118 protein-coding genes and 2 tRNA genes (2 of these 120 running past the window's edge) are annotated in these 115343 nt (G+C 45.5%); 46 read left to right on the top strand and 74 right to left on the bottom strand.

The annotated features are described in order from the left end of the window. Window positions 1–242, bottom strand: the 5' portion of a protein-coding gene (locus KNQ06_RS05730; RefSeq protein ID WP_058703992.1) for a hypothetical protein. 187 nt of this gene lie to the left of the window's left edge; 242 of the gene's 429 nt are visible here — the first part of the coding sequence; it begins with the start codon at window positions 240–242; its stop codon lies off the left edge, out of view. 328 nt (window positions 243–570) lie between these two features. Then, window positions 571–972 carry an RrF2 family transcriptional regulator gene (locus KNQ06_RS05725; protein ID WP_047394819.1) on the bottom strand — a complete coding sequence of 134 codons (402 nt, stop codon included), beginning with the start codon at window positions 970–972 and terminating at the stop codon, window positions 571–573. A 291-nt stretch (window positions 973–1263) separates the two neighbouring features. On the opposite strand from KNQ06_RS05725, the gene KNQ06_RS05720 reads away from it, so the two are divergent. The 7 genes from KNQ06_RS05720 (at window position 1264) to KNQ06_RS05690 (ending at window position 7227) form a co-directional block, all read left to right on the top strand. Then, a complete protein-coding gene (locus KNQ06_RS05720; protein ID WP_149427519.1) occupies window positions 1264–3579 on the top strand; it encodes a HAMP domain-containing sensor histidine kinase in 2316 nt (771 codons plus the stop codon). After that, on the top strand, window positions 3569–3874 hold the full coding sequence (locus KNQ06_RS05715; protein WP_133207422.1) for a hypothetical protein: 306 nt from the start codon (window positions 3569–3571) through the stop codon (window positions 3872–3874). Before KNQ06_RS05720 ends, KNQ06_RS05715 begins: the two co-directional genes overlap by 11 nt. A gap of 12 nt (window positions 3875–3886) precedes the next feature. Continuing rightward, on the top strand, window positions 3887–4438 hold the full coding sequence (locus tag KNQ06_RS05710; RefSeq protein WP_149427520.1) for a cysteine hydrolase family protein: 552 nt from the start codon (window positions 3887–3889) through the stop codon (window positions 4436–4438). A 207-nt stretch (window positions 4439–4645) separates the two neighbouring features. Beyond that, window positions 4646–5527 carry a manganese catalase gene (locus KNQ06_RS05705; protein WP_058264888.1) on the top strand — a complete coding sequence of 294 codons (882 nt, stop codon included), beginning with the start codon at window positions 4646–4648 and terminating at the stop codon, window positions 5525–5527. A gap of 5 nt (window positions 5528–5532) precedes the next feature. Then, on the top strand, window positions 5533–5751 hold the full coding sequence (locus tag KNQ06_RS05700; protein WP_055968392.1) for a hypothetical protein: 219 nt from the start codon (window positions 5533–5535) through the stop codon (window positions 5749–5751). After that, window positions 5744–6037: a spore coat protein gene (locus tag KNQ06_RS05695; protein WP_029341888.1), complete on the top strand. Its 294-nt coding sequence runs from the start codon at window positions 5744–5746 to the stop codon at window positions 6035–6037. Before KNQ06_RS05700 ends, KNQ06_RS05695 begins: the two co-directional genes overlap by 8 nt. Window positions 6038–6111: 74 nt before the next feature. Beyond that, window positions 6112–7227, top strand: coding sequence for a hypothetical protein (locus KNQ06_RS05690; RefSeq protein ID WP_055968393.1), 1116 nt, complete (start codon window positions 6112–6114; stop codon window positions 7225–7227). 42 nt (window positions 7228–7269) lie between these two features. Here the strand turns inward: KNQ06_RS05690 and KNQ06_RS05685 are convergent, their stop codons facing one another. Then, complete coding sequence (locus KNQ06_RS05685; RefSeq protein ID WP_055968395.1) at window positions 7270–7659, bottom strand: thiol-disulfide oxidoreductase DCC family protein; 390 nt, start codon at window positions 7657–7659, stop codon at window positions 7270–7272. 202 nt (window positions 7660–7861) lie between these two features. Here KNQ06_RS05685 and KNQ06_RS05680 point away from each other — a divergent pair, with 202 nt between their 5' ends. Then, window positions 7862–8605: an SDR family oxidoreductase gene (locus KNQ06_RS05680; protein ID WP_055968397.1), complete on the top strand. Its 744-nt coding sequence runs from the start codon at window positions 7862–7864 to the stop codon at window positions 8603–8605. Between the two features lie 55 nt (window positions 8606–8660). Here the strand turns inward: KNQ06_RS05680 and KNQ06_RS05675 are convergent, their stop codons facing one another. From KNQ06_RS05675 to KNQ06_RS05660, 4 genes are read right to left on the bottom strand one after another with little or no spacing between them, the layout of a single operon-like run. Further along, window positions 8661–9119 carry an NUDIX hydrolase gene (locus KNQ06_RS05675; protein WP_214770486.1) on the bottom strand — a complete coding sequence of 153 codons (459 nt, stop codon included), beginning with the start codon at window positions 9117–9119 and terminating at the stop codon, window positions 8661–8663. Further along, on the bottom strand, window positions 9091–9816 hold the full coding sequence (locus KNQ06_RS05670; protein ID WP_214805084.1) for an alpha/beta fold hydrolase: 726 nt from the start codon (window positions 9814–9816) through the stop codon (window positions 9091–9093). The genes KNQ06_RS05675 and KNQ06_RS05670 overlap by 29 nt, the downstream gene beginning before the upstream one ends. After that, a complete protein-coding gene (locus tag KNQ06_RS05665) occupies window positions 9806–10219 on the bottom strand; it encodes an RDD family protein (RefSeq protein WP_214805085.1) in 414 nt (137 codons plus the stop codon). Before KNQ06_RS05665 ends, KNQ06_RS05670 begins: the two co-directional genes overlap by 11 nt. Before the next feature lie 12 nt (window positions 10220–10231). Beyond that, on the bottom strand, window positions 10232–10399 hold the full coding sequence (locus KNQ06_RS05660; protein ID WP_214805086.1) for a hypothetical protein: 168 nt from the start codon (window positions 10397–10399) through the stop codon (window positions 10232–10234). A 125-nt stretch (window positions 10400–10524) separates the two neighbouring features. Between KNQ06_RS05660 and KNQ06_RS05655 the strand changes: the two genes are divergently transcribed. Next, on the top strand, window positions 10525–11448 hold the full coding sequence (locus KNQ06_RS05655) for a zinc-dependent alcohol dehydrogenase (protein WP_215147515.1): 924 nt from the start codon (window positions 10525–10527) through the stop codon (window positions 11446–11448). Here KNQ06_RS05655 and KNQ06_RS05650 read toward each other — a convergent pair. Further along, window positions 11430–12026: a hypothetical protein gene (locus KNQ06_RS05650; protein ID WP_214805088.1), complete on the bottom strand. Its 597-nt coding sequence runs from the start codon at window positions 12024–12026 to the stop codon at window positions 11430–11432. The genes KNQ06_RS05655 and KNQ06_RS05650 overlap by 19 nt on opposite strands. After that, complete coding sequence (locus KNQ06_RS05645; RefSeq protein ID WP_214805089.1) at window positions 12027–12758, bottom strand: DUF5694 domain-containing protein; 732 nt, start codon at window positions 12756–12758, stop codon at window positions 12027–12029. A 109-nt stretch (window positions 12759–12867) separates the two neighbouring features. On the opposite strand from KNQ06_RS05645, the gene KNQ06_RS05640 reads away from it, so the two are divergent. Then, complete coding sequence (locus tag KNQ06_RS05640; protein ID WP_215147513.1) at window positions 12868–13221, top strand: hypothetical protein; 354 nt, start codon at window positions 12868–12870, stop codon at window positions 13219–13221. Between the two features lie 129 nt (window positions 13222–13350). Here KNQ06_RS05640 and KNQ06_RS05635 read toward each other — a convergent pair whose 3' ends face one another. Beyond that, complete coding sequence (locus KNQ06_RS05635) at window positions 13351–14703, bottom strand: phenylacetate--CoA ligase family protein (RefSeq protein WP_215147511.1); 1353 nt, start codon at window positions 14701–14703, stop codon at window positions 13351–13353. Between the two features lie 270 nt (window positions 14704–14973). Here KNQ06_RS05635 and KNQ06_RS05630 point away from each other — a divergent pair, with 270 nt between their 5' ends. Continuing rightward, entirely contained in the window at window positions 14974–15234 is a 261-nt protein-coding gene (locus tag KNQ06_RS05630) for a helix-turn-helix domain-containing protein (protein ID WP_251133481.1), read from the top strand. A 24-nt stretch (window positions 15235–15258) separates the two neighbouring features. Beyond that, window positions 15259–15735 carry a GyrI-like domain-containing protein gene (locus KNQ06_RS05625; RefSeq protein WP_215147509.1) on the top strand — a complete coding sequence of 159 codons (477 nt, stop codon included), beginning with the start codon at window positions 15259–15261 and terminating at the stop codon, window positions 15733–15735. Window positions 15736–15790: 55 nt separating this feature from the next. Here KNQ06_RS05625 and KNQ06_RS05620 read toward each other — a convergent pair whose 3' ends face one another. Then, window positions 15791–17140, bottom strand: coding sequence for a phenylacetate--CoA ligase family protein (locus tag KNQ06_RS05620; protein ID WP_023468514.1), 1350 nt, complete (start codon window positions 17138–17140; stop codon window positions 15791–15793). Between the two features lie 245 nt (window positions 17141–17385). Next, window positions 17386–17775, bottom strand: coding sequence for a hypothetical protein (locus KNQ06_RS05615; protein ID WP_035397030.1), 390 nt, complete (start codon window positions 17773–17775; stop codon window positions 17386–17388). A gap of 159 nt (window positions 17776–17934) precedes the next feature. On the opposite strand from KNQ06_RS05615, the gene KNQ06_RS05610 reads away from it, so the two are divergent. Together KNQ06_RS05610 and KNQ06_RS05605 are read left to right on the top strand one after the other, a co-directional pair. Further along, a complete protein-coding gene (locus KNQ06_RS05610; RefSeq protein ID WP_215147506.1) occupies window positions 17935–19359 on the top strand; it encodes an NAD(P)H-binding protein in 1425 nt (474 codons plus the stop codon). 120 nt (window positions 19360–19479) lie between these two features. Next, window positions 19480–23067 carry a dynamin family protein gene (locus KNQ06_RS05605; RefSeq protein ID WP_215147504.1) on the top strand — a complete coding sequence of 1196 codons (3588 nt, stop codon included), beginning with the start codon at window positions 19480–19482 and terminating at the stop codon, window positions 23065–23067. A gap of 284 nt (window positions 23068–23351) precedes the next feature. Here the strand turns inward: KNQ06_RS05605 and KNQ06_RS05600 are convergent, their stop codons facing one another. From KNQ06_RS05600 to KNQ06_RS05590, 3 genes are all read right to left on the bottom strand, one after another. After that, the gene (locus tag KNQ06_RS05600) at window positions 23352–24260 is read right to left on the bottom strand and encodes a LysR family transcriptional regulator (protein ID WP_050677213.1); all 909 of its coding nucleotides are present in this window, start codon (window positions 24258–24260) and stop codon (window positions 23352–23354) included. 12 nt (window positions 24261–24272) lie between these two features. Next, entirely contained in the window at window positions 24273–25223 is a 951-nt protein-coding gene (gene corA, locus KNQ06_RS05595; RefSeq protein ID WP_149427532.1) for a magnesium/cobalt transporter CorA, read from the bottom strand. A gap of 306 nt (window positions 25224–25529) precedes the next feature. After that, on the bottom strand, window positions 25530–26078 hold the full coding sequence (locus KNQ06_RS05590) for a hypothetical protein (RefSeq protein ID WP_023468520.1): 549 nt from the start codon (window positions 26076–26078) through the stop codon (window positions 25530–25532). Between the two features lie 284 nt (window positions 26079–26362). Between KNQ06_RS05590 and KNQ06_RS05585 the strand changes: the two genes are divergently transcribed. Both KNQ06_RS05585 and KNQ06_RS05580 read left to right on the top strand, forming a co-directional pair. Then, window positions 26363–27481: an NAD(P)/FAD-dependent oxidoreductase gene (locus tag KNQ06_RS05585; RefSeq protein WP_149427533.1), complete on the top strand. Its 1119-nt coding sequence runs from the start codon at window positions 26363–26365 to the stop codon at window positions 27479–27481. Between the two features lie 42 nt (window positions 27482–27523). Further along, window positions 27524–27847 (top strand): hypothetical protein, encoded by a 324-nt coding sequence (locus KNQ06_RS05580; protein ID WP_133207443.1) that lies wholly within the window; start codon window positions 27524–27526, stop codon window positions 27845–27847. Between the two features lie 79 nt (window positions 27848–27926). Here the strand turns inward: KNQ06_RS05580 and egtD are convergent, their stop codons facing one another. The 5 genes from egtD to KNQ06_RS05555 form a co-directional block, all read right to left on the bottom strand. Further along, the gene (egtD, locus tag KNQ06_RS05575) at window positions 27927–28883 is read right to left on the bottom strand and encodes an L-histidine N(alpha)-methyltransferase (protein WP_215147502.1); all 957 of its coding nucleotides are present in this window, start codon (window positions 28881–28883) and stop codon (window positions 27927–27929) included. Continuing rightward, entirely contained in the window at window positions 28883–30163 is a 1281-nt protein-coding gene (gene egtB, locus KNQ06_RS05570; protein ID WP_149427535.1) for an ergothioneine biosynthesis protein EgtB, read from the bottom strand. Before egtB ends, egtD begins: the two co-directional genes overlap by 1 nt. A 124-nt stretch (window positions 30164–30287) precedes the next feature. Next, complete coding sequence (gene guaC / locus KNQ06_RS05565) at window positions 30288–31271, bottom strand: GMP reductase (protein ID WP_215147500.1); 984 nt, start codon at window positions 31269–31271, stop codon at window positions 30288–30290. A gap of 160 nt (window positions 31272–31431) precedes the next feature. Further along, complete coding sequence (locus tag KNQ06_RS05560; protein ID WP_214770552.1) at window positions 31432–31938, bottom strand: NUDIX domain-containing protein; 507 nt, start codon at window positions 31936–31938, stop codon at window positions 31432–31434. Beyond that, window positions 31925–32482, bottom strand: coding sequence for a GNAT family N-acetyltransferase (locus tag KNQ06_RS05555; RefSeq protein ID WP_149427536.1), 558 nt, complete (start codon window positions 32480–32482; stop codon window positions 31925–31927). The genes KNQ06_RS05560 and KNQ06_RS05555 overlap by 14 nt, the downstream gene beginning before the upstream one ends. A gap of 144 nt (window positions 32483–32626) precedes the next feature. Here KNQ06_RS05555 and KNQ06_RS05550 point away from each other — a divergent pair, with 144 nt between their 5' ends. From KNQ06_RS05550 to KNQ06_RS05525, 6 genes are all read left to right on the top strand, one after another. Further along, window positions 32627–32887, top strand: a complete 261-nt coding sequence (locus tag KNQ06_RS05550; RefSeq protein WP_058704024.1) for an RNA polymerase sigma factor — start codon at window positions 32627–32629, stop codon at window positions 32885–32887. Between the two features lie 243 nt (window positions 32888–33130). Next, entirely contained in the window at window positions 33131–33331 is a 201-nt protein-coding gene (locus KNQ06_RS05545) for a cold-shock protein (RefSeq protein ID WP_023468529.1), read from the top strand. 83 nt (window positions 33332–33414) lie between these two features. Then, complete coding sequence (locus KNQ06_RS05540; protein WP_058713823.1) at window positions 33415–33780, top strand: nuclear transport factor 2 family protein; 366 nt, start codon at window positions 33415–33417, stop codon at window positions 33778–33780. Window positions 33781–33904: 124 nt separating this feature from the next. Beyond that, window positions 33905–34969: a 3-phosphoserine/phosphohydroxythreonine transaminase gene (serC, locus tag KNQ06_RS05535; protein WP_215147498.1), complete on the top strand. Its 1065-nt coding sequence runs from the start codon at window positions 33905–33907 to the stop codon at window positions 34967–34969. Next, the gene (locus KNQ06_RS05530; protein ID WP_133207446.1) at window positions 34970–36127 is read left to right on the top strand and encodes a phosphoglycerate dehydrogenase; all 1158 of its coding nucleotides are present in this window, start codon (window positions 34970–34972) and stop codon (window positions 36125–36127) included. It begins immediately after the preceding gene. A 13-nt stretch (window positions 36128–36140) separates the two neighbouring features. Then, the gene (locus KNQ06_RS05525; RefSeq protein WP_215147496.1) at window positions 36141–37343 is read left to right on the top strand and encodes a DUF1015 domain-containing protein; all 1203 of its coding nucleotides are present in this window, start codon (window positions 36141–36143) and stop codon (window positions 37341–37343) included. A 51-nt stretch (window positions 37344–37394) separates the two neighbouring features. Here KNQ06_RS05525 and KNQ06_RS05520 read toward each other — a convergent pair whose 3' ends face one another. Beyond that, on the bottom strand, window positions 37395–39167 hold the full coding sequence (locus tag KNQ06_RS05520) for a glycoside hydrolase family 13 protein (RefSeq protein WP_215147494.1): 1773 nt from the start codon (window positions 39165–39167) through the stop codon (window positions 37395–37397). Between the two features lie 194 nt (window positions 39168–39361). Between KNQ06_RS05520 and KNQ06_RS05515 the strand changes: the two genes are divergently transcribed. Next, window positions 39362–40075 carry a YebC/PmpR family DNA-binding transcriptional regulator gene (locus KNQ06_RS05515; RefSeq protein WP_023468535.1) on the top strand — a complete coding sequence of 238 codons (714 nt, stop codon included), beginning with the start codon at window positions 39362–39364 and terminating at the stop codon, window positions 40073–40075. A gap of 244 nt (window positions 40076–40319) precedes the next feature. Further along, on the top strand, window positions 40320–40613 hold the full coding sequence (locus KNQ06_RS05510; RefSeq protein WP_023468536.1) for a hypothetical protein: 294 nt from the start codon (window positions 40320–40322) through the stop codon (window positions 40611–40613). Window positions 40614–40653: 40 nt separating this feature from the next. Here KNQ06_RS05510 and KNQ06_RS05505 read toward each other — a convergent pair whose 3' ends face one another. Next, entirely contained in the window at window positions 40654–40905 is a 252-nt protein-coding gene (locus tag KNQ06_RS05505) for a hypothetical protein (RefSeq protein ID WP_029341919.1), read from the bottom strand. A 357-nt stretch (window positions 40906–41262) separates the two neighbouring features. Here KNQ06_RS05505 and KNQ06_RS05500 point away from each other — a divergent pair, with 357 nt between their 5' ends. Genes KNQ06_RS05500 through mnhG form a run of 7 tightly spaced genes read left to right on the top strand, consistent with a single transcriptional unit; the run spans window position 41263 to window position 47050 of the window. Beyond that, complete coding sequence (locus tag KNQ06_RS05500; protein ID WP_215147492.1) at window positions 41263–43668, top strand: Na+/H+ antiporter subunit A; 2406 nt, start codon at window positions 41263–41265, stop codon at window positions 43666–43668. Further along, window positions 43665–44105 (top strand): Na(+)/H(+) antiporter subunit B, encoded by a 441-nt coding sequence (locus tag KNQ06_RS05495; protein ID WP_029341921.1) that lies wholly within the window; start codon window positions 43665–43667, stop codon window positions 44103–44105. The genes KNQ06_RS05500 and KNQ06_RS05495 overlap by 4 nt, the downstream gene beginning before the upstream one ends. A 1-nt stretch (window position 44106) precedes the next feature. Continuing rightward, entirely contained in the window at window positions 44107–44448 is a 342-nt protein-coding gene (locus KNQ06_RS05490) for a Na(+)/H(+) antiporter subunit C (protein ID WP_023468540.1), read from the top strand. Further along, on the top strand, window positions 44441–45928 hold the full coding sequence (locus tag KNQ06_RS05485; protein ID WP_149427543.1) for a Na+/H+ antiporter subunit D: 1488 nt from the start codon (window positions 44441–44443) through the stop codon (window positions 45926–45928). Before KNQ06_RS05490 ends, KNQ06_RS05485 begins: the two co-directional genes overlap by 8 nt. 3 nt (window positions 45929–45931) lie before the next feature. Beyond that, window positions 45932–46408, top strand: coding sequence for a Na+/H+ antiporter subunit E (locus KNQ06_RS05480; protein WP_047395595.1), 477 nt, complete (start codon window positions 45932–45934; stop codon window positions 46406–46408). Window positions 46409–46455: 47 nt separating this feature from the next. After that, window positions 46456–46692 (top strand): Na(+)/H(+) antiporter subunit F1, encoded by a 237-nt coding sequence (locus tag KNQ06_RS05475; RefSeq protein WP_369792030.1) that lies wholly within the window; start codon window positions 46456–46458, stop codon window positions 46690–46692. Next, window positions 46676–47050 (top strand): monovalent cation/H(+) antiporter subunit G, encoded by a 375-nt coding sequence (gene mnhG / locus KNQ06_RS05470; protein WP_023468544.1) that lies wholly within the window; start codon window positions 46676–46678, stop codon window positions 47048–47050. The genes KNQ06_RS05475 and mnhG overlap by 17 nt, the downstream gene beginning before the upstream one ends. A gap of 53 nt (window positions 47051–47103) precedes the next feature. On the opposite strand, the gene KNQ06_RS05465 is transcribed toward mnhG, so the two are convergent. From KNQ06_RS05465 to gltB, 22 genes are all read right to left on the bottom strand, one after another. Then, window positions 47104–47547, bottom strand: a complete 444-nt coding sequence (locus KNQ06_RS05465; protein ID WP_149427544.1) for an Rrf2 family transcriptional regulator — start codon at window positions 47545–47547, stop codon at window positions 47104–47106. A 217-nt stretch (window positions 47548–47764) separates the two neighbouring features. Continuing rightward, window positions 47765–48661, bottom strand: a complete 897-nt coding sequence (locus tag KNQ06_RS05460; RefSeq protein WP_149427545.1) for a glycerophosphodiester phosphodiesterase — start codon at window positions 48659–48661, stop codon at window positions 47765–47767. 151 nt (window positions 48662–48812) lie between these two features. Next, the gene (gene odhB / locus KNQ06_RS05455) at window positions 48813–50069 is read right to left on the bottom strand and encodes a 2-oxoglutarate dehydrogenase complex dihydrolipoyllysine-residue succinyltransferase (protein WP_215147489.1); all 1257 of its coding nucleotides are present in this window, start codon (window positions 50067–50069) and stop codon (window positions 48813–48815) included. A gap of 35 nt (window positions 50070–50104) precedes the next feature. After that, window positions 50105–52945: a 2-oxoglutarate dehydrogenase E1 component gene (locus KNQ06_RS05450; protein ID WP_215147487.1), complete on the bottom strand. Its 2841-nt coding sequence runs from the start codon at window positions 52943–52945 to the stop codon at window positions 50105–50107. Between the two features lie 312 nt (window positions 52946–53257). Further along, window positions 53258–53986 carry an amino acid ABC transporter ATP-binding protein gene (locus KNQ06_RS05445; RefSeq protein ID WP_251133480.1) on the bottom strand — a complete coding sequence of 243 codons (729 nt, stop codon included), beginning with the start codon at window positions 53984–53986 and terminating at the stop codon, window positions 53258–53260. Beyond that, the gene (locus tag KNQ06_RS05440) at window positions 53983–54627 is read right to left on the bottom strand and encodes an amino acid ABC transporter permease (protein WP_023468550.1); all 645 of its coding nucleotides are present in this window, start codon (window positions 54625–54627) and stop codon (window positions 53983–53985) included. The genes KNQ06_RS05445 and KNQ06_RS05440 overlap by 4 nt, the downstream gene beginning before the upstream one ends. A gap of 31 nt (window positions 54628–54658) precedes the next feature. Continuing rightward, the gene (locus tag KNQ06_RS05435) at window positions 54659–55426 is read right to left on the bottom strand and encodes a transporter substrate-binding domain-containing protein (RefSeq protein WP_023468551.1); all 768 of its coding nucleotides are present in this window, start codon (window positions 55424–55426) and stop codon (window positions 54659–54661) included. A gap of 202 nt (window positions 55427–55628) precedes the next feature. After that, window positions 55629–55712, bottom strand: a tRNA-Leu gene (locus tag KNQ06_RS05430). Window positions 55713–55754: 42 nt separating this feature from the next. Continuing rightward, complete coding sequence (locus tag KNQ06_RS05425; protein ID WP_055968447.1) at window positions 55755–56687, bottom strand: alpha/beta hydrolase; 933 nt, start codon at window positions 56685–56687, stop codon at window positions 55755–55757. A 21-nt stretch (window positions 56688–56708) separates the two neighbouring features. Beyond that, window positions 56709–57050, bottom strand: coding sequence for a hypothetical protein (locus KNQ06_RS05420; RefSeq protein WP_050678281.1), 342 nt, complete (start codon window positions 57048–57050; stop codon window positions 56709–56711). Window positions 57051–57065: 15 nt separating this feature from the next. Beyond that, a complete protein-coding gene (locus KNQ06_RS05415; RefSeq protein ID WP_215147485.1) occupies window positions 57066–58076 on the bottom strand; it encodes a S66 family peptidase in 1011 nt (336 codons plus the stop codon). Window positions 58077–58264: 188 nt separating this feature from the next. Then, entirely contained in the window at window positions 58265–58627 is a 363-nt protein-coding gene (locus tag KNQ06_RS05410; protein ID WP_023468555.1) for a DUF779 domain-containing protein, read from the bottom strand. A 22-nt stretch (window positions 58628–58649) separates the two neighbouring features. Then, a complete protein-coding gene (adh, locus tag KNQ06_RS05405) occupies window positions 58650–60170 on the bottom strand; it encodes an aldehyde dehydrogenase (RefSeq protein ID WP_023468556.1) in 1521 nt (506 codons plus the stop codon). A 198-nt stretch (window positions 60171–60368) separates the two neighbouring features. Further along, window positions 60369–60893: a TraR/DksA C4-type zinc finger protein gene (locus KNQ06_RS05400; protein ID WP_023468557.1), complete on the bottom strand. Its 525-nt coding sequence runs from the start codon at window positions 60891–60893 to the stop codon at window positions 60369–60371. 68 nt (window positions 60894–60961) lie between these two features. Beyond that, entirely contained in the window at window positions 60962–61759 is a 798-nt protein-coding gene (locus KNQ06_RS05395; protein WP_050678284.1) for a hypothetical protein, read from the bottom strand. Between the two features lie 238 nt (window positions 61760–61997). Then, complete coding sequence (locus KNQ06_RS05390; RefSeq protein ID WP_214723494.1) at window positions 61998–63140, bottom strand: mannitol-1-phosphate 5-dehydrogenase; 1143 nt, start codon at window positions 63138–63140, stop codon at window positions 61998–62000. A 2-nt stretch (window positions 63141–63142) separates the two neighbouring features. Further along, window positions 63143–63580 carry a PTS mannitol transporter subunit IIA gene (locus tag KNQ06_RS05385; protein WP_200934376.1) on the bottom strand — a complete coding sequence of 146 codons (438 nt, stop codon included), beginning with the start codon at window positions 63578–63580 and terminating at the stop codon, window positions 63143–63145. A 34-nt stretch (window positions 63581–63614) separates the two neighbouring features. Beyond that, complete coding sequence (locus KNQ06_RS05380; protein WP_075642502.1) at window positions 63615–65045, bottom strand: PTS mannitol transporter subunit IIBC; 1431 nt, start codon at window positions 65043–65045, stop codon at window positions 63615–63617. 192 nt (window positions 65046–65237) lie between these two features. Then, window positions 65238–67250, bottom strand: a complete 2013-nt coding sequence (locus KNQ06_RS05375; protein ID WP_215083997.1) for a BglG family transcription antiterminator — start codon at window positions 67248–67250, stop codon at window positions 65238–65240. Further along, entirely contained in the window at window positions 67243–67536 is a 294-nt protein-coding gene (locus KNQ06_RS05370; protein WP_050678288.1) for a PTS sugar transporter subunit IIB, read from the bottom strand. Before KNQ06_RS05370 ends, KNQ06_RS05375 begins: the two co-directional genes overlap by 8 nt. Window positions 67537–67693: 157 nt before the next feature. Next, complete coding sequence (locus KNQ06_RS05365) at window positions 67694–69160, bottom strand: glutamate synthase subunit beta (protein WP_215147484.1); 1467 nt, start codon at window positions 69158–69160, stop codon at window positions 67694–67696. Then, complete coding sequence (gene gltB / locus KNQ06_RS05360) at window positions 69157–73629, bottom strand: glutamate synthase large subunit (RefSeq protein ID WP_215147483.1); 4473 nt, start codon at window positions 73627–73629, stop codon at window positions 69157–69159. Before gltB ends, KNQ06_RS05365 begins: the two co-directional genes overlap by 4 nt. Window positions 73630–73923: 294 nt before the next feature. Here gltB and KNQ06_RS05355 point away from each other — a divergent pair, with 294 nt between their 5' ends. Then, window positions 73924–74766, top strand: a complete 843-nt coding sequence (locus KNQ06_RS05355; protein ID WP_064299704.1) for a transporter substrate-binding domain-containing protein — start codon at window positions 73924–73926, stop codon at window positions 74764–74766. Window positions 74767–74768: 2 nt separating this feature from the next. Continuing rightward, a complete protein-coding gene (locus tag KNQ06_RS05350) occupies window positions 74769–75446 on the top strand; it encodes an amino acid ABC transporter permease (RefSeq protein ID WP_149427553.1) in 678 nt (225 codons plus the stop codon). 81 nt (window positions 75447–75527) lie between these two features. Here the strand turns inward: KNQ06_RS05350 and KNQ06_RS05345 are convergent, their stop codons facing one another. After that, window positions 75528–77369, bottom strand: a complete 1842-nt coding sequence (locus KNQ06_RS05345; protein WP_432277371.1) for a putative bifunctional diguanylate cyclase/phosphodiesterase — start codon at window positions 77367–77369, stop codon at window positions 75528–75530. A 145-nt stretch (window positions 77370–77514) separates the two neighbouring features. Here KNQ06_RS05345 and KNQ06_RS05340 point away from each other — a divergent pair, with 145 nt between their 5' ends. Next, a complete protein-coding gene (locus KNQ06_RS05340) occupies window positions 77515–78144 on the top strand; it encodes an FMN-dependent NADH-azoreductase (protein WP_214770599.1) in 630 nt (209 codons plus the stop codon). Here the strand turns inward: KNQ06_RS05340 and KNQ06_RS05335 are convergent. The 6 genes from KNQ06_RS05335 to KNQ06_RS05310 all read right to left on the bottom strand — a co-directional run bounded on the left by KNQ06_RS05335 (window position 78141) and on the right by KNQ06_RS05310 (window position 82860). Next, a complete protein-coding gene (locus tag KNQ06_RS05335; protein WP_214723507.1) occupies window positions 78141–79016 on the bottom strand; it encodes a helix-turn-helix domain-containing protein in 876 nt (291 codons plus the stop codon). The two genes, KNQ06_RS05340 and KNQ06_RS05335, sit on opposite strands and share 4 nt — an antisense overlap. Window positions 79017–79044: 28 nt before the next feature. Beyond that, a complete protein-coding gene (locus tag KNQ06_RS05330; protein ID WP_215147482.1) occupies window positions 79045–79911 on the bottom strand; it encodes a helix-turn-helix domain-containing protein in 867 nt (288 codons plus the stop codon). A 38-nt stretch (window positions 79912–79949) separates the two neighbouring features. Continuing rightward, on the bottom strand, window positions 79950–80831 hold the full coding sequence (locus KNQ06_RS05325; protein WP_214723511.1) for a helix-turn-helix domain-containing protein: 882 nt from the start codon (window positions 80829–80831) through the stop codon (window positions 79950–79952). Between the two features lie 83 nt (window positions 80832–80914). Then, window positions 80915–81805 (bottom strand): helix-turn-helix domain-containing protein, encoded by an 891-nt coding sequence (locus tag KNQ06_RS05320; RefSeq protein WP_215147481.1) that lies wholly within the window; start codon window positions 81803–81805, stop codon window positions 80915–80917. A gap of 7 nt (window positions 81806–81812) precedes the next feature. Further along, window positions 81813–82700, bottom strand: a complete 888-nt coding sequence (locus tag KNQ06_RS05315; RefSeq protein WP_214723516.1) for a helix-turn-helix domain-containing protein — start codon at window positions 82698–82700, stop codon at window positions 81813–81815. An 89-nt stretch (window positions 82701–82789) separates the two neighbouring features. After that, window positions 82790–82860, bottom strand: a tRNA-Thr gene (locus tag KNQ06_RS05310). A 437-nt stretch (window positions 82861–83297) separates the two neighbouring features. On the opposite strand from KNQ06_RS05310, the gene KNQ06_RS05305 reads away from it, so the two are divergent. After that, on the top strand, window positions 83298–84473 hold the full coding sequence (locus KNQ06_RS05305; protein ID WP_214723518.1) for a MalY/PatB family protein: 1176 nt from the start codon (window positions 83298–83300) through the stop codon (window positions 84471–84473). A gap of 260 nt (window positions 84474–84733) precedes the next feature. Continuing rightward, window positions 84734–86206 (top strand): sodium/proline symporter PutP, encoded by a 1473-nt coding sequence (gene putP / locus KNQ06_RS05300; protein ID WP_214723520.1) that lies wholly within the window; start codon window positions 84734–84736, stop codon window positions 86204–86206. Window positions 86207–86262: 56 nt separating this feature from the next. Here putP and KNQ06_RS05295 read toward each other — a convergent pair whose 3' ends face one another. Both KNQ06_RS05295 and KNQ06_RS05290 read right to left on the bottom strand, forming a co-directional pair. Then, a complete protein-coding gene (locus KNQ06_RS05295; protein WP_214723522.1) occupies window positions 86263–87054 on the bottom strand; it encodes a class I SAM-dependent methyltransferase in 792 nt (263 codons plus the stop codon). A gap of 41 nt (window positions 87055–87095) precedes the next feature. Beyond that, window positions 87096–87410 carry a hypothetical protein gene (locus KNQ06_RS05290; protein ID WP_023468579.1) on the bottom strand — a complete coding sequence of 105 codons (315 nt, stop codon included), beginning with the start codon at window positions 87408–87410 and terminating at the stop codon, window positions 87096–87098. Window positions 87411–87614: 204 nt separating this feature from the next. Here KNQ06_RS05290 and KNQ06_RS05285 point away from each other — a divergent pair, with 204 nt between their 5' ends. The 3 genes from KNQ06_RS05285 (at window position 87615) to KNQ06_RS05275 (ending at window position 89337) form a co-directional block, all read left to right on the top strand. After that, on the top strand, window positions 87615–88097 hold the full coding sequence (locus KNQ06_RS05285) for a GNAT family N-acetyltransferase (protein WP_064299696.1): 483 nt from the start codon (window positions 87615–87617) through the stop codon (window positions 88095–88097). Between the two features lie 126 nt (window positions 88098–88223). Beyond that, on the top strand, window positions 88224–88922 hold the full coding sequence (locus KNQ06_RS05280; RefSeq protein ID WP_029341956.1) for a queuosine precursor transporter: 699 nt from the start codon (window positions 88224–88226) through the stop codon (window positions 88920–88922). Window positions 88923–88980: 58 nt separating this feature from the next. Beyond that, the gene (locus tag KNQ06_RS05275) at window positions 88981–89337 is read left to right on the top strand and encodes a PilZ domain-containing protein (protein WP_195864839.1); all 357 of its coding nucleotides are present in this window, start codon (window positions 88981–88983) and stop codon (window positions 89335–89337) included. Between the two features lie 236 nt (window positions 89338–89573). Here the strand turns inward: KNQ06_RS05275 and KNQ06_RS05270 are convergent, their stop codons facing one another. Next, window positions 89574–91244, bottom strand: a complete 1671-nt coding sequence (locus KNQ06_RS05270) for a glycoside hydrolase family 13 protein (protein ID WP_215147480.1) — start codon at window positions 91242–91244, stop codon at window positions 89574–89576. Window positions 91245–91468: 224 nt separating this feature from the next. On the opposite strand from KNQ06_RS05270, the gene KNQ06_RS05265 reads away from it, so the two are divergent. The 3 genes from KNQ06_RS05265 to KNQ06_RS05255 are packed head-to-tail and all read left to right on the top strand — an operon-like array spanning window position 91469 to window position 93402. After that, the gene (locus tag KNQ06_RS05265; RefSeq protein WP_064299693.1) at window positions 91469–92086 is read left to right on the top strand and encodes a hypothetical protein; all 618 of its coding nucleotides are present in this window, start codon (window positions 91469–91471) and stop codon (window positions 92084–92086) included. A gap of 48 nt (window positions 92087–92134) precedes the next feature. Next, window positions 92135–92929, top strand: a complete 795-nt coding sequence (locus KNQ06_RS05260) for a thymidylate synthase (protein WP_214723526.1) — start codon at window positions 92135–92137, stop codon at window positions 92927–92929. Beyond that, on the top strand, window positions 92926–93402 hold the full coding sequence (locus tag KNQ06_RS05255) for a dihydrofolate reductase (protein WP_064299692.1): 477 nt from the start codon (window positions 92926–92928) through the stop codon (window positions 93400–93402). The genes KNQ06_RS05260 and KNQ06_RS05255 overlap by 4 nt, the downstream gene beginning before the upstream one ends. A 51-nt stretch (window positions 93403–93453) precedes the next feature. On the opposite strand, the gene KNQ06_RS05250 is transcribed toward KNQ06_RS05255, so the two are convergent. Together KNQ06_RS05250 and fumC are read right to left on the bottom strand one after the other, a co-directional pair. After that, the gene (locus KNQ06_RS05250; protein WP_215147479.1) at window positions 93454–94971 is read right to left on the bottom strand and encodes a GGDEF domain-containing protein; all 1518 of its coding nucleotides are present in this window, start codon (window positions 94969–94971) and stop codon (window positions 93454–93456) included. Between the two features lie 80 nt (window positions 94972–95051). Next, entirely contained in the window at window positions 95052–96446 is a 1395-nt protein-coding gene (gene fumC, locus KNQ06_RS05245; RefSeq protein WP_215147477.1) for a class II fumarate hydratase, read from the bottom strand. Window positions 96447–96563: 117 nt separating this feature from the next. Between fumC and KNQ06_RS05240 the strand changes: the two genes are divergently transcribed. Further along, window positions 96564–97868 carry a hemolysin family protein gene (locus KNQ06_RS05240; protein ID WP_055968472.1) on the top strand — a complete coding sequence of 435 codons (1305 nt, stop codon included), beginning with the start codon at window positions 96564–96566 and terminating at the stop codon, window positions 97866–97868. Window positions 97869–97890: 22 nt separating this feature from the next. On the opposite strand, the gene KNQ06_RS05235 is transcribed toward KNQ06_RS05240, so the two are convergent. The 3 genes from KNQ06_RS05235 to KNQ06_RS17130 are packed head-to-tail and all read right to left on the bottom strand — an operon-like array spanning window position 97891 to window position 100446. Further along, a complete protein-coding gene (locus tag KNQ06_RS05235; protein WP_064299690.1) occupies window positions 97891–98292 on the bottom strand; it encodes a reverse transcriptase-like protein in 402 nt (133 codons plus the stop codon). Further along, window positions 98285–99244, bottom strand: coding sequence for a CobW family GTP-binding protein (locus tag KNQ06_RS05230; protein WP_215147475.1), 960 nt, complete (start codon window positions 99242–99244; stop codon window positions 98285–98287). The genes KNQ06_RS05235 and KNQ06_RS05230 overlap by 8 nt, the downstream gene beginning before the upstream one ends. A gap of 11 nt (window positions 99245–99255) precedes the next feature. Next, the gene (locus KNQ06_RS17130) at window positions 99256–100446 is read right to left on the bottom strand and encodes an HD domain-containing protein (protein WP_214723532.1); all 1191 of its coding nucleotides are present in this window, start codon (window positions 100444–100446) and stop codon (window positions 99256–99258) included. Window positions 100447–100586: 140 nt separating this feature from the next. Here KNQ06_RS17130 and KNQ06_RS05220 point away from each other — a divergent pair, with 140 nt between their 5' ends. Then, a complete protein-coding gene (locus tag KNQ06_RS05220; protein ID WP_215147473.1) occupies window positions 100587–101072 on the top strand; it encodes a hypothetical protein in 486 nt (161 codons plus the stop codon). A gap of 269 nt (window positions 101073–101341) precedes the next feature. On the opposite strand, the gene KNQ06_RS05215 is transcribed toward KNQ06_RS05220, so the two are convergent. The 11 genes from KNQ06_RS05215 to yvfG form a co-directional block, all read right to left on the bottom strand. Further along, entirely contained in the window at window positions 101342–101908 is a 567-nt protein-coding gene (locus KNQ06_RS05215; RefSeq protein WP_064299687.1) for a deoxycytidylate deaminase, read from the bottom strand. Window positions 101909–101955: 47 nt separating this feature from the next. Continuing rightward, complete coding sequence (locus tag KNQ06_RS05210) at window positions 101956–103164, bottom strand: toxic anion resistance protein (protein WP_149427564.1); 1209 nt, start codon at window positions 103162–103164, stop codon at window positions 101956–101958. Then, window positions 103151–103894 (bottom strand): 5-bromo-4-chloroindolyl phosphate hydrolysis family protein, encoded by a 744-nt coding sequence (locus KNQ06_RS05205; RefSeq protein ID WP_050677413.1) that lies wholly within the window; start codon window positions 103892–103894, stop codon window positions 103151–103153. The genes KNQ06_RS05210 and KNQ06_RS05205 overlap by 14 nt, the downstream gene beginning before the upstream one ends. Before the next feature lie 251 nt (window positions 103895–104145). Further along, window positions 104146–105489, bottom strand: a complete 1344-nt coding sequence (locus tag KNQ06_RS05200; RefSeq protein WP_058705457.1) for a sodium-dependent transporter — start codon at window positions 105487–105489, stop codon at window positions 104146–104148. Window positions 105490–105659: 170 nt separating this feature from the next. Beyond that, the gene (locus KNQ06_RS05195; RefSeq protein ID WP_149427566.1) at window positions 105660–106532 is read right to left on the bottom strand and encodes a diacylglycerol/lipid kinase family protein; all 873 of its coding nucleotides are present in this window, start codon (window positions 106530–106532) and stop codon (window positions 105660–105662) included. Then, window positions 106529–108046 (bottom strand): ABC transporter permease/substrate-binding protein, encoded by a 1518-nt coding sequence (locus KNQ06_RS05190; RefSeq protein ID WP_214723536.1) that lies wholly within the window; start codon window positions 108044–108046, stop codon window positions 106529–106531. Before KNQ06_RS05190 ends, KNQ06_RS05195 begins: the two co-directional genes overlap by 4 nt. Beyond that, the gene (locus KNQ06_RS05185; RefSeq protein ID WP_050677660.1) at window positions 108043–108774 is read right to left on the bottom strand and encodes an ABC transporter ATP-binding protein; all 732 of its coding nucleotides are present in this window, start codon (window positions 108772–108774) and stop codon (window positions 108043–108045) included. The genes KNQ06_RS05190 and KNQ06_RS05185 overlap by 4 nt, the downstream gene beginning before the upstream one ends. Before the next feature lie 183 nt (window positions 108775–108957). After that, window positions 108958–109593 (bottom strand): 3D domain-containing protein, encoded by a 636-nt coding sequence (locus KNQ06_RS05180; protein WP_214770634.1) that lies wholly within the window; start codon window positions 109591–109593, stop codon window positions 108958–108960. A 685-nt stretch (window positions 109594–110278) separates the two neighbouring features. Next, window positions 110279–110488, bottom strand: coding sequence for a hypothetical protein (locus KNQ06_RS05175; protein WP_023468601.1), 210 nt, complete (start codon window positions 110486–110488; stop codon window positions 110279–110281). A 60-nt stretch (window positions 110489–110548) separates the two neighbouring features. Continuing rightward, window positions 110549–111160 carry an NUDIX hydrolase gene (locus KNQ06_RS05170; RefSeq protein ID WP_133207477.1) on the bottom strand — a complete coding sequence of 204 codons (612 nt, stop codon included), beginning with the start codon at window positions 111158–111160 and terminating at the stop codon, window positions 110549–110551. Next, window positions 111157–111387 carry a protein YvfG gene (yvfG, locus tag KNQ06_RS05165; RefSeq protein ID WP_217448908.1) on the bottom strand — a complete coding sequence of 77 codons (231 nt, stop codon included), beginning with the start codon at window positions 111385–111387 and terminating at the stop codon, window positions 111157–111159. Before yvfG ends, KNQ06_RS05170 begins: the two co-directional genes overlap by 4 nt. A 79-nt stretch (window positions 111388–111466) precedes the next feature. On the opposite strand from yvfG, the gene KNQ06_RS05160 reads away from it, so the two are divergent. Together KNQ06_RS05160 and KNQ06_RS05155 are read left to right on the top strand one after the other, a co-directional pair. Then, the gene (locus tag KNQ06_RS05160; protein WP_214723540.1) at window positions 111467–113041 is read left to right on the top strand and encodes an FAD-dependent monooxygenase; all 1575 of its coding nucleotides are present in this window, start codon (window positions 111467–111469) and stop codon (window positions 113039–113041) included. Window positions 113042–113074: 33 nt separating this feature from the next. Further along, window positions 113075–113392, top strand: coding sequence for a hypothetical protein (locus KNQ06_RS05155; RefSeq protein WP_023468605.1), 318 nt, complete (start codon window positions 113075–113077; stop codon window positions 113390–113392). Between the two features lie 44 nt (window positions 113393–113436). On the opposite strand, the gene KNQ06_RS05150 is transcribed toward KNQ06_RS05155, so the two are convergent. From KNQ06_RS05150 to KNQ06_RS05135, 4 genes are all read right to left on the bottom strand, one after another. Continuing rightward, window positions 113437–113991: a hypothetical protein gene (locus KNQ06_RS05150; protein ID WP_214770637.1), complete on the bottom strand. Its 555-nt coding sequence runs from the start codon at window positions 113989–113991 to the stop codon at window positions 113437–113439. Between the two features lie 130 nt (window positions 113992–114121). Continuing rightward, window positions 114122–114436, bottom strand: a complete 315-nt coding sequence (gpsB, locus tag KNQ06_RS05145; RefSeq protein WP_023468607.1) for a cell division regulator GpsB — start codon at window positions 114434–114436, stop codon at window positions 114122–114124. Window positions 114437–114441: 5 nt separating this feature from the next. Next, complete coding sequence (locus KNQ06_RS05140; protein ID WP_023468608.1) at window positions 114442–115002, bottom strand: SLOG family protein; 561 nt, start codon at window positions 115000–115002, stop codon at window positions 114442–114444. Then, window positions 114999–115343 carry the 3' end of a ribonuclease H-like domain-containing protein gene (locus KNQ06_RS05135; RefSeq protein WP_215147471.1) on the bottom strand. The gene runs 861 nt beyond the window's last position, so only the last 345 of its 1206 coding nucleotides appear in the window; its start codon lies beyond the right edge, outside the window — the gene reads right to left on this strand; the stop codon is at window positions 114999–115001. The genes KNQ06_RS05140 and KNQ06_RS05135 overlap by 4 nt, the downstream gene beginning before the upstream one ends.

Here is a 115343-nt window from a genome sequence, read left to right as displayed (position 1 = left end):
TTTTGTGATAGAGTGACCAGTTCATTTGTCAACGTTTCGCGTGTATCTTCTGACGTTTTTTCATGAAGAAGATCAACTGTTTTATGAAGCAATACGGCTTTTGAGACACGCGATAAATTCAACTCACGAATTTCAAAAATGTAGGCGTCCTCATATTCATGATGACGCTGGACGATGAATCGTGGAGAATGCACTAAGTGTTGAATGAAGTGAACGAACATTTCGATGGTCATTTCGGACATACCGAAACCCTCCCTTTTACGTGGATCAATGGACGAATGCCTTTAATCCTTTATCTGAATGGACAGTAAGAGTCCTGTATAAAAATCAAGCAGGTGAATTGGAAATATCCCCTCCTTCCTGTAAAGTTATACCACAAAAACAAGTACAAAGTGTACATGTTTTTGTTTCAAAATTAAGATTCGAATAGCGTCCGAATCTTGTTTATAGTAACATAAAAGATACTAGTTTTAATCATAATTAACATGATGATCTGATAAAAATCTGCATGACTGGAATATGTACACGGATAAAGAGTCAGAGATCATCTATCCCTCTCTGACTCTTTCTTCAGTCGTTCATCGTCGGCGCGATTAAATCTTGTAACGTGTATGCCTGCAACGCGTCCGTAAAGGACATGAATGCTTGATCGAACGCTTGACGTGTGTTTTGCAAACTACCATTTTTATTGGGAACGGTCACATTTTCAAGATAGGATACTTCTTCAAATAAATGAACGATTTCTCCTAACGTAATCGTCTCTGGCGATTTCGCTAATTTGAATCCACCATTACGACCTTGTACGGAAATGATGAGACCAAACTTGCTCAATGAATGGACAATCTTCATCAAATGATTTTTAGAAATATCATAATGGGTTGCCACTTCTTGAATTTGTACGAGCCGATTCGGATGCGACGCTGCGAAAATAAGCACACGAATGGCATAGTCCGTAGAGCGAGTCATCTTCATCCATTTCACCTTCTTTTTCTTTCCTTTATATAAACATAGTACAGAAGCTTACTCATTTTCACAATCAATAGTATGGCTTGAAGTGTCATGTCGAGTGATTTTGCACATATGTATATCGTTTATCTTAAAGGATATGAAGTGTCAAAATCTAGGGATTTTTTCGGAAAAAGGCAAAATGATATTTTAATCGATGAAGCAATTCATGCAGAATGTTTAATGTCTATGATAAGATTTCTTTAAACATGTATTTTTATCGTTTGTTTATATATCTTTTTAGAAAGAGGTCTAGTCATGAAGTGGCTTTCATCAAGTCTGTTCCATCGATTTTATATCCTATTGTTTTCGAATTTCTTGATTTTTGCAAGCATCGGCGTCTTAACATTCTACTTTGCTCAAAAAGAGCTGGAGCAACACCGAACTTCATCACAGAAGATCACATCACAAAAAACGCAAGCTCGCACACTATGGAATGAAGCACAACAAGTCAATCTTCAAGTCCAACAAATCGACTTTAATGATCAAACCGATCTTAAGCAGGTCAATCAGCGGTTGGAACGCTTACAACAACACGTTCAATCATTTAATCAACGTTATTCAGATCCATCAGACGAACGCTTTACGCGTCAACTTGTTCAATTTTCAAGATTTTTAGAACTGGAACTCACCTTACAAGTACTCACGGATAATCAAAAGCTGGTTCAACAATCTGACTCCGCTATCAATGACTACTTTCGATTGATTCATAATGAAGAGCGAAAAGCACAACAATCACTACAACAAAGAACCGTTGAAGTTTTACGCTACGCCTTTGGTGTGATGATCATTGCTTTTTGCCTTCTCAGTTACTTGATTTTAAGACTTGTGCGGTCTTTTCGAACGGACTTACTTGACCTCGTCGATCAAACGAAACACCCTGACCGATTGGAGCAGAACGATTTTCAGAACCGTCACGATGAGATTGGTACACTTGGGCGATCGATGCAACAAATGACAACGTTGCTCGCCTTTGAACACCAGCAAACGCAAGCTGTCAATTCACAACTCCAAGAGTCTTTCTATCAACAAAAAATAATTGAGCGACAACTTCAATTTCAAAACCAGTTAGCTACTCAAATTTTACGTCATCAATCAATGACAGGTCTTCACACGTGGCTACAAGCAATCGGTAGTCATTTTCGGGCGACGCATATCTTTTTTTCACCACAGTCGGAAAGTTTTGAAGCTGTCCATATCGCACTATCAGACGAACCGACTTATGACCAAGAACGGCTAGAGTTAGAAGCCAAGACCGAGCTAGATACATCGATCCATCTAATTGAGGAAGAACAATTGACGTTGTGTGCTCTCCCATTACACAGTCCGTCAAAATTCATCGGTACATTGACGTTACAATTTCATCATCGTTTCACCGAGACTATCGCACTTCAGAAAACGACACATTTATTGAATATCGGGTTGATGCGGTTGCTTGATGACATCCGTATAAAAGATCACCATCAATTAATTCAACGCATTTTAAATGGTCTTCGAGAAGCTATATTGTTCGTCGATGTGACGAACACAAATATCTTTACGAATCACATGTTCCATCAATTGTTCCCGAACTGGTCACCATCTGAAAAACAATCTGAAAACTTAGCATTCGTTATCGAAGCCTTCGAACCGTTGATTCTCGAAACAGATGCGTTGCATGTATATGTCGAACAAATCAAAGCAGGCTTCGAGCATGCATCAATCGTTCCGGCTCAGGATTTCTCAATGCCAGATGATCGTCATGTACGACTTTACACAGAATTTTTGCCCGATCGTCAAGGTATTTTATTTGTTTTTCGTGAACGCACAATTGAAGTCAACCATGCTAAAAAAGAGCAAAACTTCATTTCGGTTTTATCTCATGAGCTACGAACGCCGCTTGCCTCCATTGAAGGGTTTAGCGAACTGATGTTACACCGGACATTGTCTCCTTCAAAGCAGCGCAAATACTTAGAGACCGTGCGAAGTGAGACGCAGCGACTCAGCCAATTATTAACCGAATTCCTAGATTATCAGCGACTTAGTCATCAAAAAGAATCCTATCATTTGGTATCATTTTGTATTGAACGTATGCTCATTGAGTTAACCGAGTGGTTGAACGTTTCGACATCGACGCATCATTTACAAATCCAAACCGACGGACCTTGTCTGATCACGGCTGACCAAGAAAAAATCCGGAGAGTCTTATTAAACATCTTGAATAATGCGATAAAATATTCTCCCGTTGATTCAAATATCCAAGTCTCGCTAGCGTGCTGTGAATCTGAAATCGTCATCACCATTAGCGATGAGGGATATGGTATCCCAACTCAAGATCTTCCCTATCTGTTTGATCCCTATTACCGCGTCGAACAGGCAGACCACCTTCAAGTTCAAGGAACAGGTCTCGGTTTACCGATTTGTAAGGAAATCATTGAGGCACATGGCGGACGTATCACCGTTCATTCAGAAATCGGAAAGGGATCCGACTTTTTTATCCGTTTACCTCGTGATGAAGAGTGGAACACAACCAATAACATGTATAAGAACAGTATGAATAATCTACAACTAGGAAGTGAAGAACGTGGAAGCTGATTTAAATCAAATCGTTCGCTGTTTGAATCAAGATTTTAAACAGCAAAAAACTGTCTTCAGTGCAATGGCATTGAAAGAGACCAACCCCTGCATCGTCTTGATGGAAGATCACCGCAAAAGACTGCTGAATGACGCTTTATATCAATACCCAGATTTCATCGCAGAGTTGGAATCCCTCATCTATCGTTGTTTAATTGATGTCCGGGGAGCCCGTGAATCAGCCTCCCCTTCTGAGATTTTTATCTCTAAAGCCCAGCTCTATTCACCTTATCATTATTTAATCACTTTTTTATGAGAGGAGTCCGCCATGACTGTTCAAGAAAATACAGCATTGTTGATCATCGATGTCATCAATAAGATGGATTTTGAAGGAGCTGAGCAGTTATTGCAACAAACGCTCCCTGTCCTTGAACCACTCTCAAAATTAAAACAACATTGTAAACGTCAAAACATCCCGGTGATTTACGTCAATGACAATTTTGGTCTTTGGCAGGAAAATGTCAATCAAATCATAGATGAGTGCCGCGGTGGTCTTGGAGATGTACTCATCGAGACAATGCACCCAGAAGAGAACGATTACTTCATCATCAAGCCAAAACATTCAGGTTTTTTCGGGACCCAACTTGATATTTTATTAAAGCATTTGGATGTCTCACGTCTTATCATCACCGGTCTAACGACGGATATGTGTATCTTATTTACTGCAAACGATGCCTACATGCGAGAATATGCCATTCATGTTCCTGCAGACTGTACGGCAGCAGAAACCGCCGTTGCAAAAGATCATGCTTTAGAAATTCTCAGTTCGACATTAGCTCTTGATTGCTCCTCAAGTTTAAGCTTGATGGAGGGGGAATGACGATATTGCATTATTTTTTTGAAACGTTTAAAACTGCATACGAAATACTGCCTTGGCACTATCCCAAACTTGTTCATAAATCATTCTTTGATTGAACGTTCACCTCAGCATATCGAAAAATAAGGTAAACAGGTTTGAAAGGAACCGATTAAGGTATATAACATGTGTAAGTCATATATGTTTAAAACTTAAAAGGGGGTTCTTTTCATGTTTCGCCATCAAAAAGAATTACAATTCGAAGTCAAGGTTGATCGACCCGATCCAAAACTCGCTCGGGCCGTGCAAGAGGTACTCGGTGGACAATTCGGTGAGATGACGGTCATGATGCAATATCTTTTCCAAGGCTTCAATTGTCGAGGTGAAGAAAAGTACAAGGATATGCTGATGGATATCGGGACGGAAGAAATCGGGCACGTTGAAATGCTATGTTCCCTCATTTCTCAATTGCTCGACGGGGCGTCACCGGATGATCAGGCAGAAGCTGCCAAAGATCCAGCGACGGCAGCAATTCTCGGGGGTATGAATCCACAGCATCTTTTAGTTAGCGGTCTCGGTGGACTGCCATCAAACGCAAACGGCATTCCGTGGAACGGATCCTATATCGTCGCGAGCGGTAACTTATTGGCAGATATGCGCTCGAACCTACATGCTGAATCACAAGGTCGACTTCAAGTCGCCCGTCTCTATCATATGACGACGGATGAAGGCGTGCGTGCTACATTCCGTAAGATGCTCGCTCGCGATCGTTATCACCAGTATCAATGGATGGCTGCGATCGAAGAGCTGGAAACGAAAAACGGCGTCGTCGTGCCTGCTACTTTCGCACCGGAAGATGAGATGGAAGCGCAACCGCATGCTTATGAGTTCTGGGACCTATCGGAAGGAACAGCTTCAAAAGAAGGTCGCTGGGCTCAAGGGGAAGCACAAGATGGCACCGGTGAATTCGTTCATCTAGAAAACCCTGCACCACAAGGAAATATTCCGAATATGAAGGTACCAGCACACAAACTTCACCACGACCTAGCAGAAAAAACAGGAATGCAAAACGTTAAAGATACTGTCAAACGGATGTTACATGATAAGGAGTGAGACCGATGGCTAAATCACCACTTGCAATCCATGAAACACTCGAAATCCATGAAATCATGACGATGAAACAAGCCTGTCTCGTTAAAGCTGTTGCTGTTCGTTCTTTTGTTAAAGATGAGACGCTTGAAAAATTGATTGCTCAAGACATCAAAGATAGCGAACAAGCATTAAACGATTTACAAAAGCTATTGGCAGATCATGAAGGAGGCGGTTCTCATGAATGAAGCTCTCCAATCCATCAACCGTCCTAGTAAAAAACGCGACGAGTTGATTGCGACAGACTTCTTGATCAGCAGCAAATCACTTGTCCGTGCTTATGCTGTCGCAATTACGGAAACGGCTTCTCCTGATGTGCGGAAAGTCTTGACCGAACAACTGAATAAAGCCATTCAGACTCACGCTGCGATCGCCGGATACATGATTGATCACGATATGTATCACGCGCATGACTTGAAAAAACAATTAAAACACGATCAAGAAAAGCTAGAGGTCGCAAAAGGATTACTATGACGTTTCCCCTTCCCTTCTGATCCTGAAGCGGAAGGGGTTTTCTTTCATAATTCGTGTAAGGAGCGATCAGTCCCATGATTGACATCAATCACATTCAAATCAAACAAAGCGGAGAAACCGTTTGTCTCACCTGGAAAGGAACAAGTAACGTCCGACTCTTCTTAAACGGTATACCTTGTTTCATTCAGAACTCGAATACCTATCAAACGGATGTACTCCCTTTATATGAGCCTTTGTCGTTCGAACTGATTGATTCAGATTCGAAGACACGTATCGTCACGGCTCTTGTTTCAAGTACGGATGATTTGTTCTGGAACCGAAAAGTGACTGTCCTGATTCAACAAAATCATGCTGTCCGACTATTATGGGGTGAAATTCCAGAGGTATCGCATTATTCGATATTTCAAGATAAGCATCGATTAGGTCAAACTACAACACCCGAATGGAAAGGAACGATTGACCCTGAACAGTTTACACGTTTCGAAATCCGGATGTTACGTCCCATTTCTAGAAAATCGATGCCGTTCGCACGTATTATCGAGACGTTCGCCCGCGTTACGAATCAGATAAAACAAGAACAAGACCGAGAACGGGAATTTGAACAATTCGTGCTCTATTTTTCTTTGTACCCGCTATCCGCTTCACATACGAAGGTTTCTTCATACCGATTGCGTGTACTAACGTTCATTGCTCCTCCGATTCTCATGAACCCGAATCCGTTTTCTCCGCATCGTTATTTCGAAGGCGATGCGCGACAATATTCGCCTTTTTCTAAAGAGTATCGTACCTTTACAGAGGTCCTGACATGTAATGGTGAAACCACTCATCAACTATCAAAACAAGCAAATCCTACTCGCTCTTTTGATGCTCGTCATCAGTTATATCGAGAAGATGTCGCTTCGACACAGCAAGTCTATTTATCACATCAATCACCAACTCGATATACGCTTCATCATTCTGTTGGTAATCCGCTCGTCGTCTCACCAAACATCGACTACGAAATAACGGTGACACACCGTTCAAATCTTTGGCGTATCGCAGGAACACATCTCCAATCACCGCATCATGAAGTGTATCTGGATGAGGGAGACGATTGTTTTGAAACAATCCACCAAGCCCATGATTTAGGATTAAGTTTCCTCGGCGATCCATTGCCAAGTTGTCACTGGTTGCATGTGACCAACCAATGAACAGAAAGAAAACCGCGACCGATTCGTCGCGGTTTTTCATCTTTAGTCGTGAAATCGAGCTCGCGTCTCCGGAGACGGTAACGCGCACTGCTGCTTTTGTCCAAACCAGCGATGACGGTTGTTTGCAACGAAATCATAGACGCGATCTCGAAGTGAACGTGGAACAATCTGAAACACACTCAACAGACGCCATCCACCTTTTAAATGACGGGCAATCCGTAACGCTGCATCTGATTTGATATAGGGTACACCCCGGTCAATCACAACGACACTGTCGATCGTTTCCGGAAGATGATGACGACGGACGATTTCTTGTCCTGTTTCCCCTTGCAACGAAGCAAAATCATGATATCCTTTGTCTCGTTTCAAAATGAACTGGACACTCGCGTCACAGAGATTACATTCTCCGTCGAATAAGACGATTGCTTTCATGATCGATTCATCCTTCCCCACCTGTTTAACGAATAATTTCGTACACTTTTTCTTTACCACATTTCAAGTCAAAACATGCATTTAATCAGTATGTTAAATCATGATAACGCTTCCGTTCATTGTCTTTCTTACGCTATACTGTTTTTGTAAACATTTGGAACCATTCATTTATTTGAATGTATCTATGTAAAGGAGCGTACATATGACGAAACGACCGATTGCCATCGTGACCGGTGCCAGTCAGACACGCGACATCGGAGCTGCGATTTGCCGCCAGCTTGCCTCGTCCGGACATGACCTGGTCTTTACTTATTTTAAAGCAACAGCGGATTGGGCGGCTAGTTTTACGACCGAACTCGAAAATCAAGGTGCCCGCGTCCTTGCGATCGAGCTAGATTTAGGTCAAGCAGATGCTGCTGACGATTTATTCAATCAGGTAGAAGACTTTGGAACACCAAGCATCCTGATCAACAACGCTGCCCATTCGACGATGACGGATTGGAAAACACTTGATGCAGCCAGTCTTGATCAACACTATGCCGTCAATCTCCGGGCACCGTTGTTGCTCGCGACACGTTTCACGAAACGATTCGCTGAAGCACATCTAACGTCCGGTCGTATCATTCAACTGACGTCCGGACAAGATCTCGGTCCGATGCCTGACGAGATTGCTTACGCTACGACAAAAGGTGCCTTGTCGACGTTTACGAAGACTTACGCGGCAGCCGTGGCACCGCTTGGCATCACCGTCAATGCGGTCAATCCGGGTCCGACAGACTCGACTTGGATGGATGAAGCAACCCGGACGGCGCTTAAACCTAGTTTTCCGTTCGGGCGAATCGGTGCGCCGGAAGACGTCGCACGATTGATCCAATTCCTCGTCAGTCCTGACGGTGGCTGGGTGACCGGGCAAGTCATCCATTCCGAAGGTGGCTTTGAACGCTGAATATGTCGCATGTAAAAACATCCCTCTGACGTGAAAATCAGAAGGATGTTTTGCATTATCGAAAGACCGGACCCGTTTCCGTCAAAAAATCGTTCCAGGCTGTTTGATGCAGTTCGCTATAGAGTTCTGGCATTTGGTCTCTTTCAAAAAAAGCAACGTCGAGTGATTCATCGGAATCAATCGTCAATTGCCCCCCATTGATTCGGCAAACGAAAAAATGGACGATCGGCTGAGCGACATCCCCGTTCGGATACATCTCTTCGTACTTCGAATAGACACCACTCAAACGTTCGATCCTGACATGAAAACCGGTCTCTTCAAAAATCTCACGCTGTGCGGCTTCAACGAGCGACTCTCCCAGTTCCAGTGCGCCGCCGGGAAAGCCCCATGCTTGTTGCTCCCGCCGTTTTTGAAGAAGAATGCGCCCCTTCTTGTCAAAGACAATCCCACCGGCAAAGTTCAACATCACTTTTTCTTGACCGACCTTAGTGCGAAGAAAACGTATGTAGTCCATCTGTCGCCCCTTGAAGTTTGACGTGCTTCAGCCATGCAATCAGTTGCTTGATCATGGCATCGGTCACGATATGATTGACACCCGGAAAAACGTCTAATACGGTCGTTTTCGCCATACCTGCTTGAACAGCGGTTGCATGATAGAACTGCTGGATCGATAGTGGAATGATGTCATCGGCATCGCCGTGCAGGAGCAACCGCGGACGCTCATCCATCACACTGATTGGATCGAGCTTCCATGGTACATCCTCCTTTTTGATAGCAGGTCGCCCGTCACGAACGCAGAATTGACGTTCTGCTTCAAGATAGGCACCGCTCCCATTGATCGCAACGAGTGCTTTAATCGGCTGACGCGACATGATCCCGTGGGCAATGAACCCACCCATCGAGACGCCGATCGCTATCACGTCTGAAACATGCCAGCCTGATTGTTCGATGATAGCTGTCGCTTCCGTAATCGATTGTTCGACGACCGTCCAAAAATAGGTCGTCGTTACTTCTGAATCAAATGGATGATCAAGCGGATCACGTTGATCATGCCGAAGAAGTTCCGGGATGAAGACATCATACCCTTCTTCAGATAATTGTCGCGCAAACTCTAGATAAGAGACAGCTGTTCCGCCCCAACCATGATAGAGCAGAATGGCTCCTATAGGTTGAGAGGCACGGACACTATGGACATGAAAATCAAGCTTCATTTTTTAGCTTTTCCTGGTTCAAGCGGACGATCGTTCTCGCGAAGTCATCTTCCGGTAATCGTTGTCCGTTCTCAAGAAACGGTTTCCAGTACGGTCGAATCTTAAATAACGAGACCGTATCACGATAGACTGTTCGGCGGACGATTTGTTTTGTCGTCAACGGCAATCCGTTCTCGCTTTCAACCTGGATGCCGCAAATCTGACCACCGATTGTTTTTCCGTTCAACAGTTTTAATTGCGCGACTTCTCCTAGAAAACTGATCGTCGGTTGTGTCACGACAGCGTGAACGACTTCTGACTTCACACGTCGTAACACCGTTTTTTCGATGACGACAGAAAGTCCGAAATAAACAGCTTGGTTGATGATATACGCACCGATTCGTCGTTTTGTCGTTGAATGCATGGATGGTCCTCCTTATACGTTGAAATAAACGACAGCGCCAAGTCCACTGACGGCAATCAAATAAAAGACGATTGCGAGTCGTTTGTTTGCGGCAGAAATATCCTTTCGGGCGAGGATCTTACTATACCGAAACGTCAAAAATGCGAACACGAGCAATGCCAAAATTAATAATGGTGCCATTTGATTCCCCCCTCTTCTTTTTTATTCTACATCATTTCTGGTTTCGAATTGTTATATTTTACAAATAAAGTGGTATATGCTTGATCCATATATAATCAATCCAACAATGAAATGAGGTTTACATGTTGAACACTACAACAATTTGCTGTCTTGTGGAGTCGAAGACGCCTGGTTATCTTGTTCGGGAACTGCCGCCGCTTGGCATCTATGACGTCCACGTCCGCACTCTAACCGGTGCCATCAGTATCGGTGCCGAACTTCCCCAATGGCTGGAACAAGACATGACCGAAACCAGCTATGACTATCCGCTCGAGACAGGATATGAAAGTTATGGCGAAGTGCTTGCAGTTGGTGACGCCGTCCAAATCGTCAAGCCCGGAGATCGGGTCGTCAGCTTCTATGGTCATCAAGATCAGGCGATCGTTCCTGTATCGAAGGTCATCCCGGTTCCTGCTCATATCTCACCGCGCGAAGCCCTACTGTTGATTCTGTCCTGTGACGCGGCAAAAGGCGTCCGAAAGCTAACATTGACACCCGACACAAGCGTCTTAGTTTCTGGAATGGGTACGATCGGTTTGCTGACGGTACATTACTTACGGCATTACGTCAACGTTCGTCAGATTGATATCCTCGAGCCGCTTACGTCCCGAGCGGAGTTAGCGCGTCAATTAGGTGCACGTGTTGTCACACCGGGTTCAAGTATGTATGACGCCGCCATCGAATGTTCCGGACGCCAAGCGGCCTTTGCCGAGCTTCAGTCCGCTGTCCGTCCTCATGGTGCAATCTGCGTCTTATCGGACGGCAACCGGGAAGCCTTGACGTTGACGCCCGCGTTTCACGCAAAAGAACTTCAGATCGTTGCATCGAGTGACGGCTGGGACTACCGCAAGCATGCAGACTGGCTCTTTTCAGACGAGCGTCACGCGACATTGCCCGCTTTGTTCGAACACGAGACTTCGTTTTCGAAGCTTGCCAGTTGCTTCGCTAGCTTAATGGAAACATCAGATCTCCCAATCAAAGTATTCGTTGATTATGAGCAGACGAGCTGAACACCGTTCGGATCCGTACCTACGAGCGATACGTCGGAAAAGACTGCTTCTTGTAAGACGGTCTTCTCTCCGCGGACGGTTTGGATTTGTGAAATCGGTCGATCGAACAGTTTCGTTAAATCCGCCTCTAATCCTTCGCGCGGTGTCGTTAGAATTAAACGCTCAAGTGTCGTTCCATCAGTATCCGCAATTGCATCTTCATGGACTTGCAATTCAATCCGTAATCCGTATGGTGTCTGCAAGAACGTCCGCCGCTCGTTCGCTTGGACCGTGAACGATAACGTTTCTGCGCGATCAAGAATCGTTTGCACGTCACCAGGCTGAATCAAAAATCCGATGTGATCGAAGCGAACCGTTTTTCCGAATCCGATCGTCACATTGACCGCTCCCCGTTTCATTTCAATGATTCGGAATAAAATTTGATCTGCTCGAAAATCATCCCATGATAGAGGTGGATTGAACGACGAAAATTCTCCGTCTTTCTTCCCGATCCGCTGGGAAACGTGAAATCCGCGTGCCGTGTACCAAGCTTCTGTTTCTTCCAAATGTGGTGTCCAGATATGGTAGTGAAATAGCATTTACATACACTCCTTTTCGTTGTTCCAATCGTTCCACGTCATCACTTCGACTTGGTTCGATTCATTCAAATATTGTCGTAATAACGGGAGGTGCGCAGCACCGTATAAACAGACGATTCGTTCGTTCGTCTGTGCGAGGTGCAGTAAACGATTTGCGATCTTTTGATTACGGACTCGCCAGTAGCGTTCAACCCAAATCCGTCCGCTCTCCAGTCGTTCGATTTGATCATAGATTCTAGCCGACGCTGCAATCGTTTCTTCAGCGTGCAATCGATCGAGCCATTCGGAGAAGGATAACTGCTCCATCGCGTGCTCTAACTGTTGGGTCCGTTTCATCTCAGCCGCGACGATCGTCTCAAAGGCTTCCGGATGATGTGAACGGACGATTCCTAAATCCGGTACGCCGGGTACGATTTCGTTCCAATCGACCCCATGGAGATCTGCTACTCCTGCCATCCGGGCTAAGCGAAAGCCGATTTGTTGCCGTTCATTTTCGGTTAAATCACTTTCGTGTTGATAGGTTTCATATGTATGTTGCAGGTCACTCATGCGTTCAGGTGCCGTCTCAAGGGCAACGCATGTCGGTCGAAATGCGTTCAATCGAGCGACGACTTCTTGGATTTCTCGTTGCCTTCTCTCTGACGCGATATCAAAAATTGCTGGACGAATCATGTCACCATTTGCCGGGCGATCGAGATGGAACATGCCTAACAGTAAAATCTGAGGTTTCATCTATCTCCCTCCTTTTCCTGATTTTACCTTATACTTGGTAAAAGAATCGACTATTACCTATCATGAATTTACGTTACTATTCAACGAATACTCATATAAGGAGGTTCCGATGAAAAAGATATTCGTCATTGTGTTCATTGGATTTTTATTCGGATGCAGTCAAACCGGTACAGAGGACGAAGTTAGTCATGCCATGATCGTCATTGTGAATAACAAAGAGTATAACGGAACAGAAGTTGAATTGGATGCATCTATGCAACAAGGAGAAAAAATTAGCACGATACTAAAGAAAACAAAAGCATATGAAATGCCCCAAGCGAACAGTCAATCGAATCTTTTTTCAGTCGGGTCCACCATCTATTCTGTTAAAGGAACAGAAGATTTTATCATCGTAAAAGACAAAGAAAATAAAAAATGGCTTTTACAAAAGGTAAGAGATATCAAAAACCATTTGAATCAATGAAGCACTTTAACACTTTTAACGTGGTGCATCTTTAGAAGTACTAACAGCGGAGATGTTTTGTACTTTTACACGAGGTATGGTGAGAAGAATTTAGAAAGGAGACAGATGGCGCCATCTGTCTCCTTTCTTTTATCCTGTTAAGCTTGATTTGACGAGCAAGATCTTACCACTTTCCTCAGCATCGATATAAGAAACGGCTTGCACATCGAGATGGATATCACGACCGAACAAACGGTACAGCCGTTCCATCAGAAGTCGTTCGTCTGATTGACTGAACCGCTCTGCGTCCGGAACGTAGTAAATCGATACGCTATCTGTCGTCATTTGGACATATTGAATACGTTCGATACTGTTTGGCAAATGTTTGACGAGACTCGACAGTTGCGCTTCAAAAATCTTTTGCCCATCCGGTTTTTGAATGAATGCCCGCCCCCTGCCGTCAATCGATTCGATGATTGGTCCCGGGTGACCACAGGAACAGGTACGCTGACTGAGCGTCATCCGATCTCCGACCCGGTAGCGAATGAGGGGGGTCCCGTGTGTATCAAAACTCGTCACGAGAATCTCCCCGTCTGTATCGAGTTCGATGATCCCCATCTCATGATGCAGATGTTTTTGACCAAACCGGCATTTCGAAACGATTGGTGCCCCTTCAGACGATGCATATTGATCAAAGACTGGTCCGTGAAACACTTCTTCGATGACTTGGCGCTCTTCCGCGTCGATCCGTTCAGCCGTCGGAAAAATCGCAATCGGTTGACACGTCAAGCGGATCCCTTCTCGCTTCGCGAACCGGGCGAGCTCAATCATCGCTGACGGAAGACCATCGATCGTTTCTGGTTGAAAACGTTCGATGGCTTCAAGATACGCTGCCATCGTCCGTGGGGATAATCGTTTTACCGTGAACAAGAGCTGATTCGCCGCTCGATTCATTCGCCAATAGACGTCCACCTGTTGACGCTCGGGTACGAGATCCTGTGCCGTAAAGCTGATTCGTCGCATGCCACGGTAGACACCATGGGTCGCCTTGAAATAATCCAGATGGGCCATGCGAATTTGCATATCCGGTATCGTATATCGTACTTGCAGTGACGTGCCTGTCGTTCCGCCCGTTTTCCCTATGATTGGCGCAGCGACATCTGTTTGAATGTTCTCCATGTGCGTTCGTAATATTTCTTTTGATAGTACAGGAATATGTTTTAGTTCGGATAAGTCCGTTAAAGGTAGGCGAATGCCATGTGAAGCGAAGAGTTGACGGTAATAGGGACTGTGTTCCGTACAGAAGTGAAGGAAGTCATTTAAACGATCAAGTTGTTCCGCTTTGACGTCGATCGTCGTATGTTCTCGTTCGAGGAGCATCCGGAACCGTTCTTGATAGGCCGGTCCATAACGTTCGCGATGCAATTGATACCCATAGAGGGTTGTGAAGAGGTGCTGGAGAAATAGAGGAGAGCGATTGTAGATCTGCTCTTTGATACCCATGTCATCACGTCCTTTCGCAAGGGAAGTAACGGTTTCGATGTCTCTACGATAGCCGATGTACCTGACAAGAATATGACAAAAATAAGGGAACATGCATCCTGACAAATTACTATCGCCTTGGACAGGTCCGACGATCATCGCTCTATTATACTAAAAACAAGGAGGTGACAAGATGTGGCTCGAATCAATTCAACGCGTCATTGACTATATCGAAGATCATTTAGAAGATTCGCTCGATCTCAACTCAACGTTTTGACAAGGGTGGCGCAGATGCAAACGTATCCTTTACAACGGACGTTTTCGTTACTTGCGATGATGACCTTACCGGAATACATTCGGGGGCGACGTCTGACGCTCGCTGCCCAACAATTGACACAGACGGACGAAAAAATCATCGATCTCGCCTTACGTTTTGGTTATGAGACGCCGGAAGCTTTCACAAAAGCTTTCAAACGTCAGCATGGTTGTTCGCCAACGTTGATGCGAAGCGAGCGACGTCCGATTCACGCCTATAACCGCCTGAGCATTTAGGTGACCTTGAAGGGACTGGAGCAAATGGATTACCAACTCATCGAACGACCGGCTTTACAAATTTCAGGATGGCGAAAACATTTCCCGACGCAAGATGGTGCCCAACAACAACTGATTCCGTTGTTTTGGAATGATGTGAATCATTCTGGTCAAGATGCTACCTTGTTTAAACAAAATGACGGTCAGATTGAAGGTGTGATTGGTGTCTGCTCCAATTTCACCGAAGCATCGATGGATTATTGGATCGCGACGACGACAACGGAAGTTCTGCCCGGTCAGGAAACGATGACGATTCCGGCGAGTCTTTGGGCGACGTTTCCGGTCGTTGGTCCGATGCCGCATGCCATTCAAGAGATGTGGCAGCGTATCTATCAAGAGTGGATCCCATCGCATGGATATGATCCTCTACCTCACGCTGAACTCGAAGTTTATTCGGCAGGCGACCCGTCTGCCGCCGATTATCAATCTGCCATCTGGATTCCGGTGCGGCCACGCGACTGACAGTTTCAGGACATACGAAAAAGCGAGATCATCGGTGACCTCGCCTTTTCATGTGTCATGCATACTGTTGTTTAATCAGTAAAGTTTTTCCACTGATTTCTTTCGGAATTTCGGGTACCGCGCGCATGACGACATTCAATTGTCCGTCAAACAGTCGGTCAAGAACGAAAAAGAGTTTCTTCTCATGTTCTTTCTCGAAGCATCGTTCATCCGGAACATATAATAAAACAATCTCATCCCGCGTCTCTTGAATGTATTGCACGCGTTCGATACAGTTCGGGAACGCTCGAACGATTCCCGCAAGTTCGCCTTCAAAGACACGGTGCCCGTTTCTGAGTTGAATGAAGCTTCTCCCCCGTCCGTCGATCGAAGCGATGATCGGACCTTGATGACCACAGGGACACGTTTCCTGACTAAGCGTCATCCGATCGCCAACGCGGTAACGGACAAGTGGTGTACCATGCGTATCGAAGCTCGTCACAAGGATTTCACCGTCCTCATCACGTTCAATGATTCCCATCTCATAATGTAAATGTTTTTTCCCATACGGACATTCGGCGACGATCGGCGCCCCTTCTGACGACGCATACTGATCATAGATTGGCGCATGGAAGACTTCTTCGACGAGCGTTCGTTCTTCTGCCGTCATCATCTCAGCCGTCGGGAAGATTGCTTTGGGACGAAACGTACAGGTCATCCCATATTTTTTAGCATATCGTGCGACTTCGATCATTCCTGAAGGCAAACCATCAATCGATTCCGGCTGAAACCGATTCAGTTGTTCGATGTATGCAGCGGCGGTTTTCGGATTGATGTTTTTGATCGAGAACAACATCTGATTGATGACTTTATTCGTCCGCCAATAAACCGGTGCCTTTTGTTGCGGGGAAGCAAGCGTTTGACCGGTAAAACTTGCACGGCGCATCCCTTGATCGACTCCATGGGTCCACTTGAAGAAGTCAAGATGTGCCATCCGGATTTGCATGTCTTCCTTTGTATAATGCACTTGAATCGATTTACCGGTCGTACCGCCCGTTTTTCCGAGAATCGGGGCATGGACGTGCGCATGGACGTCCTCATTTTGTTGGCGTAAGATTTCTTTCGTCAAAGGGGGAATCTGTTTTAGTTCGTCAATCGATTTTAGCGGGAGCTCTAGTGCAATGGTAGAAAACAATTCCTGATAGTATGGACTATGTGTTTGGCAAAAAGAAAGGAAGTCGTTTAATCGATGCAATTGTTCTGCTCGAACGTCATGCGGTCGTCCTAACTTCTGTTTCAGTTCTTGTAAACGTTGCTGATAGGCGGGACCGTATCGTTCATGGAACAGGCGACGTCCTTGTAAAGTCGTCAACAAGTTTTGGATGAAAATCGGTGAGTGAAAGTAGATCGATTCTTTGAGCTGCATGATGTCACTCCTTCCATAGTTAGACCACCTTTTACTGATACTTTCATCTTATTTCCAGTCGCCGCCCATCTCAATTAGTTCTTCGTGAATAAACTTAGCTTTTATTTTCATGGCGATTTATTTTAATGAACTCTGATTCACGAACATCTTCTTACCGATTCTTGAACTTACAACTTTTCTTCCCTCACAAAAAATCCGATTGATGAAGAGGAGTTTCTTCATCAATCGGATTCATACGAGTGGCATTACGATTTCGCACCTTTTTGTAGCATCTGACATCCGTATGCCCGCAATTTAATCGCTTCGAGTACGAGCGACATCTGTTGCTCATCCAATCGTTCAATCAGCTCGATGATCGTGATCGTCGTTCGTCCATTATACAATTGGACGATCAAGTGGATGATTGCTTCTAACGCTGGACTCGGATAGGGTTCAGCCAGAAATTCACGATCAAAAAACTCACCACTATCCGGAAAGAAGTAATCCGAGAACCGTTCGAGCACTTCTGGCTGTCCTGTCGCAAGGTACAGCATCGAGACCATCGCTGCATCTTCTCGTTGTTTCGGCTTTAATCGTCTCCACAACAGATCGAATCGTCGTTCATGTCCCTCTTGCATGAATTGTATCGTCTGCATGGTTGAAGCCCCCTTTGTTTTCATACTTCCTGTTGGTTCTTTTCCATATGTTACTATTCCCTATTCCATTCAACTGAATCGTCTCAGCATATCCTCTTGCGATTGAACCGACTCGATTGGGGGTACATTACAACAGATATAAGAGAGGAGTTTACATCCATGCCAACGCGCCTAGCTTTAGCCGGAGCCACCGGATACATTGGTCACAATTTACTGAACGAACTAAAGAAAAAATATGACGTCATCGCCCTTTCACGAAATGGTGACGACAAGGACAATGAGGAACGCGTCGAATGGCGATCGTGCGACCTCTTTTCTCTAGACGATACGATCGCTGGTATGAAAGGAGCAGACATCGCTGTCTATCTCGTCCATTCGATGATGCCATCTGCTAAATTGACACAAGGATCGTTTGAGAATATGGACTTATTGTTAGCCGATAACTTCGCCCGTGCCGCAAAAGAAAACGGCATCCGGCAAATCATCTACTTAAGTGGTATCATCCCCGAGGAAACAGAAAATCTATCGCGTCACTTAAAGAGTCGACTTGAAGTCGAACGCGTTCTCGGTGCGTACGGAACACCGGTGACGACGATCCGTGCTGCGTTAATCGTTGGTCCTAAAGGTTCATCGTTCCCAATCTTATCGAAACTCGTCAAACGCTTACCCGTCATGGCACTCCCACGATGGACACGTAACAAGACCCATCCTGTCGCCTTACCCGACGTCATTCATGCCCTTGGTGAAAGTGTCGATCGCGATGACGTCAAAGACCGGGCCATCGATATCGGTGGACCGGAAGCGATGACCTATAAGGAGATGATCCTTAAAACAGCCGACATCATGGGTAAACGACAACCGACGATCGATATTCCTTTATTGACCGTTAAATTATCGCGCCTTTGGGTGACGCTCGTGTCCGGAGAACCAAAAGAAACCGTCTATCCACTCGTTGAAAGCATGGTCCATGAGATGGTTGCGGATCCAGAAAAAATGGTTCCCGGCATCAGTGACGGCAAAATCACATTCGAACAATCAGTCCGAGATGCATTAAAAGAGGAGGAGGAACAAAAAGGATCTTCTTCCTCGTCGTCTTCGACACCAGACGTCCTTGACGTCCGATCGGTACAACGTGTTCTTTTGCCAAAGGATCGCGATGCCGACTGGGCAGCTGACGATTATATGAACTGGTTGTCATCATTTGCCCGCCCTTTCCTATCGTCAACTGTGAAAGATCAAGTCGTTGGAATCCACATTCCGTTTTACGAACAACCGCTGCTTGAATTGACGAAGGAACCGGTTCACGATCGACAAATGGCGACATACCTGATTACCGGCGGATTGTTCGCAAAAGTCGAGCAAGATAGCCGTGGTCGGATTGAATTCCGGCAAATTCCCGGTACGCAAGAATGTATCATCGCCATCCATGAATTCGTCCCTGCGCTACCGTGGATACTCTACAAGGCAACACAGGCGAATGTTCACCTGCTCGTCATGTATCTCTTCAAATTACACTTGTTGCGCCGGATTCATTCGACGGAACAAGAATCGACACGTGCGGACGAGATCGTTCCGTCGTCTTGAACCTAATTAAAACAATCTGCCTCTTACTCGGCGGATTGTTTTTGTCGTTTGCGGAAGGATGACGAAACGGAAAAAATCGTGATACACTGGACGATGACTGAAAGAAAGGGGTTTCATTGCATGCGCTCATTTGAGGAACGATTATCGAACCAACTCGAGGCGACGGCTTCACTCGCCACATTGATTCAACCTTCAACGGATCAACTCCGTTTAGATAAACTAGATAAATTTGCTAGCAAACTATTAAAACGAGAATTCACGATTGCGTTTGCTGGTCACTTTTCAGCTGGAAAGTCGAGCATGATCAACGCCTTGACGGGTGAATCGGTCTTACCGACGAGTCCGATTCCGACGAGTGCAAACATCGTGACACTTCAGCAAGGTGAGATGGATTCAGCAATCGTTCACTTTCATGAACAGCCGTCTGTTCGTCTGACTGCAAAAGAGCAAGAGAAGCATCTTCAATCGCTTGGGAAAAGTGGTGATGTCCAACAAATCGATTTGACGCATGCCGCGTCCGCGCTGCCTCCTGGTCTCGTCTTAATGGATACGCCAGGCGTCGACTCGGTCGATGATGCCCACCGTGTATCAACGGAGTCTGCCCTTCACTTGGCTGACATCTTGTTTTACGTCATGGACTACAATCATGTTCAATCCGAATTGAACTTCATGGTGACGGATGAATTACAAGCTGCCGTACCGGAATTATATTTAATCGTCAATCAAATCGATAAACATCGTAACGATGAACTATCATTCGACGCCTTCCGCCGCTCGGTTCATGCGTCCTTCGCTGAACACGGTGTCGTACCGAAAGGAATCTTCTTTACGAGCCTACGGGACCCAGCCCATCCGCATAACGATTTCACGGAAGTCGAACAGCTCGTCAAACAAAGCATTCGCGACGCTCAACCGAAGTTGTTGACTTCTGCCGCTTTGACACTCGAAAGTCTTCACCAGGAACATACACGTTATCTCACACGTCTCGTCTCAGAAACAAACGAGACGATGGCTGAGCAATTGAATGACGCTGAACGACGGAATCCGGCGAAAATCGAAACCGAATTAGCACGTGTCTCGCAACAGTTAGAAGCACGTCAACCGGACCGCTGGTTACAGACGTTTTCGCTTCATCGGGATCAACTTTTGAAAAATGCGACATTGATGCCGTTCGAATTACGCGAGAAGATGCGCCGTTTCCTCGAGTCACGTCAGCGTGATTTCAAGGTTGGATTATTCCGTAGCGCGAAAAAAACGGAAGCGGCTCAAGCAGAGATCGCACAAGACGTGCTCCGTGCCTATCAGACAGTGACTGCTTCCGAAATTTCGCTTCATTTACGTAACTTGATGAAACAATCGTTACGTGACCTTGGTCTCCTGCAGGATACGCATATCGTCGCAATCGATCAGCTCTCACTTGACCCACCACTTTCCGTACTCGAGAGTGCCTTGCCAACCGGTATTACGATCACAGGTGAATCAGTGCTCCAGTTCACGAATCGTGTCGCCGAACAGACACAAGCGTGGTTCGTCAAGGAAACGAACGCATGGCGTGAGCTTATTCGTCAAGAGTTGACGGCAACTTTCCCGAAAGAACAAGCTGAGCTATTGCAGCAACAGACGTTACTACAGCATAAATGGACTAGCGTTCAAGCATGGCAACAGGCTACCGTAGCACTCGAACGATATGAGCATGGCGTTGCTAGTCCATCCGACCAACAACTCGAACAGGCTCGGACGCAAGTTTCAATCTGGGAGGAGCAATTGATTCAGCAAGAAGCGGCGATCGTCTCCTTTACCGGGTACGAATCGGTGATAGAAACTACTGCGTTTGAAGTTGCGACGACGATCAGTGAGCAACAAGCCGTCCGTTATGCACCTGAAGACGTCGCTCGAATCCGTCAGCATCTGAATGGTCTTCAAGGTTTTGAAGATGCCGTCGCTTATTTGAATGACAAATTGGACCGACTGACACACCAATCCTTCACGATTGCCTTATTCGGTGCCTTCAGTGCCGGAAAATCATCGTTTTGCAATGCCTTACTCGGAGATAAGGTCCTCCCGGTCTCTCCGAATCCGACGACAGCATCAATCAACCGGATTCACCCTGTTGACGCTGCACACCCGCACGGCGTGGCAGAAGTCACGTTCAAGTCGGAAGCAGCGATGCTTGAGGACTTAAATGAAGCAATGGTCGAAACAATGACGTTCGAGTCAACGAAACAGGCATACGATACGCTCTTACCACGTAACGCGTCACTGACAGACCCGTTCTTGCGTGCTTTCTTGAAAGGATTCCCTGCCGTCCAACCCTTCATCGGTACCATTCAGACGGTCGATCAAGACGCTTTTAAACAGTATGTCGCGCAGGAAGAACGAAGCTGTTTCGTAGATGTCATCGATTTCTATTACGATAGTCCGTTAACACGTCTCGGCGTGACGCTCGTCGATACACCGGGAGCAGATTCAATCAATGCCCGTCATACTGATGTCGCTTTTGATTACATCAAGAACGCGGATGCGATCTTATTCGTCACGTACTTCAATCATGCCTTCGCCCGCGCTGACCGTGAATTCTTGATTCAACTCGGTCGTGTCAAAGACGCATTCGAACTCGATAAGATGTTCTTCCTCGTCAACGCGATTGATCTCGCTGCGTCAGATAGCGAACGTCAAGATGTCTTGAACTATGTCGCGACGGAATTGCAACGCTTCGGGATTCGATCGCCTCGACTGTATGGAGTCTCGAGCTTACAAGGACTCACGGAAAAGCAACAAGAGCGATCAGATTCAACTTCCGGTTTACCTGAATTCGAGGAGGCATTCCATCACTTCCTAGCGGAGGATCTGACCGGTCTCGCCAAAGTATCGTTGTCTGAGCAGACGGAAAAGACCGTCCAGCGACTCGAACGATTTATCGCTGCGACTGAAGCGAATCTGTTGCGAAAAGAAGAACGGTTGGCTGAGTTATCTACTCTAGAACAGCAGGTCACGGATCGTTTCGAAGACAATCGCGCCGCTTTGATCGAACCTGCACTCAAAGCAGAGATCCATGAGCTGTTGCATCATGTCGTACAACGCATTTATTACCGTTTCCCTGACTTTTTCAAGGAAGCCTATAATCCTGTTCGTTTTGCTCAAACTGGCAAAGGAGTGGCATTACAGGATGCGTTAACGGAACTGTTGACGTTCCTTCGGTTCGATTTTGAGCAAGAGCTCCGGGTCACGCATTTCCGTGTCGACCAATGGCTCGAAGCGGCCTTGATCCGGCGTCAACAAGAGGAGCAACAGTTGCTAGAGCAATGGAACGAATCCTTCCAGCTCGCGCCTGTCACGGTCTCTCGATTAAATGAAATGACGTTCGATGGTCCATTCGAAGATGCAACGCCTTATGTCGGCGTCAAACGCCACTTCCGGAATGCGAAAGCCTTCTTTGAAAAAAATGAGAAGGAGCAGTTGAAGGAGGAACTTGCGACATTAACTAAGCAAGAAGCACTCGCGTATACTGCCACTCAAGAAGAACGCTTGCTGGCAGTCGCTGCGGCACATCTGGACGTTTCTTTGACAGCCGTTTCAGAGCACCTGTTACGCCAAACACTCGAGCAACTTGAGAGTGAACGCGCGACGTTACAGGCACAAGAGACGTTGACTCCTTATAAACAAGCAGCAAAGCAGATTCGTAGTCTGACGCCACACGTCACTTCTTGAAACACGATCGCTCCAACGTAAAAGAGGCTGACCCAACAGTCAGTCTCTACAAAGATAAGGGTGGCAGATCATAATTCTGCCACCCTTATCCCGTAAAAATAGAATGACCCGTCATACGCCACTCCTACAGGAAAAGCGCATTTTTGCGCTGTCAGAGACAAACAAGACCCGTTTTCATGCTGGAATGAAGCAGGAAAACAGGCTTGTGTCTCGCCTGAGGAAAGGGCGTGAATAGACGAGTCATTCTTTTTTTTGAGTCAGTCCCCTTTTTGATTGCCTTCTCGTCAACGCGATGGCGTTGGCCAGTACGACTGAAAATAGTGGACGATGTATTGGTGGACGTGCCGGACGACAGGACGTAATTCCGTCCCAACGAGTCGGTTCAATGAGACATCCCATAACATCGGTGGGTCGAACGGGATGATTTTAATGTCATCCGCATGATGAAACCGTAGTATCGGCTCCGGTAGGATCGAGATGACGTCAAGTTCTTGGACCATCCCAATCAACAAGTCCCATGCCCCTGACATGAAGAAGATATTCGGCTCTTGCTGCACTTTACGAAACTCCGATAGTATTTGATGATGCAACATGAATCGGTCGTTCAAGATGACGAGTGGTTCATTTCCGATATCACGATAGGATAGCGCTTCTTTAGCTTGAAACGGGTGATTCGGACGCACGGCGACGACGACCTCATCTTCGATCAATCGAAAACGTTCGATACCATAGGATTCACCCGGTTCGATCAAGATGGCCAAGTCGAGTTCTTCAAGTAACAGTCGACGTTTGAGTTCGAACGCCCCCTCCTCGATGATTTCGAGTTCGATGCCAGGGTGTTCCGCCATGAACTTTGGAATCAACTGCGAAAATAAGACAGGGAGGATGACGGGTGGGATGCCGAGACGGACTTTTCCTCGGACGACGTTCGAGCGTTCACGCAGATGCCCCATCAATGCTTGATGACGTGTCAGAACGATCTTCGCATCCTCATACAATTGACGTCCTGTTTCCGATAACCCTGTCAACCGTCCGTGCTTTCGAATGAACAGCTCCACTTGCTCCAGCTGCTCGAAGTCGCGGATCATCTGACTAAGCGCCGGTTGCGAGATTGACAAGTGCTTCGAAGCACGCGTTAAGTTATAGCCTTGCTCAACGATTGTCGTAAAAAAGAGCAATTGTCGAATATCCACTTACTTCTCCCCTTATTCATCAAACCAGCGATTTTTTTTGAAAAACAGAATCATTCCTAAAGCGAGGAGTCCCATTGCCCCTAATGTCACGAAATAACCGTACCGAGTGGTCAGTTCTGGCATATGTTCGAAGTTCATGCCGTATATACCGGCGATGAACGTCAACGGCATGAAAATCGTCGTGAAGATTGTCAACGTCTTCATGATGCTATTCATCCGGTACGAGTTGAGGGAAATGAAATTATCCCGAAACTCAGATGTCATCAATCGATTGTATTCGATCATTTCCGATAACTTCAGTAAGTGATCATACAAATCGCGAAAGAATGCCTGTTTCTTTGGATGAATCGATAACCGCTTTGATTCGACGACACGATACAGTAAGTCCCGCATCGGCATGACCGTCCGCGAGATTCGAAGTAACCGCGCGCGTAGTTCGAAAATCTCCTCCATCAACCGACGATCATTGCCACGCGTTCGGTAGCGTTCCTCAAGCGCAAACAATTCATCTTCCGTTGCATGAACGATCGGAAAATACCCGTCGACGATCTTATCCATGATTTTATGTACGAGGTCGACTGTTTCTTGTTTGTCGAGGCGTTGGCTACACTGTTCAAACACGATATCAATTTCTGGTGAAGATTGCTCATGGTAGCTAACGAGATGCCGATCACTTGCGAACAAATTGATTTCACGACTCGTCAATGTTCCTTCATCGAGCGCATGAAGGACAAAAAAGCTATGTTCTGTATAATATTCAAGCTTTGGGCGTTGCAAGTAATGAAAACAATCTTCAATCGCCAGTGGATGAAAATCAAAAACCTCAATCAATTTTTGCTTCTCTACGTCTGTCGGTTGATCGAAATCAACGAAATAACGTTTCATGCCCGACTCCTGTGTCCGACTTACATCATCGGTCAAAATGATTGTGTCATTCGCATCGATCAGTATACAACGAATCAACTTTTTCTCCCCCTTTTCCTATGTAAGCGTACTATATTTTTTCGTATGCAACAAAAAAAGGATTTCCTCGAAGAGAAATCCTTTCAGATTGTAGACAAATGAACTGACTCAAAAAATGACACACCTTTTCACACCCTTTCCTCAGGCGAGACACAAGCCAGAGCGACCCTGCAGCGAAGCGAAGCTTGTCCCAGGAAAACGATGCGAGTCGAACAAAAAAAGCGCAATCCTTCTCGTTAGAGAACAATTGCACTTGTCTTCAGTCTCAAAAGATTTCCCCAAAGAGAAATCCGTTTCAAATAGCAATCAACCATGTTCAATATAAAATCCGCTCCAATAAACCTGACGATACGTAAACTCTTTTCCACTCTTCGTCGTCACAAGCATCTCATCTTCTGCCATGACGGCAATTTTAATGGGTACTTCACCGTGATCCGTCAAATAATTGAGTATCTCAAGATGCCGATTCAACCAAAGACGACGGCGGAACCAACGAAAACGACTGAATGCCGCACTGAAGTGGAGTAAGGCAAGTGCAAGGATAATTAAAGCAAACGGAAGTGGAATATCGAACAACGCAATCAAATATACATCTGCGATCAGCAAGGATAACGAGAGACCCATTTCCGTCATCTCCATGAAAGATGCTTTATAGGTCGCAAAGTAGGTCATCACACGAAATAGGAAGATGACCGTGAGGTACGGTACAAAGTACATTTGAAACACATGGTCCGTGCCGCTGTTGACGAACATGAGCAGTGGCAGGAAGAATAGCAATTTCCAGATTAGGATGGCGGAATAAAATAAAGTATGATCCGTGTAGCGTCTGCGTACGATGGCTTGACTCATATTCATTGCCTTCCCCTCCTTCATGATGGACCGTTTCAAAGTCGATGATGACAGGACATGATGCCTATAAGGGTATGTTTCCGAATTCAGCTGTTTCTAATCGTCTAATTCACAGTTTTTAGAAACTGTATATTTAGTATACGTCATCATTCACCAAATGGTTCACTTTCCCCATCATTTCCCATCATTCGATGTGCTACAGATTGGAAACCCGCTCTTGCTAGTCGTCCGGATCTTCTACTGCTACAATAAAAGATATTCCAATTGAACAGAATCGAGTTGAATCTTTCATGTACACCCATATCATCATTGGCGCCGGAATTCTCGGTGCCTCGACTGCCTATCATTTATCGAAGGCTGGTGAACGCGTCTTACTCGTCGATCGGAAGGAACCAGGTCGCGCTTCTCATGCGGCAGCCGGCATCATCTGTCCGTGGATGACACAACGGCGAAATAAGGCATGGTACAAATTAGCGAATAACGGGGCTCATTTTTACAAGACATTGATTCCTGAACTGGAAGCACTCGGTGAGACGAGTACGGGTTATCAGCAAGTTGGAACGATCGCCTTACACGAAACATCAAAAATCGAAAAGATGGAGACGATTGCGCAAAACCGTTTTCCGGAAGCACCTGCCATCGAACGTATCGAACGACTGGACCAAGATCGTGTCAAAACGCTCTTTCCACTCGTCGAACAGATCGAAGATGCCTTATTCGTTTCCGGTGGTGCCCGCGTTGACGGACGTGCCTTGTGTGCTGCACTGATTCGTGGCGCTGTCGAACACGGTGCGACCGTCCTAGAAGGAGATGCTTCTCTTATCGTAGACAAGGGAGTCGTCACTGGTATAACCATGGAAAATGAACAGTACTCGGCAGAACAGTTCATTTTAACGGCGGGTGTTTGGTTAAATGAACTGCTCCGTCCACTTGAGCTTAAAATCGATTTGCATCCGGAGAAGGGACAGATTCTGCAACTCGATTTGACGGATTCTACATCAACGACTTGGCCCGTCGTCATGGGACAACGCGGATTATATCTCGTCTCCATCCACGAAGGGAAACTGATCGTCGGTTCAACACACGAAAAACAGACCGACTACGACTTGAAACCAACCGTTAAGGGGATGTATGCCTTATTGAATCGGGCTTTACCTGTCTTACCGCGTCTCGAAGAAACGACGATTGATGAACTGCGTATCGGCTTACGCCCGTATACGAAAAACTCCCTGCCGGTGATCGGACCGCTTCAAAATCATCCGAACGTGTTCCTAGCGAACGGACTTGGTGCATCCGGTTTGACGATCGGACCCTATCTCGGTAGCCAATTAGCGAAGCTTGCACGGCATCAAGCGCCTGATATCGAATGGACGACTTATGAGCCGACCTATGTCTCTCTCGACTCCTGACCAACTCTATGCTTCACTTTGAAAGGAAGTACACCATTGTCCATGAAACCAATCGTTCCTCTTGAATTATTCGATGCTTTAGATATACGTGTTGGTACAATCCAGTCGCTTTCGGATCTTACCGATGGCTCAATTCAGCTTGAACTACAATTCGACGGATTTACGCGTTTATTCTCACTCGACTGGGAATCACTGCGACCCGATGTCCATGAATTGCTTGGAAAACAAGCGATTGCCGTACTCAATATACCTGGTCGTACGCCTGAAGAGTCCGGTCGGGTGCTTGAGATCGGTCGCTCGGAACAATGGATGCCGATTCTCGTCGTACCGGAACATCCGATTCCGGAAGGAGCACGTGTCGAATAAGGTAGAATATTTAGAAAAACACTCCCCTGTGTCGCTTCGTAACGGAAGCTTACATGTGGGAGTGTTTTTAGATGTGACGTTACATTTTTTCTAAATAATGTACGCTGAATCGTTCATCGTCATCGATCCAGCAATTGACTGGATGAAAACCACTTTTAAGGGCGAGTGTCTCAAACTCTTCTTTACTATATTTATAGGAGTTTTCCGTATGAATCGTTTCGCCTTGTTTAAACGGAACCGTCACATCTCCGACTTGTACGAGTTGATCGAGTTGACTCCGAAGATGCATTTCGATTCGTCCTTTTTCCTCATTATAAAAAGCATGATGTTCGAATCGCGTCACATCAAACGTTCCCTCGAGCATCTGATTCAAATGCGTCAACATGTTCAAATTGAATGCCGCTGTGACGCCGGCTACATCGTTATAAGCCCGTTCAAGCACATCAACAGACTTTTTCAGGTCGACGCCGATCAAAAATCCATCACCAGTTTCAAGAATTCGTGAGGAATGACGTAAGAAGCGCATCGCTTCCTCCGGTTCAAAGTTACCGATCGTCGATCCCGGGAAAAAGATGACTCGTTTTTGAGACTCCTCGACCGGTAAAGAAATCGATTGTGAGTAATCCCCACAGACCGCTTTAATATGCAGCGCAGGATACCGTTCCGACAATTGGCGTGCAGATTCCATCAGGAAGTCTTTTGAGATATCAATGGGCATGTACGTGTCTAGATGTGTAAATGTCTCCAGTAACATCTGGATTTTACGACTGCTGCCACTTCCATATTCAATCAGTGTATGCACATCGCCGATACTTCGTGCGATCTCCGCTCGATGCTGCTCCAAGATGGCGAGTTCTGTCCGTGTCGGATAATATTCCGGTTGTTGCGTAATCTGTTCGAACAACTGGGATCCGATATGATCATAAAAATATTTTGCCGGTAAGACCTTTTGTTCTCGCATCAGACCTTCAATGACTTCTAAACGCATGTTTTGTTGCGGCGTATATAAATCGTACCCAATGACTGTCTCTCGCATCACATGTCACCTGCCAATCGGAAGCCGCCAAATAACCAACGTTTATCAGGCGGGAAGAAGTTGCGGTATGTCTCGCGAATATGATCGTCAGGCGTCACGCACGCTCCTCCACGCAGTACCATTTGATTACACATGAACTTCGCGTTGTATTCCCCGAGCGCTCCCTCGAGTGGTTTACTGCCTGGATATGAACTATAAGCACTCGACGTCCACTCCCAAACGTTTCCGAACATGCTCGCAAGCGTTGTCTCTGACTCTTCGACGGCTACCGGATGGAATGTTCCGCTTCCCATCATATTACGCTTCGTAACGGAATCGACTTGACGAGAAGCCCACTCCCACTCCGCTTCCGTCGGTAAGCGTTTCCCTTGATAACGGCTATAGGCATCCGCCTCGTAAAAGCTGACATGACAGACCGGTTCATCGAGACGGAGTGGTTCGACGCCATTCATCGTAAAGATCGTCCATTCTCCCGCGTCATCCTTCATCCAATATAACGGTGCTTTCCAGCCTTCTTTTTGAACCGTCGCGTACCCATCGGATAGCCAATACTCTGATTTTTCATAGCCCCCTGCTTCAATGAACGCCAAATACTCACCGTTCGTGACAGGACGCGTTGCGAGTTTAAACGGATGTAACCACGTTTTATGACGTGGACTCTCGTTGTCAAACGCAAAACCGTCTCCTGTATGACCGATCTCGACGAGTCCTTCCTCGAATTGGATAAACGATGTTTCCTTGACTGCATTTTCAGGCACATCTGTTGCCAGCGACTTTGACTGATAAGCAGGTAACAGTGGATTCGTGAAAAAGTTATACTTCACGTCCATCAAGATCAATTCCTGGTGTTGTTGCTCGTGTTGCAGTCCCATCTCGACTAACGATTCGATTTTCCATTGGTCTTCTGGAGTCCGTTCTTCTTTCAAGAACTCGACCATTTGTCCATCGACATATGACCGGTAAGCAATGATGTCTTCGACGGTCGGACGTGACAACATCCCCCGTTGTTGACGAGGCTGGTAAGGACCGATTGAATTATAGTAAGAATTGAATAGATAATTGTACTTCGGATGGAAGACTCGATAGCCTTTACTATATTCTTGTAAAATCATCCGTTCAAAAAACCAGGTCGTATGGGCGATGTGCCATTTCGGCGGACTCACGTCCGAACTCGCTTGAATGATGAAGTCTTCTGCTTCGAGCGGTTCAATCAAGGCAATTGTTTGGTTACGAACAGTGGCAAATTTTTCGATTAAGTACGATGTCGTTTCAAATAGCATGTCAATCACTCCCTATCCAAAATATTCCGAATCTTTTGGTCCATTTGATGTATACCCCTCCTATGGAAGAGTTATGCTAAAGAAACAAAAAAAAGTCCGCTCCGTTAAGAGCGAACTGATCACTTTAAAATACTTTATCGCCGTTGAAGATCGAGTTCTTGACGACGACGTAGTCGACCGTCCGAATCGCCTGCAATTTGTTTCCGCCAGCGTATGAGATTGCCGATTGTAAATCTTGCTCCATCTCGATCAACGTATCCGCCAGGCTTCCTTTATGCTCGACGAACATCTTTTTTCCTTCAACGTTCTTGCGTTCCCCTTTTTGGAACTCAGAAGCAGAACCGAAGTATTCCTTGACGAGCACTCCGTCCACTTCATGTGTCTCACCAGGCGATTCTTCATGCCCCGCGAAGAGTGAACCGATCATAACCATCGACGCACCGAACCGGACCGACTTCGCGATATCGCCATGCGTCCGAATCCCACCATCCGCGATGATCGGTTTACTTGCTGCTTTTGCACACCAACGAAGTGCCGCGAGTTGCCAACCGCCTGTACCGAATCCTGTTTTAATCTTAGTGATACACACTTTACCTGGTCCAATTCCGACTTTTGTTGCATCGGCTCCCGCATTCTCAAGTTCACGCACCGCTTCCGGTGTCCCGACGTTACCCGCGATGACGAAACTTGCTGGTAGAAGCGACTTGATGTGACGAATCATCTGAATCACGGCTTCCGAATGACCGTGCGCGATATCGATCGTGATGTATTCCGGAGTCAGCCCTTCTGCTGCGAGCTGTTCGATCAGCTGATATTCCTCTTCCTTGACACCGACGCTAATTGAAGCGAACAGTTGGCGTTCTTGCATCATGCGAACGAAAGCCAAACGACGAGCCGGTTCGAATCGATGCATGATATAGAAATAATCGCCTTCCGCTAAGAACAAAGCGATCGATTCATCAATGATCGTTTGCATGTTTGCCGGTACGACCGGAAGCTTGAAACGTCTACCACCGAACTCGACTGACGTATCACATTCCGAACGACTACCAACGATTGATTTTGCTGGAATTAATTGAATATCTTCATAATCGAATACTACATCCATGAATAACACCTCTAATTACGAATATTTTTTAATATATTGGCGATAATCATTCGCCCCTTGACTACTATAACGAACTGTCCTCATAGTGTCAAAGAAATTTTCGCATTTTTAAGGCTTTTTAAGAACTTTATTCAGATATCAACAGTTAAATGTTCGTATTTTACCGATTTTTACATTGTAAATTTGTCAACCAGTGCTCTTCCCAGTCAAAATAGCTTGTTGCTTCGGATACTTCGAACACATGATCAGGATAAGGGAGTGCTAGAGGTGGACGATCCTGTTTTGGGAAATATGCCAGTTGTTTGGATTCCCCATCGACGGCTTCGAGCGTTCCCCCGACTACCTTACACTCGAATACTGTCGCTACGTATTCAACTTCGTTTCCGTCTGGGTACGTCAAACGAAACGACTCTCCACCGAAGGTCGCAATCAGACGGACCGGTCGGACGAATAGACCCGTCTCTTCATAGACTTCGCGAATGACTGCCTGTGCCGGCGATTCCCCCAGTTCGATCGCTCCAGCAGGCAAACTCCAAAACGGACCTCCTGGATCCTGAAAGAGGATGTGACCTGCTTCGTTTCGAATGATCGCTGCGACGCATGGTGTAAAAAGACGCTGCGTTCCGACAAGTTGGCGCAGATTGGCATAATAATTAGAGATTGGCATGACGTGACTCCTTTCGGTCTTCTTTTAATAGGGCAAACAAAACAAAGTCTTCCCAGGCATCGTTGATGAAGAGATTTTGTTTCGCGATTCCCTCTTTACGAAATCCGACTTTTTCAAGGACACGGATCGAGCCGATATTCTCTGGCATGACTTCAGCACGGATCCGGTGGAACTGGTGGACATCAAATAAATGATCCACGAACAATCCGACCGCTTGTGCCATATATCCTCGTCCTGAAAAGGCGGCATCCAACTGGTAGCCAATCATACATGTCTCCGCTGGTCCACGTTGAACGAACATCGCCGAAACATCCCCAATCAACTGGTCCGTCTCGGATAAAAAAACACCATACGCATAATAAGCATCTTGACGCATTAACTCTTGATGACGATGAATCCGTTCACGTTGCCCTTTTATCGTGTATTGTTCTGGTGACGGCTTGATTGGCATCCAGTATTCAAAGTGATCACGGTTTCGCAAATTCACCTCAAGGATCTCCGCTGCATCCTCCAAGATGTACGGGCGAATGTATACAGGAAGCATATAACGTTCCTCCATTTCCATTATTATCTTCAGTTCAAGAAGTTTGGGTGTTTCATAATTCATATAGCGGGAATCTACATTATAGTTTCATTACATTACAGTGACAGCATACTATAGAGAAAACTGTCGAAGAAGGAGTGACCTATGTATTCAGACACTGATTTGCTTAATCAAATCAAACAACGCGATTCTGTCGCGTTAGAACGATTATACGATCGTTACGAAAAAACACTCTTTCTTCTATTCCGTCGCACACAAGTCGAGGATGCACTCATTCATTCCGCGATGACACAACTATTCCGAACTGTTTGGGAACAACCGACACGTTATCCGAACTTCCAAGGATTCATTTTGCATACATTACGACAGCTCAGTAGTAAAAGAGAACATATTCCGACTCGTTGAAAGAATCAGTTATACTCTTTCGACACGGGTAGAATGAACCCTTTAATTGCATGATTTATTCAAAGAAGAACAGCTTCGTTTGTTCTTTTTTTGTTTTGTCCTTTCTTTTTCAATTCAGGCATGCTATATTATTAAGTAATTATTGTTGTTCGGTGGAGATACGAAGTGTTTCACTTTATATTCGATGAAATTGATCACGGTAGTAATAATCAGTGTGCCAGTCACACGCAGGAGGCAATACACATGGAACAAGGTAAAGTAAAATGGTTTAACGCAGAAAAAGGATTCGGCTTCATCGAGCGCGAAAGCGGAGACGACGTATTCGTACACTTCTCAGCAATCCAATCTGAAGGTTTCAAATCACTTGACGAAGGTCAAGAGGTTTCTTTCGAAGTTGAAGAAGGTCAACGCGGACCACAAGCAACTAACGTTGTAAAACTTTAATTTCCTTTAGACCCTGCTCACGCAGGGTCTTTTTTGTGTTTATATATGCTACACTAGCGATTCAGGAAGAAAGGAGATGTAACATGACACTCGAACAAACCATGCAACACCTTCAAGAGGCTATGCTAAAAGGAGATTTATCACAAGTCTCGCCTCTATTATCTCCCGAATTTACGTTCATCGATGCGTTAGGGCGGTCTTTCGATGCCGAGACCTACCTCGATCATTACGTGGATCCTGCAAACATCCGCTGGTTATCCCGGACCGATGATTTTTCATACATTGATCATTTCGAAGATACGGCAATCCAGTATAGTTTGACAGAAGACCGATTTGAATACGGGACAACTCAATATGTTGGTCGTTTCCGGATCGTATCCATCTATCGTGCTACGTCAGATGGTTGGAAATGGCACTTTGGTCAACTGACATCTCTTGATCCGTCGTAACGGATTCAAGGGATGTTTTTGTTTTCATGTTCCATTCATCGTCAGTTGGAATTGCTTCTCATTTTTCATTCCGTTACACTTGAGGGGTACATATTTTCTGAAAATTCAAGAAGGAGTGTTCCTCATGACGGTTTATAACTTCTCTGCCGGTCCAGCAGTCCTTCCTGCCCCGGTCCTATTGAAGGCTCAATCCGAGCTACTCGATTATGAAAATTCAGGACAATCCGTTCTTGAAATGAGTCATCGTTCGCCAATCTTTGAATCGATTCGAGATGCGGCTGAACAATCCTTACGGAGACTGATGTTGATTCCCGATTCGTACTCCGTATTGTTTCTTCAGGGAGGAGCTACACTTCAGTTCGCGATGTTACCGCAAAATCTGGCGACGAAGACCGGACGGATTGATTTCATCGATACCGGCGGCTGGTCGACGAAGGCGATTGCAGATGCAAAACGGTACGCCACGGTCAACGTGCTCGCCTCTTCCGCTGATCACGGGTATCGCTTCATTCCAGAAGGTCCGTTCACGTCAACAGCCGACTATTTGCACATCACTTGGAACAATACCCTCGAAGGGACGACTTATCAGACACCGCCTCTCGTCGATGTGCCACTCGTCGCTGATGTCTCGTCATCGATTTTGTCTGAACCATTGCCAATCGAGTCATTCGATGTGTTGTATGCTGGTGCTCAAAAAAACCTTGGTGTCGCTGGTTTAACGGTCGTCATCGTGAAGAACGAGTTGCTTGATCGTGTTCCTGACACGATCGGTGCCTACTTACGGTATGACATCCATGCAAAACAGCGATCTCTTTATAACACGCCACCGACGTTTAGTCTTTATATGACGAAATTAGTGCTCGATTGGATTGAAGAGACGGGACTCGAGACGATCGCGGCACGAAACGTCTCACAAGCGCGCATGTTATATGAAGCAATTGATCAATCCGATCTATTTCATAACCATGTAGCCGTCAAGGATCGAAGCCGGATGAACATTCCATTCTCGACTGGAAGCGAATCGGAAGACGCTGCTTTCTTGAACTTCGCTGCGCGTCACGATTTGATCAATCTTGCCGGTCACCGCTCGATTGGTGGAATGCGCGCGAGTCTTTACAATGCGATGCCGACCGAAGGGGTTACGGCACTGCTTCATATCATGCACCGTTTTGAACAGGGGGAACGTTAAATGTATCAAGTCCAACTATGGAATGATCTATCAGACAAAGGATTAAAACGATTTACAGACGACTATCACGTCCAGCGGGAAACGGAGCAACCAGACGCCTTTCTCGTCCGCAGCAAGGATTTACATGACATGCGCTTTCCAGATAGTCTCAAAGCCGTCGCCCGAGCTGGCGTCGGTGTCAATACGATTCCACTCGATCAACTCGCGAACCGCGGGATTCCCGTCTTTTCGACACCAGGTGCCAATGCGAATGCCGTCAAGGAACTTGTCATCGGTAGTTTGTTCCTGACGGCGCGAAAACTCGTCCCGAGTCTGCTTTGGACGAACAACTTGCGCGGACCGGATATTCCGGAGCGGATCGAAGCGAACAAAAAACAATTCGTCGGAACGGAGTTACTCGGGAAACGAATCGGGATCGTTGGACTTGGGGCGATCGGGGCAAACTTAGCCAACACCCTTCACGAGCTCGGCATGACCGTCACAGGCTATGATCCACATATGTCCGTTGAGTCCGCTTGGCGCGTCTCGAATCAGATTCAGCGGGCAACACAGCTCGAGGATCTCCTCGCGACAAGCGACTACATCACGTTGCATCTCCCGCTCGTTGATGCGACGACGGGTTTACTCGATGCGTCACTCTTTTCAAAAATGAAACACGGCGCGACCCTACTCAACTTCTCGCGTGGTGAACTCGTCGATGAACAAGCGCTAGCCGAAGTGCTCAGGTCCGGTCGCCTGGCGAATTATGTGACGGATTTCCCGAACGCCTTCATCTTGTCCCTCCCCCGGGTCATTGCTTTACCACATATCGGGGCATCAACAAGTGAAGCGGAGGAAAACTGTGCCATCATGGCGGTCGATCAACTGCGTCTGTTCCTTGAGACAGGAAACATCCGCAATGCGGTCAATTTCCCAGCCGTCGAGCTACCGTTCACTGGAAAACGACGAATTACGATTGCTCACCACAACATTCCGAACATGGTCGGTCAAATCGCCTCGGTGTTAGCGCAAGAGTCGATCAATATCGCGAATATGATCAATGGTAGTAAAGATGCGATTGCCTATACGATCATCGATATCGATAACCATGCGGACGAGATGATTTCGCTCGACCGACTGAATCAGATTCCTGGCGTCTTGAAAACACGCCTACTCTAAAGGAGTGAACCCCATGCCAACTTTCGAACCTTTTGCGGCGTTACGACCGGGCTCAAAATATGCGGCAGAATTTGCCGCCTTGCCGTATGATGTTTATTCGCGCGAAGAAGCACATTCTGAGATTCGACGTCATCCGCTGTCTTTTTTACGGATCGATAAAGCAGAAGCCACCCTTCCGTCATTGATCGCTGAAGATGACCCACGCGTTTATCAGCAAGCAGCGCTTGCCTTCGAAGAGAGTCAAACAAACGGCATCTTACAGCTCGATGCAGACGAGACGTATTACATTTATCAATTGTCAGATGGACCACATACGCAATCCGGTTTCGTCGGATGTGTTGCCGTAAGTGATTATGAGACGAATCAAATTCGTAAACATGAGTTCACACGTCCTGATAAAGAGCGCGACCGTGTCCGACACGTCGAACAGTTACAAGCACATACGGGTCCGATTTTACTTGCGCATCAAACCGATGCACAACTCGAAGCAATCGTCACGACGATTACTGCTGGCGATCCCCTATATGATTTCACCGTCGATGGAGTGACGCATCGAATTTATAAAATCACCGATCGCAATCATCTATTGACGATCGGGAGCCAGTTCGCCCGTCACGATGCTCTCTATATCGCTGATGGTCACCACCGCGCTGCAGCAGCAGCCATCGCTGCCAGTCGGACGGACCAGGAGGAAGCACAACGTTTTCTTGGCGTCTCCTTCCCGCAGGATCAATTACGGATTCTCGGTTACCATCGGGTCGTTGAAGATTTGTACGGTCAATCCGTCGTTGATTTCCTTGAGCGATTAGCCCATCGCTTTACGATCACAAAAGGACGTGCCGAACAAACGAAGCCTCACCAAATCGAGATGTATCTCAACCGGCAATGGTATACCCTTTCGTACGATTCTGAACGAACAGGAACGAAAGCGAATCTCGACGTCTCGATTTTACAAGAAGAGTTGTTGACACCGTTACTCGGTATCGAAGATCCACGGACGGACGCACGGATCCAGTTCGTCGGTGGTCATAAGGGGTATGCCGGCCTTGAGCAAATCGTGGACTCTGGACATGCCGCTGTCGCTTTTCACTTGCATCCGACTTCGATCGAAGATTTAATGGCAGTGGCTGATGCCGGAGAAGTGATGCCACCGAAATCGACTTGGTTCGAACCGAAACTTCGGAGCGGTTTACTGATCCATCCGTTTGATTCGTAATGCACACCAAAAAAGCAAGTCGCGGATGCGATATCCACGACTTGCTTTTTCTTATACGTGTCGCAAAAGAAGAGCTGACACAGCTTCTACTTGAATAGTTCCCGAAAACGTCGTTGCGTCTAACAGACTTTCATACGTTCCCTCAAGCGAAAGAGATTGTGCCTCTTCACTGACGTTGACCACGAGCAAGTAAACCTGTTCGCCTTGACGTCGCTCAACGACAAATGTCTGTTTTGTATCATCGATCCTTTGGAAATGATACGTTCCGGCATTTGCTAAAACCGGATGCTGTTTTCGAAGAGCAATCAACTGTGCAACGTGATCGAACAACTCACGGTTCTGCTTCGTCTCATCCCATTCCATACACGCACGGTTTGCCGGGTCTTGCCCCCCAGTCATTCCAATCTCATCGCCATAATAGATGACGGGTGAACCCGGAAACGTCAACAGTGTAGTGAAGAGTAACTTTATTCGATCGATATTCCCTTTCGCACGCGTTAGAGCACGCGGCGTATCATGCGAGTCAATCAAATTGAACATGACCTCGTTGACATTTTGAGAATGCCAGTTCAAATTCCGGCTGACTGCATGTGAGAAATCACGAACGCGCGTCTCGCCCGTCGCAAAACAAGTCAAAAAGCTCTCGGTCAAACCATAATTCATGACGGCATCAAATTGATCGCCGAGGAGCCATGGTTGCGAATCCGTCCAGCACTCACCGACGATATAACATGTTCCGTTCGCAGCCCGGACTTCCTTGCGAAACTCACGCCAAAATGCATGATCGACTTCACTTGCGACATCCAGACGCCAGCCGTCGATTCCGAATTCCTCGACCCAGTAACGTCCGACGTGAAGCAAATAGTCTTTGACGTCCGGATGGGCAGTATTCAATTTCGGCATGTTCCGTTCAAAGGCAAACACTTCATAGTTCGGAATCGATGGATCGACTGGGAAGGAACCAATCGTAAACCAGTTGGCGTATTTTGAATCTTTCCCCTTTTCTAAGACATCCTGAAAGGCGGGGTGCTCTTCACTAATATGGTTGAAGACGGCATCGAGTAATACACGGATACCATTCTCATGTAGCACATCGATCATCTTGCGGAACGTTTTCTCGTCACCAAATGCAGGATCAAGCTTCAAGTAATCAAGCGTATCGTATTTATGATTGGATGGTGCCTCAAAGACTGGACAGAAGTAGACACCCGTGACGCCGAGACGTTGTAAATGATCGACGTGATCAATGACCCCTTGAAAATCTCCACCGAAGAAATTCTGAAAAGCAGGTGCTTCACTTCCCCACTCCTTCGTTCCCGCTGGATCATTCGCCCGGTCACCATTCGCAAATCGTTCCGGGAAAATTTGATACCAGACCGTATCCTTCACCCAATCCGGTGTATCAAAGACATCCGTCGCATGAACATATGGCACAGAAAAATAATAGCCTGGATGATCGAGTGGCGCTTCGTCATACCAGCCACGCTCGGTTAAAACGGCTGTCGTATCGCCATGAACCTCAAACCCATATCGTACCCGCTTCCGTTCTGGACGGATTGCAACGAACCAATAGTCATACGTCGCATCACTTCCATTGTGTTGCATCGGCGTCCGCTCTACTTTCCATGATTTTTCTTTCTCCGGATCAAAATTCCAATCTCGGTCTTCTTCTTTTTCCGCTTCCCATTCGTACGGATCACCATATATCAATTCAACTTTTTCAATATCGTCTTTAGCCGTCATGAGTCGGACATGGACCGTCTCTTGATCGTAAGCATAAACGAACGGTGATAATGCGCGATGAACTACCCCAGCCTGGTTCAAATTCTGCCACTCTCCCTTAAATTGATATTTCTCTATCGGTAAAGTTCCTTTCTTCCACATCGCTTAAACGTATTTAATAGAAATTCAACGGTTCCACCGACATTTTAGTTCAGTCTGTCAGGTAGTTTAAGGTATACTGATAACGCATAGGAAATCACGGATTTCTGACATTACGGAAAGAGAGTGGATACGAAATGGGTCGTAAATGGAATAACATTAAGGAAAAAAAAGCATCAAAAGACAAAAATACGAGTCGGATTTACGCAAAGTTCGGTCGTGAGATTTATGTAGCGGCTAAACAAGGTGAACCCGATCCAGAATCAAACCAAGCATTAAAGGTCGTTCTCGAACGAGCGAAAACATACAACGTGCCACGTGCCATCGTCGATCGGGCGATTGAAAAAGCAAAAGGTGGAGCGGAAGAAAACTACGACGTCTTGCGTTATGAAGGATTCGGTCCAAGCGGTTCAATGGTCATCGTCGAAACGTTGACGAACAACGTTAACCGGACGGCTTCTGACGTTCGTGCTGCATTCGGAAAAAATGGCGGAAACATGGGCGTGAGCGGATCCGTCGCTTATATGTTCGATGCGACGGCAATCTTTGCGTTTGAAGGTAAAACTGCGGATGACGTTCTTGAATTGATGATGGAAGCGGATATTGATGTGCGCGATATCCTCGAAGAAGACGAATCTGTCATCATCTACGCTGAGCCGGAACAATTCCATGCTGTACAAGAAGCGTTGAAAGCTGCAGGCATTACTGAGTTCTCACTTGCCGAACTGGTCATGCTCGCCCAAAACGAAGTCGCGTTGTCTGAAGACGACGTCGCACAATTCGAGAAAATGATCGATGCACTGGAAGATCTTGAGGATGTGCAACAGGTCTACCATAACGTAGAACTATAATTAAAAAGACAAGGGGATGGTCACGACCATCCCCTTGTCTTTTTAATTATAGTTTCTGTATCGGTTAACGCCCGAAATCGGTCACGCACCGTCTGTTTTTATCATAAAGTATGAAACGCGTTTCATAACAAGAACAAAAAAAGATTCATTTGTGATGTTTATTTCTTGTATTTAATGGGAATAGTAATATTCGGAGTTGATTATAACTTATTTTGCTTTGAAGAAATAAAAGGAGGAACGAACGATGACATATTCTTTAATTGAAACATTCAAACACATCGTAAGCGAGGCAACTAGCTTTAAGCGCGTTGATTTCGGAGGTTACGATATTTATATGCAGACAACAGATGGACGAACGATTACGGCACACATCCGCTATGATGGTGGTGGTACGGACTTCAATGAAGCTTATTTAATGCTTGAATCGAGTACCGGTCAACGTCGCACAGCGACCTTAACGCTTTATCAATTCGAACATCTCTCTTCTTATACTGCACACAGTGAACGGACACGTGCCCTAGTCACAACAAGTGCTTAATGACCATAAAACACGCCTCTCATTCGAGAGACGTGCTTTTTTAATTTTCTTCTCGCTCGAGGCGTTCGAGTTCTGCGTGTGTTTGTGGGAATCCATTCGCTTGCCAATCTGCCCGATGAATGGAATCCAGTTGTGTCAGTCCGACTTCAGCTGGATCGCGTTTCGCGTCGACACTTGGACGATGGTCAATATCATCTGAAGTCGATTTTCGTTGTTGGTATTGTTGATAGGCGATTGTCGCAATCGCCGCTAGACCACCTAAAATAACACCTGTCTTGAATGTTGCTCGCATGAAAGTTCCCCCTCTATGGTCATTAGTTGTGCTCTAGATAAATGTACCCGCGTTCCTTGAGTTTGAATCATTCTTCTCATGGATCCACGTGTTTTTTGAAAAAAACCAAAAAAATTTTCAGCCTATTTCTGCCGTGTTCCTACATATTTAATAATCAAGAGAAAAAATGGCTCTATCCCTTATGCTTCAACGCTTCACGTCATGCAAGAAGGAAAAAAGTACGCTATACTTGATTCAGAAACATCTTCGACGAACAAAATGAATCGTGTCTTCTACTGGACAGTTCCGAGCTTCAACAGCTTGCGTTCGCGTCCCTTTTTCATTTTTGGTCGTCGATGTCACAAAGGAGGGAATTTCGTGTCCGTGATGCACGGGGCTATTTTACTGCCCATATTGATCAGTCTTTTCATTCCGCTTCTAGCGAAACGCCTTCCGAACATTCATACCGGTTGGTTTGTACTTGTCGTACCTGTACTGCTCGTTTCGTATTTCAGCCGCTTTCTCCCTGGTACGATGTCAGGTGAGACCTTTACGGCACGCATGCTGTGGATACCATCGCTCGGTATCGATTTCGTCACGTATCTTGACGGACTCGGCTTATTGTTCGCACTATTGATTACAGGAATCGGATCACTCGTCGTTCTTTATTCGATTTTTTATCTAGATGCGAAAAAAGAATCACTCGGAACATTTTATGTCTATCTGTTGATGTTCATGACCGCCATGCTTGGGGTCGTGTTGTCAGATAACATGGTCGTCCTCTATCTGTTCTGGGAATTAACGTCGATTTCGTCGTTCTTATTGATTGCCTACTGGTACGAGCGGGAGCGTTCTCGTTACGGCGCTCAAAAATCGATGTTGATCACCGTCTTCGGTGGACTGGCGATGCTTGGGGGAATTGCGATTCTCTCTACACTCAGTGGATCGTTAAGTATTCGTGAGACGTATGCGTCACTTGAATCGATTCAAGGTGAACCCTTCTTTACGGTCGCCCTTGTTTTATTCTTGCTAGCTGCCTTCACGAAATCGGCTCAGTTTCCGTTCCACATCTGGTTACCGGATGCGATGGAAGCACCGACCCCTGTCAGTGCCTACTTGCACTCGGCAACGATGGTCAAGGCAGGGTTGTATCTCGTCGCTCGTTTCAGTCCGATTTTTGCGGATGAGTCGCTTTGGTTCTATCTCGTCTCATCTGTCGGAATATTCACCTTATTCTGGGGTTCACTCAATGCGGTGAAACAACATGATTTGAAAGGAATCCTTGCTTACTCCACGATTTCTCAGCTTGGATTAATCATGTCCTTACTTGGACTCGGAGCAGCCGCCTTGCATGTTGACGCGTTAGATGACGGATTATATACAATCGCGACAGTTGCTGCGATCTTCCATCTGATCAACCACGCGACGTTTAAAGGCAGTCTCTTCATGATGGCGGGAATCGTCGATCACGAGACTGGTACTCGCGATATTCGGAAGCTCGGTGGTCTTGCGCAACTCATGCCGATTTCGATGACGATTGCGATGATTGGGACGCTTTCAATGGCGGGGATTCCACCATTCAACGGGTTCTTGAGTAAAGAGATGTTCTTGACAGGTGTACTTCAAGTTTCAGGATCTGACTTGTTCCACTTACCATCTTACGGTTGGATCATTCCTGTACTCGCCGTCGTCGGAAGTATCTTTACATTCGTCTATAGCATCTTGATCGTCCGCAAAACATTCTTCGGTAAGCGTCAAGACGATAAGTTACCGAAAACACCACACGAGGCACCGATTGGCATGTTGATTCCACCTCTCGTCCTCGTCTCGCTCGTCGTCATCATCGGACTCTTCCCGAATCTATTATCGGATACGTTGATTCGACCGGCAGTCGAAGCGATCTTACCGCAAGTCGTTGATGCGGGTGGGAAGATTGATGTGCATATTTCAATGTGGCATGGATTCAATACTGAATTATTCCTGACACTCGTGATCATCAGTGCTGGCGTCATCTTGTATAAAACACTGCCACGCTGGCAATCGCTCTATAACCGGATGCCTCGTGCCGTCTCCTTGAATCATCAATATGACGCTTTATTACGTCGTGGTGAACAGACCTCGACAAAGATTCACGATACGGTCATGACCGGATACATGCGGTCATATCTCGTCTACATCTTCGGATTCATCGTCATCTTGATCTTGACGGCATTATACGGGTTTGATGCCTTCCGCTTCGCAGTTGATCCAATCAGCTCGATTGACGCGTATGAGATCATCCTTGCACTCGTTCTCGTTTCGAGTGCACTTTCGATCACCTTTGCGCGTTCACGACTGACATCGATCATCTTGCTCGGTGTGACAGGTTATACGGTCGCTCTGTTCTTCGTCTTGTTCCGAGCGCCAGATCTCGCCTTGACACAACTCGTCATCGAGACCGTATCGGTCGCTCTATTCCTGCTCGTTTTCTATCGTTTACCGGAAATCAGTCGGAAAGAAGAACGCATTCCGTTCAAGCTCGGCAACGCCTTGATTTCAGCACTCGTCGGATTGACGGTGACACTCGTCGCCCTTGCTTCTCTCAGCCAACGATCGTTTACTTCAATCGCCAAGTATTACATCGATAATGTCGCTGATCTTGCCGCTGGCGGTAATATGGTCAACGTTATTCTCGTCGACTTCCGTGGCTTCGATACGTTGTTTGAGATTGCCGTTCTCGCACTTGCCGGAATCGGTATTTACACGATGATTAAATTCAGACGAACAGGAGGGATCGATAAATGAAAAAGCAGGCGAAAAAGCATACGAATGACGTCATCTTAGAGTCCGCGACTTCCTTTATCACGTTCGTCATCTTCCTGTTTGCTGTCTACTTGTTCTTTGCTGGACACTATACACCGGGTGGTGGTTTCATTGGTGGTCTTGTGACGGCGTCTGCTCTTGTCTTGATCTTACTTGCTTATGACATCAAGACGTTACGCCGGATTTTGCCATTCGACTACAAATGGATCACGGCTCTTGGCATGTTGATTGCCGTACTGACGGCTTCAGGAGCACTTGTCTTTAACGTACCGTTCTTCACACATGCACATGACTATTTCAACCTACCGTTATTCGGTAAGACATCACTTCATACAGCGATGTTGTTTGATCTTGGTGTTTATCTTGTCGTCGTCGGTGTGACGATGACGATTATTCAAACGATTGGGGAGAGTGATTAATATGGAAATCATCATGGCGATCGCCGCAGGCATCCTGACGATGTGTGCCATTTATCTCATTCTTTCGAAAAGTATTCTTCGCATTATCATCGGAACAGGGTTGCTCAGCCACGCTGCCCATCTGCTCGTCATGACGATGGGGGGATTAAAACGAGGCGCGGCTCCGGTCTTAAAGGACGGCGTGACTTCCTATACGGATCCGCTACCGCAAGCACTCGTCTTGACCGCCATCGTCATCAGCTTTGGTGTCACTGCCTTTTTCTTGGTACTTGCTTATCGTGCCTATCAAGAACTCGGAACCGATAATATCGAAGAGATGAAAGGAACCGATTCGAATGATTAACTTACCGCTACTACCAATCATCATCCCTTTGTTGACGGGTGTCCTCTTGATGTTTTTCCCGCGACACCTCAAAGGACAACGAATCGTTTCCCTCTTTTCGACGATTTTGACTGTCTGTGCCTCCATCTATCTCGTGCTGACTGTCCGGTCAAACGGCATCTTAACAGTCACACTCGGTAGCTGGCCAGCACCTTTTGGTATCACGCTTGTCTCTGACATGCTATCCGCTTTACTCGTCACGACGACAAGCATTCTTGTTCTTTGTATCATCTGGTATGCCATTGTCTACTTGAGCGTTTCCTATCAACGGTACTACTATTTCATCGCCGTCCAATTCCTGCTCGTTGGTGTCAATGGTGCCTTTACGACAGGTGATATCTTTAACATGTTCGTCTTCTTCGAAGTCTTCTTGATTTCGTCTTATGTTTTGATCGTTCTCGGCGGGAAACCGGCACAATTACGAGAATCGCTGAAGTATCTTTTGATTAATGTCATCTCGTCTGCATTATTCGTCATGACCGTCGCCTTCTTGTACGGAATCATCGGATCACTCAGCATGGCGGATATCAGTCAAAAGATTTCAGAGGTCGGACAGCCGGCAATCCTCAACGTCATCGCCTTGTTATTCCTGATCGTCTTCGGATTAAAAGGTGCGATCTTCCCGCTCTACTTCTGGTTGCCTGGTTCTTATCAAGTACCACCGACACCTGTTCTTGCTTTGTTCGGTGCCTTGTTGACGAAGGTCGGGGTCTACGGGATTTTACGGACGTATAGTTTGTTCTTCTCAAATGAGATTGGAACGATCCATCAAATCTTGAGTATCCTTGCGCTCAGTACGATCGTCATCGGGGTGATCGGTGCGCTTGCGACACGGGATGCGAAGCAAATCATCATCTACAACATCATCGTCGCAGTCGGAGTCATCTTGTACGGGGTTTCCCTCATGACACCGCAAGCGCTAGAAGGTGCGATTTTCTACCTTCTTCATGATATGTTGATTAAAGCCGCTTTATTCCTACTCGTAGGAATCATGGTCGGAATTGCCGGCTCGAGTAAGCTGAAAGATATGGGCGGGATGATCAAAGCCTATCCTGTACTAGGTTGGACGTTCTTCATCGCGGCTTTATCACTTGCCGGGATTCCACCGCTCAGCGGATTCATTGGGAAATTCCTGATTGTTCGTGGTGGTATTGAAGCCGGTGAGTTGATTGGACCAATCATCGTTCTACTATCCAGTCTACTCGTCTTGTATTCGGTCGTTCAATTGTTCATGCGTGCCTTTTGGGGAACACCGAAGACCTACTCTGGTGATAAACAAGCGCTTGTTCCCAAGCTGCTAGTTCCTACGATTGCCTTAGTTGCGCTCAGCGTTCTCTATGGAGTAGGTGCTGAGGCGATGCGTCCACTGATTCAACAAGCCGTCGAACCGTTGACGAATCCAACGCTCTATATCGATGCCGTACTAAAAGGAGGTCGTTAATTCATGCCATTTCAAGTCTTGCTCAACTTATTTCTTGCATTCTTGTGGATGTTTCTCTCAAACAATTTCTCGGCCTCCGGTTTCGTCATCGGTTACGCGCTAGGGTTGATTGCGATGTTCGCTTTCCGTCGCGGCTTCAAAGGACGCTTTTATCTCGGACCTGTCGTCGCACTCGTCCTATTGTTTTTCCGCTTTCTCTACGAGCTTGTCGTCGCGAACATCGATGTATTGAAAATCATCTTAAAGCCGAAGTTAGATATTCAACCTGGTATCTTTGCTTATGAGACCGAACTCGATCAACCGTGGCAAATCACGTTGCTGTCGATGCTGATCACATTGACACCGGGAACGCTCGTCGTTGATATCTCGGATGATAATAAGACACTCTATATTCATGCACTCCACATGCCAGAGGTCGATGAAGCAGTCGCTTCGATTCGTGATAGTTTTGAGAAAGCCATTCTGGAGGTGAGTCGGTAATGTTCGATATTTTAATCTATATCGCACTCGGGGGTGTCTTTCTCTCGATGCTCGGTCTATTTTACCGGGTCATCAAAGGACCAAGTGTGGCGGATCGTGTCATTGCGCTTGATTCAATTGGTATCAGCTTGATTTCAATCGTTGGACTTGTCTCGATCATCTTACGGACGAGCGACTACCTCGAAGTCATCCTGTTGATTGGTATACTCGCCTTCATCGGTACAGTTGCCTTTTCAAAATATATCGAGAAAGGAGAGATCATCGAACGTGATCGCAACCAATGAATTGATCGTCGCGGTCTTCGCCTTGCTCGGTATGGGATTTAGTCTCGTCACCGCGCTTGGTCTGATCCGCTTACCGGATGTCTATACGCGTGCTCACGCTGCATCTAAAAGCGCGACATTAGGTGTCATGTCGATTTTAATCGGCGTCATCATCTATTTCGTCACTGAAGATGGATTCTTCTCCTCTCGTGTCGTTCTCGGCATCCTGTTCGTGCTCATCACAGCACCGATTGGAGGACATCTGATCGCTCGTGCTGCATATTACAGCAATGTTCCGTTGTGGAAATCGTCTGTTCGTGACGACTTGTCCCAGAATAAAGAACATGTGGAACCAAAGAAACGCCAAGATGACGTATAAGTATCGATATGACAAAACCCTCGCTTCCATTCACGGAAACGAGGGTTTTTTGATTAGGAACGCTGTAAAGATGAGGCAGCAAACAAGAGCGCCAACTCATCACGATTATCTAACAATTCTTCTAATGTATGCTGTTCCAATTCCCGGATAAAAGCTCGAAGCGCTCGTCCGAGCACACCTTTTAGACGGCATCCTGGTTCGATGACACAATGACCGTTGCTTCCAAAACACTCAACGATATCCATCGGTTCCATTTCCCGAACGACTTTCCCGATGTTGATGTCTTTTGGATCACGAATCAAACGGAGTCCGCCTGACCGACCTCTTGTTGATTCGACATAGCCAAGTTTCGCTAATTGTTGTGTCACCTTCATTAAATGGTTGGATGAGATGCCATAATGATTTGCAATCTGCGGCATTGGTGTGATGACATCCCGGTGCACTCCGAGATACATCAACACACGTAATCCATAATCCGTATACTGTGTAATTCTCACGATCCTCACTCCATTCCTTCCCAAAACTGCACTGTTATCGTACCATGAAATACGAAACTGACTACATTGTTTTGTCTCATGATTCGAAATTCTGATAAACCTCTATTTGGTTTACGTATGGAATGAAATATTGGATTTAAAATACGAGTTTTAAAAACAAAAAAACTATTTCTTCTTTCCTGTTCGAAAGAAGAAATAGTCCTGTGTCGTCCTTACTTTATTTTTTGTATAGTCCTTTCACGACATCATTAAAACGGTCGGCATAGTTCGTGAAGACTCCTGTGACACCATAGTCGAGCATACGAACCATATCCGCTTTTTCATTCACAGTATACGGGTGAAGTAACAAATCATGAGTCCGAATCGCTGAGACGTTTTCACGTGTCAATGCTTTGTAGGAAGGACCAACACCGACTGCATACTGACGGATTGCGGTTAATCGATCATCCGTCAAAGCCTTGACTTCATTTGCTTCCATCAACTGAACCAGTGGGACGTTCGGGTCGATGGCTCTGACTTTTTGAAGACTCGCTTCACTAAACGACTGAATCAAGACTTGTCCTGGTTTGACCTTGTTACTCGACAATCCGTTCTGCTTTAGTACGTCGAGCAATTTCTGTTCCATTCCGGGATACACTTCCGGTGATTTCGTCTCGATATAGTAATTCGCATGCTTCCCATACTTACTCAAGACTTCTTGAAGCGTCGGTACTTTCAGACCGACATATGACTTTTTCGCAAGCGTCGGGTTCGCTTCATTAAACCAGCTACCAGCATCAAGTTTCTTGATTTCAGCAAGCGTTTTATCTTTGACGGCACCTGTTCCGTTCGTCGTCCGATCAACCGTTTCATCGTGCATCGCAATCAATTGACCGTCTTTCGTCATCTGTAAATCAATTTCGATGTAATCTGCTTTGAATGTCTTATGTCCCATTGCATAAGCTGGCATCGTATGCTCTGGCGCGTACCCAGAAGCTCCACGGTGAGCAACATTGACGATTCGATTTGGATCAAGTAACGATTTGCCTTTTGATTGTGCGCTGACATCTTCTGTCGGAAGCCCTGTGCTTAATACGGCTCCTGCTACCATCGTCAATCCAAATTGTTTCAACATAATCAATTCCCCCTTGAAATATTCTTACAACACTTATCCTATATCGTTTGTATGAAGCTGATATAGAGAAGACGTAAATGTCGTTTCGTGATTTGATGACAAAGTGATATCAACAAAAAAAGACCCGCATCTAAAACGGGTCTTTTTATGGTTACGCTTCGAAAATCAATGACTCTGGATCTTCAAGGAGATCTTTAATGTGCTTCAAGAAAGTAACGGCTTCTTTTCCATCAACGATTCGGTGATCATAAGAGAGTGCGACATACATCATCGGACGGTTTTCCATGCGTTCAGCATCAATCGCTACAGGACGCAAGTTGATTGCGTGCATTCCGAGAATCGCGACTTGTGGACCGTTTAAGATCGGTGTCGACATGAGTGAACCGAACGTACCACCATTCGTGATCGTGAACGTACCACCCGTCAAATCAGATAGACCGAGTTTATTATCACGCGCCTTGACCGCTAGTTGAATGATGTCTTTTTCAATCTCAGCGAAGTTCTTCTTATCCGCATCACGAACGACCGGAACGACGAGACCGTCTGGTGCTGAAACGGCAATACCGATATCATAGAATTTTTTGAGGACGATTTCATCGCCTTGAATCTCAGCATTCAAATATGGCATCTTTTTAAGTGCTGCGACTGCTGCTTTCGTAAAGAATGACATGAAGCCGAGCTTGACTTCGTTTTCCTTCACGAATTTCTCTTGGCGACGTTTACGCAGTGCCATGACCGCTGACATATCGATCTCATTGAATGTCGTCAACATTGCTGCCGTTTGTTGAACTTCAACGAGTCGGTTCGCGATTGTCTTACGACGGCGTGACATCTTGATTCGCTCTTCCGGTTTCCCAGGAGCGGCTGCTGGTGCTGGTGCCGGTGTAGCAGGTTTCGTAGGAGCCGGTTTTGCTTGCTCACGTGGTGCTACTTCAAACGTCGCGACGTCTTGCACGCGAATCCGACCGAGCGGATCTTGCGTTGCCACTTGTGCTAAATCAATTCCTTTTTCACGAGCCAGTTTACGGGCAGCAGGTGAAGCAATCGGACGATCCGCAACAGATGTACTTTCAGTCGCTGCTGCAGCCACCGGTTGTTCCGCTTTTTCTTCTGCTTTAGGTGTCTCTTTTGGAGTTTCTTGTACTGTTTCTACCGCAGCCGGTTTTGGAGCCTCGCCACCAGCAGAGATGACAGCAATCGTTTCCCCGACGCGGACTGTATCTCCTTCAGCAGCCATCACCTCCGTCAACGTACCAGCTTCATCTGACGGTACTTCGATGTTGACCTTATCTGTCTCGAGCTCAACGATGGCTTCCCCTTTTTCCACGTGATCACCTGGTTGTTTTAACCAAGACGCCACCGTTCCTTCTGTAATTGATTCGGCAAGTTCTGGTACTTTGATTTCCATCGTATTCTCCCCCTATGACTCGATTCTATCTTAAGTTATGATGTGTGATTTGATACATGTGATGGTGCTGTTGGAATAGAAGCAGTCGCTGTGAGTGCATCATTGATGATACGTGCCTGCTCTACTTTATGACCTGACGGGTCACCTTCTGCTGTACTGGAACGACGACGACGACCGATGTAACGGACCGTTTGGATACCATTCGGTGCGACTGTCTCAAGTCGAGGTTCCATGAAGGACCACGCCCCCATGTTTTTCGGTTCTTCTTGCACCCAGACCATCTCTTCGACGGATTCATAGCGCGCGATGACTTCTTTTAAGGCTTTTGCCGGGAATGGATACAACTCCTCGACCCGGACGATTTGTAGCCAATCGAGATTCTCATCTGATTTCGAAACGGCTTCAGCTAGGTCGATTGCCATCTTACCAGAACAGAACACAAGACGTTTGACACGATCTGGTGCTTCTCCGAGCCCTGATTGTTCGATGACACGATGGAAACTACCTTCCGTCAACTCAGAAACATCCGATGTTGCAAGCGGATGACGCAAGAGACTCTTCGGCGTCATGACGACGAGCGGTCGGACTTCCTCTTTTCCAAGTATCGCTGCTTGTCGGCGCAATAAGTGGAAGTACTGGGCAGCACTCGATACGTTCGCGACTGTCCAGTTTTTCTCACCCGATAACGTCAAGAAGCGTTCTAAACGACCACTCGAGTGTTCTGGTCCTTGCCCTTCATAACCATGCGGAAGCAACATGACGAGACCTGATGTTTGTCCCCATTTCGCTCGGCTAGCTGAGATGAACTGGTCGAAGATGACTTGACCTGAGTTAGCAAAGTCCCCATATTGCGCTTCCCATAATACGAGCGTTTCCGGAGCGAAGACGTTATAACCGTATTCAAAACCAAGTACACCTGCTTCAGACAACGGACTGTTGTAGACCGAGAATGATGCAGTTGCCGTTGATAAGGCATGAAGTGGCGAGAAGCCTTCTCCTGTTTTCACATCATGAAGATTAATGTTCCGTTGTGCGAACGTTCCTCGTTCAGAATCTTGACCGCTCAAGCGGATTGGTGTTCCATCTGAGAGAATCGAAGCAAACGCCAATGTTTCGGCATGTCCCCAGTCAATTCCGTTCTTTGTCGAGAACGCATCCGTCCGTCGCTTCAGGACCTTCTCAAGTTTATGGAACACTTGGAAGCCATCCGGCCACTGTAACAATTCTTCGTTGTACGCCGTCAATGTTTCAATCGAGACTCCTGTCTCAATCGTCGGAACGCCTTTAAAGACGACGTCCGGCATGACCCCACCATACTCTTTCTCGACGTTCGGTACTTTTTCACGAGCCGCTTTCATTTGATCATTGATCGACGTTTCAATCGATTGAATTTCGTCAGCTGTCGCATCCCCGTTCGCGACAAGCGTTTTCCCGTACAAGACACGAATTGGATCATGTTTATGAATCAAATCGTATAAGACCGGGTTCGTATTCATCGGTTCATCCATTTCGTTATGACCAAAACGACGATATCCGATTAAATCAATCATGACATCCTTCTTAAACGTTGCCCGGTACTCGCTCGCGAGCAAAGCGACTGCGAGACAGCTTTCCGGCTCATCCGCGTTGACGTGGAAGACTGGGATCTCGTATCCTTTGGCAAGATCACTCGAGTAACGCGTCGAACGGGAGTCCGTCGGCTCCGTCGTGAAGCCGATCGTGTTGTTCGCGATGATATGAATCGTTCCGCCGGTGTTATATCCTTTGAGATTCGCTAAATTCAAAGTTTCAGCCACAATTCCTTGACCTGGGAACGCTGCATCCCCATGAATGAGGATCGCAGCTGCTGCTGCTTGCTCTTGACGTGGTGCCCCTTTTTGTGAGCGATCATCTTGTGCCGCACGTGTGAAGCCTTCGACGACTGGGTCGACGAACTCAAGGTGCGACGGATTGTTCGCAAGCGTCATCCGCACGTTACGTGTCTCTTGCTCGAGTTTTCGATTTAACCCGAGGTGATACTTCACGTCGCCCGTCCAACCATACGTGATCCCAATCGAACCTTCAGATGGTACGAGGTCGTGGTTCGGTGCATGCTGGAACTCAGCAAAGATCATTTCATATGGCTTCCCGAGTACGTGAGCCAAAACATTCAACCGTCCACGGTGTGCCATTCCGATATTGATCGTCTCCGACCCGTTCGAGATGAGGTGTCCGACGATCGTGTCGAGCAACGGCACCATCGCGTCAAGTCCTTCAATCGAGAAGCGTTTTTGACCGACGTATGTTTTGTGCAAGTATTTTTCGAAGAGATCCGTTTCAGCTAAGCGTTTGAACAACTGTTTCTTTTGTTCAGCGTCTAGCGTCGCTGTCAAAGCACCTTGCTCGATTTTCTGACGAAGCCATTTCTTTTCATCGAGATCGTCGACATGCTGGAACTCAACTGCGGCTGCTCCCGTGTACTGCGCCTTTAAGTGTTCAATGCCTTCAAACGCGTCCTGTACACCAGTTGGTGGTTCAGGACAGACGAGTGAGACTGGCATTTTTCGAAGATCTGCCTCTGTTAATCCGTACTGACTCAATTCGAATAGTCCTATTTCTCGCGGATGGTCCTTCAGCGGATAGATATCCGCCGCAAGATGTCCTTTTGCACGAATTTGTTCCGCTAAACGATTCGCCGCAAGATATTTTTCGAAATCTCCTGTCTCGACTTGCATCGGTACGACTGGTTCCGTCACGGGTGCACCATGCTCTTCGAAATAAGCACGTGTCTCCTCATCAACGGATGTCTTGTCTTCTAAAAAACGCTCGTACAATTCAATGATGTAGCCAAGGTTTGGTCCATAGAATGCTTGTTGATCTTGCTCGTGGCCTGCCATGTACGGTTCCCCCCGTTTCTATATTTCTCCCCACACATCCAGTGGATAGTCGATGTGTTTCCAGCCCTCTACCTGTTAGCGCTTTCAAAAGGAATTGCATGAATGAAACGCTGAACGTCATGAGAAGGAATGATCGTGTCATTCTTCCATGAAAGTGCCTTCGTTACTATATTACTACTCTTTTCCTGTGTGTGCATTTCGAATTCCCAAATTCTCACGCTTAAATGTATAAGTTTTTCTTATGAGCACTTAGTCAGTTATTTATGATTCGTTAAAAAACCGGCGTATCCGCAGTTAGATACGCCGGTTCCATCATAAGACTTTACTAAGGAACGATTGCGTCCGTTCGTGTTGTGGAGAATCAAACAATGCTTGTGGTACGTTCTCTTCGACGATATAGCCACCATCCATGAATAAGACGCGATCTCCGACCTCACGAGCAAATCCCATCTCATGGGTCACGACGACCATCGTCATGCCTTCAAGGGCAAGTTGTTTCATGACGGCAAGCACGTCACCGACCATTTCCGGGTCGAGCGCTGACGTCGGCTCATCAAATAACATGATTTTCGGATTCATTGCAAGCGCGCGGGCAATTGCGACCCGCTGTTTTTGCCCCCCAGATAATTCACCTGGATAATTATCGGCTTTTTCCCGTAATCCGACTTTATCGAGGAGTTCAAGCGCCCGCTGTTTAGCCTGTTCTTTATCCGATTTGCGCACTTTGATCGGTGCAAGCGTAACGTTCTCAAGCACGGTCTTATGCGGGAAGAGATTAAAATGTTGAAAGACCATTCCGACCTCTTCCCGGACTTTATTGATATCGACCTTTGGACTCGTGATGTCGAAATTATCGACGATGACCGTACCACCCGTGATCTCTTCCAATCGATTCAAACAGCGTAAAAACGTACTTTTCCCAGATCCCGACGGACCGATGACACAAACGACTTCTTTTTCGGCAATCGAGACGTTGATGTCTTTTAAGACTTCATTCGAACCGAAGGATTTTTTTAAGTTCTTAACTTCAATGATACTCATCGTAATGTAAACCTCCGTTCCAAGAACTTCGCCACTAAGGACAAGAGATAAATGATGACGAAGTACATCAATCCGACGACGGACCAGACGATGAATGGTTCAAACGTCGTTGACTGCTGCACTTGACCTTGTTGCGTCAAGTCAGCGATTCCGATAATCGACAACAACGATGTATCTTTTAAGCTGATGATCGATTGGTTTGTAATCGTTGGTAACATCCGCCGGAATGCTTGCGGTAAGATGATCTGTACCATCGTTTGACGCCCTGTCATCCCGAGTGAACGTGCAGCTTCTGTTTGTCCTTTATCAATCGACTGGATACCAGCTCGAATGATCTCCGCAAAATAAGCACCGGCATTGATTGCGACCGTCAGTATCCCTGCATACATCCGGTCCATCGATAACCATTCGAGCGAATTGAGTCCAAAATAGATGAAGAATAACTGAACGATGAACGGCGTTCCGCGAATGACATCAATATAGACGATCGCGATCCCGTTTAAGATTTTTGATGGTGATAACCGCATCAATGCGACGACTAAGCCAATCAGAAAGCCGACGATGACCGCGATGATGAAAATATACAATGTGACTTGAAGCCCTTCCAAGAAAAATGGAAATGCGGTTTTGACCACTTCCATTGGCTATCCCACTCCCTTATCGCCTTGCGACTTATTTCAGATACGTGTCAACGATTTTATCGTATTCACCGTTTTCTTTCAGATTCGCAAGTCCTTTGTTGATTTTCTTCATCAGATCCTCGTTCTCACCTTTTAAGACAGCGATTCCGTAGTTGTCCCCGTTGAGACGGTCTCCGACAAGTTTTAATCCAAGGTTTTGTTGTTTGTTTGCATATGAGATGACAGGATAATCTTCAATCAAGGCTGCTGCGTTACCGTTCTTCACTTCTTGGAACATCGCTGGACTGTCATTGAACTGTGTGACCGTGAATCCCAGTTTGTCTGCGTTATCCGTTGCATATTTCGCACCCGTCGTTCCCTTTTTGACGGCTACTTTTTTCCCTTTTAAATCGTTGACGGATTTAATACCATTCTCATCTTCTTTGACGACTAGGATAAGACCAGCTTTGAAGTATGGATCTGAGAATGTAACGACTTTCTTCCGTTCTGGCGTAATACTCATACCGGCAATGGCAACGTCCAATTGATTTGCTTGAAGTGCCGGAATGATACCGCTAAAGTCCATCGCTTCAAATTGAATCTTGAAGTTCTGATCCTTCGCGATTGCTTTCATGAGATCGATGTCGATTCCTTTGTACGTATCCCCGTCTTTATATTCGAATGGTGGATACGTGACGTCAATGCCGACCTTGTACGTTTTTCCTTCTGACGACTCTTCTTCTTTCGAACCGATGCTACATGCACCAAGTACGAGAACACAGCTCATCAAGAGCGCTAACAAGATACTCCCTTTTTTCATGTTTGTTTCCCCTCTCCTATGTGTTAAAGATTGTTAACTCTACTTAGTACTTTCCCTGAAGAGTACCCTCTTTAAAACGTATTTTACCAGAAAAATTCTAAAAAGATAAACTTTTCTGAATTTTTATTCGTTGTAATCGTTTTCTATTCAGCAACAAAAAAGGAGGCAATCCCTTGCTGGGATTGCCTCCTTCAATCATTTATGCCGCCGAGAGGACTTGAACCTCCACGGTGTTGCCACCACTAGATTCTGAGTCTAGCGCGTCTACCAGTTCCGCCACGACGACGTTGATTTATGATATTAATATAGCGGGTAAAGAACTGAGTTGTCAATCATTTCGCAAGATGTTACGTACGAACTTCTCGACGACATCATCATACAATGCTGGATCCTCAAAATAGGCCATCGCGTGAGCGGCATTCGGAATAACGACGAGCTCTTTTTCCGTCGGACAAGCTTCATACAGCTCATACACCATGTCTGTCGGTACGAATGTATCCGCCCCACCATGGATGAACAAAATTGGTACTTGTGCCTTTTTGACCTGTTTCAGCGCAGATGCTTCACGGAACGTATAACCTGCCTTTAGCTTCGTCAATACACTCGTCATCCCTAAAAACGGGAAGTGAGGTAGACGGTACATCCGCTTCATCTGATACGCAAGGACTGCATTGACGGACGTATAGGCACAATCAGAAATGATTCCTTTGATTTGTGGCGGGAGTTGTTCGCCACTCGTCATCAATACGGTCGCCCCTCCCATCGATACGCCATGCAGGAATAGTTTCGCCTCTTGTCCGATCCGTTCAATCAGATAGTTCGACCAACTGAGACAATCTTCCCGGTCATGCCATCCGAATCCGATATAGTGACCGTCACTCATCCCGTGTCCACGATTATCGGGCATCATGACATGGAAACCGGCCTGATGGTACAGATAGGCGAATCCGGCTAAATCCGTTCCGACACCTCCGTACCCGTGCACGAGAATGACGATCCGATCTGACGGAACAGGTGACGGAAGAAAATGCCCGCGTAACGTTAAACCGTCTTTCGCTTCAATCTCGATCCGCTCAAGCGGTTGCTCCTTGATCCACGTCTGACCAGGTTGCATCAATCGGACCATCTCGTCACTTAAATCTCGATTATTCGATAAGAATGGCTTTGGATTCGTGGCGATTGCCATCTCATAAAAATAATAACTCGCTGCTACTAATCCGGATCCGATGACTCCGATTCCAATTTTTGTTCTGCGACGCATCTGCCCCACTCCTTCTTTCCGTTATAGCTCGATCTTCAGTTGAGCAGCATGGTCATCCTCTTCATCCTGCAAGACTTGTTGACGTAATCGTTGTTCTTGTTGCTGACGCCGGTAGGCAAATTCCTGGACAAGCTCTGTACCCGTGAATCCATCTTCTACGAGTTCGCTCAATAATTCCGTTTCTGTCTCGACGACCTCCCCCGGACGTCGCATGACGAGAACATCTCCGACTTGTGCAATCAGCAATTCATCTTCTAGACGAAGTGCATCGTAAAATGGTTCCGGTAACGTCATTCGACGGGTCTCCGGGTTGATATGGACGCGTTTATAAACGCCTAGTGCTTGAAACTTACGACGTGCCATTGCGTGCTCTCCTTTTTAGTTGAACGTCAGATCGATTCGTGAATCTTTTCCTTGAATACGAACCGTACCCGTCGCTCCATTGATTAACGTCAACTGTGGCGGCTGATGACCGATGTCAAGATCGTATAAGACTGGTAAGCCCGTCTCATCCGCTAGATATTGATACACGTCTAGCCATGTTAGGTCTTCTGTAATTCTTGCAGACGTGCGCCCGAATAAAAAGCCAGCCGCATGGTCGAACCACCCAGCATACACCATTTGTCGCAGTGTCCGGTGCACCTCTGCCGAATTCGCTTCAGACACCTCGAAGTACCAGAGTATCGGTTCTCCGTTGATTTCTTCACGCTGGAAACGCTGCACATCTCCATACGGTGTCCCAATCAGATGGCGAATCGTCTCCAGACATCCACCAAGTAACCGTCCGGTCACCTCGGTTCGCTCATCAAGTGCTTTCCATTCCGTCGCTTCCGTTAGCTGAAATAACGAACCTGCTGGACGTTCTTCATCAGTCCACTCGGGTTGATAACGATCGGAAGCCCACTGTGTGACGGTTCCTCCAGTTGGCGTCGCGAGCACCCGTCGCCAGGCACTTGTCGTCTCGTCCCATTCTTCACTTCGAAGCTCAACGAAATTCGGACCATGTGCTGTTGCAATCCCCGTCTGAAGCGTCAGACTGAGCAATAACGTACTGATATCGGAATAGCCAAGCAACCATTTTGTTTGGTAAGTAGCTAGCGTCAACTCGGGTAAAAGATCAATGGCGCGTTCCCCACCAAATGGCGGGATGACGGCATCAATCGTCTCATCCGTCATCATGTGATTCAATTCCTCCGCCCGTTGTTTGACCGGTGCACTCTCAGCAAGTTGATGCGACCAAATCGTTTCACCTAAACGGACGTTCATTTGCCGTGCTTGTACCTGTTCAACTGCTCGTTCGACCCATTCCTGTTGCTGTTCACGTAATCCGGAGGAGGGCGCCGTCACTCCGATCGTTTGACCTGTCCAACCTAAAAATGGATATTTCATGGTGACCCCCTATAATGTCATAGTGTGAAACTATCTTCTCGTCAAAATATGAGTTCATTATACCGTTCTTATGCCGCATTACCAACTTTTATCCTGTTCGAACGTCGTGATACGAACAAAAAAACACGATTCCGTACAAGCGACCTGAATGAACAAGTCACCTCGACGAAACCGTGTTTGATTTTTCATTAGCTTGATGCTGATAGTTCAGCGTATTCCTCTTGCGTGAACGCACGGGAGCGTGTCAAAAAACGTTTCCCTTCGACACCTTCAAGAGAGAACATTCCGCCTCGACCATCCACGACATCAATGATGAGTTGCGTATGTTTCCAGTACTCATATTGATCTTCATGAATATAAAACGGACAACCACCGATCTCTCCCAGTTTTTTATCCTGATCTCCCAGGAATAGATCACCCTGCGCAAAACACATCGGGGAACTGCCATCGCAACAACCACCAGATTGATGAAACATCAACGGACCGTGTTTTTCTCTCAACTGGTCGATTAACTCTAGACAAGCTGCTGTCGCCTGAACACGTTCCACCATTTGCATCCACGTCCTTTCCGACTTAGAAGAAACCGAGTTTATTCGGGTTGTAGCTAACGAGTAGGTTTTTCGTCCGTTGGTAATGGTTGAGCATCATCTTATGGTTTTCACGTCCGATCCCTGACATTTTGTAACCACCAAACGCCGCGTGAGCTGGATATTGGTGATAACAGTTCGTCCAGACGCGTCCTGCTTCGATCGCACGCCCAAACCGATAAGCACGGTTCATATCACGTGTCCAGACGCCGGCACCAAGACCATATAACGTATCATTCGCAATTTCGAGCGCTTCTTCTTCCGTCTTGAATGTCGTAACCGACAAGACCGGTCCGAAAATTTCCTCTTGGAAGATTCGCATCTTATTGTGTCCTTTGAAGATCGTTGGTTGGATGTAATATCCTTCTGCGAGATCCCCTTCAAGCATGTTGCGTTCCCCACCGATGAGACATTCTGCGCCTTCCGACTTACCGATTTCAAGATATGAAAGAATTTTCTCCATCTGTTCGTTCGAAGCTTGAGCACCCATCATGACGTCCGAATCAAGAGGATTTCCGATCTTGATGGCTTTAACGCGCTCAAGAACACGTTCCATGAACGGCTCGTAAATCGATTCTTGAATCAAGGCACGCGACGGACACGTACAGACTTCTCCTTGATTCAACGCGAACATCAGTAATCCTTCGATTGCTTTATCAAAGAAAGCATCGTCTGCCTGCATGATATCCTCAAAGAAGATGTTCGGTGATTTCCCACCGAGCTCGAGGGTGACCGGAATCAAGTTTTGCGATGCGTACTGCATGATCAAACGTCCTGTCGTCGTCTCTCCCGTAAAGGCGATTTTTGCGATTCGTTTGCTTGAAGCGAGCGGTTTCCCTGCTTCAAGACCAAAACCGTTGACGATGTTAAGAACACCCGGTGGGAGTAAATCCTCAATGAGCTCAACGAGTACCATGATGCTCGCTGGTGTTTGTTCTGCCGGTTTTAAGACGACGCAGTTCCCTGCCGCGAGTGCTGGCGCTAGTTTCCAGACAGCCATCAAGAGTGGGAAGTTCCACGGAATGATTTGACCAACGACGCCAAGTGGCTCATGGAAGTGATACGCGACCGTATCTTGGTCGAGTTCACCGACCGAACCTTCTTGGGCACGGATGACCCCCGCGAAATAACGGAAGTGATCGATCGCGAGCGGTAGATCGGCGTTGAGTGTCTCACGGACCGCTTTCCCGTTCTCAAGTGTCTCTGCATAAGCGAGCATCTCGAGGTTTTCTTCCATCCGATTCGCGATTTTATTTAAAATGTTTGAGCGTTCCGTTACAGACGTTTTCCCCCATGCTTCTTTTGCCGCATGTGCTGCGTCAAGAGCCAGTTCGATGTCTTCCTTACCGGAACGAGCGACTTGACACAATACTTTACCGGTAACAGGTGTTACATTATCAAAATATTCTCCCCCGACAGGTGCCGTCCACTTTCCATTGATGTAATTTTCATACCGTTCCTTGTACTGTACCTTTGACCCTTGCTTGTTCGGAATGTCATAAATCATGCTTTATTTCCTCCCTCAACTAAAATGGTCAAGCAGTGAGACGGATGCTTGTATGCGCTTACATTTTAATATAGGCTAAAAACAGCCCTCTCGATACCATCGTACCAAAATTATATGAAAAGTCAAAAAATTCCGGTAAATATTTGTGATTTTTTTCGAGAAAAAAAACATCTCCATTTTCGGGAGATGTTTTGCCGGTCAAGACCGTGTCGGGTCAATTCCGTCTTCTTGGTCAGACGGTGTATCAGAACTACCAAAGTCACTCACTTTCGAGAATCCGTCCGTATCACCGTCGATGTCTTTGCCGCGGGCTGTGACAGATGGATCCAGTACGTCTTCTTCGCTTGGTCGCGAATTGGGATCGTTCTCGTTTTGTTCTGCTTCTTCTTTTGCATGCTCGATGCATAATAACGTTTCCGGAATGATATCAAGACGTTCAATCTCAATCTCTTTTCCACAGACCTTACAAATGCCATACGTTCCGTCCTCGATCGCTTTTAGGGCACGGTCCACATCAGAGAGCATATCCTCTTGCATGTCCGTGATTGCTTGATCGCGTTCCCGCAAGAACAATTCATCGCCGGAATCGGCAGGATGATTATCGTAACTCGACAATTCACCTTCATCGTAGTCGGTATCGCGTTGTTCGATGTTTGATGTCGTCTTTTCTTTTTCCTTTAATAACCGTTGCTTGAATTCTTCCGTCTGTTGTTTAGATAACATGATTGTTCGACTCCCCTTCGTTAGAACCTCTGTTAAGAATGTAGCCTATTCGAAGAAGAGTTAAACCATCACGAACACTTATAAGAACGAATTGATCCATGAAGATCACAGATGACCGTCATGCATTCATTCCCATCGTTAAAACAAATCTGATGTGATCGTCCGTTCTTGGATGTCGTGATGTCATCAATCCACAGTTGCGAAGCATCTGCCGAAGACAGCATCGCAATTTTGTCACGAATCATGAATAAATCAAACGGTAACAGATTCAAGGATTGAATCGTCAAACCATGTTTACGGAAGAGTGGATCAAGCTGATATTGCGAAAGACTATACAAACACTTCTCGGCCCCACCAATCAACAACTGAATCGAATGGGAGGGCTCATGACTATCGATGCGCTCCTTGTGCAGGATGATTCGTCCTCGAACACCAGACTCATTGAAAATTCGTTGCGTATCCTCTTGTGAAAGGCGTGGTCCACCTTCCTTCACCTTTAAGACGATGTGGGCGAATTCAGCAAAATCAGGTTTCCCGATTTCAAGAGCCGGGATATGACGGACTTCTTCGCGTTCAATGATTTCAATCAAGTCACGCTCAACTTGGACACTGACCGTATCTGTCGAAAAGACACGGACGTCGATCACGAATTGATCAAGTACCGCATTTACTTCGATCGTGTACGTCAAATCAAGGTTTTTTTCTTGTTCAACCAATAGTCGATTCAAGATGAGTTGATGCAATAAATGGACTGGCGTACGCGAAGAAAATTGACTCGAATAAATCAAATGTTTTGGTCCGGTTCCTTTTGTAGTTTTTGGTCGTGCTCCGTTTAATCTATATACGTTCACTTTATAATTCAACATATGATCACCTTCTCTTACCTGAAAAATCGGAATAGAGATGTTCCGTTCATATAGCGTACAATGTATTTTAATCGCTAAATATTCGTTTTCGAATATTCCAAATTTAATATACAAATTGTAATCAAATTGTGATAGAAGAATTTCAAAAACTGATCATTTCGATGACGACACGTCGCATTTAATTCGATATACAAAAACACCTTTCACATCCCGTGAAAGGTGTTGAGAACACTTATTCTTAAGCAATCGAATTGACTTGGTGTTGCATTGCTTCATAATGTTCGATGATTCGAGATCCAAGTGGATCCGTTGCCGATAATTGTAAATACGCGTTTAGCGCATCTTCGATTCCATGTTTCGTAATATATGCATTTAATTCTGAAGATTCTGAATCATTTGGATCGAAATAGGTTAGAGCTGCTGCGATCCCACGCGCTAATCCATCTGCTTCGATGCCACGCTCCATCAATTCCTTTGCTGGTTTGACGAGTCGGTCACTTGGACTCAGTTTACGAATCGGTGAACGAGCGACACGTATGATTTCATCATGAATCCGCGGGTTTTCAAAGCGTTTCATATTCTTTTGGATATACGCACTATGATCGACCGGATTAAAGCCGTACTTTTCAAGTAATAGCCATCCTGTTTCGTAAAGTGCTGTCTGGACACCACGACGGATGCGTGGATCCGTTAGACTTTCAGCGATCGTCTCTTTATGGAATAGTGCTCCGAGATAAGAAGCGATCGCATGTCCCGTATTAACGGTGAACAGCTTCCGCTCGATGAACGGTTCGATGTTCTCGACATAGGTGACGCCTTCGATCCGTGGATAAGCTTCCGGTAGTCCAGTCGTCTCAATCACCCATTCGAAGAATTCTTCCACTTCGACGTACAACGGGTCTTCGTGATGTTGAAGCGGTACGATCCGGTCAACCGCTGCATTCGGGAAATACCAGTTCTCCGCTACGGGGTGATGTTTCGCCACCTCTGCTTGCAAGTGTTTTGACCCACCGATCATGTTCTCACACGCAATGACGTAGACAGGTGTCTGTTGATCACGTTGACGTAACCCTTCCGCGATCAAAGGAGCTACTTTCGATAACAAGCTCGGGCCGACAGCTGTTGTAATCACGTCTGCATCGCGAATCGCTGCAATGACTTGATCCGGTTCAGATAAACTGTTGAGTGCTGTCACGCCGTTGACCCGTTCACGTCCTCCTTGTTCAGAGGCATAACCTACTTCGTAGGTTTGTCTCGTTTTTAATGCATCGACGACCGTCGTATTGACATCTACGAAACAGACTTCGTAACCCGTCTTGACGAGTTGTAAGCCGATGAACCCACGTCCGATGTTACCAGCACCAAAATGGATGGCTTTCATGCTTACACCTCCGCTGTCAATAAGGCGATGATTTCTTCTTTTGATGTCGCTGCCACGATACGCTCGACGTTCTCCTCATCGGAGCAAATGACCGCGATATTCGATAGCAACTCGAGGTGTTCATCCCCAACGCCAGCGATGCCGATGACGAGTCGTGCTTGTTCCGTTCCGAATGCTACGCCTTGCGGTACTTGTAGAATCGATAGCCCCGTTTTCTTGACCTGTGATTTAGCCGACTCTGTTCCGTGGGGAATCGCGACATGGTTGCCGATGTAGACCGTCGATAAGGCATGACGCTCCTGCATTGAATCGATATAACCCGCTTCGACATATCCGTGATCGACGAGGAGTTGACCGGCAGCCGTAATGGCTGCCGTCTCGTCTGCGAATTGTTGGTCAAGTAATACAAGTTCCGGTGAAAGGTTCATTGTCGTTGTCATGTTTATTCCTCCTTGAGTGTCTCTCTCTTTATTTTTAAGAAATCTTATTCCGTGCTGTTTCGATCTCATGGACGAGTTGATCATAATACCCGGCATTCAGGAAATTATCGACTGATCGGTGTTCTGCCGTTGGGACTTGTTCCTTCGCCCGCTCCGTCAAATCACGATGCGTGATGATCAGTTCGGCGTTTTGCGGCAGTTGACTGATCGACGTATTCGTCACTTTGATCGGTAAGCCCGCTTTATTGATTTTATTGCGAAGGACAGATGCCCCCATCGCACTCGATCCCATACCAGCGTCACAAGCGAAAATGATATGTTCGACTTCCGCAAGTGGTTTGGCATCAGCTGAAACGAGTGTCGAGGCAATTGATTGTTTTCCTTTCATCGCACTGACGTTCGCGCTTGCTTCTTCAAGTGATGTCTCTTTTGCTTTGCTTGTTTTCAATAAGACTGTCGAGACAACGAATGTCACAGACGCTGAGACAAGGACACCGGCGATCAATCCGACGTAAGAGCCGCGGGATGCCATTGCAAGGACAGCGATGATACTACCCGGTGAAGCAGGTGCGACTAAACCGACATCAAATAGGACGAATGTGAGGATCCCACTCATACCGCCTGCGATCATCGCAAGCAATAAGACCGGCTTCATCAAGACATACGGGAAGTAGATTTCGTGAATCCCACCGATGAATTGAATGAACGCAGCACCCGGTGCTGTTTTCTTTGCTGCACCAGAACCGAAGAACGAGTAAGCGAGTAACAATCCGAGACCCGGACCTGGGTTGGCTTCGAGTAAGAACAGTACCGATTTTCCTGCTTCATTCACTTGATCGAGACCAAGAGGGCTTAAGATACCGTGGTTGATTGCGTTGTTTAAGAATAAAATTTTTGCTGGTTCGATGAACAAACTGGCAAGCGGTAATAAGTGTGCACTGACAATCGCACCAACTGCTGCAGCCATGATGTCGTCAAGACCTGTCATGAGTGGTCCGAACACTTTGAATCCACCGAGCATCAACAAACCACCGATGATTCCGACCGAGAAATTGTTGACGAGCATCTCGAGACCTGGTTTGATTTTTCCTTCGATCAACTGATCAAACTTTTTGATGACATATCCGCCAAGTGGTCCCATGATCATGGCACCGAGGAACATCGGAATCTCTGTTCCGACGATGACCCCCATCGTCGCGAGCGTCCCGACGACGCCCCCTCTGACGTCATGCATTAATTTCCCGCCTGTGTATCCGATCAGCAACGGTAAGAGATAGGTGATCGTCGGACCGACGAGTTCACCGAGTTCCTTATTTGGTGCCCATCCAGTTGGGATGAACAGTGCCGTGATGATCCCCCAGGCGATAAATGCACCGATGTTCGGCATGACCATACCGCTTAAAAAGCTTCCGAACCGTTGAACTTGTACACGGATGCCCCGTGCTCCATTTTGAGCTGTCGCCATTGCGTTAGCCTCCATTTCGTGTATGAGTTGATAAGATGATTGCTTTGCTATGACCTTATTGTAAGAGCACTGCAAGCGCTTACTCAATCTTTCCTAGTTCAGTCTTTGTCCAAGAAGTTGGACAGACTGGAAAGAAGCCTGCCTGACCTAAAAAAATCCCTGTCACTTCAGGAATTGAGTGACAGGGATTTTTCAAGTGTGACCTAGGAATTGATCAATGACCGTTCGAAACGTTCGATTCAAAAGCAGACGAATCGTCTGTTCCTCCCCGAACTCGAATTGATCCATTTGTTCTGGACTCTCGATGATCGCAGCACTGATCGAACTGAGTAATTCAAGCAGTTCATTCGAGGTCTCTTCCGGTGCGACCAAGACGAGAAGCCGTTCGACGGATTGCAACTGTTGATCCATTCCGAGTAAGTCGATCGGTTCAGGCAATTCAAAGATAAGAAATCCCCCTCGTTGAATCGTCGCATCGCGTCCGTGAAATAGTGCGAGCCGTGTTCCCGGAATACCGAGACCTGACATCTCATGACGACGCAGCAATTGTCCAGAGAGTGACACAGCTGACTTCGCTAATCCTTGCTCGACCATTCGTGTACTGATTTCAAACAATAGCGATTCAATCCCATCGTCCATCCGCTCCAACCGTTCCATCTTGAATCCATTCGATACTTGGATTGACGATGCGACGAGCCGATGCAGTTGCTCAAGATCGAGCCATTCCGTTTTCGTCTGCCGTGGTGCCGGTTGAAAGGATTTAGGCAAGGCGAGAATTAATTTCCGGATCCGTTCGACCTCATCCTGAGGAAGTAACGGGTTAACGAGAAGATGTGGTGGGCGGATGTCAGGCAACGGTACGGTCGATAAAACGAAGTCGTACGATTCGATCGGTAACCGTTCGATGCCAAACAACGACGAGTTATCGATGTGCTCGAGTTCAGCGAATTCTTGACGCAATCGATTCATTAGTAACTTCGAAGAACCGAGTCCAGCAGAACAAACGACGAGGACACGATATGGTAGTTTAGGTGTCGGTTTACTCAGGACAGCTCCGAAGTGCATGACCCAAAAAGCTAAATCCACGTCTTCGAATGTAACATCGGTGAAGATCGACAGTGCTGCTTGTTTGACCGCATCAAACAAGCGCGGATATTCCCGTTCGATTTGTTTGATGACATAAGATGGATTGACACTATTTTGACGTGTGTACGATTGAATATGCGAAACGAGTCCGCGTTCTAGCGCATGATCCTTCGTGAAGTTCGTTCCATACATTAAGGAAACACGTTCAATCAATCGTTTCACACGAAGACGCGTGACGAGTTCTTCCGTATCTCCTGCGTCCGATTGAAAGAAAGCACGCAACTCTTCTGATAACCATTGGCGTTCGGCAATCGACAATGTGTCAGGTAGTCGCTCTTCGACGCGTTCCACCCATTTGAGGATTTCGACCGGATACGCTTTTAACTCGTAACGCATCGGAAACTGATCTTTGCGCAACGCTTGTAAAGCTAAGCTGAGTGTCGCACGCATGATTTGTCGGTCATTGAGACGCCCTTCTTTCGTCAATGGCGCAATGACCGCGTACGCTTGATTGATCATCTCAAGCCAAGATGTTCGATTCAAGCGTAACAGATGAGGTAATTGCCCAGCGTCGCCTTGTAACAACCGATAGAAAGCGAGAACATCCCATTGCGTAAAAATCAATGAAATCAGTAAACGGCGTTTGTTGATTTCTTCACCGATGACTTCAGCACCAATACCTTTTTTGCGCTTGATTTCAAGGTCATATTGCAGAAACCACTCATCAATCCGCTCTAAATCCTGGCTGACCGTGCTCGGAGCCACATACATCGCATGGGCGATCGCCTGTAATTTGACCATCCCTTCTTCTTGTAGTAGCCGATACGCTAACTCGACTTGGCGATCTTCAGCGTTCGGTAATTGTTTATGTGACAACAAGAGTTGGTCCCGTAATACATGTTTGGCTTCGTCTGTTCCTTCAATTAAGAGGCCTCTGCCGCGGACATATGTCAAACGCAAGTCATGATCTTCTAAAGATTGGGCAAGACGATCGCGTTCACGTTGAATCGTTCGTTCCGATGTCTCGAGCGTTTCCGCGATCTCTTGTATTTGAACAGGTTCTTCGCGTGATAAGAGGAAAAATAATATATCATGTTCCCGTGGTGTAAATTCAGTCATGCAGCCTCACTCTTTTCTGCCAAGATTCGAGGATGACATCATATGCAGTCGGATCAAGAACCCGATCGACTGGATGCACAGAACAATGTGTTTTCCATACGTGTCGATGGACGAGTTGCGTTTCTCCGACGATAAAAGATGCCTGATCAGGTAGTTCTGCGATCCGACATGTCTTAACGTCTGTCGTAATACCGCATTCAAGTAAGCGTTTTCTTAAAATCGTAGCACCCATGACACTACTCGCCATTCCACTCTCGCATACGAAATAGATGATTTCTGAATTCATCTGTCATACCTCCTCTTCATTTTATAAGAATAGCAGAAATATTTTCGGTGTTTCACCTTGAAACAAAATCAATAGTTATTTTTGAACTGGCAGATTTCTTTGCCAAACACAAAAAAGCCTGGATTTCTGATGATGCCAGAAATCCAGACCATGTGATTTAGCCTGTTTGTTGCATTGCTTTTAAATAGTGTCCGACGGCTTCCGCTACTTCACGACCTTCGCGAATCGCCCAGACGATCAATGATTGACCACGTCTTGCGTCACCTGCAGCAAATACGCCTGGCCGGTTCGTCGCATAACGCGTCGTCTTGATTTTCCCGCGTTCCGAAGCGACCGCTAAATGTTCGAGTACATTCTCTTCGACACCACTGAATCCAATGGCGATCCAGACTTGATCGACTGGGAAGTAACGATCGCTACCTTCGATTTCCTCAAAGATCACTGTACCCGATTCATTTTTTGTTTTCGTCGTCTGAATCGTCCAGACACCGGTGACTTGACCCGATTCACTTGTTGTGAATCGCTTGATGGCGATCAAGTATTCACGAGGATCCCGACCGAATTGTTGAAAAGCTTCTGCATACCCATAATCGATTGAGTAGAGTGACGGTGTATCCGGCCACATGTTTCCTGTCGCACGCGTCGTACCCGGTTGTTCATGTTTACCGAATTGGACGACGGAGCGACAGCGTTGACGGAGTGCTGTTGCCACACAGTCCGCTCCTGTATCGCCTCCACCGATGACGAGAATATCTTTATCTTTCGCGTCATGATCAGGAGACAACGGTTCTTGCGAGAGCACGTGACGTGTCACCCCTGTCAAATAATCCATCGCATAACCGACTCCACGCGTTGGCGCTTCCGTTAATTTGCGCGGTTCCGTCGCGCCGACACATAAGATCACCGCGTCATACTCCGCTTCAAGTGTCTCGAGAGTGATATCTGCGCCGATCGTGACGTTCGTCCGGAAGTGAATCCCTTCCGTTTCAAGCAAATCAACACGGCGCTGTACGACCTCTTTATCGAGTTTCATGGCTGGTATACCGTACGTGAGTAATCCGCCAATCCGATCTTCCCGCTCAAAGACCGTCACTTGGTAACCGGCTTGATTCAGCTGATCGGCAGCCGCAAGACCGGCAGGACCAGATCCAACGATGGCAATCGAACGTGTCGATCGTATTGCTGGAATTCGGGGCACGACCCATCCTTTTTCAAAGCCGATGTCGATGATCGTCCGTTCGATATCTTTGATCGCGACCGCAGGTTCATGAATCGACAACGTACACGATCCTTCACATGGCGCTGGGCAGACACGACCCGTGAATTCTGGGAAATTGTTCGTCTCAAAAAGGCGATCGAGTGCCTCTTGAAAACGTCCTTCTTCTACGAGCAAGTTCCATTCTGGAATCAAGTTATAGACTGGACAACCAATCTTCACTTGATCAAATACTTCCCCTACATGGCAAAACGGGGTGCCACAATCCATACATCGACTTGCTTGTTGACTCGCTTCCGCTTCCGTCAAAGCCGTCTTATATTCCTTAAAGTCACCCACCCGTTCGCTTGGATGTCGTTCCGTCCCACCCGAACGAGCAACTGTCATGAATTGATCGCGTCGTTTCATCGTACCCCTCCTGTTCTGCGCCCTAGATGTGTCTCAAATGCGAGCAACATCGCTTCTTCGGTGTTGTGTCCTTGTTTTGCGAAATCAGCCATCAACGTCGTCACTTTCTCATACGTCGAAGGAATGACGCGGATGAACGAATGAATGACATGATCCCAGTTCGCTAGAATCGCATCGCCCTGCTCACTACCGGTCCGTGCAACGTGACGTTCGATGAACGTCTTCAGTCGCGCAATCTCTTCGACATGCGTGACAGGTCCCGTCGAAACGAGTTCGCGGTTGACACGTTGTAAAAATTGTTCAGGATTACGCGGCAAGACATAGGCGACACCACCTGACATACCGGCAGCAAAGTTTTTTCCGACATCGCCAAGGACCACAACGGATCCACCGGTCATATACTCGAGTCCATGGTTACCGATTCCTTCGACGACAGCGACTGCTCCGCTGTTTCGAACCGCAAATCGTTCACCTGCCTGACCGTTGACATAGAGTTCTCCACTCGTTGCCCCGTAAAGTGCGACGTTACCAATGATCGACTGATCGGACGAGACGAACGAAATCGAACGTGGAGGATGAACGGCGATGATACCTCCGGACAATCCTTTCCCGACGTAATCATTCGCTTCTCCCGTGACATCAAGCGTTACTCCGCGTGGTAAATACGCACCTAAACTTTGTCCGGCAGATCCATTCAGTTCGAGTTTCAATCGATCCGTTGGCAGACCAAGGGCCCCAAACCGTCTTGTTAGCATGGCACCGGTCTGCGTTCCGATCGCACGGTCTGTATTTTGAATCGTTAAACGTAGTGTCTGAGGCTGACTGAAATCTGCCGCCTCCAAATACGGCGAGATTTCACGCGCGTCAAAAGAACGCTCGACATGATGCTGTTGTTGTTCAGCCGGACCGTGTGTCACGTGAACGAGGAGACGCGAAAAATCAAGACTCTTCGCCTTCCAATGCGTCCGTTGTCGCTCCGATGGTTCGAGTAGGTCCGTCCGCCCTACGAGATCTTGTAGTCGGCTAACACCGAGCTTCGCTAAATGTTCTCGTACTTCCTCTGCGATGAACGTCATGAAATGGACGACGTCATCGGCAGATCCCGTGAATTTCTTACGGAGCTCTGGATCTTGCGTCGCGACACCAACAGGACACGTATCGAGATGACAAGCACGCATCATGATACATCCGACGGCGATGAGCGGAGCTGTCGCAAACCCATACTCATTCGCTCCGAGCATCGCGGCGAGGATGACGTCGCGACCAGTCAATAGCTTTCCGTCGGTTTCAAGGACGACACGCTCGCGCAACCCGTTTAATGTCAACGTTTGGTGCGTCTCAGCAAGACCAAGCTCCCATGGCAGTCCGGCATGTTGAATACTCGTCTTCGGCGAGGCACCCGTGCCGCCGTCATGACCACTGATGACAATGACGTCCGCAAGCCCCTTCGCAACTCCAGCCGCGATCGTCCCAACGCCACCTTTTGCGACAAGTTTGACGCTAATCCGGGCTTGATCATTGGCACGTTTTAAGTCATGAATTAACTGGGCCAAATCTTCAATCGAATAGATATCGTGATGTGGTGGTGGGGAAATCAATCCAACACCCGGTGTCGATGCACGCACCCGTGCGATCCACGGATAGACTTTTTCACCAGGCAATTGACCACCTTCTCCGGGCTTCGCACCTTGTGCCACCTTGATTTGTAATTCGTCCGCGTGAACGAGGTAATGACTTGTCACCCCAAAACGACCAGAGGCGATCTGCTTGATTCGGCTCATCCGGAAGTCACCATTTTCATCCCGTTCGTATCGTTCCTCCTCTTCACCGCCTTCACCACTATTACTCTTTCCGCCTAAGCGGTTCATCGCGATCGCAAGCGTCTCGTGCGCTTCTTTTGATAACGAGCCGTATGACATCGCACCCGTCTTGAAGTATTTGACGATTTCGCTGACAGGCTCAACTTCTTCAATTGGGATCGCCTTCGTCTCCTTGAACGTCAACAGATGTCGTAGCACCGTTGCCGGTTCCTCCTGAATGCGTTGAGCGTACTTTTGATAAAGCCGGTAATCATTCGTCCGGCATGCGTGTTGCAACAAATGAATCGTTGCTGGGTTAAAGGCATGATGTTCTCCTGCTTGACGGTACCGGAAGACACTACCGGACTCTAAATAAATCCGTTCATCTGCAACCTGTTGTGCTCGTCGGACTTCTTCTTCCATCAGTTCAAGCGTCATCCCGCTCAATTGAGAGACCGTACCAGTGAAATGCTGGTCGATGACGGAGCGATCGATTCCGACTGCTTCAAAGATTTGCGCACCACGGTAGCTGAAGACCGTCGAAATGCCCATCTTCGACATGACTTTGACGACGCCTTCCGTGACTGCTTTTTGGTAACGTTTGTCTACATCCGTAAAACGATCCCCTACCGCTTCTTCAAGCGTCGCATATGCCAGGTACGGATAAATCGCATCCGCACCATATCCGAGCAACGTCGCGACATGGTGGACTTCACGAATCTCTCCTCCTTCAACGATCAAGCTGAGATTTGTACGTAATCCCCTGCGGATCAGCGCATGATGAATCGCACTCGTCACTAAGAGGATGGGCATCGGCAATGTGCCGGGGCGTACGAGACGATCCGATAATGTCAATAATTCATACCCGTTTCGTGCAGCGGTCACAGCCTCATCAACGATCATGTCGAGCGCTTCTGCAAGCGAGTCGGTGAACGTCGTCGAAATCGTTTTTTGCTTAAGTCCACTTTGTTTAAGCGCATGGGCTTCGTCTGGTCGCAGAATCGGGGTCTCTAAGCGAACACGACGACAGTTAGCGCGGTTCGGCGTCAGCAGTTCCCCTTGTCGACCAAGCCATGTCAGCGTCGAGGTGACGATCTCTTCGCGTAACGCGTCAATTGGTGGATTCGTGACTTGTGCGAACAGTTGCTTGAAATATCGGAACAAGGATTGAGGGCGTTCACTTAAGACCGCTAGCGGTATATCCGTCCCCATCGCACCTAACGGATCCTTTTGTTCTTCGACGAGCGGGATCAAGTATTGATCGATATCTTCACGCGTATATCCGAAGTGTCGTTGTTTCGTTCCAAGTTCAACGAGTGTTTCCTTGAAGTCGTTACTTGAAAGGGAAACGACTTCTTGCGCGAGCCACTCCGCGTAGGGATGACGTGTCGCTAGCTCCCGTTTAATCTCTTCGTCTGCGATCAACTGACCGGACGCAAAGTCGAGTAAAAGCAGTTCACCCGGTGCTAATCGTTTTTTGTACAGGATGTCTTGTTCACGAAGAGGGAGTACTCCTGCTTCTGACGACAACATGAAGTGACCATCGCGTAACAATACATATCGCGCTGGACGTAAACCGTTTCGGTCAAGCGTCGCACCGATCTGTTTTCCGTTCGTAAAGACGATTGCAGACGGACCATCCCATGGCTCCATCATGCTACTGTGGTACTCATAATACGCGCGCTTCGCTGGTCTGATCTCAGCATGTTCGAATGGTTCCGGTACGAGCATCAGTGCTGTCTCAGCGAGTGAGAGTCCGGACAGATGAAGAAACTCAAACGCATTATCAAGCATCGACGAGTCGCTACCTGTCTCATCTAGAATCGGTAACACTTCCTCTGCCCGATTACCATATGTCGTCTCAGCAAGTCGACGTTCTCGACCGCGCATCGCACGAATATTTCCTTGCAACGTATTGATTTCGCCGTTGTGAATCAAATAACGGTTCGGATGGGCACGTTTCCAACTTGGGAACGTATTCGTACTAAAACGCGAGTGCACAATACCAAATCCTGATTGATAACGTTCGTCTTGTAAGTCATCGAAGTACGCACGCAATTGATCCGTCGTCACGAGTCCTTTGTAAACGATTGTTTCACTCGAGCTACTCAGGACGTATTGTTCAAGACCGAGTTGCTCCGATTCACGTTCAAATGCGCGACGAATCAAAAAGAGTGTTCGTTCAAATGTCAATCCTTCCATCGCCTGTGCACCAATGAAACATTGACGAATGACTGGCTCCGTGCGGCGGGCACCCGACCCAAGCACTTCGGACTGGACGGGTACGGTACGCCATCCTAAGACGTCTTGTCCTTCCGTCAAAATGATTGACTCTAACGTTCGTTCGAGTCGCACCCGTTCTCGTTCCTCACGTGGTAAGAACATCATGAAAACGCCATAATCCCCTTTTTTAGGGAAGGAAATGTGACGAACCGTTTCACGAAATAAACGATCTGGTAATTGCGTTAAAATACCCGCTCCGTCTCCGGTCTTCGCATCGCTTCCTTGTCCACCACGGTGTTCCATTTGACAAAGCATGGCCAATGCATGTTCAACGATTTCATGACTCGCTCGTCCTGTTTGATGTGCGTAAACCCCGATCCCGCACGCATCATGTTCCATACGAGGGTCGTATAATCCCTGCTGTTCAGGGTATTGATGAAATGTCATAGTAGCACTCTCCTTGCCTTCTTAATTTTCTGTATATTCAGTTAAATTATACTTTACACCCTTTTATGTTTATTCGCTACTATGCATAATCACCATTTTGTCCAACCTTTGAAGTTAGAATTACCATATATCAACATTGATAACGCTTACATAAACTTGGATATTCATTCAATATTTTTTTTGGTTGAATTCTACACTTTGTGCGCGTATTACTTTGCCCGAACATATGATTCCGTGGTATTTTTAACTATGAAAAGAGTTATTGATCATGGAAATAAAGAGAGGAATAATACGATGAAAAAAACAATGCAATTTACGGGTCTCTTGATCGCAGGAAGCTCGATTTTATTAAGCGCATGTGGTCAGCAAGAGGAGAAGGCAACCGCATATGATAAGATTCAAAAAGAAGGAACGATCGTCGTCGCGACGGCTGGTACACTTTTTCCGACATCTTATCATGAAGAGAAAAACAATAAGTTGACTGGATTTGATGTCGAAGTCGTCAAAGAAGTAGCAAAACGTCTTGATTTGAAAGTGAAATTCAAAGAGATGTCATTCGACGGTATGTTGACAAGTGTCAATACGGGTCAAGTTGATCTTGCCGCTAACGACATTACGATCACCGATGATCGTAAAGAAAAATTCGCGTTCTCAAAACCATATAAATATACGTATGGTACGGCAATCGTCCGTAAAAGTGATTTGTCAGGCATCAAGTCTCTTGAAGACTTAAAAGGGAAAAAAGCTGCCGGAGAAGCTACAACGACGTATATGCAAATCGCTAAAAAATTCGGTGCAAAAGAAGTCACGTACGATAACGCGACGAACGATCAATATCTACGAGATGTCTCAAATGGTCGAACAGACGTTATCTTGAATGATTACTACTTGCAAACACTCGCTGTCGATTTCTTCAAGGACTTCGATATTACGATTCATCCTGATATCGCTTATAATCCAAGTCAGGTTGGTTTAATCATGGATTTAGATAACAAGGAACTTCAATCCAACATTAACGAACAACTCGATAAAATGAAGGAAGATGGCACATTAAAGGAAATTTCGAAGCAATTCTATGCCGGAAAAGATGTCTCCCAAATGCCTGACGTCAAAACGACGATCGTCGATGTGAACTAACGATGTCTTCAATTGATTGGCGGTCCGTCTTCAATCCGGAATTGGCGGTCGAATCGTTTCCTTATATTTTGAGTGGACTGGGACAGACGCTATGGATTTCCTTGCTCAGCATGGTCATTGGTCTCGGAATCGGGTTAATCCTTGCCCTTTGCCGTCTGTCTCACCTTCGACTTTTACGCATCGGAGCGAGCGCTTATATCTCGTTCATGCGTGGTGTTCCGATTCTCGTGTTGCTGTTCATGTTGTATTTTGGACTGCCGGTCATCAATATTCAACTTGACGCGTTAACAGCAGCCATCACCGGTTTTAGTTTGAACAGTGCTGCGTACATGGCGGAGATCATTCGCTCCTCCTTGTTGTCGATTGATCGTGGTCAAGAAGAGGCGTCAGCGTCACTCGGTTTATCCAGGTATCGGACGTTTGTCGGCATCATTTTGCCACAAGCGATCCGGATTGCCATCCCACCACTCTCAAACGTTTTGCTTGATCTGGTTAAAGCTTCATCGCTTGCTGCCATGATTACAGTTCCTGAGATTTTTCAAAAAGCAAAAATCGTCGGTGGGCGCGAATTCGATTATATGACCGTCTATTTTGTCGTTGCGTTCATTTACTGGGGAATCTGTTCTTGTATCGCAGTCATTCAAGAGGTTCTCGAACGTCGTTTTGCGCGGTATCTGTGATTCATTGATATACAGTTATACAAACAGGCGATGGACTATGTCCATCGCCTGTTTCCTTTCTTTTTTTGATATACCATATCGTCAGCCTTCTCGATATATCGTCAAAAAGTGTTCTAATTGTCTTGGTTGTAACGGGCGATGGAAGAGATATCCTTGCAACGTATGACATCCCAATCGCTCGAGCAATACCGCCTCTTCTTCTAATTCAATCCCTTCAGCTACAATTGTCATATCTAATCGCTTTCCTAACTGAATGATCGTCTCGATCATTGCTCGTTTCTTCTCTGAATGAATGGCTTCTTGAACGATTTCTTTTGGAATCTTCAATTGATCGAACGGTAACTCCACTAACGATTGCATCGATGAGAATCCCGTTCCGAAGTCATCGAGCGCAATCCGGATCCCGTATAAATGAAGTGCGTTTAATGTCTCGATGATTTGCTCTGTTCCTTCAATGAAGATGTGTTCTGTCATCTCGATTTCGAGTAATGACGGAGGGAAGCCAGACTGTTTTAAAATCCCCAATACGCGATCCATAAAATCGGGTTGACGTAATTCCCACGGTGAGACATTCACAGAAATCGTTAACGGCTCCTTCCCCTCTTCCAACCATGCTTTTCCTTGGAAACAAGCTTGACGCATGACCCAAACGCCTAATGTCTCAATGAAACGTGTCCGCTCCGCAAGTGGAATGAACTCATTTGGCGGAACGAGACCATATTCCGGATGATTCCAACGAATCAATGCTTCGACTCCTGTAATTTGACGCGTTTTTGCATTGACCTGAGGTTGAAATAAAATAAAAAAGTCGCGATCCAGCTCTGCATCGTATAAGTCGCGTGTTAATTGAAGCGCCCGTTTTCGTTCATTTTGTGTCGCTAAATCTGTAATTGCATACGTATTTTTCCGATTGGATTTAGCTGTGAATAAGGCAATCTCCGCATCATTAATGACATGGTCCGTCGTTTCGTCATTTACATAGGAAACACCGATACTTGCAGTGACGTTAATCTGTTTAAAGTCAATTTGAACGCGCTCTGATACACTCGATAAAATATCGTCACAAAGAGTTCGTGCATCGTAATGGTTTGGAGCATGCAGTAAAAAAGCACTTCCACTCGCTTTCGCAATCGTACAATCTGAAAAGCGATTCATTAACCGACGACCAATGATGTGCAAAGTGCGGTCACCTGTCCGGTAACCAAAAGCATCATTGACGGTTTTAAAATCATCCAGATCAACAAGACAAATCATGTCGCCTTCTCGTTTTTTCTTGTCCACTTCTATGACAAAAGAAGAACGGTTCGACAAACCTGTCACAGTATCCGTAAATGCTTGTTCTTGCAAACGTGCTAAGTAGTCAATATTACGTTCAAGACGGGTGACGTATTGATTGTGGATTAATAAACTGATGATCGTCGCAATTAAGATAAGTCCAATTCGTGCGATATGATCAGATGCAAACATCGTAACGTTTTCTAATGAAGGGGTTTGATACCAGATATAGAGTAAGGAGATCGTCGTGATGCTCGTTGCGTATAACAACATCGTTCGGTTAATAACAACAAGAGACGCTAAAATAAAAAGTAGTGCGCATGCCCAAACGGACTGAACACCTCGATCAATGAATGGATAATAAATATAAGGAATCAATAAAAAAATACTCGACATCATATGTGGCTTCAATCGATCCGACAATGTACTTTTACCGATAAAATATTGCACGATTCCAGCACTTGCAATGACGATTGCTCGCACCCAATCGTCTCCATCTAAACCGGAGCGACTGAATATATTCGCCACGATGTATAAAACGGCACCACAACTCGTCAACACAAAAATGATCATCCCGAACAACTGATAATTTGCTCGAATTTCTCGATGATATTGCAGACTATTGGAAGAACGTCGCTGTGTATTCACCGCCATCCCCTCTTTCTAGTTCCTGTCGTTTATTTTCCTTATCAGAACCAAAATAAAACCTGAATTTTCTAAAAATAATAAAATATTGGGAAGTCATGATTTTAAGTAGAATGGGAATAGAGAGGTATAGAAAGGAGTAATGATTATGTCACATTTACTATTCATTGAAGCGAACGATAGCACACATCAAAAAAAAGGCATTAGCTCTGAATTGAACGATGCCTTTTTGAACGCGTATCGTGAAACACATCCGGATGATACAGTTACGGTTTTAAATTTATTTGAAGAACGTCTTCCCTTCTTCGATTTGAAACTGGCGAGCGCGGCAGGTCGCCTCTTTAAAGGCGAGGAATTAACTGGAGAGGATGCGACACATGCACAGCGACTTCAGGAGTATTTAAACGGTTTCTTAGATGCCGATAAGGTCGTCTTCTCATTTCCGATGTGGAACTTGACGGTTCCGGCACCGCTGCACAATTATATGGATTACCTTGCTCAAGCTGGTCAAACATTTCGTTATACGGCCGAAGGTTCGATTGGACTTGTTGAAGACAAACAAGTCCTGTTGATTCATTCACGCGGTGGTGATTACTCGACGAAAGAGAAAGCACCGAGTGAACACGCTGTTCGCTACATGCTCGATCTATTGGCATTTTTCGGCATTGAGGATGTATCGACTGTCATTCTCGAGGGACATCAGCAATATCCGAAACGTGCCTCTGAATTAATCGAACAAGCACTTCAAGAATGCCGACAATTCGGTCGTTCGTTCTAAGTTGGGAAGAGAATGTACTCTGCATGTTCTTCAAGAAGCAGTTTTTCATGAAGTGGCATATCAAATGCACGAAATACGGAATAGGCCATCGTAAAATCACGTTGGATAGCAGAAAGATCTCCATTCAATTGTTGAGTGAAATATCCTCGCTGATAATAAAAGTGACCTAAGAAATGAGCATCTTCTATTTGAAGACTCTCTTGAATACCTTGTTCGGTGATTTTTAGACCGGCAAGGTATTTTTTTTGCATTAATAATTGTTGTCCATAATTATATAAAATCTTGATGCGAACTTTTTTCAATTCAACGGATGGATAATTCGAATGAATCAATGTTTGAAAGATACTCTCCGCTAAATCGAAGTCACCGTGTTCAACATACAAATTTGCTATCGCCATCTGAATTCTTACATACAGAGTAGCTGATTCAAACCAAAGGTGTTCTTTTTTGAGTAATCGTCCGAGCGATTGAATGGCTTTTAGGTAGTGAAGTTGACCACTTTTTTCCTGAACGATGACTTGATAATATGCTACTAAATCACGAACTTCCTCAAAATCAACCGTTGAAAGAACATGTTCGATCATCTTTAAAGCATCAACGTATTGATTAGTCCGCAATAGTTCTGCTAATTGTTCGTCATACGTTTGAAAAACATCACTTCGTAAATGATCTTGAAACAACATCGACAATGGTACCTTTAATCGTTTTGCGACTTGTTGTAGCAAATCGATGGTGGGTGAATTTTTACCATTTTCGATTTTACTGATTTCAGCTTGGCTACAAATGCCCTCACACAATTCTGCTTGTGTAATCTTTTTTTCTTTTCGAAGCCGCTTGATTTCATAACCAATTGAGACGGGTAAGTGATCCATTATATCATCCTTTCTTTCACTTCCGTCCTCACATTTGAAAGTGGAGAAATTGTTTTTTACCTTTTAAGACTAACGCGGCATGATTCTCATTGCCGAAGGCAGTAAAAAGTGAATAGGCATGAGTAAACGCATCATGGATATCACACTTTGGATAATTCAATTCTTCATAGAAACATCCTCTTTGATAAAAGAAATGTCCTAACATCGCTGTATCTTTTCGTTCGACGGATAAACGAATTCCTTGTTCAGTAACCTGTAATCCTGTTTTAAAGTCATTTTGAAAATACAACTGTTGCGCATGATTATATATGATTTTACACTGTAATTTTTTAAGTGCATATGTCGAATAATCATACGATAATAATCCTTCATAGATTTTTCGCGCATATGGATATTGACCGTTCAAGTAATAATAGTTCGCAACCGACATTCGAATACGTAAATAAAGAACAGGATACTCTATTTCCATTTGGTGTTCATCCGATAAGCGAAGCAATTGGGAGATACATGTCCGGTAATCAATATCTTTTTTACCTTCGCGAGCGACCCATTCAAAATAATGAATCAATAATTGAACGGAAGGAGGAAGACTAGGTGGTAAACGTTTCATAAATTCTAGCATTTCATCATAACGACGTTGCCTAGAAAAGTCCGACAGTTGTACGTCATAGTCATGAAATAGCTTTACTTCATTTGAATCGATGAAGATTTGTCCCATTGAAATATGTAACTTTTGAGACAAACGTTGAACAAGATCGATTGTTGGGATTATTTTTCCATTTTCAATCTTACTTAATTCCGCTTGACTACATACATCCTTTGCCAATTCTTTTTGTGTTAAATTTTTCTCGATTCGTAGTTGTTTTATCTGTTTACCAAATGACTCGATACGCAACCTTTCCTCCTCCTTTCTTGTATTTTTTAGTCATGATCTTAGTCCAGTACAGATTGTAAATATGAACCTTTCGTTTTTAGAACGATAGTAGCGTATTGTTTCATCTGAAAAGCAGAGAATAATTCATACGCCATCGTATAATCATGTTTCATCTGCATAAAATTCGTATCCATCCGTTCATGAAACTCGCCACGTTGATAATACAAGTGTGCTAAGTAGGAAGTCTGTCTCAATTGTCGACTGAGCTGTATGCCTTCCTCGATGATACGAAGACCCTTTTGAGGCTGATCCATTTTATATAATAATTTTGCATAGTTATAAAGAATCTTTAGTCGTTCACTCTTTAGACCGCTGATTTCTGTAGTAATGCGTAATACTTCATCATATATTTTTTCTGCTTGTTGGTACTGTCCGCATTCCGCATATAAAATGGATAATGCCATCTTGATTCGAAAGTAAAGCACCGGATCTTTCACCCATAAATCCTCTTGATCCATCCATCGCGTAAATAAAACGGAGGTCGTTCGATAATCAACTTGTTTTTTTCGATATGCAATCACAATTTCATAGTAGGTCATTAATCGTCTTATTTCATCAGAAGATTCACTTACTGAGATTTTTTTCATTTCATGAAAACATTCATCGAAAGCATTCTCGCGTAGTAAGGTACTAAGTTTTTGATCAAGGATATTTACCTGCTCCAATTGATGTTCAGAATTGCTCTTTAATAATTCTGATATAGGAATACGAAGTACTGTTGCGAGTTGTTGTAATAATTCCACAGTCGGCATCGTCTTCCCGTTCTCGATCTTACTAATTTCAGCTTGACTACAAATCCCTGCACTCAGTTCTTTTTGCGATAACCCCTTCAATTGTCGAAAAAATTTGAGTTTCTTACCAATAGAATGTTCGTCCTTCATCTCATCACCTCTTTAAAATAAACGAGTTGCACTTTTCATGAAAAAACCTCCTTGTTTACCAAGAAGGTCACGTATCCTTTTTATTAATTCTCAAAAGTGAACAACATATACGACTCCTTCATGCGAAGAATCATTTTCTTTCGAACGTCGTGCTCAAATGCATGAAATAGTGCATAGGCGACTGAATATTGTTTTTGGAGTGACTTCTCATCCTCACCTAAGTATTCATCATAGTGAGCGAGTTGATAATAAAAATGACCGAATAGAAATGTATGATTATGCAACAAGCATAACTCATATCCTTTTTTGGCGATGACGATACTTTCCTCAGACTTCCCTTGGTACTCAAGGATCTGACAATGATTGAAGTAAATTTTCAATAGCGCATTTAGATGGGTATTGGACTGAAGAACTTCGATTTCATTTTCTAATTCCTGATACACGGATTCCGTTAAATGAAATAAATCCTGCTCTGAATACATATTCGCAATTGCCATTTTGATTCGAATGTACAATTGAATGGACTGAGACCAGACTTCTTTTTCAATCAACAAGTTGCTGAGTAGGCTTGCTGCTGCCCGAAAATCGATTCGATTTTGCTTTAATTCAATGATCGTCTTGATGTAGCTTTTTAAAATGTCGATTTCGACGATGCTATCCTTTTCTTGCTGGTGAATTCGCTCTAACGCCTCTTTGTATTTCTCTTCTCGAAGCAAATCGGATAAGAAGCGATCTAGTTGAAAGAACTTTTCCTCATCGGTATGTTCTTGAAACAACAAAGAGATGGGAACTTGCAACCTTACAGCAAGTTGTTTTATTAATTCCACAGTCGGAGAATTTAACCCGTTTTCAATTTTACTAATTTCAGCTTGACTACATAAATCAACACATAGTTCTTTTTGAGTCATTTGCTTTTCGATACGAAATTGTTTGATTTTTGTACCAATCGATGAAGTTAAAGTATTCATCTCCATCGTTTATTCACTCACTTTCATTAATCGGAAATAAGAGGTGTTCAGAAAAATAGGTTTCAAGGATTTTTAGATAAGAGTGACTCTGAGTAGCAATGAAAAAAGAATAAGCGGTCGTATACGCTTCCTTTGTTTCTGATTCAGATCCTTTTAACGCCTCTAATAAAATTCCTTTTTGAAAATAAAACTGTCCAAGATACGTTAAATCCTGCAATTGTTTTGTCTCTTCGATGACCTTTTCAACTTCCTGCAGCCCTTCTTCGAATCGTTCAAACTCTACTAAATTACGTATGAAATTATACATGATCTTCATTCGAATTTTTTTATATTCTCTTGTTTGATAAGGTAAGCCTAATAGTTCCTTATAAATTTGATGGGCACGACTATATTCTTCGTGGTTCGTATACAGAACAGCAATCACCATCTGAATTCGTGTATAAAGAAGAAAGGATTTGTCTTTGACCTGTTCCTGTCTGACAACTTGTAATAAGGAGGCGATACATGTCCGAAAATCAATATTTCCTCTTTCATAGTCTAGTAATTCTTGGTGGTAGCGAATTAAAATTTGAGTTTCAACCGCATTATTAACGTTCTCATATTTTGCTAAGTCTTTTGCCATATCTGAATACGTTTTTTCACGCAAATGCCGAATCATTCGTTGGTCTATCTCATTTAACTTTTGTGATACGATTTCATCTTCAAAAAACAATGAAATCGGGATGCGTAATCTTCGACAAATCAGCTGTAACAAATCAATCGTTGGGGAATTTCGACCATTTTCGATTTTACTGATTTCAGCCTGACTACAAATTCCTTCACAAAGTGCTTTTTGTGTCATTCCTTGTTTTTTTCGTTCTTGCTTGATCTTATCACCAACAGAATGAATGACTGGATGCATAGAGGTCACTCCTCAAATCAAAAATATCGAACTCATGAAAAAAGTCTTCCGTTTCAAGTATATATCACTTGAGACGGAAGACGTGTCTATGCTTCCGGCGAGAATCGAACTCGCACTGCAGCATTACCATTGCTGAGGTCTGCCATTAACCTACGGAAGCTTGTAAAACCTAATTCTAGTATAACTTATAGAAAAAGACAAAACAAGAAGTCGATGCTTTTCAGCTCAACTTCTTGTCACTAATTTACAGTGTAGTTTTCGTTAGCGAGTTATCATAGACGACTAAAACTGAATAATGTTCATCCGCTTTAGACGCAACAAATGTTGAAAATTTTAATGTAATGATGGCGTTTGATCCGACCCCATTATTTTCAAAAAATTCATTTAGTCTCTCCTCTAATTCCTCAGGCGATCGCCCGACGACTACTTTAGAATGCAACATGATCATCACTCCGTTTCATTATGGTAGGTTCGAGTTTAGTAATTGCCTGATCATATAAATGTTAAACCTTTATTTTTTCGACTTGCCCCACTCTCTCTCTATCCGCTATGGTGAAATGGAGTCATTCAACTATTGAAGAACAGGAGTGAAGTCTGATGGAACAAATCAATTTTGATGAAACGATCGAGAAACGAAATACAGGATCCGTCAAGTGGGACGGGCTCCCTTCGCTATATGGATCAGATGAGCTAATTCCAATGTGGGTCGCCGACATGGACGTCCGTCCACCCCACCATTTGACAGAACGATTGACTAGACGTGCTGCTACAGGTCATTTCGGTTACTCGATGTTTGAAGACGAAGCCAAACGAGCAATTCAACAATGGTTTCAAAAGCGATATGACGTCACAATCACTACTGATTCCATTCTCTACTCAAGTGGTGTTGTTCCAGGACTTGCACATACGGTCCTCGCACTGACGGAACCGAGTGATGAAATCATCATCCAGACACCTGTCTATCCTCCATTTCATCAAATCATTCAGTCTAATCAACGACAACTCATTGAAAATCCGCTTCTTTTAGACGGAGAGACGTACCAGACTGACTTTTCACTTCTCGAACGACAAATGCGAACAGCACGTATGATGATTCTTTGTAGCCCGCATAATCCAAGCGGTAAAGTCTATCCGAGAGAAGAATTACAACAAATCGTCGAACTCGCGAAGCAACATGATGTTTATCTTGTATCCGATGAGATTCATGCGGACCTCGTCTATACAGGTTCCGTGCACACGCCCATTCTCGGTTTGGATTATGAAAAACTCATTTTAGTGAGTGCACCATCCAAAACGTTCAATATTCCGGGTCTCTATGCGTCTTATCTAATCGTACCTGACATCTCGATTCGTCAACAGATCGAACGTGTCCAACAACGTCATTTCGTTCACCCGAATGCATTGGCTTCGACTGCGATTTCAGTAGCGTATGGTGATGCTATGAGTGAGCAATGGCTGTCACAATTACTTGTGTATTTAGAAGGAAATCGTGACCATGCCATCCGTCGGATTCGCCAAGAGATGCCAAAATTAGACGTTGTCATTCCAGAAGCAACTTTCCTGTTGTGGATCAACTTCAAAGCACTCGAACTAGATAGTAAAACACGAGCAGATTGGCTCGTCAAGGAGGCAAAAATCGCTCTAACGCACGGTTCTTCGTTCGGATCTGGTGGAGAAACATTTGAACGTTTAAATATCGGGTGTCCTCGTGCACAATTAGATCAGGCATTAGACCGTTTAAGCGCCGCATACCAACGGTTTTGGACCAATTAACATCACATAAATGATCCTAATTTATTAGGATCATTTATGTTTTATTAAATTATTCAGAACATTTCGAGTAGTAGAACTTTAACAGGGACTAAAACCGTCCCGACCCCTTAAGGCACTAGGCGTGGCGGCACTTTTCATGAAAATGAAGTGACTTGCAAAGTCGTTTTATCCCCTGTAAGGTGGGGAACATATCATTTGGCGAACAAGTCAATACATGCTTGATCGCTGAAAAAACTATTGCATTTGGAGGATTTAACTTTATGACGCAAGAATGGATTTCGATCATCCTGTATCTTGTTCTCATGTTGGCAATCGGTTATTTTGCCTACAAGCGAACGACGAATACAGAAGATTACATGTTAGGCGGACGCGATCTCGGTCCAGGTGTCACAGCACTCTCTGCTGGTGCATCGGATATGAGTGGATGGATGCTCATGGGACTTCCCGGCGCCATGTATGCAACAGGTGTATCAGCCCTTTGGCTCGCACTCGGTTTATTGATTGGATGTTACGTAAACTATATCGTACTCGCACCACGTTTCCGTCTCTATACGGAAATGGCAAACGACTCAATTACGATCCCTGATTTCTTAGAGAATCGCTTTGAAGACAAATCACGCGTGCTTCGTACCGTATCGGCACTCGTTATCATCATTTTCTTCACGTTCTACACATCAGCTGGAATCGTATCTGGCGGAAAATTGTTCGTCAGCTCATTTGGATTTGATTACCACTATGGTATGCTCTTGACGATTGCGGTCGTAATCGCCTACACACTTTTCGGCGGTTTTCTCGCAGTTAGTTGGACCGATTTCGTCCAGGGCTGTATCATGTTCATCGCACTCGTTCTCGTACCAATCGTCGCATTGACAGACGTTGGTGGAATCGATGGTGCCTACAATTACGCTGAAAAATTAGACCCTTCGTTGTTTGATCCACTTAAAGGAACAACGATTCTTGGAATCATCGGTTTCCTAGCTTGGGGACTTGGTTACTTCGGTCAACCCCATATCATCGTCCGCTTTATGGCGATTCGTTCTGTTAAAGATTTAAAAAGTGCCCGTCGCATCGGGATCGGTTGGATGTTCGTCTCTATCATCGGTGCGATGATGACTGGTCTTGTCGGGATCGCTTATTTCGAAGGACAAGGCAATGGACTCGGTGATCCGGAAACAGTCTTCATCCGTTTCTCGGATGTCCTATTCCACCCGTATATCACAGGATTCTTGATGGCTGCGATTCTTGCAGCGATCATGTCGACGATTTCATCACAATTGCTCGTTACTTCGAGTGCGTTGACAGAAGATTTTTATAAGACGTTCTTGAAAAAAGACGCATCGGATAAAGAACTCGTCCTGACAGGTCGAATTGCCGTTCTTGTCGTTGCCGTCATCGCAAGTATTCTCGCGTGGAACCCATCAGCGACGATTCTTGCACTTGTCGGTTATGCATGGGCTGGATTCGGTTCTGCCTTTGGTCCAATCATCTTGCTTTCTCTTTACTGGAAACGGATGACGAAACAAGGCGCACTAGCTGGTATTATCTCAGGTGCCTTGACTGTCATCATCTGGGTTCAACTCGGACTCAGTACGACGCTTTATGAAATGGTACCTGGATTCTTCACAAGCTTGATCTTTACGGTCGTTGTCAGCTTGATGACGAAACAACCGGTCAATGCCGTTCAGGAAACGTTTGAAGAGATGGAAGACGAATTAAAAGACGCAGTTCAATAATCAGCGAATTACAAAAAAGACCTCTGCCGAAACATCGGCAGAGGTCTTTTTTTGACTTACAATTCAATTACGCCATAATGCAACTTCGACGTCTTCCGCTTTGTTCGTTCGAACCCAAACCGTTCAAACAAGGGACTTTCATAATGTGCTTTTAAAACGATGCGCTGACGTGCCACACGCTTCGCCTCCACCATCGCTTCCTCGGATAAGGCTTCATAATTCGCAAGCGTTCGTAAAGCGTCGAGATGCGTCGATTCTTCGACGGTCTGTTCGAACATAGGATCAAAGTAGATGACATCAAAGGAATTATCCGGACATTCTTTCAAATAGGCGAGATGGTGTTTGACTCTCACTTCAATTCGTCGCATCGCTTGATTGATCGGTTCGTAGGATTCTTCCCACCGTTTTAATCCGTTCTTGACGACAAATGCTGTCTCAACCCGACTTTCTAACCCGATGATCCGCCCCCGCTCTCCGATGGCATGACTCATGACGATGGCATCTGCTCCAAGACCAAGTGTGCAGTCAAGCACACGCATCCCTTCCGATAAGCGTCCGATCGCAATGAGAGGGTCGCCTCCACCTGCATCAATTTGTTTGATGCGAAACACCGCACTCGAAGGATGGAAAAAGAACGATGTCGTCTCGCCTAATGGATATAAATCAAGCCGTTGTTTATCGACGACAAGCACCGGTAATCCTGTCTCCTGTTGCAAGTGTTCTATGCTTTTTTTCTGACGCACGACGTAGATAAAATGTATCGTCTCATCCGCTAACAACTGCTTCACACGATGATGCACGTCGTCAGTCGGACGAAGACATGTCGTCAGTCCAATGGTTGGTTTCATAATGTGTTCCTCCACAAAAAAATAAGCTAGCCGGAGCTAGCTCATTTCTTTTTCTTCAATAATCCTTCGATATCTTCAATCAATGCTTTTTTCGAAATCAGGTCTTCTTGCTTTTCCTGTTCGACTTTTGCATCGACCGTCGTCCGCTTCATGAGTGCCTGAAGCGTCTCATCAATGCTTGACTTCAAATGATCGCGGTCTTCTTTATTAAGGGAAAGATCATGTTGAACTTCATCCCCTTGTTCATCTAATTGGCGTAAGCGTTCCGTCAATTGTTTCGCTTCACGATTCAAGTCCGAATACAATCGTTCGATTTGCTCTAGACGCAATTTGATTCCGTCACGTTCTGTGAACACGTTTTCCAGCCCCTTCCAGTATGCAGTTGTCTACATCATTACTTTACCATATTCCGAGGTAATTAAAACAATCACAAGATGATTACAGAATGACTTTTTTTAGATTTCTTCCTGCGGATCGATTCCAGTTAATTTTTGCAATTGCACGGAGGGTATCGCTATAATGTAAACGAAGCATCAATTGGGATGAGGGAGGATTTTGTGATGGAATTGAGACGTCGAACATTACGTCATGTCGATCAAGCTGAGTATGATCATTTCTTGAAGTATGGCGAGCAAGCATATGGACTGACTCCGCAAGAAATCAAAGGGTATGACCATGAGCTTGGAGAAGAGCGGGCTTTTGATTCCGTCGAGCACAGTTATCCTGAAGATTATTACTTTGATATCGTTGAAGCAGATACGATCGTGGGGCGGGTTCTGCTCTTAAAAATGGGTCACTACTTCCAACTCGACTTCATGGTGTTTGATCCCTATACGCGTCGGGGTCTAGCTACTCAAGCAGTTGCTGAAGCATTGACGTATTCCGGGGTACTAGATCGTCACGAAGTACGCGCGCGTGTCCTTGAACAATCTCCACACGCTTCGTTTGCAAAACGCATTTTGGAAGCGAATGATTTTACGTCGACAGAGAACTATTACGTCAAAGGAAGACGTCGTCGGTACTCTCTGCAACGAATGGGCTAAAGACCGTCCGAAAGACCATGAAACTTATGGTCTTTTTTTAATGCCCCTCATCTCTTCATCACCTTTGACAGTTGATGAATTTCAGCGTACAATTTTCATCTGTATGAACAGAAAGGAGTATATCTCATGAACGAATGGTTATGGATCCCTTCCATTTTTTTAACGATGGGATTATTGATTTTCAGTTATTATTTATTTGGTAAGACAGGATTGTTGATGTGGATTGCCATCGCAACAATCATTGCAAACATCCAAGTTACACAAACCGTTGATATTTTCGGTTTCGTCTTTACGTTAGGGAACGTCGTGTATGGCAGTTGTTATCTAGCGACAGATATCCTCAATGAAAAATACGGAAAACAGGTCGCTCGTAAAGGCGTCTATATGGGGTTCTTCTCCCTGATCACGACGACCGTTCTCATGCAGTTCAGTCTCTTATATACACCACTTGCTGATAAGGCTGCACTCGAAACATCCGATTCCTTGCATTTATTGTTTGGACTTTTACCATGGATTGCTGTCGGTAGTCTTGCCGCTTATCTTGTCTCGCAACTATTCGATGTCTTTATTTATTCAAAAATCCGTCAGAAGACAGGCGAACGTAAGCTTTGGTTACGGACGACAGGGTCAACTGTATTAAGTCAATTGCTTGATACGTTGACGTTTTGTGCGATTGCCTTTCACGATATGCCCTTCTCCATCTGGTGGCAAATCTTCATTACGACGTATCTCGCGAAATTCGTTGTCGCTTGGTTCGCGACACCATTCATGTATTTAGCAAAACGTATCCATCCGACGAAACAATCGACAGACGCTGCTGCATGACCAAAAAAAACTAGAAGACTTGACGAAATTGTCGGATAATGGGATTGGAGGTGCCTACATGAAAATCAAACGGAATGAACCCTTTCGATATACGCTGAAAAAACCAATAACAGGTGAATTTCATTTATTGAAAAATGATCAGCGTACTCCTAATGGACTGATGAAAATTCATAATATCTCACCGAACGGACTAGCAATCAGCACAGAACTAAAACTTCCACTCCTCAAATCAATGAAAATCGTTGTTGAGTTCTCATTGATCGAGGGTCAAGAACCTTTGTGCATCGAAGGTCAGTTATTGCATGAGAAGCCAGTGGGGCCCGAAAGACTGTATGGCATCCGCCTCAATCCGTCAACGACTGATCGTGATACGATCATCGCTCAGGTTAAACAAGTCGCTCAATTGGAGCGATAATTTATAAGGAAAAGGTGGCAGATCATCATTCTGCCACCCTTTCCTTGTAAAAAAATGACGCGTCACACGCAACTTCTATAGGAACAGCGCATTTATGCGCTTCAAAGACAAACAAGACCCGCTTTCCTGCTTGAATGAAGCAGGAAAGCGGGTCTTGGTGTCTCGCCTGAGAAAGGGGCGTGAAAAGACGCGTCATTCTTTTTTTGAGTCAGCCCTCTGTTTTATGCCTAGATGAATCAACCTTCAAACGTACGGAAGACGATGGCCTCATAAGGTCGAAGTGTGAGTTCGTCGGTAACAACGGCCCCATCATAGTTTCCGATGACGCGGTCTGACGTATCATGCGTAGACGGAATATTCACATCATGATCCGCAAACGAACAGTAGACATACCATGTCTCCCCTTCAAGCGTTCGTGAGTAGGCGTATACTTCTGGATGATCTTCGAGTAAGAGTTCATAGCGACCATAGACGACGAGCTCATGGTCATGTCGTAGACGAATCAACTGTTGATAGTAATAAAAGATGGATTGCTCATCTGCAAGCGCCTGTTCGACGTTGATTTCCGGATAGTTCGGATTGACCTTCAACCATGGTGTTCCCGTTGAGAAACCAGCGTTCTCCGACGCATCCCACTGCATCGGTGTCCGCGCATTGTCACGTCCTTTGACATGGATGGAACGTAGTAGTTCAGCCGGTGATGCTCCTTGTTCCGTACGTTCTTTCCACATGTTCCGAATTTCGATATCTTCATAGTCCGCAATGTCTTCAAAAGCGACGTTCGTCATGCCGATTTCCTCGCCTTGATAGATATATGGCGTCCCTTTTAACAAATGCAATAATGTAGCAAGCATTTTAGCTGACTCGACGCGGTACGTCGTGTCATTTCCGAATCGACTGACGACGCGGGGTTGATCGTGGTTGTTCCAATAGAGCGAGTTCCAACCCGTCTCATGTAAGGCCGTCTGCCATTTTGTGAAGTTTTGCTTGAGTTTGAGTAAATCAAACGGAATGACGTCCCATTTCCCGTTCGGACCTGAATCGAGATCCATATGTTCGAACGTAAAGACCATGTTGACCTCTTTACGTGCCGGATCCGTGTAAAGGATGGCATCATCCGTCGTCGCTCCTGGCATCTCACCGACTGTCAGGACATCGTATTTACCGAAGGAAGCTTCGTTCATCTCGTGTAAAAACTCATGGACACGTGGTCCATTGATATAATGTTCTCCACCATCTCCATACAGTGCTCCTGGATGGACCGTCGCATCTGGTAAGCCGGGTGTCTTCGAAATCAAGTTGATGACATCCATTCGGAAACCATCAATCCCTCGATCCAACCAACGACGAATCATCCCGTACACATCGTGACGCATCTGCTCATTTTCCCAGTTCAAGTCAGGCTGCTTCTTCGAGAATAAGTGTAAGTAATACTCATTCGTTGTTTTATCATATTCCCAGGCAGGTCCAGAGAAAATCGATCCCCAGTTGTTTGGTAGCGAACCGTCTGGATTTGCCGGGCGCCACATATAATAATCCCGATATGGATTGTCCTTGCTTTGACGCGACTCCGCGAACCACTGATGTTCATCTGACGAATGATTGATGACGAGGTCCATGACGATTTTGATATCTCGTGCATGTGCCTCATCTAGAAGACGATCAAAATCATCCATCGTCCCGAATTCCTTCATGATGGCTTCATAATCACGAATATCATAGCCATTATCGTCATTCGGTGAATCATAGACAGGACTTAGCCAAATGACGTCGATACCAAGTGTCTTCAAATAATCTAACTTTTCGATGATTCCGTTCAAGTCACCGATTCCATCCCCATTCGAATCATTATAACTACGTGGGTAAATTTGATAAACGACACTATCATGCCACCATTTACGTTCCATCCTCAACACTCTCCTCTTTTATGTACGTAACGTGCTACATATTGAGCAAACGATTGCATCAATTTGTAAAAGCGCTTTCAATTATCACAACGTCATCTTAACATGTCCATGAGAGGTGCTCAAGCAAGAACCTTAACATATTTGATATCATGAAATATGAAATCCAAGTGTTTACTACATCCAAGATGATGGGAAAGAAAGGTATGAGAAAGGAGTGTGGACAAATGTATCGTCGATATTTGCTCTTCCTTGTCTGGGCGATTGCTATTGTCTTCATCTTATTATTTGGAAATAATCGTGTCTTTCCAGAAGGTTTCTTGATTTCGTTTTTACGTTTCGACCAAAGTCAATTTGATACATCCGCGTTAAGTTTATTTGCCTTACTCGGTATTTATCCGTTCGCTTTCTTTTTACTATTTCTAGATGAGAAACGATTCATGCGCCCCGGACCGCTCGTCGCAAGTATTGGATCGTTCTTCTTAGGTGCCTTCGTGTTGATGCCTTATGTCGCCCTCGCTATTCCAAGGAAAACGTTTCTTCCTTTTCGTCGTCGCGGGTGGATTCCTACCGTCGTCGCCTTACTTAGCGTCGTGACGACATTATTGCTTTGGATTGCTCTTGCTCGATCTGATTGGAGTATATTCCGCATCTACTTTGAGACCAATCAATTCGTTCGAACGATGACCGTCGATTTGTTATTATTCTACATTCTGCAAGTCTATCTGCTCCGGCGCATTCGTGTTCGGAATGCACAATCATTAGAGTGGCAAGACGTGATTCCGCTCTTTGGCTTATTTCGTTATCTATTCGCAAGACATTTACCGACATCCTCAAAATCTTAATTTATGTTACAATGAAATTTGGATTTTTCGAAAAGGAGATGTCATCCGATGGAACAATATCATGCACTTTGCGAACACATTTTGGAACACGGAACAAAAAAGGAAGACCGGACGGGAACGGGAACACTCAGCGTGTTTGGTCACCAAATGCGCTTCTCCCTTCAAGATGGCTTTCCTCTCATTACGACGAAAAAGTTACATATGAAGTCGATCATCCATGAGTTGATTTGGTTCATCTCGGGTGATACGAATATTCGTTATCTTCAGGAAAATGGTGTGCGGATTTGGAACGAATGGGCAGATGAGAACGGAGATCTAGGTCCTGTTTACGGAGCACAATGGCGCTCTTTTCCACGTCCAAATGGCACGACGGTCGATCAGCTGGCACAAGTCATTGAACAGATCAAAACGAATCCGGATTCTCGTCGTTTGATCGTCAGTGCTTGGAATCCTGGACAAGTTGATGAGATGGCGTTACCACCTTGTCATCTCTTGTTCCAATTTTATGTCGCTGACGGAAAACTATCATGCCAATTGTATCAACGTTCAGCTGATGTTTTCCTAGGCGTACCATTTAATATTGCATCTTATGCGTTACTGACACATATGATTGCTCATGTGTGTGGACTTGAGGTTGGTGACTTCGTTCATACGCTCGGTGACGCTCATATCTATTCAAATCATATTGAACAAGTTAATCTTCAGTTGACGCGTACCCCGAAAAAATTACCGACGCTGCGCTTCGCTCGAACAGTCGATCGTATCGAAGACTTCCGCTTCGAAGACATCATCATTGAAGGCTATGATCCTGATCCGCACATTAAAGGTGTGGTAGCCGTATGATCACACATATCGTAGCGTATACAAAAAATCATGTCATCGGTCGTGACAATGCGATGCCTTGGCACCTTCCAGCTGATTTAGCTCACTTCAAACGTACGACGATTGGCAAACCGATCATCATGGGACGAAAGACGTTCGAATCCATCGGACGACCGTTGCCCGGTCGAGAGAACATCGTCATTACGCGCGATCAGACGTTTGCAGCCGAAGGTGTAACGGTATGGCATGATCTATCTGCTTTACAACCATACGTCGATTCAGAAGAAGAAGTCTTTTTGATTGGTGGTGGAGAGTTGTTTGCTCAAACGCTTCCTCTTGCTCGCCGCCTGTATGTCACTGAAATTGATACGGTTCTTTCTGGAGATGTACATTATCCCGAAATCCCATCTTCATTTCAGATTACTTCCGAAACACATTATGATGCGGTCGAGGGAAACGATTATCCGTTCATCATTCGTCGATATGATCAGTAACTAAAAAACAGCCACATTGCTCCGTATGACGGACAAATGTGGCTGTTTTTTTTAAGGAATTTGCATGATCCATTCAGCAATCCATTCCTCCATATCAGAATCGATCTGTGAGGTCATGATATAGTCTGTCGCACCGCATGATAACGCCTTGGCTAAACGATCGTCTTCTTGATCTGTCACGACCAAAGCATCAATGATCGATTCCCGTTGTTGTCTCCACTCCTCTAATCGTACAAAGTTCTCGCTTGCTAACTGATCGAGTGAAAGAATCGCCAATTGTATTGGCGACGTCCGTTGATCATCTAGCGGAATCACCTCAATATGGTATTTCGGATGATCCGGCATATCAAGCGTATGTACCTGTTTAAGGAATCCTTCCTCGACACGGATATAGACTGGTATTTTTTCGATCGATATCGCTGTCGAATAGGACACCACTTGATTACGACCATTACGTTTCGCTTGATATAGAGCTTCATCTGCCTCTGCTGTTGCTTGCGCCAGGGATGTGTGGAGATCAAAAGCAAAGGAGAGACCAATCGAAACTGTTACTTTTAATCCGTTCGCAAAAATATGGCGCTCGACACGCTCGCGAATTTTATTCATACTCGCAACTGCTTGCGGTACTGTTTCTGCTGAAAACAATAAGATGAATTCCTCACCACCGAAACGAATGAATTCATCATCGAGACGAGCGGCTTGTTGAACGACGGTAGCTAGTTCGGAGAGGACCAAATCCCCCGTTGGATGTCCATGTAAATCATTGATCCGCTTAAAATGATCGATATCAAAAATCGCTAACCCAAATGTCCGCTGTTCACGTTCGAGACGTGCTACGCGACGATCATAGGCACTTTGGAGGTATTTCCGGTTATAAGCTCCCGTCAGTTCATCGACCAAGATCGTCGAAGATACGACCCTTAATTTTCGTAATAGTCTCGCTAGACGAACATGTCGTTCTTCATTCGTCACTGTCTCATCCCAGTAGTCATCAGCTCCCATCTCATAGCTGACTTGACGAATGTCAGACCGGTTCGGACCTACGATGATGACGGGAACGAATGCTGACTCCATTTGTTTGATCAGTTTTTGAGTCAACTCTAAGGATTCCGCGATAGATGCATGGTCGATGATGACAGCATCCATAGCAATATCATGTGATATCGACAACGTGTCTTCCACCGAACTGAAGAATCGTGACATATAGCGCTCCTGTTCGAGCGATTTCTTCCATTTGATATTCTCAAGAAAACGTCTTGTCACAGTGACGACCAATTCTTTTCGAATCCGATTGGCGCGTGAGCGTTCAGACAACTGATCGATGATTGGCCGCAGTAATTCTTTAACGATCGGCTGAGTGATGACCGCATTCATTTGTTCCCACGTCGCTTTTTCCCGACTCACTTGATCGGCAAGTCCTTTAAACAGTTCCTCTCTCCCGAGCCCTTCAAGCCAGCTTGCTAATGCGAGCAATTCTGTCCGTGGCACGGTCGGCATCCGAAGTAACGTCTCCACCATGATGATCGTCTGTTGCAGTTGTTTTTCTATCCGTTTTCGACTCCGTTCCATCCAATCCCCTCTCTTTCCATACATCCGAAGAACCGTCCTCGGATAAAGAGAAAGCGAGGGAATTCCCCCGCTTTTTCAACTCACGCTTTTAAGTTCGGACGGACCATATCTGCTGGTACGATCCATTGATCATATTGTTCTTCTGTTAGTAGACCAGTCGCAAGTGCTGCTTCTTTTAAGGTTGACCCGGATTGATGCGCTGCCTTTGCAATTTTCGCCGCATTCTCATATCCAATGTGCGGGTTGAGTGCAGTGACGAGCATCAACGAACGTTCGACGTTCTCAGCGATGACGGACTGTTCTGGTTCGATTCCGATCGCACAGTGGTCATTGAACGAATGCAAGGCGTCTGTCAGTAAGCGAACGGATTGTATGAAGTTATACATGATGACCGGCTTGAAGACGTTTAGTTCGAAGTTTCCTTGACTTGCAGCAAAACCAATCGTCGCATCGTTTCCAAGGACTTGCGCAGCGACCATCGTCAACGCTTCACTTTGAGTCGGATTGACTTTCCCAGGCATGATTGAGCTTCCCGGCTCATTTTCTGGAATCGTGATTTCGCCGATCCCTGCTCGTGGACCTGATGCGAGCCAGCGAACGTCGTTTGCGATCTTCATCGCGTCCATCGCTAACGCTTTGACCGCACCATGCGTAAAGACGAGTTGATCGTGGCTTGTTAGGGCGTGGAATTTGTTTTCCGCACTCGTGAATTCATATCCCGTTTCTTCACTCATCTTTTGCGCAGCCAAATCACCGAACTCAGGATGTGCGTTGATGCCCGTTCCAACAGCCGTACCGCCGATTGCTAATTCCGTTAACGGATCAAGCGTCCGTTCGATCATTTGCTTCGAAATTGCAAGCATCCGGACCCAACCGCTGATTTCTTGACCGAGTGTGATGGGTGTAGCATCTTGCAAGTGTGTCCGTCCGATCTTGACGATATCTGCAAACGCGTTCGCTTTTTCGTCAAGTGTCGCATGCAAAGCATCGATTGCTGGGAATAGTGATTCCAACAAGACTGTCTTCGCCGCTAAATGCATCGCTGTCGGATATGTATCATTTGAACTTTGTGATTTGTTGACGTCATCATTCGGATGAATCGTCGTCTCACTGCCTTGTTCTTTCAACTTGCGTGTCGCGACCCGAGCGATCACTTCGTTGACGTTCATATTTGACTGTGTACCTGAACCCGTTTGCCAAACGACAAGCGGAAACTCATCATCGAATTTCCCCGCGATGATCTCGTCACATACTTCAGCGATGACACCCGCTTTTTCTGCCTCAAGCACGCCTAAGTCGCGGTTCGCAAGCGCCGCTCCTTTTTTCAGGACTGCAAAGGCACGAATGACTTCAATCGGCATTTTTTCCGTTCCGATCTTAAAGTTTTCTAGACTACGTTGTGTTTGTGCGCCCCATTCCTGCGCTTCTGGTACACGAATTTCCCCCATCGTGTCACGTTCTACACGGTATTCCATAAACAAATTCCCCCTTTTGATTATTTCTCTTTTAGTTTAACGCAAAAGTAGACAGAATGGGAATGAGAGAGACAGTTTTGGGGAATAGTTTATTATCGAAAAAGGAGTGAAGATTTCATGTGGTTGATTAACTTAACGATTGTACTGCTTTTGATTCTAGCAAACGGTATTTTTGCGATGACCGAACTCGCTTTGCTTTCCTCAAAACGGTCGAAATTAGAGAAAGCAGCGAATGATGGCAAAAAGTCAGCCCATGTTGCGTTAGAGTTACTTGATCGACCAACCGATCTGTTATCGACTGTTCAAGTCGGCATCACGTTAATCGGCATCGTCAATGGTGCCTTTGGTGGTGCCGCTCTCTCAGGACCGGTCATCAAGTGGCTTGCTCAATTCGCGTGGCTCGCCCCTTATGCCAGTACGATCGGCTATATTCTAGTCGTAACGATCATCACCTATATTTCACTCGTCATCGGTGAACTCGTTCCTAAGCGTGTCGCCCTTGTCAGTCCAGAACGGGTCACGATGTGGCTTGCCCCACCGATGCGTTTTTTCTCGATTGTGCTTCGACCATTCATTTGGGTTCTAAGTAAGTCGACGAGTTCCATCTTCCGTTTGATTGGTCTGGATCGCCTGCAAACAGAAGACGAGACGGAAGACGAAGTCCGGCAATTACTGATTCGTGGTACGCAAGAGGGAACCTTCAATCGGTCTGAAGCGGAGCAAGTCTCTCGTGTGTTTGATTTTCATGATTTGTACGCTTACGAACTGATGGAGCCGCGTACCGTTACCGAATGGATTGACTTAGCGGATGACTCCGATACGATCTTACAAGAGCTCCGGCAAGCGCGACATCGAAACTTACCGGTTGGTCATGGTGACTTGGATCACTTCGTCGGTTTCATCGATGCGAAAGAGGTGCTATCAACGGAACGACCTGTTCAAGAACTTGAACGACTGATTCAATCACCACTGATCGTTCCCCGTCAATTAAAAGCAACCGTTTTGCTTGAACGGATGCGCAAAGAGACGGTATCAATCGCCTTTGTTCTTGATGAATACGGTGGTTTCCTCGGCATGATCACCTTATTTGACATCCTCGAAGCATTCGTTGGCGAAATTTCAAGCGTTGAGGAAGAACCGGAACTTGTCATGCGAAAGGATGGCTCCTTCCTAGCGGATGGTCTATTGCACATCGATGATTTAAAGCGGACGCTCGGTTATACAGAAGACTTACCCGGTGAACAGTTGAACGCCTATCATACGGTTGCTGGTTTGATTCTATATACGTTAGGTGATGTCCCCTCCCGTGGGAGTACTGTCGAAATTGGACCGTACCGGTTTGAAGTCGTTGATTTAGACGGACGACGCGTCGACCAAATTCTGATCGAGCGCATCGAACATGAACAAACACCCCTACCGTGAGGATAGGGGTGTTTGTCGTCAATCATGCTTCGTATAATCGTAACGCCTCTCGTGCGACACGATCTGCTTTGTTCTCCGACCGTGGAATCCACTTCACGAAAGCGAGTGGTAAGAGTTGATAACGTGCAAAGGCAGGATCAAAAATCGTCTGCGTTCGTTTGTTCTTGACGAATTCGCGTTCGACTGCGAGTGCAACGGCTTCTGAATCCGTCCGAAACGAAATGACGCTCTCGCCTTGTGCAATCAGTTCGTGCGCCCATTCGACGGCTTTCGCAAAAGCAATAAATTCTGCTTCATGATTATTGATCGCTTGAATTTGATACATTTTTTCCGTGACTTCGCCCTCGGAATTTTTACTGAAAAGCCCAACCGCCGCTTCATCATTTGAAGGACGGACCGTACCGTCAAAATAAAGTTCAACCATGTTCAATTGCCGCCTCGATTCCTTTTCGTATCGCTTGTTCATCTAGCCCTTTCCCAATGAAGACGAGCGTCGTCTTTGGTTGTTCGCTAAATGGTTCTCTGATTGCTGTGCCATAAATCATGCCAGTACCTTGTAAAATGACCTTTCGATCCGTATCTGCAAAATGAATGATTCCTTTATAGCGATAGAGATCTTCCGCATACGCTTCTAACACCTCACGTAGGACCATTCCAAATCGATTTCGGTTCAAGGGTCGTTCCTCGACAATCGTCAATGCCGTGAAATCCTCAACCGATTGATGAATCTGATCCGTTTGTTGACTGAGTCGTACTTGCTCTTCTTTTGGAAAATGGAACGTTTCAAACAGTCGGTCCGATTCAAGTTGAGCCTGTTCCGTTTCAATGATAGCTGCAGAAGGATTTCGTTCGCGAAGTAAAGCGGACAACGTTTCGCGCTTTGACTCGTCAATCAAATCTATTTTATTCAAGATCAGGACGTCAGCAAAGCCGATTTGTTTCACATTTTCTTGGAACGTCAGTTGACGTTCCAAGTGATACGCATCGATGACCGTAACGACACTTGAAATCTGATAGGACTGTTCAACAGCCGGCTCAAAGTAGAATGTCTGTAGAATCGGCCCTGGATCAGCAACGCCTGTCGTCTCAATCAATAATCGATCAAACGATAACTCCCCATCTCGACGGCGTTTTGCGATCCGTAGCAACGCATCCCGTAAATCACCGCGAATCGAACAACAAATGCAGCCATTCGTCAATTCGATCATCTCTTCGTCACTTCGTTCAATCAATGCTTCATCAATATGAACAGAACCTACTTCATTGACGAGCAAGGCAAACTTTTCTGTCGGTTGAGAAACGAGATGATTGAGTAGCGTAGTTTTACCGGCACCTAAAAAACCAGTAATGACGGTCGTACGTATTTTGTCTTGCATGATTTCACTCCTTAGCGTCCTTGTTGCTGACGCCATTTTTCTTTTCGTGCATCGAGTAGATCAATCGCATGAAGATACCAAGCATCTGTCGTTTGCGGCGTAACACTTGATCCCCACTCGCGTTTACCATGGTGTGATAATACCATATGCATGAGACGGTGATAAACAGCACGCGGTAATCGGATATCTTCTTCTCGAAGTGCTTGTTCGAGAACAAAACAACCATATGGCATATGACCCATCAATACACCGTCCGGATCAAGCGCAATACCTGCCAGTTCTTCCTCTTCTTCTGTTACGTGCAACAGTCTTGAAAAACGATCTGTCGATGCACCCGCATGCGTATACTCCCATAGCTTTCCGATGTCGTGCAATAAAATACCGAGCAACAACTCATTCGGATTCGGTCGTTGATCTAACAGAGCAATCCCTTTTGCCGCTTGATAGAGGGCATCAAAACTGTCATCCCAAGAAAATTGACGTATCTCTCGTTCAGCTGCTTGGAAGAGTTCATTTTTATGATCGGCTTCTGCTTCTTGAATACATTTGAGTAGCATCAAGTATGGTTGTTCACTATCACAAATTCCTCGACCAATCGTCATCATACAAGCAGTATGTTTCAGCAAACCACCGATATAGGCATGGTGATGAAACAGCGCAGCCGGTCGTGTTGAAAAATCCGCCCAGTACTGTCGCAGAATCGAGAGCGCGATTTCTTGGTAAGGAGAATCAAGTTGACCGACTAGTCCAAGCAACTGATCACGATACGTTTCAAGCGATTCATCTGCTGGTAATTGTGGTAGGAACTGCGTCGGTGAGGCGTCATGAATCGGAGTGACGCGCTGAACGGTCAATGACTTGTTTCCGGATTGCGGCGGATATTCCTCTACCTTTGCCTCGACCCGAACGATTCGTGTTTCGAGATATGGACGAAGTGCTTCTTCTGCCGTTCCTTGATTGATCCACTGTTTCCCCTTACAAGATCCAGCGGGCGAATTGAACGTGAACTGCAGCCATTCTCGTCCGGTTTGACCTGTGCGGATTTCACCCGAGGCAACGAGTAAAACTTCTTCGATTCGTTCACCCGAAACAAGCGTCTCTATCGAAAGTCCAATCGGTTGATTCGATTGATGGATGGAAAAAGTATCATTTTCATAAGAAGGCATCGTCACTTCCGGAAGTGCTTTGAATAATTGAATCACGTCATCTCACTCCTTTTTCTTCACTCATATCATAGCAGACACGATTTCATCACGACTACTAGTAAACAGATATTGTAAGCGTTTTCTAAATGAATTATGATGAAACTGGAAGTCCATTTTATGCTTAAGGAGGAGAAACGATGATTCGACCACTTACTCAACTATACAGTGAAGCTGTTGGCACACTCGATCAATGGACGGTATCCGAAATCGTGACCCGCGATCAAATTCGGCAAGCTGTCCAGTTGTACGATCCATATCAAATGCATTCGTCATATGCTTTGGAACATTTGTTGATTCATGAATTGCGTGAAGCTTGTCATTATGTCCAAGAACAAGGGCTAACGTTGGCTGATGCGCAAACAGAGCTTCTCATCCTCTCTGCTTTCCAAAGTGATGCCGGCTATCAAGCAGAAGAAATTCAAGATATGTCTCCCACTGCAATCAAACGGCACTTGTCTTCGCTAGACGCCGCATTCAACCGACTATTACATCAACTATTCTTACATCAATCGCAACCAGACATCCTCTGTCAGCGATTCATGACGATCCTTTCAGGTGCGGTCGCCACAAAATGTGCAATCCGTGCTAAACGCCTCAAGGAAGCGACACTTGTTCATCCATAAAAAAAATCCTGACTCATGTGAGTCAGGATTTTTCATTCAACGACCTGGCATTCCAGCTCCTTGATTGGTTTTGTATGAAAATGCGGCGTTCCGCTTCGTCATATTCTATAGTCATCATGCCAAACTATTCAAGGTCTGTCAATTCTTTTCTAAAAAAAAGTGGACCGATTTTCGATTGAAAATCAGTCCGAATGGAAGAGTGAATAATTACCATGGCAATGCTTGATTTCATCATACAATGCAATGGAAGCGTTTACAACCCTTTTTCGTTAAATTTTTTCAAGAAAATATTCGTTTGCGAGTGGCAAGTGGATGACTTCGATTCCACTTTGTCGCATGAGATTCAATCCGTCCCCATATTCATAACCTGTCGAATAAACGACACGATCGATTTTAGAAGCGATGAGCGCTAAACTACACGCATGACACGGACTATGTGTGACATAAGCTGTTGCATGACGAGCGCTCGTCGAATCAGCTGCTAGCTTACCGAGCGCGTTGATTTCAGCATGAATCTCATGTTGCTTCGACCATTCATGGTGTTCTTCCTGATTTTCGCACCGATAAAAGAGAATCCCGTTTCGTTCAATCAATTCTTCAACAATCGGGTGGTCAGGACGCGATGTATAGAGAATACCATCTTGCTTTAAGTAAATTTCGTTGCAATTCACATGCTGACTAGGTGTTCCGTTTATTCCGATTGAAATCGGCTTTTCATCTTTGACGATGACACAGGCAACGGATTTTGAGGCACATTTTGAATGACGGTCTGCCATCATCCGTGCGAATAATAACCATGTCGTATCCCATTTCAACTGCTTCTCTTCATTATTCATTCAAACTCTCCTTTCATGAAGGAAAGGAACACGAAATGTCGTGTTCCTTAGTATGGTCGATTCGGTAATTCTCTGCTTTTTGAGGCGACTTCGATGACTTTTTGTTTCAATTCATTCTCCATTCGCTCTAGTTCATGCTCTGCGTCGCGGCGCTTTTGTTTTCCTTCTTGTTGGATGCGTAATGTCTCATCCAGTGTCTCGATCAAGTTTTGGTGCGCCACTTTTAACGATTCAACGGATACGATACCTTTTTCGTTTTCTTCCGCAATTTCAATCGACGATTCCTTCAGCAACTTCGAATTTTGCTCAAGTAACTGGTTCGTCGTATTGGTGACATCCTTCTGCATTTCAAGCGCTGCTTTTTGACGCGACAGACTCAAAGATAGGACAACTTGGTTCTTCCAAAGTGGAATCGTATTGACGACTGCTGATTCAATTTTTTCCGCTAGAATTTGGTTATTTTGTTGAATGACACGAATTTGCGGTGCCATCTGCAAGCTAATCGTTCGGGATAATTTTAAATCATGGATTTTCTTTTCAAAACGATCCGTCAATTGAATCAAGTCATTCAATTCCTGTAACTTCGTTTGATCCCGCGATACTTCAACTTCTGTTCGTAACGGTTCGATTTCATGTTGGCGAACGTGAGCGATTTTCGTCTCACCAGCCGCAATATAGACGTTTAATTCTTCAAAATAGCGCTTGTTCTTTTGATACATTTGATCGAGTAACGTGATGTCCTTCATCAATCCAAATTTTGATCGATCAAGATTGTGTACGACTTCTTCTAGATACGCACTCATCTTCTCGTATTGTAAGAAGTACGTCTCCGCTTTTTTCTTCGCCCGACCAATGACCGGTACGTTCGACCAGAAGCTCTTTTTTTCTTGGAGTGTATCTGGGTCCATTTGGCGGACACGTTGCATTAAGTCACTCAGCAATTTTCCTGCTTCCCCGCCGTCCTTCATCTTCACTTCACTTAAGACTTGATCAGAGAATTGGGATAGTTCACGCTGGACGGGCGCCCCGAATTGCATGACGGCATCCGTTTTTTGAAGATCAATCACCTGCAGTAGACGTTCAATCTTTTGTCGTTGTTCTGACGGAACATCTGAAGGAATCATCTCTTCTACTGGTTGCACAGGCATTTTCGGTGGTGTCTCTGCTACATTCAGATCGACCGACGGATCAGAAATCGTCGGTTGATCTTGCTCATCAGGCCATTGTTGCCATGTATCTTTATCAGAATGGGTCATGTCGGTAACTCTCCTCCTGTTTTCGTTGTTCAGTCTCTTGCGTCAACACCTTTTCAATCGTCAAGAGTTCCCGTTCTAAATCAACGGTATCCCCTTCAAGCAACAAGGTTTGTTGTTGCTTTAATTTTTGTCCGATCATTTTCAAGTTCGAAATCAATTGATTTTTCGTATCCAATTGAACTTGAGCACCACGGCGTTCCAAATCGGCATATTTTTCTGAAATTGACAATAAGGAATCCAGGTAGAACGTAAAGAAGTCCCGAACTTTTTTGACGTCGCGCGGACTTTCATATAACTCTTCGAACAAGACATGTGCTTCACGCGAAACGATTCGCATCTCACTTCTGATTTCACCATCTCGAATGGAGGGAACAATTTGATCGTACGTCTGGATTTTTGTGAATCCTTCTTCGATCGTCCGTTGCAATACTTGAAGTTCTAAATCATCCGTCTCTTCAAATCGGCGTGTCGCCCGTTCCGGTTTTAAAATGACACTTCCGACGAACTCGTCTTCGTCATCAAGTAGTAATTTCTTTTTCACATTTTTTCGCTTAATTTCGGTCGATTTCCGTTCTGTCCGATATCGTCGACCTGGTTTTGTTCGATAACCGCTCCAAATGAACCACAAACCAAGAGCGATGAAGATTCCCGAGAAGTTGAACGTATCGGCCAATTGTAGAAATACGAACATCATACCGATGGAACCAAATATCCACCATGAAGACTTCATGTCATCCCCTCTTCCTTCGTACTAATTCTTCTATCAGGTTTACGTGTCTTTATTTTAACATTACGTAACGTCTAACAAAAAGTTTCCCGTTTTTCCGAAATGTTACGCCTCGTGTATTTATATTTCAACATACTTTTAAAAATATCGCATCAGACCGAAGAATGAACTATCCGTTCTTTCTTTCGCATGATTCTTTTGACAACAAATAAGGTAGTCGACAAAATTGTCGACTACCCTAAAAAAGTGATCAATTATCCGAATAATGGCCATACAAGGATGATCAAAATCGCGATCGGACTCAAGTAACAAACACTCACACGCCACACAGGTACGATTTTTTTCATGAATGGACTCGTCACGAGTTCCTGTTCGACAAGAGTACGATCGAGCTTGTACCCAGCAAAAATCGAAATCAGTAAAGCACCAATCGGCATTAAAATATTCGAGACAAGGAAATCAACGCTGTCAAAGAACGTTTTCCCCATGAATTGAGCATCACTCAACATACCGAACGAGAGTGCGGACGGAATTCCGACGATCGCAATCGCAAGTGTCGCAAGCCATGTCGTCCGCTTTTTATCACGCGATGTCGCATTTTCCTTACGATCCGTTAATGAAGCAACAACGACCTCAAGCATAGCGATCGATGAAGTGATCGATGCGAAAGCAAATAGAAGGAAGAACAGTGTCAAGAACAACGAGCCAAACTGGATCTGACTGAAAACAGTCGGCAATACGATGAAAAGCAATGCCGGTCCTTCTGCAGGGTCAAGACCCGAAGCAAAAACAGCTGGGAAAATCGCGAATCCAGCTAATAATGAGACCGCGACATTCATCGCGACGATCCATGCGGCGGAACGATTAATCTCGCCACGTTCCTTCATGTAGGAAGCATACGTCAGCATCGCCGATACACCGAGCGATAAGGAGAAGAACGCTTGGCCAAGCGCACTCAGGACAGAAGTTCGGTTGAGGACCGAAAAATCAGGCTGTATGAAGAATTTAACACCTTCCATTGCACCATCAAGTGTCAATGATCGAACGACAAGGATGATGAAGCACACGAATAATAATGGCATCATGATTTTACTCATTTTTTCAATACCGGATTGAACACCACGTAAGACGATCCAACATGTCAAAGCGAGGAAAATCAATTGCCCTGAAATGACATATAACGGTGAGGCGGAAATCGTTCCGAACAATTCACCAAGCGCACCACTGTCCATCGTCGTCAGGCGACCTGTGAAACCAAGAATGGTATAAATCAAGACCCATCCTCCGATGACGCTGTAGAAAGAGAGCAACAAGAAACAGGCGATGACACCAAGTACACCAATGAATGTGAACTTCTTATGACCAAGTGCCGAGAACGCTTGAAGTGCTGTTTTTCCACTCGTACGACCGATTAAAAACTCGGCAATTAAAACGGGCAGTCCAAGTAATAAGGTAAACACGAGGAACAAGAGTAAAAACGCGCCTCCTCCGTTCGTTCCAGTCGTGTACGGGAATTTCCAGATGGCCCCCAGACCAATGGCGGATCCCGCTGCTGCTAAAATAAATCCAACTTTTGAAGCCCATGCGTTTCCTTTCATGGTGCTCCACCTCCTTTTCAAAATACTTTTTCATTGTACAGAAAGAATCTGTGAAAGTCATCCTTTATCAAATATTTTCTTTAAAGCGTCAAAGCATAACCGCATATATGTACTGAAATATAAAAAAGAAGGTCGTTTTTTATGACGACCTTCTCTTCATTCGTACTTTATTATTGTGTGCCTCCATACATGCGCAGGTACTCCGGCAACACTTTAACTGTAACCGGCGTATGGATGGCTTTCTCACCATCTGTATCAATGACTTTTGCATCTTTTGTTTTCAGCTGAAAACCACTCGTCAAGATATGTGTAAAGGAAGGATCATTGGCAAGACCAATTTTTTGAAGAATCACATCTCGAATGGTTGTCAAGTTTACTTCATCGACGATCACTAAATCAAGTTTCCCGTCATTATAGGCTCCATCTGATAAGTTCGTCTCGATTCCACCGAGTGATTCTCCGTTTGCCGCCAGAATGAGAACTGCTTCGCCGGTCATGTGACGACCTTCATCTAAAATCAGTTCATATTCGAAGGGTTGTGCTTCTAGACTTGAGCGAATCGTCGATAGATAATATCCCATCTTCCCGAGACGCGCTTTTTCTTCTGTATCGATGCCAATCGATGCCTCTGCGACAAGACCGACACCAAGGAAATTCAAGAAATAGCTATTTTCGACTTGTCCGAGATCGACCTGAACAACGTGTTGCATCGCGATTGCTTCCGCAGCAAGCCGAGGAGCCATCGGTAAACCAAGCGTTCGAGCGAAGTCGTTACAGGTCCCTCCAGGAATGATGCCAAGTATCGGGCGATCATCCAGTTTTGCGACCCCGTTGATTGTCTCGAAAACCGTCCCATCTCCGCCGATGACGACGACCGCATCAAATGCGGACGAATCTTCCGCAAATTGCATCGCATCTCCAGCTTGCTTCGTATTCTTGATGACGATTTCATCGAATAATATACTTAATGGTTCGATGACTTCTCCAAGTAACCCCGTGCCGTTTGTCCCAGCTGTCGGGTTACTGATCAGTAAAAGTTTCATTGAATGACGCCTTCCTTCTTCAGGTAATCACGAGCGACCTCATTCGCCGTCTTCCCGCCGTATGCGACAGCTTCATTCATTTTTGACATCTCTTCATCTGAAATTTTACCTGACAATTGCTCAAGTGCTTGTTTTACTTCTGGATACTCCTCGATCGTCTCTTGTCGCAGAAGAGGAGCTCCTTCGTATGGAGGGAATAGTTGCTGATCATCTTTTAAGACGACCATGTCGTATTTCGCAATCTCCGGATCTGTCGAATAGGCATCAATGACATCGATTTCCCCTGATTCGATTGCTTTATAACGCAATTTCGGCTCCATCGTGACGACCTTCTGGAAATTGACATCATATTTATCTTGAATCCCTTTATACCCATCCTGTCGATCCTTAAATTCTAACGTGAATCCAGCCGTCAACTGATTCGCGACCTGTTTTAAATCAGAGATCGTCTTCAAATCGTAGCGTTCTGCTAATTTCTTTGGAACAGCTACAGCATAGGTATTGTTATAGTTCATCGGTGGTAGCAAGGCTAAATCTTGTTTTTCAAGACCGGCTTTTGCTTGTTCGTACACTTCTTTTGCATCATTCGACTTCGGTTTTTCATTCGTCAAACTAGCGAGCACCGTTCCTGTGAACTCTGGATACGCATCGATATCTCCTGACTCGAGTGCCTTGTAGACAAACGTCGTCTTCCCGAAGTTTGGTTTGACTTGTACCGTCAAATCCGTTTCATCTTCGATGACAATCTTATACATATTCATTAAAATTTCCGGTTCTACACCTAGTTTTCCGGCGACGACGAGATCTGGTCGTTCACTACGCCCGAACGCAAATGGTGCGGCGACGATCGCGACCATCAAGACGACTGCCGTCACGAGACGTGCTGTTTGTCGTTTACGTGTCGCTACTTCCGTTTGACGTAACAATCCATCAAATAAAAGTGCGAGGAGTGCTGCTGGAATCGCACCCAGCAATAATAGATAGTTATCATTGCGGTCAATCCCGAGGAGAATGATCGAGCCTAATCCCCCAGCACCAATCAAGGCAGCAATCGTTGCTGTACCAATGATCAGTACCATTGCTGTTCGAATCCCAGCCATCATGACAGGCAAAGCCAACGGGAGTTCGACTTTCCAAAGACTTTGCATCGGGGTCATCCCACACGCTCGTGCTGCTTCCTTGATCGAAGGATCGACTTCGGCAAGACCCGTGTAGGTATTACGAACGATTGGTAATAAGGAATATAAGACAAGTGCAATAATGGACGGGACTGTACCGATCCCGACAAGTGGTATCATCAGACCGAGTAACGCGAGTGATGGAATCGTCTGGATGACAGAGGTTACACCAATCGACCACTCACTCAGACGTTTGTTACGTGATAAGTAAATCCCAAGCGGAATAGCGATTACACAGGCAATGAGCAAGGAGATGACCGATAATTGAATATGCTCGATTAGCGCTTGAAGCAATTCAGTCTTCCGGTCTTGATACGTTTCGATCAATCCATTCATTCGACACTCCCCCTGACTTGACGCATGAACTCTTGAACGAATGGATCGTTACTGGCTAGTACCTCTTCCTTCGTACCGATGAAAGCGATCTCTCCAGCGTTCATCAGACAGATGCGACTGCCTAGTTTCAACGCTTCGTTCATATCGTGCGTGACAAATAAAATTGTTTTACCAAGCTCTTCGTTTAGATGCAACAAATCATTTTGTAATTGCTCACGTGAAATGGGATCAAGAGCAGAAAATGGTTCGTCCATCAAGATGACGTCTTGTTCTGCTGCGAGTGCCCGCATGACACCGACACGTTGTTGCTGTCCACCAGAGAGTTCACTTGGATATTTTTTCTTAAGTGATGTGTTTAACCCAGTCAACCGAAATAATTCATCGACTCGTTGTACTACTTTCTCCTTTTTCCACTTCAATAACTCAGGCACGACGCTGACGTTTTCCTCAATCGTCATGTGTGGAAAGAGAGCGATCTGTTGTAAGACATAGCCAATTCGCCGTCGAAGTTCATGCTCATTGATCGACATGATCGGTTCACCATCGATCCAAATTTGTCCTTCCGTATGATCAATCAATCGATTGACCATTTTCATCGTCGTTGTTTTACCGCACCCTGAAGGACCGATCAAACAAAAAATCTCGCCTTGTTCAACCGTAAAATTCACGTGTTGCACTGCCTTTGTTCCGTCTGCATACGTTTTGCCGACATCCTTGAATTCAATCACGAACCATCCCTCGTTTCCCGGTTTATTATCTTTGTAAAATTCCCCTTTCTTGGACATTCTAAAACCTATTCCGTCTACTCTTTCCCCTGTTTTCTAAATCCATCATCGAACAGATCGATATTTTATTCTTCATCAAAACAAAAAGACGATGGAAACTATCCACCGCCTAACCGTAAACTTCTCTTATTCGAACGTCACCGTGACTTGACGGCGACCCCATTCTAAAGCTTCTTGTTTTGAACCGACAAGAAGATCCATGATTTTCCCGCGAATCGCACCACCTGTATCGAGCGCAATCGCATCGCCGAAACCTTCTACATGTACCTTAGTTCCAAGCGGTACGACCGATGGATCGACAGCAACGATGCGACGTCCTTCGTATGTAATCGTATTCGTGACGTCATAACCCGATGCCGTTAAGGCGCGACCATTATACAAACGGCTTCCATTGTTTTCTGGATTCGTCGTATACGCTGTCGTCTCAAATGTTTCCGTACGTTTTGTGGAACGGTCAGCGTTTGCTTGAGTTCGACTTTGTTTCTTTACCTGTCGTGCTTCCTTTTTGGCTTCTTGTGCTGCTTTTGCTTTTTGCTCTGCTTCTGCTTTTTGCTTAGCCAAGGCTTTTAGACGCGCTTGTTTTTTCGCCTCTGCTTGTTCACGCTTTTCTTGAGCAGCTTGACGTTTCATCTCTAATGGATTTTGTACGATCGTCTTCTCCGTACCGATCCCGATTTGTGCTGCCGACGCTTCGTGATGCGGCAAAAGAATAAATATGAATCCCGCTAAACAAAGGGATAAAAGGAATGATGTTCGTTTCATGTTGATGCCAACCTTTCTCGCCGTTTTACGACCCGCACAACGTATCACGGTGACAAATAGTTTGAAAAGCGAACACTATGAATTGAAATATATCTGTCAAAAAGTAACGAAATGGTTACACGCTTACAAAAAACGCTCTCAATCGTTGTGTATCAACGTTTTTATATTTTGTAACCGTTCTGTTACGAATTAATCTTTGTTACTCTTTTGTAATAAATGTATCTTTTCGATGTTTTCAGTCATTTTGTCCAATTCTTCAAAAATCAAAAGAATGTAGGATTTCATTATTATTCAGTCCGCTGGATGAACATAAAAAAACACACCAATTATGTGGTGTGCTGAGTTTGCAAACAAGATGGTCCTGCGGAACCAGTTGTTCCAATATGATGGTGGTATGTTTTAATCGATGATGGTGATCTCTTTTACCCATTATGGGAAGTCTTTCTCTTTCTTCGTTTATACTTTTTTATACCGAAAGAAAGAGGCGAGAAGCGTTTTGTTCAATCGAAATCGCTTCCTAGGGGAAAACAAGCAGGAGCGACCCTGCAATGAAGTGAAGCGGCGCAATGCTTGTTCCAGGAAAACGATTCGAGATGAACAAAAAAGCGCAATCTTTCTCGTTAAGAGAAAAATTACGCTTTGTCTTAAGTCTGAGCAAACCAATTATGTGGTGTGCTTTCATGTATTATTTTGTTTTGCGCTCTAGCAATTCAATCTCTGACTTTAATAAAACTTGTTTTTCAAACTCTAAGCCGAGTGCCTCAAAGTTTTTCGTGTGGGATACATCACCAACGACCGTATTTGTCAATACTGCCGTTACTTCCGCCACCCAGCCTTCTTTCGTTTTTACCATATCGCCAACGATATAATCGAATAACTCTTCTGTTTCTTCCATTTTACTCATCTCCTGACACGTTCAATTACAGTTAATCATATAAAATAACGACCGAAAAAGCTAGTCACGCGTCAATTGAGCTAAGAACTGGCGCAAGATTTTAGCAGTTAGTCCCCAAATCAGATAGTCCCCGTGCTCATAAAAATGCTCCGTGACTGTATACGTACGATCCAGATAGGCTTCTCGATTCGCCATTCGTTCGGTCGGCACTTCCTTACCAGGGCGAATCCGCCACTCCATATCTCCTTTAATCGGCTTTGAAGTCATCAATTCCGTTAATGACACAAGAAACACATGATCGACTTCAGCCGGCGAAGGATTAAAGTCTGTCGCATGGAGAATACCAAGATACGGATAAATGATCGACCGGTTCGGTGTCACGAGTGGTTCAAGCGTTCCAATCACTTCGATTTCAGAAGCACTGACATTTAATTCTTCAACCGTTTCGCGGACAGCCGCTGCTTTCGGTAATTCACCGCCATCGATCCGACCACCTGGAAAAGCGATTTCACCTGGTTGCGAACGTAATGTCTTAGCTCGTACTTGAAATAACAAATAGACTTCGCCATTCTGTTCAACTAACGGAACGAGTACAGCTGCCGCATGACGAGGTAAACGTTCTTCAGAATCTACGTAATGCTTTCGGATATCGGCTAAGTTCACCTGTTTCATCGCCCTTCTTGTGCAACGTGTTGGTACGCCTCTTCCAGATGGCGCATACGGACGATGAGATCCGCATTCTTAGCAATCCGGTCCGATAAAATCGATCCTGCTACCGTCTTGTAATAGGCGTTTAACGCATGTCGTTTCGTCAGATGTGCCTCATTCTGACGGATATATTCTTTAAAATTCGCAATCAATCGTTCTGTCGTAAAAAGTTGTTCGTTCACAAGTTTCATCCTTTCACACGTCAAGCGTGTCATCAATAGTTTAATGGTAACGAGTTTTGGCTAAGATGTAAATTAAGGGGGGTTATCCGTGAATAAAAAATTAGATGTCCTCATTATCGGTGCCGGACCAACCGGTTTAACACTCGCACTCGCACTCTCACGCTATGGATTATCCTTTCGCATCGTCGAACGTGCAAGCGGACCATCTGTCGTCTCAAAAGCGATCGGGATTCAAGCGCGTTCTCTGGAGTTGTTCGCAAGGCTTGGTGTTGCAGAAGACTTGATGGAGAATGCAATCAAAATCAATCAAGGAAACCTCTATGTCAATGGTGCATGGCAGGCAAAACTTGATTTTACGGATTTGAATACACCTTTTCCGTTCGTTACGCTGTTGCCTCAAAGTGAGACGGAACGGATTCTTGAAGCGCAACTCGCCCAATATGGACACGTAGTCGAGCGCGAAACAGAATTAACAGGGTTTGCTCAATTTCCAACTTTCGTTACAGCATCCTTACAACATAAAGGAGAAACAGAGACGGTCGACGCTTCCTTCATCATCGGAGCAGATGGTGCAAACAGTTTCGTCCGTCGTGAACTCGGGCTTCCGTTCAGCGGGAAGTCGTTCAAAGAATCGTGGGCACTGGCTGACATCGAGGTCGACTGGCCGCTCTCTTCTGAGGAAGTTCATATCTTTTTCTCTGATCATGGCGTTATCGAGTCGTTCCCTCTCCAGTCGAACTTGTTCCGGATTACCGGCAATCTAACGAGCGGACCTGTTCCGACCGACCATAAAGCGATTGATGACTTTTTACAAAATCGAGCAAAAGTACCGTTTGAGCTCAAAAAAGTCCATTGGTATTCGATGTTTCGTGTCCATAATCGGATCATCGAGAAATTCGGTCACCACCGGATTTATTTGATCGGGGACGCAGCACACATCAATTCACCCGTCGGTGGTCAAGGAATGAATACCGGAATTGCTGATGCGATGAACCTCGCTTGGAAACTATGGTGTGTCCATCAGTTCAAGGCGAGTTTTCCATTACTTGATTCTTACAGCGTCGAACGTCGGGAAGCGGCACAAGGGATCTTACGATCAACCAATCTTGCGACGGAACTTTTGCAAATCAATATTCCTTTTTTATTGCCCTTGCAGGAAAAAGTCATTCGAAATAGTCTAAAGATCGCACCCTTACATCATTTCGTGACGAACCGAATTGCACAGCTCAACAGCCACTACCCAGCGAGTTCGACCTTCGTCACACAAGGACACTTTAGTCCATTGACACCAAAACCAGGCGAACCGATGCCTTACAGTGAAGTCGTTCACCCGCGGACGAAAAAGAACGAACTATTGTTACGTCGTGCCGATCGGAATTTCTTATTACTACTGTTCTTACCAAAAAATGCAACCGATGATCTTCTTGAGCCATTCAAGGAACTCGCCTATACTTATCCCGATCTATTTGAGACAGTACCGATCCATCAATCCCTTAAAGAGGATGGTGTCGTCGATCAAGGCGGTGAACTGGCACGACGCTTTGGCATCAAGCAATCTGGATTATATTTAATTCGCCCTGACGGTTATATCGCGTATCGCCAACAAGGTTTGAAAAGTAAATCGTTCGCCCGCTATGTTGAACGTTTACTTTATGCGCGTTAACTCGGTATGATAGTAGGTGAGGTGAAGGCAAAGATGGATATACAGCTAGTTCGAACGGTTTTAATCATTCTTTTGGTCATTGCATTTCTCGTCATCGTCAGCAGACGAACGAAGGAAAACCTTCGATGGTCACTGATCGGGGAAGCATTTGGTGAAAAAGGAGAAGATTTATTAAAGGACGCTGCGCGACTCGAAGCAGCTGACTTAGAGATTCGAGTCGAACGCGGCGTCAAAACTTCGTTTTTATTCCGACGTTTCAGTAAAGACTTGGATGATCGCGTAGCGGTGTATGTCTTGAAAGAAGACTTGGATCAAGCTGAAGACATTCTTGCGTCTCGACCAAGACGATGAATTCAAACGAAAAGGCAGTGAAGCGAGCGCTTCACTGCCTTTGTTCATTCCTGTTGTTGCGCGAGATAAAACGCAACTTGTTTTCGTTCTTGCTCTTGAACAGGTGAGGATTTCTTTGAGACGATGAACGCCCGCACATCTTTAAAGCTGTGCCCCGTCGGGAATTTAATTCGTTCCGTCCGCATCTGTGGTGCATTCGGAAAAAGTGTAATGCCATGAATCGGAATGATGATCCCTTGCTCTTTTAGCGTTTTTCGAACCGCTTGAACGATTTGTTTCGACCGATGGATGGGATGAGGTGCAAACACTTTTCTTCCATGCTCAGCATCCGTGACATGACAAGATTCCTCCGTCATCCATTCTACGACCGCATCGTTTTGTAACACGAGGAACAATCCTTTTGGTCCGATTAGCGCAAAAGGAATGACTATCGTGTCAGAAAGACGAATCCGATCAAACAACATCCAATCAAAACGACAAACATGACGGATTTCATTACAGAGTGCATCCGTTTCACTCGTCGTCGGACTCACTTGTTTGCTTGCAAAAAAACGACGGCGCGGTGGTTGAGGAACAGAAGCAGTCATGACTTGTAACATGGTTCATCATCCTTTGTAGTATGTATTATTAGTTATCTTAACACCGTTTTCATTCAGATGACGATTCTTTCAAAAAGAAGGAAATAAAAAAAGACACTTCTGATCTGACAGAAATGTCTTTTTTGATGCGTCAATCTTGGTGCGGACGTCCGAAAACGGCCTTCTCTAGATTTGAAATACGACGTAACATGTCATAGTTCGATGAACTTGATACTTGTGGCTCCGCTTGCTCGACGCGGCGCTCTTCACGTTTTACCGGTTGTGCTGGTGCTTGTTTTAACGCCTCGTTCTCTTTCTTCAGACGTTCGATCTCACGTTCGAATCCTTCATAATCTTTAATGATTTGATCCAAATATCCATCGACATCTTCGATGACATAGCCACGGAGGCCGGTTTTGAATTCCTTTTTGTAAATATCGTCCGCTGTCAACAATGGCTTATACATCCTCTTCACTCCCACTGATCATTGTATTGTAATTCTTGTTCGAGCCAAGATAAATCATCTTGTGTAATTAAAAACAACTGATAATCGGATTGTTCCATTTCTATTCTAGCACGCTCTACTAAAAATTTCGCTGATCCTCCATGTTCTTCATCAAAAACCGACAATAATCCTTGGCTTTTTTGAATCATGAACTCGGTTTTATTACGTAACTGCGATGGATCCGTATACGGTTTCTGGCTGATTGCTTCGACGAAGTCAGCTTGTTCAAGAATGGAAAGGTACTGCGCTTGAACTGGCTCTTTCCAGCGTGCTTCCTGTTCCAAGAACGGCAAAAGAATACCGAGACGAATATGGGGATACTCTTCCTTTAATTCAAGCACGACCTCGCATGCCCAGATTTCGCAACCCGGTGAGGCATTCGTGATAAACCACTCTGTGCCTCGATCCTCAATTAAGCGAATCATTCGCTCACGATATGCTGCCTTTAAGACCCGGATACCAGGGTGTTTTTGATCAAAGATACCTAGTTCATTGGGTTTGTATCCTGTGATGGCGACAACTTTCACGCGTCACACTTCCTTTTCAACCGACGTCCTCGATGATCCAGCTCTGCCAAGATTCGTTCTTTTTTAGTAATCAACCAATGATGTCGCTCGACGTGTTGTCGTGCTCGTTCCGTATAATCATAAGCAAGCACTGGATCTTTTGCAATGTGCTCTGCCCACTTCGCAAGCTCAACGTACCCTAAATAACTGTCGCTCTTCAAGAAACAATCCCGAGCTTGTTCATGGTTCTTCATTTTTTTATGCAAATATCCTTGGCGCAACCATCCTTCTGCTGATAGTTCTTTGACTTGCTGAAAATGAGCGTGTGATCCTTCATGAATTCCGAGATCTGCCAGCCAAAT

The sequence above is a fragment of the Exiguobacterium sp. s91 genome (genome assembly GCF_018618915.1).
Lineage (GTDB): Bacteria > Bacillota > Bacilli > Exiguobacteriales > Exiguobacteriaceae > Exiguobacterium_A > Exiguobacterium_A abrahamii.
This window is presented reverse-complemented; position numbering and strand designations above follow the sequence as displayed.

What these genes read in the sequence shown, in the direction of transcription:
- KNQ06_RS05725 (WP_047394819.1), bottom strand. Translation starts at nt 972, where the DNA reads ATGAAGATGACTCGCTCTACGGACTATGCCATTCGTGTGCTTATTTTC.
- KNQ06_RS05720 (WP_149427519.1), top strand. Translation starts at nt 1,264, where the DNA reads ATGAAGTGGCTTTCATCAAGTCTGTTCCATCGATTTTATATCCTATTG.
- KNQ06_RS05710 (WP_149427520.1), top strand. Translation starts at nt 3,887, where the DNA reads ATGACTGTTCAAGAAAATACAGCATTGTTGATCATCGATGTCATCAAT.
- KNQ06_RS05705 (WP_058264888.1), top strand. Translation starts at nt 4,646, where the DNA reads ATGTTTCGCCATCAAAAAGAATTACAATTCGAAGTCAAGGTTGATCGA.
- KNQ06_RS05700 (WP_055968392.1), top strand. Translation starts at nt 5,533, where the DNA reads ATGGCTAAATCACCACTTGCAATCCATGAAACACTCGAAATCCATGAA.
- KNQ06_RS05695 (WP_029341888.1), top strand. Translation starts at nt 5,744, where the DNA reads ATGAATGAAGCTCTCCAATCCATCAACCGTCCTAGTAAAAAACGCGAC.
- KNQ06_RS05690 (WP_055968393.1), top strand. Translation starts at nt 6,112, where the DNA reads ATGATTGACATCAATCACATTCAAATCAAACAAAGCGGAGAAACCGTT.
- KNQ06_RS05685 (WP_055968395.1), bottom strand. Translation starts at nt 7,659, where the DNA reads ATGAAAGCAATCGTCTTATTCGACGGAGAATGTAATCTCTGTGACGCG.
- KNQ06_RS05680 (WP_055968397.1), top strand. Translation starts at nt 7,862, where the DNA reads ATGACGAAACGACCGATTGCCATCGTGACCGGTGCCAGTCAGACACGC.
- KNQ06_RS05675 (WP_214770486.1), bottom strand. Translation starts at nt 9,119, where the DNA reads ATGGACTACATACGTTTTCTTCGCACTAAGGTCGGTCAAGAAAAAGTG.
- KNQ06_RS05670 (WP_214805084.1), bottom strand. Translation starts at nt 9,816, where the DNA reads ATGAAGCTTGATTTTCATGTCCATAGTGTCCGTGCCTCTCAACCTATA.
- KNQ06_RS05665 (WP_214805085.1), bottom strand. Translation starts at nt 10,219, where the DNA reads ATGCATTCAACGACAAAACGACGAATCGGTGCGTATATCATCAACCAA.
- KNQ06_RS05660 (WP_214805086.1), bottom strand. Translation starts at nt 10,399, where the DNA reads ATGGCACCATTATTAATTTTGGCATTGCTCGTGTTCGCATTTTTGACG.
- KNQ06_RS05650 (WP_214805088.1), bottom strand. Translation starts at nt 12,026, where the DNA reads ATGCTATTTCACTACCATATCTGGACACCACATTTGGAAGAAACAGAA.
- KNQ06_RS05645 (WP_214805089.1), bottom strand. Translation starts at nt 12,758, where the DNA reads ATGAAACCTCAGATTTTACTGTTAGGCATGTTCCATCTCGATCGCCCG.
- KNQ06_RS05640 (WP_215147513.1), top strand. Translation starts at nt 12,868, where the DNA reads ATGAAAAAGATATTCGTCATTGTGTTCATTGGATTTTTATTCGGATGC.
- KNQ06_RS05635 (WP_215147511.1), bottom strand. Translation starts at nt 14,703, where the DNA reads ATGGGTATCAAAGAGCAGATCTACAATCGCTCTCCTCTATTTCTCCAG.
- KNQ06_RS05630 (WP_251133481.1), top strand. Translation starts at nt 14,974, where the DNA reads ATGCAAACGTATCCTTTACAACGGACGTTTTCGTTACTTGCGATGATG.
- KNQ06_RS05625 (WP_215147509.1), top strand. Translation starts at nt 15,259, where the DNA reads ATGGATTACCAACTCATCGAACGACCGGCTTTACAAATTTCAGGATGG.
- KNQ06_RS05620 (WP_023468514.1), bottom strand. Translation starts at nt 17,140, where the DNA reads ATGCAGCTCAAAGAATCGATCTACTTTCACTCACCGATTTTCATCCAA.
- KNQ06_RS05615 (WP_035397030.1), bottom strand. Translation starts at nt 17,775, where the DNA reads ATGCAGACGATACAATTCATGCAAGAGGGACATGAACGACGATTCGAT.
- KNQ06_RS05610 (WP_215147506.1), top strand. Translation starts at nt 17,935, where the DNA reads ATGCCAACGCGCCTAGCTTTAGCCGGAGCCACCGGATACATTGGTCAC.
- KNQ06_RS05605 (WP_215147504.1), top strand. Translation starts at nt 19,480, where the DNA reads ATGCGCTCATTTGAGGAACGATTATCGAACCAACTCGAGGCGACGGCT.
- KNQ06_RS05590 (WP_023468520.1), bottom strand. Translation starts at nt 26,078, where the DNA reads ATGAATATGAGTCAAGCCATCGTACGCAGACGCTACACGGATCATACT.
- KNQ06_RS05585 (WP_149427533.1), top strand. Translation starts at nt 26,363, where the DNA reads ATGTACACCCATATCATCATTGGCGCCGGAATTCTCGGTGCCTCGACT.
- KNQ06_RS05580 (WP_133207443.1), top strand. Translation starts at nt 27,524, where the DNA reads ATGAAACCAATCGTTCCTCTTGAATTATTCGATGCTTTAGATATACGT.
- egtD (WP_215147502.1), bottom strand. Translation starts at nt 28,883, where the DNA reads ATGCGAGAGACAGTCATTGGGTACGATTTATATACGCCGCAACAAAAC.
- egtB (WP_149427535.1), bottom strand. Translation starts at nt 30,163, where the DNA reads ATGCTATTTGAAACGACATCGTACTTAATCGAAAAATTTGCCACTGTT.
- guaC (WP_215147500.1), bottom strand. Translation starts at nt 31,271, where the DNA reads ATGGATGTAGTATTCGATTATGAAGATATTCAATTAATTCCAGCAAAA.
- KNQ06_RS05560 (WP_214770552.1), bottom strand. Translation starts at nt 31,938, where the DNA reads ATGCCAATCTCTAATTATTATGCCAATCTGCGCCAACTTGTCGGAACG.
- KNQ06_RS05555 (WP_149427536.1), bottom strand. Translation starts at nt 32,482, where the DNA reads ATGCTTCCTGTATACATTCGCCCGTACATCTTGGAGGATGCAGCGGAG.
- KNQ06_RS05550 (WP_058704024.1), top strand. Translation starts at nt 32,627, where the DNA reads ATGTATTCAGACACTGATTTGCTTAATCAAATCAAACAACGCGATTCT.
- KNQ06_RS05545 (WP_023468529.1), top strand. Translation starts at nt 33,131, where the DNA reads ATGGAACAAGGTAAAGTAAAATGGTTTAACGCAGAAAAAGGATTCGGC.
- KNQ06_RS05540 (WP_058713823.1), top strand. Translation starts at nt 33,415, where the DNA reads ATGACACTCGAACAAACCATGCAACACCTTCAAGAGGCTATGCTAAAA.
- serC (WP_215147498.1), top strand. Translation starts at nt 33,905, where the DNA reads ATGACGGTTTATAACTTCTCTGCCGGTCCAGCAGTCCTTCCTGCCCCG.
- KNQ06_RS05530 (WP_133207446.1), top strand. Translation starts at nt 34,970, where the DNA reads ATGTATCAAGTCCAACTATGGAATGATCTATCAGACAAAGGATTAAAA.
- KNQ06_RS05525 (WP_215147496.1), top strand. Translation starts at nt 36,141, where the DNA reads ATGCCAACTTTCGAACCTTTTGCGGCGTTACGACCGGGCTCAAAATAT.
- KNQ06_RS05515 (WP_023468535.1), top strand. Translation starts at nt 39,362, where the DNA reads ATGGGTCGTAAATGGAATAACATTAAGGAAAAAAAAGCATCAAAAGAC.
- KNQ06_RS05510 (WP_023468536.1), top strand. Translation starts at nt 40,320, where the DNA reads ATGACATATTCTTTAATTGAAACATTCAAACACATCGTAAGCGAGGCA.
- KNQ06_RS05505 (WP_029341919.1), bottom strand. Translation starts at nt 40,905, where the DNA reads ATGCGAGCAACATTCAAGACAGGTGTTATTTTAGGTGGTCTAGCGGCG.
- KNQ06_RS05495 (WP_029341921.1), top strand. Translation starts at nt 43,665, where the DNA reads ATGAAAAAGCAGGCGAAAAAGCATACGAATGACGTCATCTTAGAGTCC.
- KNQ06_RS05490 (WP_023468540.1), top strand. Translation starts at nt 44,107, where the DNA reads ATGGAAATCATCATGGCGATCGCCGCAGGCATCCTGACGATGTGTGCC.
- KNQ06_RS05485 (WP_149427543.1), top strand. Translation starts at nt 44,441, where the DNA reads ATGATTAACTTACCGCTACTACCAATCATCATCCCTTTGTTGACGGGT.
- KNQ06_RS05480 (WP_047395595.1), top strand. Translation starts at nt 45,932, where the DNA reads ATGCCATTTCAAGTCTTGCTCAACTTATTTCTTGCATTCTTGTGGATG.
- KNQ06_RS05475 (WP_369792030.1), top strand. Translation starts at nt 46,456, where the DNA reads ATGCTCGGTCTATTTTACCGGGTCATCAAAGGACCAAGTGTGGCGGAT.
- KNQ06_RS05460 (WP_149427545.1), bottom strand. Translation starts at nt 48,661, where the DNA reads ATGTTGAAACAATTTGGATTGACGATGGTAGCAGGAGCCGTATTAAGC.
- odhB (WP_215147489.1), bottom strand. Translation starts at nt 50,069, where the DNA reads ATGGAAATCAAAGTACCAGAACTTGCCGAATCAATTACAGAAGGAACG.
- KNQ06_RS05450 (WP_215147487.1), bottom strand. Translation starts at nt 52,945, where the DNA reads ATGGCAGGCCACGAGCAAGATCAACAAGCATTCTATGGACCAAACCTT.
- KNQ06_RS05445 (WP_251133480.1), bottom strand. Translation starts at nt 53,986, where the DNA reads ATGAGTATCATTGAAGTTAAGAACTTAAAAAAATCCTTCGGTTCGAAT.
- KNQ06_RS05440 (WP_023468550.1), bottom strand. Translation starts at nt 54,627, where the DNA reads ATGGAAGTGGTCAAAACCGCATTTCCATTTTTCTTGGAAGGGCTTCAA.
- KNQ06_RS05435 (WP_023468551.1), bottom strand. Translation starts at nt 55,426, where the DNA reads ATGAAAAAAGGGAGTATCTTGTTAGCGCTCTTGATGAGCTGTGTTCTC.
- KNQ06_RS05425 (WP_055968447.1), bottom strand. Translation starts at nt 56,687, where the DNA reads ATGCGTCGCAGAACAAAAATTGGAATCGGAGTCATCGGATCCGGATTA.
- KNQ06_RS05420 (WP_050678281.1), bottom strand. Translation starts at nt 57,050, where the DNA reads ATGGCACGTCGTAAGTTTCAAGCACTAGGCGTTTATAAACGCGTCCAT.
- KNQ06_RS05415 (WP_215147485.1), bottom strand. Translation starts at nt 58,076, where the DNA reads ATGAAATATCCATTTTTAGGTTGGACAGGTCAAACGATCGGAGTGACG.
- KNQ06_RS05410 (WP_023468555.1), bottom strand. Translation starts at nt 58,627, where the DNA reads ATGGTGGAACGTGTTCAGGCGACAGCAGCTTGTCTAGAGTTAATCGAC.
- adh (WP_023468556.1), bottom strand. Translation starts at nt 60,170, where the DNA reads ATGATTTATGACATTCCGAACAAGCAAGGGTCAAAGGTACAGTACAAG.
- KNQ06_RS05400 (WP_023468557.1), bottom strand. Translation starts at nt 60,893, where the DNA reads ATGTTATCTAAACAACAGACGGAAGAATTCAAGCAACGGTTATTAAAG.
- KNQ06_RS05395 (WP_050678284.1), bottom strand. Translation starts at nt 61,759, where the DNA reads ATGTTGAATTATAAAGTGAACGTATATAGATTAAACGGAGCACGACCA.
- KNQ06_RS05390 (WP_214723494.1), bottom strand. Translation starts at nt 63,140, where the DNA reads ATGAAAGCCATCCATTTTGGTGCTGGTAACATCGGACGTGGGTTCATC.
- KNQ06_RS05385 (WP_200934376.1), bottom strand. Translation starts at nt 63,580, where the DNA reads ATGACAACGACAATGAACCTTTCACCGGAACTTGTATTACTTGACCAA.
- KNQ06_RS05380 (WP_075642502.1), bottom strand. Translation starts at nt 65,045, where the DNA reads ATGGCGACAGCTCAAAATGGAGCACGGGGCATCCGTGTACAAGTTCAA.
- KNQ06_RS05375 (WP_215083997.1), bottom strand. Translation starts at nt 67,250, where the DNA reads ATGACTGAATTTACACCACGGGAACATGATATATTATTTTTCCTCTTA.
- KNQ06_RS05370 (WP_050678288.1), bottom strand. Translation starts at nt 67,536, where the DNA reads ATGAATTCAGAAATCATCTATTTCGTATGCGAGAGTGGAATGGCGAGT.
- KNQ06_RS05365 (WP_215147484.1), bottom strand. Translation starts at nt 69,160, where the DNA reads ATGAAACGACGCGATCAATTCATGACAGTTGCTCGTTCGGGTGGGACG.
- gltB (WP_215147483.1), bottom strand. Translation starts at nt 73,629, where the DNA reads ATGACATTTCATCAATACCCTGAACAGCAGGGATTATACGACCCTCGT.
- KNQ06_RS05355 (WP_064299704.1), top strand. Translation starts at nt 73,924, where the DNA reads ATGAAAAAAACAATGCAATTTACGGGTCTCTTGATCGCAGGAAGCTCG.
- KNQ06_RS05350 (WP_149427553.1), top strand. Translation starts at nt 74,769, where the DNA reads ATGTCTTCAATTGATTGGCGGTCCGTCTTCAATCCGGAATTGGCGGTC.
- KNQ06_RS05340 (WP_214770599.1), top strand. Translation starts at nt 77,515, where the DNA reads ATGTCACATTTACTATTCATTGAAGCGAACGATAGCACACATCAAAAA.
- KNQ06_RS05335 (WP_214723507.1), bottom strand. Translation starts at nt 79,016, where the DNA reads ATGGATCACTTACCCGTCTCAATTGGTTATGAAATCAAGCGGCTTCGA.
- KNQ06_RS05325 (WP_214723511.1), bottom strand. Translation starts at nt 80,831, where the DNA reads ATGAAGGACGAACATTCTATTGGTAAGAAACTCAAATTTTTTCGACAA.
- KNQ06_RS05320 (WP_215147481.1), bottom strand. Translation starts at nt 81,805, where the DNA reads ATGGAGATGAATACTTTAACTTCATCGATTGGTACAAAAATCAAACAA.
- KNQ06_RS05315 (WP_214723516.1), bottom strand. Translation starts at nt 82,700, where the DNA reads ATGCATCCAGTCATTCATTCTGTTGGTGATAAGATCAAGCAAGAACGA.
- KNQ06_RS05305 (WP_214723518.1), top strand. Translation starts at nt 83,298, where the DNA reads ATGGAACAAATCAATTTTGATGAAACGATCGAGAAACGAAATACAGGA.
- putP (WP_214723520.1), top strand. Translation starts at nt 84,734, where the DNA reads ATGACGCAAGAATGGATTTCGATCATCCTGTATCTTGTTCTCATGTTG.
- KNQ06_RS05295 (WP_214723522.1), bottom strand. Translation starts at nt 87,054, where the DNA reads ATGAAACCAACCATTGGACTGACGACATGTCTTCGTCCGACTGACGAC.
- KNQ06_RS05285 (WP_064299696.1), top strand. Translation starts at nt 87,615, where the DNA reads ATGGAATTGAGACGTCGAACATTACGTCATGTCGATCAAGCTGAGTAT.
- KNQ06_RS05280 (WP_029341956.1), top strand. Translation starts at nt 88,224, where the DNA reads ATGAACGAATGGTTATGGATCCCTTCCATTTTTTTAACGATGGGATTA.
- KNQ06_RS05275 (WP_195864839.1), top strand. Translation starts at nt 88,981, where the DNA reads ATGAAAATCAAACGGAATGAACCCTTTCGATATACGCTGAAAAAACCA.
- KNQ06_RS05270 (WP_215147480.1), bottom strand. Translation starts at nt 91,244, where the DNA reads ATGGAACGTAAATGGTGGCATGATAGTGTCGTTTATCAAATTTACCCA.
- KNQ06_RS05265 (WP_064299693.1), top strand. Translation starts at nt 91,469, where the DNA reads ATGTATCGTCGATATTTGCTCTTCCTTGTCTGGGCGATTGCTATTGTC.
- KNQ06_RS05260 (WP_214723526.1), top strand. Translation starts at nt 92,135, where the DNA reads ATGGAACAATATCATGCACTTTGCGAACACATTTTGGAACACGGAACA.
- KNQ06_RS05255 (WP_064299692.1), top strand. Translation starts at nt 92,926, where the DNA reads ATGATCACACATATCGTAGCGTATACAAAAAATCATGTCATCGGTCGT.
- KNQ06_RS05250 (WP_215147479.1), bottom strand. Translation starts at nt 94,971, where the DNA reads ATGGAACGGAGTCGAAAACGGATAGAAAAACAACTGCAACAGACGATC.
- fumC (WP_215147477.1), bottom strand. Translation starts at nt 96,446, where the DNA reads ATGGAATACCGTGTAGAACGTGACACGATGGGGGAAATTCGTGTACCA.
- KNQ06_RS05240 (WP_055968472.1), top strand. Translation starts at nt 96,564, where the DNA reads ATGTGGTTGATTAACTTAACGATTGTACTGCTTTTGATTCTAGCAAAC.
- KNQ06_RS05235 (WP_064299690.1), bottom strand. Translation starts at nt 98,292, where the DNA reads ATGGTTGAACTTTATTTTGACGGTACGGTCCGTCCTTCAAATGATGAA.
- KNQ06_RS05230 (WP_215147475.1), bottom strand. Translation starts at nt 99,244, where the DNA reads ATGCAAGACAAAATACGTACGACCGTCATTACTGGTTTTTTAGGTGCC.
- KNQ06_RS05220 (WP_215147473.1), top strand. Translation starts at nt 100,587, where the DNA reads ATGATTCGACCACTTACTCAACTATACAGTGAAGCTGTTGGCACACTC.
- KNQ06_RS05215 (WP_064299687.1), bottom strand. Translation starts at nt 101,908, where the DNA reads ATGAATAATGAAGAGAAGCAGTTGAAATGGGATACGACATGGTTATTA.
- KNQ06_RS05210 (WP_149427564.1), bottom strand. Translation starts at nt 103,164, where the DNA reads ATGACCCATTCTGATAAAGATACATGGCAACAATGGCCTGATGAGCAA.
- KNQ06_RS05205 (WP_050677413.1), bottom strand. Translation starts at nt 103,894, where the DNA reads ATGAAGTCTTCATGGTGGATATTTGGTTCCATCGGTATGATGTTCGTA.
- KNQ06_RS05200 (WP_058705457.1), bottom strand. Translation starts at nt 105,489, where the DNA reads ATGAAAGGAAACGCATGGGCTTCAAAAGTTGGATTTATTTTAGCAGCA.
- KNQ06_RS05195 (WP_149427566.1), bottom strand. Translation starts at nt 106,532, where the DNA reads ATGAAACTTTTACTGATCAGTAACCCGACAGCTGGGACAAACGGCACG.
- KNQ06_RS05190 (WP_214723536.1), bottom strand. Translation starts at nt 108,046, where the DNA reads ATGAATGGATTGATCGAAACGTATCAAGACCGGAAGACTGAATTGCTT.
- KNQ06_RS05180 (WP_214770634.1), bottom strand. Translation starts at nt 109,593, where the DNA reads ATGAAACGAACATCATTCCTTTTATCCCTTTGTTTAGCGGGATTCATA.
- KNQ06_RS05175 (WP_023468601.1), bottom strand. Translation starts at nt 110,488, where the DNA reads ATGGAAGAAACAGAAGAGTTATTCGATTATATCGTTGGCGATATGGTA.
- KNQ06_RS05170 (WP_133207477.1), bottom strand. Translation starts at nt 111,160, where the DNA reads ATGAAACAGGTGAACTTAGCCGATATCCGAAAGCATTACGTAGATTCT.
- yvfG (WP_217448908.1), bottom strand. Translation starts at nt 111,387, where the DNA reads ATGAAACTTGTGAACGAACAACTTTTTACGACAGAACGATTGATTGCG.
- KNQ06_RS05155 (WP_023468605.1), top strand. Translation starts at nt 113,075, where the DNA reads ATGGATATACAGCTAGTTCGAACGGTTTTAATCATTCTTTTGGTCATT.
- KNQ06_RS05150 (WP_214770637.1), bottom strand. Translation starts at nt 113,991, where the DNA reads ATGTTACAAGTCATGACTGCTTCTGTTCCTCAACCACCGCGCCGTCGT.
- gpsB (WP_023468607.1), bottom strand. Translation starts at nt 114,436, where the DNA reads ATGTATAAGCCATTGTTGACAGCGGACGATATTTACAAAAAGGAATTC.